This is a genomic window from Tistrella mobilis, assembly GCF_041468085.1.
Lineage (GTDB): Bacteria > Pseudomonadota > Alphaproteobacteria > Tistrellales > Tistrellaceae > Tistrella > Tistrella mobilis_A.
In genome coordinates this window covers 570,391-682,104 of the sequence record NZ_CP121014.1, presented here as the reverse complement: position 1 = coordinate 682,104, position 111,714 = coordinate 570,391, and the positions used below count along the sequence as shown (strand labels likewise).

The 111,714-nt window shown below is 67.6% G+C and carries 106 protein-coding genes (2 of these 106 cut by a window edge); 31 read left to right on the top strand and 75 right to left on the bottom strand.

The genetic code is table 11. The features are described 5' to 3' along the window. The 4 genes from P7L68_RS02780 to P7L68_RS02765 form a co-directional block, all read right to left on the bottom strand. On the bottom strand, nt 1-520 hold the 5' end (the start) of the coding sequence (locus P7L68_RS02780) for a TRAP transporter large permease (protein WP_371998898.1). 788 nt of this gene lie to the left of the window's left edge; 520 of the gene's 1,308 nt are visible here — the first part of the coding sequence; its start codon is at nt 518-520; its stop codon lies beyond the left edge, outside the window. Beyond that, nucleotides 517-1,050 carry a TRAP transporter small permease gene (locus tag P7L68_RS02775; protein WP_371998897.1) on the bottom strand — a complete coding sequence of 178 codons (534 nt, stop codon included), beginning with the start codon at nt 1,048-1,050 and terminating at the stop codon, nt 517-519. The genes P7L68_RS02780 and P7L68_RS02775 overlap by 4 nt, the downstream gene beginning before the upstream one ends. A 74-nt stretch (nt 1,051-1,124) precedes the next feature. Then, nucleotides 1,125-2,273 carry a C4-dicarboxylate TRAP transporter substrate-binding protein gene (locus P7L68_RS02770; RefSeq protein ID WP_371998896.1) on the bottom strand — a complete coding sequence of 383 codons (1,149 nt, stop codon included), beginning with the start codon at nt 2,271-2,273 and terminating at the stop codon, nt 1,125-1,127. Nucleotides 2,274-2,370: 97 nt separating this feature from the next. Further along, nucleotides 2,371-3,588 carry a serine hydrolase domain-containing protein gene (locus P7L68_RS02765; RefSeq protein WP_371998895.1) on the bottom strand — a complete coding sequence of 406 codons (1,218 nt, stop codon included), beginning with the start codon at nt 3,586-3,588 and terminating at the stop codon, nt 2,371-2,373. A gap of 257 nt (nt 3,589-3,845) precedes the next feature. Between P7L68_RS02765 and P7L68_RS02760 the strand changes: the two genes are divergently transcribed. From P7L68_RS02760 to P7L68_RS02745, 4 genes are all read left to right on the top strand, one after another. Further along, nucleotides 3,846-5,807 (top strand): flavin-containing monooxygenase, encoded by a 1,962-nt coding sequence (locus P7L68_RS02760; protein WP_371998894.1) that lies wholly within the window; start codon nt 3,846-3,848, stop codon nt 5,805-5,807. 96 nt (nt 5,808-5,903) lie between these two features. Beyond that, the gene (locus P7L68_RS02755; RefSeq protein WP_371998893.1) at nt 5,904-7,550 is read left to right on the top strand and encodes an AMP-binding protein; all 1,647 of its coding nucleotides are present in this window, start codon (nt 5,904-5,906) and stop codon (nt 7,548-7,550) included. Nucleotides 7,551-7,681: 131 nt separating this feature from the next. Next, a complete protein-coding gene (locus P7L68_RS02750; RefSeq protein ID WP_371999247.1) occupies nt 7,682-8,797 on the top strand; it encodes an ISAs1 family transposase in 1,116 nt (371 codons plus the stop codon). 362 nt (nt 8,798-9,159) lie between these two features. After that, the gene (locus tag P7L68_RS02745; RefSeq protein ID WP_371998892.1) at nt 9,160-10,248 is read left to right on the top strand and encodes a 50S ribosomal protein L11 methyltransferase; all 1,089 of its coding nucleotides are present in this window, start codon (nt 9,160-9,162) and stop codon (nt 10,246-10,248) included. On the opposite strand, the gene P7L68_RS02740 is transcribed toward P7L68_RS02745, so the two are convergent. Then, nucleotides 10,249-11,475: a CynX/NimT family MFS transporter gene (locus tag P7L68_RS02740; RefSeq protein WP_371998891.1), complete on the bottom strand. Its 1,227-nt coding sequence runs from the start codon at nt 11,473-11,475 to the stop codon at nt 10,249-10,251. It lies immediately after the preceding gene. Continuing rightward, complete coding sequence (wrbA, locus tag P7L68_RS02735) at nt 11,475-12,101, bottom strand: NAD(P)H:quinone oxidoreductase (RefSeq protein WP_371998890.1); 627 nt, start codon at nt 12,099-12,101, stop codon at nt 11,475-11,477. Before wrbA ends, P7L68_RS02740 begins: the two co-directional genes overlap by 1 nt. 104 nt (nt 12,102-12,205) lie before the next feature. On the opposite strand from wrbA, the gene P7L68_RS02730 reads away from it, so the two are divergent. Next, nucleotides 12,206-13,114, top strand: coding sequence for a LysR family transcriptional regulator (locus tag P7L68_RS02730; protein ID WP_371998889.1), 909 nt, complete (start codon nt 12,206-12,208; stop codon nt 13,112-13,114). Between the two features lie 13 nt (nt 13,115-13,127). Here P7L68_RS02730 and P7L68_RS02725 read toward each other — a convergent pair whose 3' ends face one another. The 4 genes from P7L68_RS02725 to gloA form a co-directional block, all read right to left on the bottom strand. Beyond that, on the bottom strand, nt 13,128-14,762 hold the full coding sequence (locus tag P7L68_RS02725; RefSeq protein WP_371998888.1) for a GMC family oxidoreductase: 1,635 nt from the start codon (nt 14,760-14,762) through the stop codon (nt 13,128-13,130). Between the two features lie 110 nt (nt 14,763-14,872). Further along, nucleotides 14,873-15,808 (bottom strand): type I pantothenate kinase, encoded by a 936-nt coding sequence (gene coaA / locus P7L68_RS02720; protein WP_371998887.1) that lies wholly within the window; start codon nt 15,806-15,808, stop codon nt 14,873-14,875. A gap of 37 nt (nt 15,809-15,845) precedes the next feature. Next, nucleotides 15,846-16,508: a GntR family transcriptional regulator gene (locus tag P7L68_RS02715; RefSeq protein ID WP_371998886.1), complete on the bottom strand. Its 663-nt coding sequence runs from the start codon at nt 16,506-16,508 to the stop codon at nt 15,846-15,848. 136 nt (nt 16,509-16,644) lie between these two features. After that, a complete protein-coding gene (gloA, locus tag P7L68_RS02710; RefSeq protein ID WP_371998885.1) occupies nt 16,645-17,166 on the bottom strand; it encodes a lactoylglutathione lyase in 522 nt (173 codons plus the stop codon). Nucleotides 17,167-17,418: 252 nt separating this feature from the next. On the opposite strand from gloA, the gene P7L68_RS02705 reads away from it, so the two are divergent. From P7L68_RS02705 to P7L68_RS02695, 3 genes are read left to right on the top strand one after another with little or no spacing between them, the layout of a single operon-like run. Continuing rightward, a complete protein-coding gene (locus tag P7L68_RS02705) occupies nt 17,419-17,892 on the top strand; it encodes a 2,4'-dihydroxyacetophenone dioxygenase family protein (protein ID WP_062761874.1) in 474 nt (157 codons plus the stop codon). Then, nucleotides 17,889-18,218: a nuclear transport factor 2 family protein gene (locus P7L68_RS02700; protein WP_371998884.1), complete on the top strand. Its 330-nt coding sequence runs from the start codon at nt 17,889-17,891 to the stop codon at nt 18,216-18,218. Before P7L68_RS02705 ends, P7L68_RS02700 begins: the two co-directional genes overlap by 4 nt. A 39-nt stretch (nt 18,219-18,257) precedes the next feature. Beyond that, nucleotides 18,258-19,223: a helix-turn-helix domain-containing protein gene (locus tag P7L68_RS02695; protein ID WP_371998883.1), complete on the top strand. Its 966-nt coding sequence runs from the start codon at nt 18,258-18,260 to the stop codon at nt 19,221-19,223. 26 nt (nt 19,224-19,249) lie between these two features. Here the strand turns inward: P7L68_RS02695 and P7L68_RS02690 are convergent, their stop codons facing one another. Both P7L68_RS02690 and P7L68_RS02685 read right to left on the bottom strand, forming a co-directional pair. Beyond that, entirely contained in the window at nt 19,250-19,858 is a 609-nt protein-coding gene (locus P7L68_RS02690; RefSeq protein WP_371998882.1) for a 2-hydroxychromene-2-carboxylate isomerase, read from the bottom strand. A gap of 14 nt (nt 19,859-19,872) precedes the next feature. Beyond that, a complete protein-coding gene (locus P7L68_RS02685) occupies nt 19,873-20,637 on the bottom strand; it encodes an SDR family NAD(P)-dependent oxidoreductase (protein ID WP_371998881.1) in 765 nt (254 codons plus the stop codon). Nucleotides 20,638-20,747: 110 nt separating this feature from the next. Here P7L68_RS02685 and P7L68_RS02680 point away from each other — a divergent pair, with 110 nt between their 5' ends. Both P7L68_RS02680 and P7L68_RS02675 read left to right on the top strand, forming a co-directional pair. Continuing rightward, nucleotides 20,748-21,251: a winged helix-turn-helix transcriptional regulator gene (locus P7L68_RS02680; protein WP_371998880.1), complete on the top strand. Its 504-nt coding sequence runs from the start codon at nt 20,748-20,750 to the stop codon at nt 21,249-21,251. Between the two features lie 139 nt (nt 21,252-21,390). Beyond that, on the top strand, nt 21,391-22,185 hold the full coding sequence (locus P7L68_RS02675; RefSeq protein ID WP_371999246.1) for a 2-keto-4-pentenoate hydratase: 795 nt from the start codon (nt 21,391-21,393) through the stop codon (nt 22,183-22,185). Nucleotides 22,186-22,187: 2 nt separating this feature from the next. Here P7L68_RS02675 and P7L68_RS02670 read toward each other — a convergent pair whose 3' ends face one another. Further along, the gene (locus P7L68_RS02670) at nt 22,188-22,967 is read right to left on the bottom strand and encodes a DeoR/GlpR family DNA-binding transcription regulator (RefSeq protein ID WP_371998879.1); all 780 of its coding nucleotides are present in this window, start codon (nt 22,965-22,967) and stop codon (nt 22,188-22,190) included. Nucleotides 22,968-23,085: 118 nt separating this feature from the next. Then, nucleotides 23,086-24,126 (bottom strand): helix-turn-helix domain-containing protein, encoded by a 1,041-nt coding sequence (locus P7L68_RS02665; protein WP_371998878.1) that lies wholly within the window; start codon nt 24,124-24,126, stop codon nt 23,086-23,088. Between the two features lie 99 nt (nt 24,127-24,225). Here P7L68_RS02665 and P7L68_RS02660 point away from each other — a divergent pair, with 99 nt between their 5' ends. The 3 genes from P7L68_RS02660 to P7L68_RS02650 all read left to right on the top strand — a co-directional run bounded on the left by P7L68_RS02660 (nt 24,226) and on the right by P7L68_RS02650 (nt 25,894). Beyond that, nucleotides 24,226-25,101: a phytanoyl-CoA dioxygenase family protein gene (locus P7L68_RS02660; protein WP_371998877.1), complete on the top strand. Its 876-nt coding sequence runs from the start codon at nt 24,226-24,228 to the stop codon at nt 25,099-25,101. 82 nt (nt 25,102-25,183) lie between these two features. Continuing rightward, on the top strand, nt 25,184-25,516 hold the full coding sequence (locus tag P7L68_RS02655; RefSeq protein ID WP_371998876.1) for a hypothetical protein: 333 nt from the start codon (nt 25,184-25,186) through the stop codon (nt 25,514-25,516). Between the two features lie 42 nt (nt 25,517-25,558). Then, nucleotides 25,559-25,894, top strand: a complete 336-nt coding sequence (locus P7L68_RS02650; RefSeq protein ID WP_371998875.1) for a hypothetical protein — start codon at nt 25,559-25,561, stop codon at nt 25,892-25,894. Between the two features lie 8 nt (nt 25,895-25,902). Here P7L68_RS02650 and P7L68_RS02645 read toward each other — a convergent pair whose 3' ends face one another. Continuing rightward, nucleotides 25,903-26,061 carry a hypothetical protein gene (locus P7L68_RS02645; RefSeq protein ID WP_371998874.1) on the bottom strand — a complete coding sequence of 53 codons (159 nt, stop codon included), beginning with the start codon at nt 26,059-26,061 and terminating at the stop codon, nt 25,903-25,905. 84 nt (nt 26,062-26,145) lie between these two features. After that, nucleotides 26,146-26,853 (bottom strand): B3/4 domain-containing protein, encoded by a 708-nt coding sequence (locus P7L68_RS02640; protein WP_371998873.1) that lies wholly within the window; start codon nt 26,851-26,853, stop codon nt 26,146-26,148. 153 nt (nt 26,854-27,006) lie between these two features. Here P7L68_RS02640 and P7L68_RS02635 point away from each other — a divergent pair, with 153 nt between their 5' ends. The 8 genes from P7L68_RS02635 to P7L68_RS02600 all read left to right on the top strand — a co-directional run bounded on the left by P7L68_RS02635 (nt 27,007) and on the right by P7L68_RS02600 (nt 36,137). Then, the gene (locus tag P7L68_RS02635) at nt 27,007-27,768 is read left to right on the top strand and encodes a hypothetical protein (RefSeq protein ID WP_371998872.1); all 762 of its coding nucleotides are present in this window, start codon (nt 27,007-27,009) and stop codon (nt 27,766-27,768) included. Between the two features lie 153 nt (nt 27,769-27,921). Continuing rightward, entirely contained in the window at nt 27,922-29,727 is a 1,806-nt protein-coding gene (locus tag P7L68_RS02630; RefSeq protein ID WP_371998871.1) for a class I adenylate-forming enzyme family protein, read from the top strand. Continuing rightward, the gene (locus P7L68_RS02625; protein WP_371998870.1) at nt 29,724-30,719 is read left to right on the top strand and encodes an ABC transporter ATP-binding protein; all 996 of its coding nucleotides are present in this window, start codon (nt 29,724-29,726) and stop codon (nt 30,717-30,719) included. Before P7L68_RS02630 ends, P7L68_RS02625 begins: the two co-directional genes overlap by 4 nt. Then, on the top strand, nt 30,716-31,732 hold the full coding sequence (locus P7L68_RS02620) for an ABC transporter ATP-binding protein (RefSeq protein WP_371998869.1): 1,017 nt from the start codon (nt 30,716-30,718) through the stop codon (nt 31,730-31,732). The genes P7L68_RS02625 and P7L68_RS02620 overlap by 4 nt, the downstream gene beginning before the upstream one ends. 111 nt (nt 31,733-31,843) lie before the next feature. Continuing rightward, nucleotides 31,844-33,451 carry an ABC transporter substrate-binding protein gene (locus P7L68_RS02615; RefSeq protein WP_371998868.1) on the top strand — a complete coding sequence of 536 codons (1,608 nt, stop codon included), beginning with the start codon at nt 31,844-31,846 and terminating at the stop codon, nt 33,449-33,451. 82 nt (nt 33,452-33,533) lie between these two features. Further along, nucleotides 33,534-34,487 (top strand): ABC transporter permease, encoded by a 954-nt coding sequence (locus P7L68_RS02610; protein WP_296713615.1) that lies wholly within the window; start codon nt 33,534-33,536, stop codon nt 34,485-34,487. Further along, nucleotides 34,487-35,371 (top strand): ABC transporter permease, encoded by an 885-nt coding sequence (locus tag P7L68_RS02605; protein WP_371998867.1) that lies wholly within the window; start codon nt 34,487-34,489, stop codon nt 35,369-35,371. The genes P7L68_RS02610 and P7L68_RS02605 overlap by 1 nt, the downstream gene beginning before the upstream one ends. Before the next feature lie 97 nt (nt 35,372-35,468). Then, complete coding sequence (locus tag P7L68_RS02600) at nt 35,469-36,137, top strand: phosphatase PAP2 family protein (RefSeq protein ID WP_371998866.1); 669 nt, start codon at nt 35,469-35,471, stop codon at nt 36,135-36,137. Nucleotides 36,138-36,196: 59 nt separating this feature from the next. On the opposite strand, the gene P7L68_RS02595 is transcribed toward P7L68_RS02600, so the two are convergent. From P7L68_RS02595 to P7L68_RS02585, 3 genes are all read right to left on the bottom strand, one after another. Further along, nucleotides 36,197-38,326, bottom strand: coding sequence for a hypothetical protein (locus P7L68_RS02595; RefSeq protein ID WP_371998865.1), 2,130 nt, complete (start codon nt 38,324-38,326; stop codon nt 36,197-36,199). A 124-nt stretch (nt 38,327-38,450) separates the two neighbouring features. After that, a complete protein-coding gene (locus P7L68_RS02590; RefSeq protein ID WP_371998864.1) occupies nt 38,451-41,957 on the bottom strand; it encodes a hypothetical protein in 3,507 nt (1,168 codons plus the stop codon). 151 nt (nt 41,958-42,108) lie between these two features. After that, entirely contained in the window at nt 42,109-42,540 is a 432-nt protein-coding gene (locus P7L68_RS02585) for a VOC family protein (protein ID WP_231889388.1), read from the bottom strand. A gap of 147 nt (nt 42,541-42,687) precedes the next feature. Here P7L68_RS02585 and P7L68_RS02580 point away from each other — a divergent pair, with 147 nt between their 5' ends. Both P7L68_RS02580 and P7L68_RS02575 read left to right on the top strand, forming a co-directional pair. Next, nucleotides 42,688-43,695: a LysR substrate-binding domain-containing protein gene (locus tag P7L68_RS02580; protein WP_371998863.1), complete on the top strand. Its 1,008-nt coding sequence runs from the start codon at nt 42,688-42,690 to the stop codon at nt 43,693-43,695. 56 nt (nt 43,696-43,751) lie between these two features. Then, on the top strand, nt 43,752-45,560 hold the full coding sequence (locus tag P7L68_RS02575) for an RpoH suppressor (RefSeq protein ID WP_371998862.1): 1,809 nt from the start codon (nt 43,752-43,754) through the stop codon (nt 45,558-45,560). Between the two features lie 15 nt (nt 45,561-45,575). Here the strand turns inward: P7L68_RS02575 and P7L68_RS02570 are convergent, their stop codons facing one another. Then, nucleotides 45,576-46,067 carry a peroxiredoxin gene (locus P7L68_RS02570; protein WP_062763761.1) on the bottom strand — a complete coding sequence of 164 codons (492 nt, stop codon included), beginning with the start codon at nt 46,065-46,067 and terminating at the stop codon, nt 45,576-45,578. Between the two features lie 205 nt (nt 46,068-46,272). On the opposite strand from P7L68_RS02570, the gene P7L68_RS02565 reads away from it, so the two are divergent. From P7L68_RS02565 to P7L68_RS02555, 3 genes are read left to right on the top strand one after another with little or no spacing between them, the layout of a single operon-like run. Further along, the gene (locus P7L68_RS02565) at nt 46,273-46,908 is read left to right on the top strand and encodes an acyltransferase family protein (RefSeq protein WP_371998861.1); all 636 of its coding nucleotides are present in this window, start codon (nt 46,273-46,275) and stop codon (nt 46,906-46,908) included. After that, nucleotides 46,836-47,849 carry an acyltransferase family protein gene (locus tag P7L68_RS02560; RefSeq protein ID WP_371998860.1) on the top strand — a complete coding sequence of 338 codons (1,014 nt, stop codon included), beginning with the start codon at nt 46,836-46,838 and terminating at the stop codon, nt 47,847-47,849. Before P7L68_RS02565 ends, P7L68_RS02560 begins: the two co-directional genes overlap by 73 nt. Further along, entirely contained in the window at nt 47,812-48,273 is a 462-nt protein-coding gene (locus tag P7L68_RS02555; protein WP_371999245.1) for an SGNH hydrolase domain-containing protein, read from the top strand. Before P7L68_RS02560 ends, P7L68_RS02555 begins: the two co-directional genes overlap by 38 nt. A gap of 4 nt (nt 48,274-48,277) precedes the next feature. Here P7L68_RS02555 and P7L68_RS02550 read toward each other — a convergent pair whose 3' ends face one another. The 14 genes from P7L68_RS02550 to P7L68_RS02485 form a co-directional block, all read right to left on the bottom strand. Continuing rightward, nucleotides 48,278-50,068, bottom strand: a complete 1,791-nt coding sequence (locus P7L68_RS02550; protein ID WP_371998859.1) for an ATP-binding cassette domain-containing protein — start codon at nt 50,066-50,068, stop codon at nt 48,278-48,280. Next, nucleotides 50,065-51,288: a nucleotidyltransferase family protein gene (locus P7L68_RS02545; RefSeq protein ID WP_371998858.1), complete on the bottom strand. Its 1,224-nt coding sequence runs from the start codon at nt 51,286-51,288 to the stop codon at nt 50,065-50,067. The genes P7L68_RS02550 and P7L68_RS02545 overlap by 4 nt, the downstream gene beginning before the upstream one ends. A 118-nt stretch (nt 51,289-51,406) precedes the next feature. After that, on the bottom strand, nt 51,407-52,849 hold the full coding sequence (locus P7L68_RS02540) for a hypothetical protein (RefSeq protein ID WP_371998857.1): 1,443 nt from the start codon (nt 52,847-52,849) through the stop codon (nt 51,407-51,409). Between the two features lie 4 nt (nt 52,850-52,853). Beyond that, complete coding sequence (locus tag P7L68_RS02535) at nt 52,854-54,146, bottom strand: KGGVGR-motif variant AAA ATPase (RefSeq protein ID WP_371998856.1); 1,293 nt, start codon at nt 54,144-54,146, stop codon at nt 52,854-52,856. Beyond that, nucleotides 54,146-54,586: a hypothetical protein gene (locus tag P7L68_RS02530; RefSeq protein ID WP_371998855.1), complete on the bottom strand. Its 441-nt coding sequence runs from the start codon at nt 54,584-54,586 to the stop codon at nt 54,146-54,148. The genes P7L68_RS02535 and P7L68_RS02530 overlap by 1 nt, the downstream gene beginning before the upstream one ends. An 84-nt stretch (nt 54,587-54,670) precedes the next feature. Beyond that, a complete protein-coding gene (locus tag P7L68_RS02525) occupies nt 54,671-55,000 on the bottom strand; it encodes a zinc ribbon domain-containing protein (protein ID WP_345960135.1) in 330 nt (109 codons plus the stop codon). A gap of 68 nt (nt 55,001-55,068) precedes the next feature. Next, on the bottom strand, nt 55,069-56,304 hold the full coding sequence (fmdA, locus tag P7L68_RS02520) for a formamidase (RefSeq protein WP_371998854.1): 1,236 nt from the start codon (nt 56,302-56,304) through the stop codon (nt 55,069-55,071). Nucleotides 56,305-56,451: 147 nt separating this feature from the next. Continuing rightward, a complete protein-coding gene (gene urtE / locus P7L68_RS02515; RefSeq protein ID WP_371998853.1) occupies nt 56,452-57,141 on the bottom strand; it encodes an urea ABC transporter ATP-binding subunit UrtE in 690 nt (229 codons plus the stop codon). 73 nt (nt 57,142-57,214) lie between these two features. Then, on the bottom strand, nt 57,215-57,973 hold the full coding sequence (gene urtD, locus P7L68_RS02510) for an urea ABC transporter ATP-binding protein UrtD (protein ID WP_371998852.1): 759 nt from the start codon (nt 57,971-57,973) through the stop codon (nt 57,215-57,217). Between the two features lie 15 nt (nt 57,974-57,988). Further along, the gene (gene urtC, locus P7L68_RS02505; RefSeq protein ID WP_371999244.1) at nt 57,989-59,086 is read right to left on the bottom strand and encodes an urea ABC transporter permease subunit UrtC; all 1,098 of its coding nucleotides are present in this window, start codon (nt 59,084-59,086) and stop codon (nt 57,989-57,991) included. A gap of 91 nt (nt 59,087-59,177) precedes the next feature. Then, nucleotides 59,178-60,107 (bottom strand): urea ABC transporter permease subunit UrtB, encoded by a 930-nt coding sequence (gene urtB, locus P7L68_RS02500; RefSeq protein ID WP_371998851.1) that lies wholly within the window; start codon nt 60,105-60,107, stop codon nt 59,178-59,180. A 183-nt stretch (nt 60,108-60,290) separates the two neighbouring features. After that, complete coding sequence (gene urtA / locus P7L68_RS02495) at nt 60,291-61,469, bottom strand: urea ABC transporter substrate-binding protein (RefSeq protein ID WP_371999243.1); 1,179 nt, start codon at nt 61,467-61,469, stop codon at nt 60,291-60,293. Nucleotides 61,470-61,711: 242 nt separating this feature from the next. Then, nucleotides 61,712-62,746, bottom strand: a complete 1,035-nt coding sequence (locus tag P7L68_RS02490) for a macro domain-containing protein (protein ID WP_371999242.1) — start codon at nt 62,744-62,746, stop codon at nt 61,712-61,714. A gap of 10 nt (nt 62,747-62,756) precedes the next feature. After that, nucleotides 62,757-63,446: a DUF4433 domain-containing protein gene (locus tag P7L68_RS02485; protein ID WP_371999241.1), complete on the bottom strand. Its 690-nt coding sequence runs from the start codon at nt 63,444-63,446 to the stop codon at nt 62,757-62,759. Between the two features lie 182 nt (nt 63,447-63,628). Between P7L68_RS02485 and P7L68_RS02480 the strand changes: the two genes are divergently transcribed. Then, on the top strand, nt 63,629-65,083 hold the full coding sequence (locus tag P7L68_RS02480; RefSeq protein ID WP_371998850.1) for a diguanylate cyclase: 1,455 nt from the start codon (nt 63,629-63,631) through the stop codon (nt 65,081-65,083). Between the two features lie 9 nt (nt 65,084-65,092). Here P7L68_RS02480 and P7L68_RS02475 read toward each other — a convergent pair whose 3' ends face one another. From P7L68_RS02475 to P7L68_RS02420, 12 genes are read right to left on the bottom strand one after another with little or no spacing between them, the layout of a single operon-like run. Further along, nucleotides 65,093-66,301, bottom strand: coding sequence for an NnrS family protein (locus tag P7L68_RS02475; protein ID WP_371998849.1), 1,209 nt, complete (start codon nt 66,299-66,301; stop codon nt 65,093-65,095). 19 nt (nt 66,302-66,320) lie between these two features. Next, entirely contained in the window at nt 66,321-66,827 is a 507-nt protein-coding gene (gene mog / locus P7L68_RS02470; RefSeq protein ID WP_371998848.1) for a molybdopterin adenylyltransferase, read from the bottom strand. A gap of 28 nt (nt 66,828-66,855) precedes the next feature. Further along, nucleotides 66,856-67,902 (bottom strand): GTP 3',8-cyclase MoaA, encoded by a 1,047-nt coding sequence (moaA, locus tag P7L68_RS02465; RefSeq protein ID WP_371998847.1) that lies wholly within the window; start codon nt 67,900-67,902, stop codon nt 66,856-66,858. Beyond that, entirely contained in the window at nt 67,899-68,426 is a 528-nt protein-coding gene (locus P7L68_RS02460) for a DUF2478 domain-containing protein (protein WP_371998846.1), read from the bottom strand. The genes moaA and P7L68_RS02460 overlap by 4 nt, the downstream gene beginning before the upstream one ends. Next, complete coding sequence (gene glp / locus P7L68_RS02455; RefSeq protein WP_371998845.1) at nt 68,423-69,694, bottom strand: gephyrin-like molybdotransferase Glp; 1,272 nt, start codon at nt 69,692-69,694, stop codon at nt 68,423-68,425. Before glp ends, P7L68_RS02460 begins: the two co-directional genes overlap by 4 nt. After that, on the bottom strand, nt 69,691-70,245 hold the full coding sequence (locus tag P7L68_RS02450) for a hemerythrin domain-containing protein (RefSeq protein ID WP_371998844.1): 555 nt from the start codon (nt 70,243-70,245) through the stop codon (nt 69,691-69,693). Before P7L68_RS02450 ends, glp begins: the two co-directional genes overlap by 4 nt. Before the next feature lie 49 nt (nt 70,246-70,294). Continuing rightward, the gene (locus P7L68_RS02445) at nt 70,295-71,185 is read right to left on the bottom strand and encodes a peptidylprolyl isomerase (protein ID WP_371998843.1); all 891 of its coding nucleotides are present in this window, start codon (nt 71,183-71,185) and stop codon (nt 70,295-70,297) included. 12 nt (nt 71,186-71,197) lie between these two features. Then, nucleotides 71,198-71,959 carry a respiratory nitrate reductase subunit gamma gene (gene narI / locus P7L68_RS02440; protein WP_371998842.1) on the bottom strand — a complete coding sequence of 254 codons (762 nt, stop codon included), beginning with the start codon at nt 71,957-71,959 and terminating at the stop codon, nt 71,198-71,200. Continuing rightward, entirely contained in the window at nt 71,959-72,690 is a 732-nt protein-coding gene (narJ, locus tag P7L68_RS02435) for a nitrate reductase molybdenum cofactor assembly chaperone (RefSeq protein ID WP_371998841.1), read from the bottom strand. Before narJ ends, narI begins: the two co-directional genes overlap by 1 nt. A gap of 4 nt (nt 72,691-72,694) precedes the next feature. Beyond that, nucleotides 72,695-74,233 (bottom strand): nitrate reductase subunit beta, encoded by a 1,539-nt coding sequence (gene narH / locus P7L68_RS02430; RefSeq protein ID WP_371998840.1) that lies wholly within the window; start codon nt 74,231-74,233, stop codon nt 72,695-72,697. Next, complete coding sequence (locus tag P7L68_RS02425) at nt 74,230-77,970, bottom strand: nitrate reductase subunit alpha (RefSeq protein WP_371998839.1); 3,741 nt, start codon at nt 77,968-77,970, stop codon at nt 74,230-74,232. Before P7L68_RS02425 ends, narH begins: the two co-directional genes overlap by 4 nt. Nucleotides 77,971-77,997: 27 nt before the next feature. Beyond that, complete coding sequence (locus P7L68_RS02420; protein WP_371998838.1) at nt 77,998-80,691, bottom strand: nitrate/nitrite transporter; 2,694 nt, start codon at nt 80,689-80,691, stop codon at nt 77,998-78,000. A 246-nt stretch (nt 80,692-80,937) separates the two neighbouring features. On the opposite strand from P7L68_RS02420, the gene P7L68_RS02415 reads away from it, so the two are divergent. Continuing rightward, nucleotides 80,938-81,642, top strand: coding sequence for a cyclic nucleotide-binding domain-containing protein (locus tag P7L68_RS02415; protein WP_371998837.1), 705 nt, complete (start codon nt 80,938-80,940; stop codon nt 81,640-81,642). Between the two features lie 16 nt (nt 81,643-81,658). Here P7L68_RS02415 and P7L68_RS02410 read toward each other — a convergent pair whose 3' ends face one another. The 11 genes from P7L68_RS02410 to P7L68_RS02360 all read right to left on the bottom strand — a co-directional run bounded on the left by P7L68_RS02410 (nt 81,659) and on the right by P7L68_RS02360 (nt 91,953). Further along, entirely contained in the window at nt 81,659-82,291 is a 633-nt protein-coding gene (locus P7L68_RS02410) for a hypothetical protein (protein ID WP_371998836.1), read from the bottom strand. A gap of 103 nt (nt 82,292-82,394) precedes the next feature. Continuing rightward, entirely contained in the window at nt 82,395-83,309 is a 915-nt protein-coding gene (locus tag P7L68_RS02405) for an alpha/beta hydrolase (protein WP_371998835.1), read from the bottom strand. Continuing rightward, nucleotides 83,306-83,950 carry a flavin reductase family protein gene (locus P7L68_RS02400; RefSeq protein ID WP_371998834.1) on the bottom strand — a complete coding sequence of 215 codons (645 nt, stop codon included), beginning with the start codon at nt 83,948-83,950 and terminating at the stop codon, nt 83,306-83,308. Before P7L68_RS02400 ends, P7L68_RS02405 begins: the two co-directional genes overlap by 4 nt. Nucleotides 83,951-83,962: 12 nt before the next feature. After that, nucleotides 83,963-84,910 (bottom strand): carbon-nitrogen hydrolase family protein, encoded by a 948-nt coding sequence (locus P7L68_RS02395; protein ID WP_371998833.1) that lies wholly within the window; start codon nt 84,908-84,910, stop codon nt 83,963-83,965. Nucleotides 84,911-84,924: 14 nt separating this feature from the next. Then, the gene (locus P7L68_RS02390) at nt 84,925-85,620 is read right to left on the bottom strand and encodes an ABC transporter ATP-binding protein (RefSeq protein WP_371998832.1); all 696 of its coding nucleotides are present in this window, start codon (nt 85,618-85,620) and stop codon (nt 84,925-84,927) included. Continuing rightward, a complete protein-coding gene (locus P7L68_RS02385) occupies nt 85,620-86,387 on the bottom strand; it encodes an ABC transporter ATP-binding protein (RefSeq protein WP_371998831.1) in 768 nt (255 codons plus the stop codon). The genes P7L68_RS02390 and P7L68_RS02385 overlap by 1 nt, the downstream gene beginning before the upstream one ends. Continuing rightward, the gene (locus P7L68_RS02380; RefSeq protein WP_371998830.1) at nt 86,380-87,402 is read right to left on the bottom strand and encodes a branched-chain amino acid ABC transporter permease; all 1,023 of its coding nucleotides are present in this window, start codon (nt 87,400-87,402) and stop codon (nt 86,380-86,382) included. The genes P7L68_RS02385 and P7L68_RS02380 overlap by 8 nt, the downstream gene beginning before the upstream one ends. An 11-nt stretch (nt 87,403-87,413) precedes the next feature. Continuing rightward, nucleotides 87,414-88,331, bottom strand: coding sequence for a branched-chain amino acid ABC transporter permease (locus P7L68_RS02375; RefSeq protein WP_345960146.1), 918 nt, complete (start codon nt 88,329-88,331; stop codon nt 87,414-87,416). A gap of 133 nt (nt 88,332-88,464) precedes the next feature. Then, a complete protein-coding gene (locus P7L68_RS02370; protein ID WP_371998829.1) occupies nt 88,465-89,652 on the bottom strand; it encodes an ABC transporter substrate-binding protein in 1,188 nt (395 codons plus the stop codon). A gap of 139 nt (nt 89,653-89,791) precedes the next feature. Further along, the gene (locus tag P7L68_RS02365) at nt 89,792-90,697 is read right to left on the bottom strand and encodes a fumarylacetoacetate hydrolase family protein (RefSeq protein WP_371998828.1); all 906 of its coding nucleotides are present in this window, start codon (nt 90,695-90,697) and stop codon (nt 89,792-89,794) included. Between the two features lie 140 nt (nt 90,698-90,837). Beyond that, nucleotides 90,838-91,953: a cupin domain-containing protein gene (locus tag P7L68_RS02360; RefSeq protein WP_371998827.1), complete on the bottom strand. Its 1,116-nt coding sequence runs from the start codon at nt 91,951-91,953 to the stop codon at nt 90,838-90,840. A gap of 335 nt (nt 91,954-92,288) precedes the next feature. Here P7L68_RS02360 and P7L68_RS02355 point away from each other — a divergent pair, with 335 nt between their 5' ends. After that, nucleotides 92,289-93,053 carry a GntR family transcriptional regulator gene (locus tag P7L68_RS02355; RefSeq protein WP_371998826.1) on the top strand — a complete coding sequence of 255 codons (765 nt, stop codon included), beginning with the start codon at nt 92,289-92,291 and terminating at the stop codon, nt 93,051-93,053. Between the two features lie 94 nt (nt 93,054-93,147). Here the strand turns inward: P7L68_RS02355 and P7L68_RS02350 are convergent, their stop codons facing one another. Together P7L68_RS02350 and P7L68_RS02345 are read right to left on the bottom strand one after the other, a co-directional pair. Continuing rightward, nucleotides 93,148-94,713 (bottom strand): class I adenylate-forming enzyme family protein, encoded by a 1,566-nt coding sequence (locus P7L68_RS02350; protein ID WP_371998825.1) that lies wholly within the window; start codon nt 94,711-94,713, stop codon nt 93,148-93,150. Nucleotides 94,714-94,806: 93 nt separating this feature from the next. Next, complete coding sequence (locus tag P7L68_RS02345; protein WP_371998824.1) at nt 94,807-95,610, bottom strand: crotonase/enoyl-CoA hydratase family protein; 804 nt, start codon at nt 95,608-95,610, stop codon at nt 94,807-94,809. A gap of 132 nt (nt 95,611-95,742) precedes the next feature. On the opposite strand from P7L68_RS02345, the gene P7L68_RS02340 reads away from it, so the two are divergent. Next, a complete protein-coding gene (locus tag P7L68_RS02340) occupies nt 95,743-96,528 on the top strand; it encodes a transcriptional regulator (RefSeq protein ID WP_371998823.1) in 786 nt (261 codons plus the stop codon). Between the two features lie 103 nt (nt 96,529-96,631). Here P7L68_RS02340 and P7L68_RS02335 read toward each other — a convergent pair whose 3' ends face one another. From P7L68_RS02335 to P7L68_RS02290, 10 genes are all read right to left on the bottom strand, one after another. Then, the gene (locus P7L68_RS02335; RefSeq protein ID WP_371998822.1) at nt 96,632-97,399 is read right to left on the bottom strand and encodes an HpcH/HpaI aldolase/citrate lyase family protein; all 768 of its coding nucleotides are present in this window, start codon (nt 97,397-97,399) and stop codon (nt 96,632-96,634) included. Between the two features lie 9 nt (nt 97,400-97,408). Then, nucleotides 97,409-98,191: a fumarylacetoacetate hydrolase family protein gene (locus tag P7L68_RS02330; RefSeq protein WP_062764409.1), complete on the bottom strand. Its 783-nt coding sequence runs from the start codon at nt 98,189-98,191 to the stop codon at nt 97,409-97,411. A 19-nt stretch (nt 98,192-98,210) separates the two neighbouring features. Beyond that, nucleotides 98,211-99,665, bottom strand: a complete 1,455-nt coding sequence (locus tag P7L68_RS02325) for a 2-hydroxymuconic semialdehyde dehydrogenase (RefSeq protein WP_371999240.1) — start codon at nt 99,663-99,665, stop codon at nt 98,211-98,213. Between the two features lie 5 nt (nt 99,666-99,670). Further along, entirely contained in the window at nt 99,671-100,375 is a 705-nt protein-coding gene (locus tag P7L68_RS02320; protein ID WP_371998821.1) for a class II aldolase/adducin family protein, read from the bottom strand. Nucleotides 100,376-100,379: 4 nt separating this feature from the next. After that, the gene (locus P7L68_RS02315) at nt 100,380-101,237 is read right to left on the bottom strand and encodes a VOC family protein (protein ID WP_371998820.1); all 858 of its coding nucleotides are present in this window, start codon (nt 101,235-101,237) and stop codon (nt 100,380-100,382) included. Continuing rightward, nucleotides 101,234-102,127, bottom strand: coding sequence for a VOC family protein (locus tag P7L68_RS02310; RefSeq protein ID WP_371998819.1), 894 nt, complete (start codon nt 102,125-102,127; stop codon nt 101,234-101,236). The genes P7L68_RS02315 and P7L68_RS02310 overlap by 4 nt, the downstream gene beginning before the upstream one ends. Nucleotides 102,128-102,206: 79 nt before the next feature. Next, on the bottom strand, nt 102,207-103,178 hold the full coding sequence (locus P7L68_RS02305) for a TRAP transporter substrate-binding protein (protein ID WP_371998818.1): 972 nt from the start codon (nt 103,176-103,178) through the stop codon (nt 102,207-102,209). Then, nucleotides 103,175-104,128 (bottom strand): 3-hydroxyacyl-CoA dehydrogenase NAD-binding domain-containing protein, encoded by a 954-nt coding sequence (locus P7L68_RS02300; RefSeq protein ID WP_371998817.1) that lies wholly within the window; start codon nt 104,126-104,128, stop codon nt 103,175-103,177. The genes P7L68_RS02305 and P7L68_RS02300 overlap by 4 nt, the downstream gene beginning before the upstream one ends. After that, nucleotides 104,128-105,399, bottom strand: a complete 1,272-nt coding sequence (locus tag P7L68_RS02295; protein WP_371998816.1) for a TRAP transporter large permease — start codon at nt 105,397-105,399, stop codon at nt 104,128-104,130. Before P7L68_RS02295 ends, P7L68_RS02300 begins: the two co-directional genes overlap by 1 nt. Beyond that, nucleotides 105,396-106,013 carry a TRAP transporter small permease gene (locus P7L68_RS02290; protein WP_371998815.1) on the bottom strand — a complete coding sequence of 206 codons (618 nt, stop codon included), beginning with the start codon at nt 106,011-106,013 and terminating at the stop codon, nt 105,396-105,398. Before P7L68_RS02290 ends, P7L68_RS02295 begins: the two co-directional genes overlap by 4 nt. A 123-nt stretch (nt 106,014-106,136) precedes the next feature. On the opposite strand from P7L68_RS02290, the gene P7L68_RS02285 reads away from it, so the two are divergent. Further along, the gene (locus P7L68_RS02285) at nt 106,137-106,883 is read left to right on the top strand and encodes a GntR family transcriptional regulator (protein WP_371998814.1); all 747 of its coding nucleotides are present in this window, start codon (nt 106,137-106,139) and stop codon (nt 106,881-106,883) included. An 88-nt stretch (nt 106,884-106,971) separates the two neighbouring features. Here the strand turns inward: P7L68_RS02285 and P7L68_RS02280 are convergent, their stop codons facing one another. The 6 genes from P7L68_RS02280 to P7L68_RS02255 all read right to left on the bottom strand — a co-directional run. After that, a complete protein-coding gene (locus P7L68_RS02280; RefSeq protein ID WP_371998813.1) occupies nt 106,972-108,408 on the bottom strand; it encodes an NAD-dependent succinate-semialdehyde dehydrogenase in 1,437 nt (478 codons plus the stop codon). A gap of 81 nt (nt 108,409-108,489) precedes the next feature. Beyond that, the gene (locus tag P7L68_RS02275; protein WP_371998812.1) at nt 108,490-109,923 is read right to left on the bottom strand and encodes a diguanylate cyclase; all 1,434 of its coding nucleotides are present in this window, start codon (nt 109,921-109,923) and stop codon (nt 108,490-108,492) included. Between the two features lie 107 nt (nt 109,924-110,030). Beyond that, complete coding sequence (locus P7L68_RS02270) at nt 110,031-110,627, bottom strand: ATP-dependent Clp protease proteolytic subunit (RefSeq protein ID WP_371998811.1); 597 nt, start codon at nt 110,625-110,627, stop codon at nt 110,031-110,033. A 46-nt stretch (nt 110,628-110,673) separates the two neighbouring features. Continuing rightward, nucleotides 110,674-111,006: an SRPBCC domain-containing protein gene (locus P7L68_RS02265; protein WP_371998810.1), complete on the bottom strand. Its 333-nt coding sequence runs from the start codon at nt 111,004-111,006 to the stop codon at nt 110,674-110,676. Further along, a complete protein-coding gene (locus tag P7L68_RS02260) occupies nt 111,003-111,317 on the bottom strand; it encodes a helix-turn-helix transcriptional regulator (protein WP_014753177.1) in 315 nt (104 codons plus the stop codon). Before P7L68_RS02260 ends, P7L68_RS02265 begins: the two co-directional genes overlap by 4 nt. Before the next feature lie 54 nt (nt 111,318-111,371). Next, nucleotides 111,372-111,714 carry the end of an alcohol dehydrogenase catalytic domain-containing protein gene (locus P7L68_RS02255; RefSeq protein WP_371998809.1) on the bottom strand. 695 nt of this gene lie beyond the right edge of the window, so only the last 343 of its 1,038 coding nucleotides appear in the window; its start codon lies beyond the right edge, outside the window; its stop codon occupies nt 111,372-111,374.

The following is a 111,714-nucleotide window of genomic DNA, read 5'->3' as shown; positions in this document are numbered from 1 at the left end:
TGACCGGCACCTGAGCGACCACGCCGTACAGGATCAGGATGATCGAGGGGGGGATCAGCGCACCGATCGTGCCCGCCACCGCCACTGAGCCGGTGGCGAGTTCGGGATGGTAGCGCGCCTTCAGCATTTCCGGGATGGCGATCCGGCCCATGGTCGCCGAACAGGCGATGGACGAGCCGGAAACCGCCGCGAAACCGGCCGAGCCCATCACGGCCGCGACCGCCAGCCCGCCCGGCACCCGTTCCAGCCAGACCCGTGCCGCCCGGAACAGGCCCTGGGTCAGCTGGCCGTGATAGCAGACGAAACCCAGCAGCAGGAACATGGGCACCGAACTCAGCACCCAGTTGGCCGCGAACTGGAAGGGCAGCAGGCCGAGCGAGCCCCAGGCCACCTTCCAGCCCATCAGCATCCACAGCCCGCCGAAGGACACGCCGATCAGCGAGATGCCGATGGGGATGCGCAGCGCGATGAACACCAGCAGCAGGCCAAGCCCGGAAAGGCCGATCTGAACGTCGCTCACAGCCCTGCCTCCGGTCCGGATGCGGCGGCCGGCAGATCATCGGGCCGCCGGCGCAGGAAATTGGCGAAGCGGTAGATGACCAGCAGGGTCATCAATCCCGCGCCCACCGGCAGCGCGTAATAGGCCGGCCAGATCGGAATGCTGGACGACCCCTGGATCTGCGCCGCGCCGATCGCCTGCTGTTTGAGCGCCTCTTCCAGGCCTCGCCAGGTGAGCAGGGCGGTCACCAGCCCGGTCGGCACCAGCATCCAGCCTTCCAGCATGTTGCGGCCGCGTTTCGGCAGAAGATCGGTCACGATCTCCATCGAGATATGGGCACGGCGCAACTCGGCGAAGGCGAGCGGCACGAAGGCGGCGATCACCATGTAATAATAGGTGACGACGGTGAGGGTGCCGGGCAGCGGCGTACCCAGCAGATAGCGGAAGGCGACGTCGAGCGAGACGTGCAGCATCATCAGCGCGATCGCAATGCCTGCGATGAGCGTCGCGAGCGAGGTCGTCCGCGCAAGCAGGCGGCCGGGCGTCGACATGGGAACGGGACCTGTCGGGTTCTGGGGATCGGGCAAGGCCCGCCCCGGCCGGCTGGGCCGGGGCGGCGCGCGCCTTACATGCCGTGGGTGTTCACGTCGACTTTGGAATAGATCTCGTCCCAATAGAGCCGGGCGAGGTCTTCACGGGTCTTGGCGGTGCGGGCAAGGCCCACCCACTTGATCAGGGTTTCGCGGAACTCCGACAGCATTTCCTCGCCGCGGGTGACGCCATAGCGCTGCTGATAGGCGGCGGGCATCGCCTTCAGATAGCCGTCGACGAAGCTGCGGGTCGCCTCCGCCACGGCCGGATCGGCCTGATGGACCTGCACCCCCTTGGCCTTCACCTTTTCAAGAATGTCGGCCTGGTTGTTCTCGTAGGCGAGGCTGGCTTCGGCCGAACCCAGCGCCGCCGCCTTGAGCAGGGCGGTGCGGGCCTCGGGGCTGAGGTCCTGCCAGGCATCGCGGTTGACCTGAGCCATCGAGGCGACATAAACGCCGCCGGGCGCGCCCATGGTGATGTGCTTGACCGACTCACCCATGCCGAAATTCTGCACGTCCGGCACCGACAGGATGATGCAGTCCAGCACGCCCTGGCTCAGCGCCTCCAGCATTTCATTGCCTGACATGGTCACCGGCGCCGCACCCACGGCTTCCGACCAGCCGGCCCAGTTGGCGCCGCCGATGCGCAGCCGGGCGCCCTTGAGGTCGTCCATGGTCACCACCGGCTTCGTGCAGTTCAGCGCATAGCCCGGCGTGCCGGCGGCGGCGGTGTAGACCTGGTTCTGCTTCGCGAACTCGGCATTGCACTCAGGGCATTTCGTCAGGATGTATTCGGCCATGGCCGCCGAATAGGCCTGCGCCTCCACGCCGGTCGGATCTTCCGGCAGGGTGCTCAGCATCATCGAGGCTTCGAGCAGCAGGTTGGTGTGCGGAAACTCGGCCGGGAAATAGGTGCTCATCACCGTGCCGATATCGGCGAGCCCGTCGCGCAGACCGCCCGAGGTCTCGGCCATGCTCAAGAGCGACATGGGGAAGACCTTGATGGTGACGGCGTCGCCGGTCTCTGCCGCCATGGTCTTCGCCATGGTCTCGCCCGCCTTGACCAGGAACGAGGCCGGCGGATGGCCGATCGCGAAGCGCAGCTGATCGGCCGAGGCGGCGGTGGCGGTCATGGTCAGTGCCGCCAGAGCCGTGGCGAGACCGATCCCCTGGATCGTCTTCATGGTGGATATCCTCCCGTGTGGTGCAGATGCGTGCGGCATACCGGGCGTGGCGCCGGGTGCCGTCTGTCGTTGTGGTGGTGGACGCCGTGGTGGCCGCTCAGGCGCCGAGGGCGGCATAGGCCGCATCGACCAGCGACTGGCCGCGCGGGTTGAGCAGCAGGCCCGGACCCATGCGGGTCATGGCATAGCCGAAGGCGATGCCGGCCGCGGGATCGGCGAAACCGACCGAGCCGCCGGCGCCGACATGGCCGAAGGCGCGATGGCCGATCACCAGGCTGTCGGCCGGTTGTGGCCGGCGGCGATTGTCCATGCGCAGCATGAAGCCGGGGCCGAAGCGCATCGGCTGCAGCAGGGTCGCGTCCAGATGGGTGGCGGAGCTGGCCTCGGCGAAACCGGCCAGGGTGTCGGCAGAGAAGCCGAGCGGCCCGCCCGGCACCAGCGCCGCATAGAGCCCGGCCAGGCCGCGGGCATTGGTGATGCCGCCCGCGGCGCCGATTTCGGCCGCATGGCCCGCGCGGGTGTTGACGCCGCGGACGGCGAAATCGCCGCTGTTGAACACGAACAGATTGGCGATGCTGCCCGGCTCGCGCGCCGCCAGCAGGAAGGGCGTGGTCTGGGCATCGCGCGGCGGCCGGTGGATGATCACCGGCGCCACCCGCGGTTCGTGCTCTTCCGGCAGGCCGATCCAGAAATCGAGACCGAGCGGGCCCGCGATCTCGTCGGCGAAGAAGCGGCCCAGGCTGCGGCCGTCGACCCGGCGGACGATTTCCGCCGCCAGGAAACCCATGGTCAGCGGGTGATAGCCGGTGCGGGTGCCGGGCTCCCAGAACGGGGTTTCGGCGGCCAGATGGTCGATCATATAGGCGGAATCGGTGATGCAGTCCGCCTTGAGCTGCGGGCGCAGCACCGGCAGGCCGATCGTGTGATCCAGGATCATCCGCACCGTGGCGCGGTCCTTGCCGTTCGCTGCGAATTCCGGCCAGTAGCCGGCGACCGGCCGGTCGAGATCGAGCCGGCCGCGTTCGGCCAGCAGATGCAGCGAGAGCGCGGTTGCGGCCTTGGTGGCCGAGAACACCACCACCAGGTCATCGGCCTGCCAGGGGCGGTCTGCGGTCGCGGCGCCGCCCCAGAGATCGACCACCAGCCGGCCGTCATGGACCAGCGCGACCGAGGCGCCGGCCTCGTCGCGGTCGGTGAAATTCCGGGCAAAGGCCTCGGCCACCGCGGCGAAGCGCGGGTGGCACCATCCTTCGATGGTGATGGTGTCGTCGAGCGTGCGCAAGAACCGCGCCGCGTCGTCATGGCGTGCAGGCATCCGGACCACTCCTCCCGGGCGGGTACCCTTCTTCATCCGCCCTCGGAACGGGGGCAGTGCGGGGCGCTCCGCCAGTCACGACCTCTAAGCCGGTCGTATAAAGCTATCGACTAAAACGTTCGACTTAATTACGGTACCCGGACACCCGATGCGGGTCAAGATGCCCGATGGGGGCGCCCGCCCCGGCAATCAGGCTCAGGATGCATCAGGAGCAATGGGCAGGACGAACCTGCCGCCAAGGGTAAGGAAACCTGACGATGGCCGATCACGCGAACCGGGACGGCGCCCTTGCGGGTGCCGGCGACACTGACCAGGACGCCGCCTTCCGGGCGGCGGTGGAGATCGCCAATATCCCGACGCTGCTGATGGTGCTGGTCCAGCTGACCGGCGACACGCGCTGGCTGGAGCCGCCCTATGCACCCGAACGCGGCCGCGGGCTGGACGACAACGACGACGGCGGCCTGCCGGAGGACGTGCAGGCGGAGATCCGCGCCGCCGCGACCGCGGCGATCCTGGCCTGGCGGGCCGGCCGGCCGGTGGCGATGCCGCGGCCCGACGACGATCTGCTGGTGCGGATGTTGAGCGTGTCGATGGCCGAAGAGGTGCCGGCGGAATATGGCGAGATCATCGCCTCGGGGCTGGGGCTGAAGCCGCACCGGCTGGGTGAGCCGGCGGCGGTGCCGGCCGGCTTCAAGGTGCTGGTGATCGGCGCCGGCGTCTCGGGCATCTGCGCCGCGATCCGCCTGCGCCAGCGCGGCATCGCCTGCGAGGTGATCGAGAAGGGTTCGGATTTCGGCGGCACCTGGCGCGAGAATCGCTATCCCGGCGCCGGGGTCGACACCCCCAACCACATCTATTCTTTCTCGTTCGCGCCGCATGACTGGACCCGCTATTTCGCGCTGCAGGGCGAGCTTTACGGCTATTTCCGCAAGGTCGCGCGCGATCACGGGCTGGAGAGCTGCACCCGGTTCGACACCCGGGTGCTGAGCGCGGTGTGGCAGGCGGAGGCCCGGCGCTGGGCGGTGACCATCCGCCGGCCCGACGGCGCGCAGGAGGTATTGACCGCCGATGCGCTGGTCAGCGCGGTGGGTGTGCTGAACACGCCGCTGGTGCCGCATATCCCCGGCCTCGACAGCTTCCCCGGCCCCTGTTTCCACACCGCCGAATGGCCCGAGGATCTGGATGTCGCGGGCAAGCGGGTGGCGCTGGTCGGCAATGGCGCCTCTGCCATGCAGGTGGCCCCGGCGATCGCGCCCAAGGTCGGGCAGCTGACCATCTTCGCACGCTCGAAGCAGTGGGCGGCGCCCTTCCCGCAATTCGGCAAGGAGATGCCACAACCGATCCGCTTTCTGATTGCGAATATGCCGCTCTATCGGTTGTGGTATCGCCAGCGGCTGGCCTGGACCTTCAACGACCGGGTCCATGCCTCGCTGCAGAAGGATCCCGCCTGGCCGCATCCCGAACGGGCATTGAACGCGGTCAATGACGGCCATCGTCGCGCCTTCGTCAAATACATGCAGCAAGAGCTGGGCGACCGGCAGGATCTGCTGGACAAGGTGCTGCCCGACTACCCGCCCTTCGGCAAGCGCATGCTGCTCGACAACGGCTGGTACCGCACCATCGCCCGCGACAATGTCGACCTGATCACAGACCACCTGGCCGAGGTGCGGGGCAGCACGCTGGTCTCGCGCGGGGGTGAGGAACGCGCGGCCGACATTCTGGTGCTGGCCACAGGCTTCAAGGCGACCGAATTCCTGGGCTCCTACGAGGTGCGCGGCCGCGACGATCAGGCGTTGTCGGAGGTCTGGAACGGCGATGATGCGCGGGCCTATCTGGGCACCGCCGTGCCCGGCTTCCCCAATTTCTTCATGCTGCTGGGCCCGAATGTCGGCCTTGGACACGGCGGCAGCATCATCTCGGCGGTGGAGCTGCAATGCGACTATCTGTTGAGCGCGCTCGACGAGATGTTCCGCCGGGGCTCTGCCACGATCGAGGTGCGCCAGCAGGTCCATGACGACTACAATCGCAGGGTCGACGAGGCCCATGCGAAGATGGTCTGGACCCATGAGGGCATGGAGAACTGGTACCGCAATTCCCGCGGCCGGGTGGTGGCGATCACCCCCTGGCGCAATGACGATTTCTGGCGCATGACCCGCACGGTGGCGCCGGCGGATTATGTCTTCGACGGCCGGCCGGCCGCCGCGGGCGATGCGGCCTGACGAGACGACAGAGACGACAGAGAAGACAAGAGGCCGGCGCAGACAAGGCGCTGCGACCGGCCCGGCGTGGACATGAGCAATGGGAGAGACGCCCCGATGACGATCGTGGTCGAGCAGAGCCCCGAGGGTCCGGTCCATTTCGATGCGCGCATTCCCCCGCGCGACCGGGTGGTGACCCGCGACCTCATCGACCGGCTGGCCGTGGAGCAGCCGGACAAGGTTTTCGTGAAATTCGACGACACCGGCGAGGAATGGAGCTATGCCCGTTTCCGCGAGCTGATCGTCCAGACGGCGCTGGGCCTGCAGCAGCAGGGCGTGGTGCAGGGCGCGCATGTCCTGGTCTGGATGCCCAATGGCCGCGACCAGATCCGGGTCTATTTCGCGCTCAACTATCTGGGCGCGGTCTATGTGCCGATCAACACTGCCTATCGCGGTTCGCTGCTCGCACATGTGGTCGATCTGTCGGATGCCAGCCTGGCGATCGTGCATGCCGATCTGGTCGAGCGGCTGTTCGACGTGCCGACCGCCCGGCTGGAGCGGCTGATCGTCTCGGGCGGGCGCATGCCGGAATGCCCCCTGCCGGCGGAGCGGCTGGAAGAGGTGCTGCTGCCCGAGACCGGGACCCTGACGGCGCCCGCACGCCGGATCGAGCCCTGGGACCCGATGGCGATCATCTACACCTCGGGCACCACCGGTCCGTCGAAGGCGGTGCTGGTGTCCTATCTGCACATCTATACCAATGCCGGCCCCGATGCCTGGCCCTTCGTCACGGGCGAAGACCGCTATCTGATCAATGCGCCGATGTTCCATATCGGCGGCATGGGGCCGATGTTCGTGATGCTGGCCCGCGGCGCGTCTTTCGCGCTGGTGGAGCGGTTCGACACCGCCACCTACTGGCAGACCGTGCGGCGCAACGGCGTCACCGTCTCGTTCCTTCTGGGGGTGATGGCGACCTTCCTGGAAAAGCTGCCGCCCTCGCCCGACGACCGCAATCACGGGCTCCGGCTGGTGCTGGTGGTGCCGCTGGGCGATGCGGCGGTCTTCGCCGAACGTTTCGGGGTCGAGGTCCGCACCATCTTCAACATGACCGAGATTTCGAGCCCGATCGTCTCGGAAGCCAACCCGCCGCTGAAGGGCACCTGCGGCCGGATGCGGCCGGGGGTGGAGGTCCGGCTGGTCGACGACAATGATTGCGAGGTGCCGGTGGGGCAGGTGGGCGAGATGATCGTTCGCACCGACCGGCCCTGGGCAATGAACAGCGGCTATTATCGCAACCCCGAGGCGACGGCCAGGGCCTGGCGCAATGGCTGGTTCCACACCGGCGACGCCTTCATCCGCGATGCCGCGGGCAATTATTTCTTCGTCGACCGACGCAAGGACGCCATCCGCCGCCGGGGCGAGAACATCTCGTCGCTGGAAGTCGAGGCCGAGGTGACGGCCCATCCCGACGTCCGCGAGGCCGCCGTGGTCGCGGTGCCGAGCGAGATGGGCGAGGACGACGTGCTGGTCTGCGTCGCCCCGGTCGAGGGCCGGACCATCGATCCCGAAGCCCTGATCGAATTCCTGCGCCCGCGCATGGCCTATTTCATGATCCCGCGCTATGTCCGCGTGCTCGACGCCCTGCCCAAGACGCCCACCGCCAAGGTGCTGAAGCACGAACTCCGCGCCGCGGGCATCACGGCCGACGCCTGGGACCGCGAGGCGGCGGGGTTGCGGTTGAAGTCGGAGCGGTTTGCGAGCTGAGCGATCTGGGGGCGGCGCCGTCTGGCGGCGCCAGAACCGGGGCGTTTCGGAGGCAGGGGAATCGCATTTGAAAATCCCGGGTAGCGGAATGGTCAGAGATGGATTCTTTATTCGGTTCCAAGGAGGAACCGATGCCATCTCTGATCACCATCCTGCGCCAGGTGCCCGACCCGCGCACGGGTAACGCGAGACGCCATGAGCTTCTGGACCTCCTGGTGATCGCGTTGACGGCTTCGATCTGCGGCTGCGAGAGCTGCGTCGATTTTGCCGACTTCGCAGAGGACCGCGAGGAGCTCTTCCGGGAGTTTCTCAGCCTTCCCAACGGCTTGCCAAGCCATGACACGTTCTCGCGGCTGTTCCGCCTGATCGATCCCGCAGCGTTGTCGGCGTGCTTCTCACAGTTCCTCGACGATCTCGGAGCCGATGGTCCCGGCGTAATCGCCATTGATGGCAAAACGCTCCGGCGTTCGTTTGACCGGGCTGCGGGTAAGAGCGCGCTGCACGTGGTGAGCGCCTTTGCCGGCGAGGCCGGGCTGGTGCTCGGCCAGGCGGCGGTTCCAAAGGGCGGCAACGAGATCACCGCCGCCCGCGCCCTCCTCGCCATCATCGATCTGAAGGGCATGCTCGTCACCGCTGACGCGATCCACTGCCAGGGCGAGACGGCGCGCCTCGTGCTGGAGCGCGGCGGCGACTACCTCTTCGCGCTGAAGAAAAACCGCCCCGCCACCCTTGCCGACGTCGAGACCTGGTTCGCCGATCCGGCGACGGCGCCGGCCGAGACGCTGCAAACCACCGACGCAGACCACGGCCGTCTGGAGATCCGTCGGCACGAGGTGGTTCATGACGTCGACTGGCTGTTCCCGGAAAAGCGGGACCCCGACCGGCCTGCCATGCCGGCGCTCGCCACCATCGCCCGGGTCGTCGCCACCGTCGAGCGGGACGGAAAGACAAGCACATCTACCCGCTATTACCTCTCCTCCGCCCGCTTGTCCGCCGCCGCCTTCGCCAAGGCCGTCCGCGGCCACTGGGCCATCGAGAACGGCCTGCACTGGGTTCTCGACACCACCTTCCGCGAGGACGAGGCCCGCGCTCGCAAGGACCACGGCCCGGAAAACCTCGCCATCATCCGAAAACTCGCCCTCAACGTCCTCAAAACTGCCAGGCCAACCATCTCCATCCGTCGCAAGCGAAAGCGATCCGGATGGTCCGATGCATTCGCCCGATCCGTCATCGGGCAAATGCGATAGCCCTGGTTTCGGAGGCGTTGGTCCTGTTCCGGGGGCCGTGACTATGGTATGGTGAACGCACATGCAGCATGGACCGGCCGGGGTGTCGACGCTGCCGAGGTCATGGCGAAGAGGGTAAAGATGCAGAACGAGCACAATCACAATCGGACGCAGGGGGCTGCCCCCCTGCCTGTATGGTCGGCGCCGCAACTCATCGTAGTTGATGCTGCCCTGACTCAGGCCACCGGTAACAACCTCGGCGAGGATGGCGGCGTCTACAGCTGAACGACCCGTGGCGGGCGATACGGCCATGCCCTCTCGCACTCCGGTCCCGGACGTGACATGATGCCGGCCGACGACATCCTCACCTCCGGGACCGCCTCATGCCGATCAGCGCCGACGCCCTCGCCCAGCAGCTTCACGACAAGCCCCTGCCGCTCGCCCGCCTTGCCGTGGTGCTCTGGGCCAAGGGCAAGAAGGAGGAGGCGCGGGTCGCCGCACTCCGGGTGCTGGAGGTTGCGGGCGACGGCCATCCCGAGGCGGTGATGGTGGCGCGGGACATTCTGGCCCGCGACGTGCCGAAATGGCATTTTTCGATCATCCGCGATCAGCGCCGCAACGATCTCTACGAGGCGGCGCTGAAGCGGCTGGTCCGTCCTGAGTTTCATGTGCTGGAAATCGGGACGGGCACGGGCATCCTGTCGATGATGGCGGCGCGGGCCGGCGCCGAACGGGTCACGACCTGCGAGATGAACCCGTCGGTCGCCGAGGCGGCGACCCGGATCATCGCGAAGAACGGCTATGCCGATCGCGTGACCGTGGTGCCCAAGAAATCCGATGATGCGCTGGTGGGCGAAGATATCGACGGCCGCGCCGATCTGCTGGTTCAGGAGATCATCTCGAACGATCTTCTGGGTGAGGCCGTGCTGCCGGCGATGGAGGATGCGGTCAAGCGGCTGCTGAAGCCCGGGGCGCGGATGATCCCGGATTCGGTCACCGCCCGGGTGGCGCTGGTCGACGATGCCCGCGCCGTGAAGCATCGCATGGGCGAGATTTCGGGCTTCGATCTGGGCGGTTTCGATCATCTGGCCCAGATCTGTCAGCGGGTCGCGGCCAATTCCTCCCGCTTCACGCTCCGCAGCGCCGTCCACGACCTGATGCATTTCGACCTGCGCTCCGGCGGCCCCTATCCGGGCGGCCGCGCGACGGCCGGTCTGACCGCCACCGGCGGCCGGGTTGCCGGCGTGGTCCAGTGGCTGAAGATGGATATGGACGGCACCGGCGAGTTGATCTACGAGAACCGTCCGGATCAGGGCCTGGCCTCGTGCTGGGCGGTGCGCTTCTTCCCCTTCGACACGCCGCGGGACCTGCCGGCCGGATCGACGGTACAGATCGGCGCTACCCATGATCGCAACACCATCATGATCTGGTGCGAAAAGGTGGAGGCGACGGCGGAAACCGCCGTCGCCTGATCAGCCGATCTTCTCTCCGTCCCGGCGGCGGGGCTGGCGGGTATCGGTGTGATCGTCGAAGGCGATGCGCCGGGCGGCGAGAGCCGCGATCACTGCCGCGCCTGCGACAAGGGCTGCCGCCGCCGGCCAGCCATAGGCCGCAATGCTGCTGCCGACCGCGGCCGGACCGATCATCTGACCCAGATTGCTGCCTTGCATCAGAAGGCCCAGGGTGAGCGGCGTGCGTGCGGCGGATCCTGCGAGCGACGGAGCGGCGGAGATCAGCGCGGCCGGGATCAGCCCTCCGGCCGCGGCAAACAGCACGCAGAGCAGAAAAACCGTCGCATTGCCGAAGGCGCCCAGGAAGATGCCGAACGACGAGAGGCCCATGATCAGGCAGGCGCCGGAGATCAACGCGGCGCGGCCCGTGCCGCGTGCGAGGACATAGCCGGCGCTGAGATTGCCGATGATGTTCGCGCAGATCGCCAGCGCGCTGAACCATCCCGCCGTGCCATGAGAGAGAGCCATGCGCGTCGCAAGCAGGACCGGAAGAAAGCTGAACAGCGCGAAGAACATCAGGCTGTAGAGGGCGAAGCATCCGGCCGAAAGCAGCACCGCCCGTCTGACCACCACCTCTCGTGCATCCGATACCAGGCGCGTCCATGACGTCGGGATGCGCTGCGGTGCGGCCGGGACGATCGCCCGAACGGCAAGGCCCGTGAGTGCCGCACCCCCGGCACCGGCCCACCAGAGCATGCGCCAATCCTCGAAAAGCGGGCCGACGAGCAGGGCCAGCGCCAGCCCGACGGGCATGAAGCAGCTCCACAGGGCGAAGGCGGCGTCATGCTGCGCTGGCGGAACTGCCCGGCCGAGAAGGGCGGGCCCGGCGACGGTGATCAGAAGAAATCCCGCGCCTTCAAGACTGCGCGACGCAAGCAGAAGCTGGTATTCCGATGTGGTCGCGCCGATGCCGGCGCCGATGGCAGTGACCGTCAGACCCGCAACGAGGCTCCGCCGATCGCCCGCCAGACCTGTCAGAGCCCCGGCGGGAAGGCCGCCCGCAAATCCCAGAACTGCAAAGATCCCGGTCAGCCAGCCGACAGCCGCCAGATCGATCCCCAGCACCTGCTGGAGCATGGGTGTGGCGATCGCGACCTTGCCCGCATGTATGGCGGTGATGATGCCGGCTGCCATCACGACGCCGACGACAGGCCAGGATCCCCCACAGAACGTCGACGCCTGTGCCATCACGCCGTCTCGTCGCCCCGTGCGGCGGCCAGCGCCCGGGCGATGCCGGCCACATGGCTGCCCTGAAACCGGGCCCCGTCCAGTTCGTTGGCGCCAGGTCTCCGGTCGCCTCCGCTGCCGTCATCGGCCAGCGTCGATGCCCCATAGGGGGAACCGCCGGTGATCTCGTCCATCCGCAGCTGGCCGGTGAAGGTATAGGGCAGCCCGACCACCACCATGCCGAGATGGAACAGCACGGTATGAACCGAAAGGATCGTGCTTTCCTGGCCGCCATGCTGGCTGCCCGTGGACGTGAAAACGCTCCCGACCTTGCCCACCAGCCTGTTTGCGGCCCAGAGGCCGCCGCATTGATCGAGAAAGTTTTTCATCTGCGCGGCCATATTGCCGAACCGCGTCGGCGTCCCGATGATGATGGCGTCGTAATCCGGCAGCTCGGTCACGGTGGCGATCTCGGCCCGCTGATCGGTCCTGTATCCGGCCGATCGTGCGACCCCTGGCGGCACCAGTTCAGGAACCCGCCGGAGCACGGCCACGGCACCGGCGCTCCGCGCGCCTTCGGCAACCGCCTCCGCCATGGCCTCGACATGGCCATAGGACGAGTAATAGAGCACCAGAACCCTGGTCATAATGTTTCCTCCGCCGTTCGCGATGTGAACCGACAGCAGGATAGGCCTGCAGATGATCCGCAGAAGTGATATAAGATCGATGAGTTTGATCGATCGGATGCATCATGCTGGATGTGCTGACACTGGACCAGCTGCGCATTTTCGTGACGGTGGCGGAAAGCGGCAGCTTCCGGGCCGGGGCGGCACGGCTGTCGCGGGTTCAGTCTGCGGTCAGCCATGCCATTGCCAATCTGGAGGCAGAGCTGGGGCTGGCCCTCTTCGATCGGGCCGGCCACCGGCCGGTGCTGACCGCCGAAGGGCAGGCCCTGCTCTCGAATGCGCGTGACATCCTTCTTCGGGTGGACGCCATGCGCGCCAGAGCCCGCGGTCTCGGAGAGGGTATCGAGCTCGATCTTTCATTGACCGTGGATACCCTGTTCCCGATCAGCGCGGTCGGTGCGGCATTGGCGGAGATGCGCGCCGCATATCCGACGGTCTCCATCCGCCTGGCCGTCGAGCCGCTGGGCGGTCCGATCATGTCGTTGATCGAGAAGCGCAGCGTGCTTGTGATCGTGGTGGGCGAAGACTTCCGCGACCCGCGGATCGCGCTGGAGGCGATCGCCTCCGTCGAGCAGGTCGCCGTCGTCTCGGCCGGCCATCCACTGGCGCTGCGGCAAGCGGGCGGAGCCGTCGGCCTGCCGGATCTGGCCGATCACCTGCAGATCGTCCTGTCCGATCCGACGCCGCTCAGCCGGGACCGCATGTTCGGCGTTCTCTCACCCCAGACCTGCAGCGTCACCAGCCAGGACGCAAAGCATGCGATGATCCTGGCCGGCCTCGGCTGGGGCCGGCTGCCCTTCTGGCAGGTGGCGCGGGATCTGGCAGAGGGGCGCCTCGTGCGCCTCGCGACCGGCGCGCTCGGCCGCAACAGCCAGGTTGCGGCCGAGGCCTATCTGGCACATCGGATCGATGAACCCTTCGGCCCGGCCGCCGCGGCATTCAGTCAGGCCCTGAAACGACAGCTCGGCACATGAGGCCGGCCTCGCCTCAGGCAGCCGCCTTCGTACCGGCGCTGCGGGCGGCCAGGATCATCGATGCCGCCCGTTCGGCGATCATGATGGTGGGGGCGTTGGTGTTGCCGCCCGGCAGGCAGGGCATCACCGAGGCATCCACCACCCGCAGACCCGCAACCCCGCGCAGCCGCAGTTCGGGTGTGACCACCGCACCGTCGTCATTGCCCATCCGGCAGGTGCCGACCGGATGGTAGATGGTGTCGGCGCGGGCGCGGATATGGGCGGTCAGCGTCTCGTCGTCGGGTTCTCCCGAGAGATAGAGTTCGCGGGCCCGATAGGGGGCGAGGGCGGGGGCCGAGAGGATCCGCCGGGTGATGCGCGTGCCTTTCAGCATCACCGCCATATCGTCCGGATCGGCGAAAAAGGCCGGGTCGATGGCCGGTGCGGCCAGCGGATCGGCCGAGGCCAGGCGTACGCTGCCGCGGGATTTCGGCCGCAGCACGCAGACATGGCAGCTGAAGCCATAGCCGGCATGCAGCTTGCGGGCATGGTCGTCGACGATCGAGATCACGAAATGCAGCTGGATGTCCGGCCGGTGGAGCGCGGGATCGGTCTTGAGAAAGGCGCCCCCCTCGGCGAAGGGGGTGGTGAGCATACCGGTGCGGTTGCGCTGCCAGTCCCGCCAGGCCCGGATCAGCCGGCCGGTGCCGGCCATGCCGATGCCGAACATGTCGGTATCGGCGGAAGACCAGCCCAGAATGAAATCCGGATGATCCTGAAGATTGCGGCCCACACCGGCAAGATCGGCCACCACCGGAATGCCCAGGGCCGACAGTTCGGCCGCGGGGCCGATGCCCGAGAGCATCAGCAGCTGGGGCGAGTTGAAGGCGCCGCCCGACAGGATCACCTCCACGCGCGCCCGGACTTCGCCGGTCTCCCTGCCGCGGCGCCAGGCGATGCCGGCCGCGCGGCCCTCCTCGATCAGGATGCGGGTGGCGTGGGTGCGGGTCATGACGTGCAGATTGGGCCGCGCCGCCATCACCGGATGCAGATAGGCCGCCGCCGCCGAGCAGCGCTCCCCCTTCGCCGGGCCGCGATGGAACTGGGTGACCTGGTAGAGCCCCACGCCTTCCTGGCGCGGGCCGTTGAAATCCTCGTTGACGGGGATCTGGCATTCGGCCGCTGCCTGCACGAAGGCATGGGAGACCGGCCGCGGCGAGGGCTGGTCCGAGACCTGGAGCGGACCCTCGGCGCCATGGAAATCATCGGCGCCGCGCTGGTTGGCTTCCGCCTTGCGGAACCAGGGCAGTACCTCCTCCCACGACCAGCCCGGGCAGCCCGCCGCTGCCCAGCCGTCATAGTCCGACCGATGGCCGCGGACATAGAGCATGGCGTTGATCGCGCTCGACCCGCCGAGCGCCTTGCCGCGCGGCTGATAGCCGCGCCGGCCGCCAAGGCCCGGCTGCGGCACCGTCTCATAGGCCCAGTTGTTGATCTTCGGCCGCCCCGGCAGCATCGCCACCACGCCGGCCGGCGTGCGGATCAGCCGGTCGCGCCCCTCGCCGCCCGCCTCGATCAGGCAGACGCTGACCGACGGGTCGTCGCTCAGCCGTCGGGCCAGCACGGATCCTGCGGATCCGCCGCCCACGATCACGTAATCGAATACCATTGCCCTTTTCCTCCCCCGGTCGCACCGATTCGTGCCGGTGCGTCTTGGTTGAGGAAATTGAACGCCTCTCTTGTCAATATGTCCAGATGGTTGATGTGGTTATGCGCGGCTCAGACGGCCTTCAGAAGCACGCGATCGATCGCATGGGTTGCATCCTTGTGGAGAATGACATCCGCACGCATGCGGGTGGGCAGGATGTTCTCGTGCAGGTTCACCCGGTTGATGCTGGTCCAGATGCCGCGGGCGACCTCGACCGCCTCGTCATGGGGCAGGTCGGCATAGTGGTGGAAATACGAGGCCGGGTTGCGGAAGGCGGTCTTCTGCAGCAGCAGGAAGCGCTCGACATACCAGCGCGCGACATCGGCCTCGTCGGCGTCGAGATAGAGCGAGACGTCGCAGAAATCCGACACCACCGCCGGGGCATTGCCGTCCACCTGCAGCAGGTTCAGCCCCTCCAGAATCAGGATGTCGGGCCGGCGGACCATCTGGAACTCGCCCGGCACGATGTCGTAGGAGAGGTGGGAATAAACCGGTGCCGCCACCTCTTCGGCGCCGGATTTCACCGCGGCCAGGAAGCGGATCATCGCGGCGGTGTCATAGCTTTCGGGGAAGCCTTTGCGCGTCATCAGCCCGCGGGCCTTGAGCACCGCGGTCGGGTGCAGGAAGCCGTCGGTGGTGACCAGATCGACACGCGGATGATCGGGCCAGCGGGCAAGGAGCGCGCGCAGCACCCTGGCGAAGGTGCTTTTGCCGGCCGCCACGCTGCCGACCAGCGCCACCACATAGGGTGCGTGCCCGGCCGGCCGGCCGAGAAAGGCATCGCGCACCCGCGACAGGCCGCGGGCGGCACCCACATGCAGGTTCAGCAGCCGCGAGAGCGGCAGATAAACCTCCGACACATCGGCAAGCCCGATGGGATCCTGCAACCCGCGCAGGCCCGCCAGCTCGTCCTCGGAAAGCGTGAGCGGCGTGTTGGAGCGCAGCGCCGCCCAGGCGGCGCGATCGAAGCTCTCATAGCCCGGCAGCGCGCCGGCGATGTCGTGCATGATGTCCTCTCCATCACCGGGGATCCCTCGCCAGGCATCAGCCCTCGCCCAGGAACGCCTCTCCGGCCCTGAGCACATGGGCGGTGGCGCGCTGGGCCGCCAGGTCTTCGTCGCCGGCGATCACGGCTTCCAGGATGGCGGCATGATCGGCCCAGGCCGCCCGGCGGCGTGCCGGGGTATCGTCGGCGAAAAGTGCGGCCGTGCGGTCGCGCAGGCCGATCATCAGGTCCGACAGCACGCTGTTGCGGCCGGCTTCGGCCAGGGCCTTGTGGAAATCGACATTGAGCCCGGCCAGCAGGTCGTCGCGACCCTCGGCCATGGCGGCATCGCCGCGCGCCAGGATGTCGCGGGCGCGGTGGAGCATGCCGGGGTCGCGGCGGCGGGCGGCCAGACGGGCGGTCTGGCCTTCCAGCAGGGCGCGGACCTCGATGGTCTCGCGCGCCTCATCCGGCGCCATGCGGGCGACCAGGGCGCCGCGGCGCGGCAGCACCTCGACCAGCCCTTCGGTGGCCAGGCCGCGGATTGCCTCGCGCACGGGATTGCGCGAGACACCATAGACCTCTGCCAGACGGTCTTCGACCAGCCGGTCGCCGGGTTTCAGCTCCCCGGTCAGGATCGCCTTGCGGATCTCGGCGCGCACGCGTTCATGCAGCGGCAGATGCTGTTCACCGAGGCGCGGGGTGTCGCTGGTCTGGGTCATGGGGCCGGCTGTCACGAGGCTGGTGTCATGAGGCGGGGGATCCGGGGCGGCGGAAGGGCGGGTCCGGCAGATTGTACTTGGTATACGAAATCCGCGGCAACCGCCGAACCGCCTGTGCCGCCGGCCGTCCTTGCGATCAGCCGCCGGTGACCAGCCCGGCAAGCCCGTCGGCCGACAGAATCTCGATCCAGTAGCCGTCGGGATCGCGGATGAAGGCCAGGCCCTTCATCTTGCCGTCGTCGGGCCGCTTGACGAAGTCGACGCCCAGCTCTTCGAAGCGCGCGCAGGCGGCATAGACATCGGGCACGGTGATGCCGATATGGCCGAAGCCGCGCGGATCGCTGTTGCCGTTGTGATAGCCGGCAAAGCCGTCATCGCTCTCGGTGCCCCAGTTGTGGGTCAGCTCCAGCGCACCCTTGCGGCGGAAGACCCAGGCGGCCGCCTCGGCCGGGGTTTCGGGCTGCGGCTCGTCGGTGGCGTCGACATAGCCCATGAAGTAGAGCGAGAACTTCATTTCGGGGAAGTCGAAGCGCCTGAGCAGGCGCATGCCCAGCACGTCGCGATAAAAGGCGACGGAGCGTTCGGGATCGCGGACCCGGAGCATGGTCTGGCTGAGGATGAAGTCGCGGGTGGCCGGATCGGCGGCGGTTCCGGTCATGACCGTCTCCTTGGATGACTGGGGCCGGCGGGCTGGATCCGCCGGCGCGGTGGTGGATGTCGGGGCAGAGCCTAGCGGCCGGGCGCGCGCTTGTCGCCTGTCGAAGCATGCCGGCCCGGCCCTGCGCGCAGAGAGACCCGACGATGTGCACCCGCAGGCGAGCGGCCGGCCCCGGCAGCTGCCAGACTGATCAGGCCCGCAAGAGGCGGCCGCCAAGATGCGGCGTCCAACACGAGACCTGGGAGGACGACCATGCTGATGTCGACGGGCCATATCGCCAAGCCCCATACGCCCGAAGAATATGTCCAGATCGATGACGGGCCCTGGGCGCCGTTCCCTGATGCCTTCTCGGATGGCGGCATCACCTGGAAGCTGCTGCATGTCTCCCCCGAAAGCGGCGGCTGGACCGCGATTTTCACCTGCCCGGCCGGGTCGTCCTTCGCGGCCCATATCCATACCGGGCCGGGCGAGTATTTCCTGACCCATGGCCGCATGGATGTGCGCGGCGGCCGGGATGCCGGCGGCGACACCGCGGTGGCGCCGGGCTATGGCTTCGAATCCTCGGGCGCCCGCCACGACCGCACCTTCTTCCCGGTCGACAGCGTGTTCTATATGACGTTCCTCGGCCCGCTCGCCTTCATTCAGCCGGACGGGACCGTCATCGCCAATATCGGCTGGGCCGAAGCCCAGGGGGCCTGGACCGCCTTTCTTTCGGCGCAGTCATGAGCACGGCCGCCGTGTTCGACCGCCATCTCGGCGCCTTCGCACAGGGCCTGGATGCGGTTCTGGCCGATTACGATGCGGCGGCAGTGGTGATCACCCCGGATGCGGTGCATCATGGGATCGAGGAGATCCGGCGGTTCTTTGCCGGGTTCCTCGCGGAAGCCACGCCCGAATTCTGGGCGGCATTCCGGGTTGAGACACGTCAGGTGGCGGGGGAGGTCGCCTATCTGGTCTGGTCGGCGGCGCCCTTCGTCACGCGGGCGACCGACACGCTGCTGGTCCGCGACGATCGGATCCTGGTTCAGACCTTCACCCCCTTCCACGGCTGACGGATCCGCCATCAGGAAGGGCGGGGAGGCCCGTCGCTGATGACCTTGTCCACAGATATCGGCGGCGCATCCTGGCGCGCCGCCGACCACCCGCCGGACCTCCGCCCGGAGGTCTGGCGCACCACGCTTGAAACCGTCTATGACGGCTGGGCGGCCACCGGCCGGCCGATGCCGGGCTTCGACGCGCGGCTGCTTCAGCGGCGCGCCGGCCCGGTAACGGTCGTTGACTGCATCTGCGATCCCTGTGCCGGCAGTCGCCGCCGCCCGGGCCCGGCGCGCGACGGCCGCGAACTGGTGGTCATCCAGCTGGTGTTGAGCGGGCGGGAGCAGTTCTCGATCGGCGAGAGGCGTATCGCCCTGGGCGCCGGCGACGTGCTGGTCTGGACCACCACCCGGCCGATGAGTTTTGAGGTGACGGAGCGCCTGCACAAGCGGTCGGTGGTGCTGCCGCTCACCCGCCTCCGGCACTGGCTGCCGGGCCGCTGGCAGGATGCCGCCGGCCGCCTGGCGGCGGGCACGGCGGGGGCCGGGCTGGTCTCGGGGGCGGTGGGCGCCATGGCCGGCGGCCTGCTGGAGCAGAACCTGCCCGATGGCGAGGCGCTGGGCGAGGCGATGCTGGGCGTGCTGGTCGCCGCACTTGGCGCCGAGGCGCCGCGCCGCGCGGCCGGGCTCAGGGCGGCGCAGCTCGACCGGGTCAAGGCGCTGATCGATGCCCGGCTCGACGATCCCGAGCTGGATCCGGCCGGGATCGCGGCCGCGGCCGGCATCTCGCTCCGCCATCTCCACGCCCTGTTCGGCAGTGACGGCACCACCGTCCGCCGCTACCTCATCACCGCCCGGCTGGACCGCTGCCGCCGCGATCTGGCCAACCCGGTGATGGCGGGGCGCACCATCACCGACATCGCCTTTTCGTGGGGTTTCCAGAATGCCGGCCATTTCGGCCGCCGCTTCCGCGACGCCTATGGCCTGTCGCCGCAGGCTTTCCGGCAGGGGCGAGACAGGTGACAGGTTAGAATCAAGGTCGACGGGGCTCACCCCTTCGCCAGTTCCTCTTCCACCTGACCCAGCCGTTCCTTGCCGAAGAACATTTCCTTGCCGACATAGAAGGTCGGGATGCCGAAGGCGCCGCGGGCGACCGCCGCCTCGGTATTGGCGGCGAGTTCGGCCTTGACCTCGGCTGTCTGGGCGGCGGCGGCGATGGCGGCACCGTCGAGGCCGGCTTCGTTCAGCGTGGCGACGAAGACCTCAGGGTCGTCCATCTTGCGGCCGGTTTCCCACATGGCGGTCTCCACCGCCGGAAGATAGGCATCGGCCACGCCCATGTGCCGTGCGGCGACGAAGCCGCGCATGGCGAGCAGGGTGTTGACCGGGAAATGCGGATTGATCCGGAAAGCGTCGAAGCCGTGCTTTGCCACAAAGCGGCGCAGTTCCAGCATTTCATAGTCGTTCTTGCCCTTGATGCCGGCGAAGGCCAGCATCGGCGCCTGATTGCCGGTCGCCTTGAAGATGCCGCCCAGCAGGCAGGGAATGATATTGACCGTGGCGCCGGTGCGGGCGGCCACCTGGTCCAGCACCCGGCGCGCCAGATAGGCGTTGGGGCTGCCGAAATCATAGATCATGTCGACGGTACGCCGGCTCATGCGTTTGCTCTCCCTCACCAGGTTTCCGACCAGGGGCGCAGATCCAGTTCATGCGTCCAGGCCGATTTGGGCTGCGTATGCAGCCAGACATAATTGGCGGCGATGTCCTCGGGCTTCAGGATCAGGTCCCGGTCCAGCAGGTCCTGAACATCCGCGCGGGTGGATCGGGTAAAGGCCCCGTCGATCGCGCCGTCGACCACGACATGGGCGACATGGATGCCCCGGGGCCCCAGCTCGCGCGCCATGCTCTGGGCCACGGCCCGAAGGCCATGCTTGGCGGCGGCGAAGGCGGCGAAGCCTTCCCGGCCGCGGATGCTGGCGGTGGCGCCGGTGAACAGGATGGTGCCCCGGCCGCGCGGCACCATCACGCGCGCAGCCTCTCGCCCGGCCAGGAAGCCGGCGAAGCAGGCCATTTCCCAGACCTTGGTGAAGACGCGGGCGGTGGTGTCGCGGATGTCGAAACGAACATTCGCGCCGATGTTGAAGACCACCACCTCCAGCGGCCCGAGCTCGGCCTCGATACGGTCGAAGAGGGCGATCATCTCGTCTTCGGACCGGGCATCGACCCCATAGGCATGGGCGCGGCCGCCCTCGGCGCGGATCTCTTCGGCCAGCGCCTCCACCTGATCCAGATTGCGCGGCCGGCGGGTCAGGCAGACCGCGTGGCCGCGGGCGGCGAAAGCCCGGGCGATGGCCCCACCGACACCGATGCCGGCGCCGATCACCAGGCAGGTGCCGGGCGTGGTGCCAGGCTCGGCCTGCGTCGTTGGATGGCTCATGGCGTGTTCCTCCTCCCGACCGGGTCATCATATTGCCCGGGGTTATGTAAGTCCAGTTTCTGGACGAAGTTCGTATTGAATCTGGATCGAGTCAATGGAATACTGCGGCCATGAAACGCGATGATCTGAAAGACCAGCCCTGTTCCATGGCGCGCACCGTCGCGGTGATCGGCGACCGATGGACCCTGATGCTGCTGAGGGACTGCTTTCTGGGGGTGCGCCGCTTCGACACCTTTCAGGAGCGGCTGGGCATTTCACGCACCATCATCGCCGACCGGCTGAAACTGCTGGTCGATGAGGGCGTGCTGGCGCGGGTGCGCTATCAGGACCGCCCCCCGCGGGATGAATACCGCCTCACCCCCAAGGGCTTCGATCTTTATCCCGTGGTGATGAGCATCGTGCACTGGGGCAACCGGCACTATGCGGGGGAGGCGGGGCCGCCGATGCTGCACCGGCATCGCACTTGCGGTCACGACATCGAACCGGTGCTGACCTGCAAGGCCTGCGGCGAGGAGCTGCACCCGCGCGAGGTGGAGGTGCGCGCCGGGCCGGGGATCGGTGACGAGGCTGCGGCCGCGGCAGCCCTGCCGCCGCGGCGGCGGCGGAACGGCTGAACCGCCACCTGCCATCGCAGGTTCCCACGCAATCCGGTTGACGCCCTGGATGCAGCGCATGGCATGATCTTCCCAAGTTCCGCGATACGAGAACGCCAGGGAGGATCCATCCGTGAACCAGATTGTCATGCCGGCATCGATGACCAGGGACCACGCCGCCGCGGCCGGGATGCTGCTCGATCACTGGACCGCCGGCACGCGGCTGGCCTGCCTGCCCGAAGCGCTCCGGCCGCGGAGCCGGGCCGAGGGCTATGCCATTCAGGCACAGCTCGTCGCCGACCCGGCCGCCCATATCGGCTGGAAGATCGCCGCGACCAGCCTGGCCGGTCAGCGCCATATCGGCGTCGACGGTCCGCTGGCCGGCCGGCTGTTCGCAGAGCGCCTGCTGCCCGATGGGGCGGTGGTGCCGCTCGCCACCAGTCTGATGCGCGTGGCCGAGGTTGAATTCGCCTTCCGCTTCGGCCGCGACCTGATGCCGCGCGCCACCCCCTTCACGGTCGACGAGGTGCTGGCGGCGGTGGCGAGCCTGCATCCGGCGATCGAACTGCCGGATTCGCGCTACACCGATTTCTGTGCGGTGGGCGCCGCCCAGCTGATCGCCGACGACGCCTGCGCCAATCTGTTCATTCTGGGCCCGGCCACCACCGCCGCCTGGCGCGATGTCGATCTTGCCGCCGAGACGCCGCGGGCCGTGGTCACCGGCCCGGATGGCGAAATCCGCAGCCGCCATGATGGTCTGGGCGCCAATGTTCTGGGCGATCCACGTCTGGCGCTCACCTGGCTTGCCAACGAGGTTTCGGCCCTGGGCCTGCCGCTGAAGGCGGGGCAGGTGGTGATCACCGGCACCTGTGTGGTGCCGATCGCGGTCGAGCCGGGTGACCGGGTTGCGGCGGAGTGGGGCGCGTTCGGGCGACTGTCGGTGTCGTTCGTCTGACGTCAGATCAGAGTGGCCTGCGCATCCGTCTCGATCAGCCGGACATTGGCGTCGGCGCAGATGCGGCGGATCTGGGGCAGGTCGCAGCGGTTGGTGATGAAGGTGTTGACCTGGGAGAGGTGGCCGATGCGCACCGGGGCGGTGCGTTCGAACTTGGTCGAATCGGCGACCAGGATCACATGGCGGGCATTGGCGATGATCGCCTGGGCCACCTTCACCTCGCGGAAGTCGAAATCGAGCAGCGCGCCATCATTGTCGATGGCCGACACGCCGATCACCGCGAAATCGACCCGGAACTGGCGGATGAAATCGACCGCCGCCTCGCCGACCACGCCGCCGTCGGAGCCGCGGACCACGCCGCCCGCGATGATCACCTCGATCGAGGGATAGATCCGCATCCGGTTGGCGACGTTGATGTTGTTGGTGATCACCATCAGCCCGGCATGATCGGTGAGCGCGCGGCCGACCGCTTCGGTGGTGGTGCCGATATTGATGAACAGCGAGGTGTTGTCGCCGATCAGCTGCGCGGCTGCGCGGCCGATGGCGGTCTTCTCGTCCGAGGCGATCAGGCTGCGCGCCTCGTATTCCATGTTCTGCACGCCCGACGGGAACAGCGCGCCGCCATGGATGCGGGTCAGCAGCCGGCGTTCACAGAGGTCGTTCAGATCCTTGCGGATGGTCTGCGGCGTCACCCCGAAATGCGTCGCCAGCTCGTCGACCAGGATCCGGCCCTTGTCCTTGGCAAGCTGGACGATTTCGGCATGGCGGGGAGACAGGTACATCGGCGGCGCGTCCTCGGCTGCGGGTCTGCCTGGCGGTCCCTTGGGCCGCCGGCTTTCGTTTCGGTCATCATATAGTCAGGAACGAAAGTGCGAAAAGCCGAAGTTGATCGATTTCCCGTCAGCGGTTCAACCGCCGCCAGCGTGCCGGAGGCTGGCCCGTCCACTGGCGGAAGGCCCGCTGGAAGGCGCTGGGTTCCGAGAAGCCCAGCCGTTCGGCGATGTCTGCGAGCGAAAGTTCGGTGCGCCTCAACAGGCTGCAGGCCAGATCGCGGCGCAACTCGTCGCGGACCAGACGGAATGACATGCCGGAAGATGCAAGCCGGCGGGCGAGGGTCGCCCGCGACAGACCCAGCGCCCGTGCGGCCGCCGTTTCGCTGAGCCCGGCATAGGGGCGGGTGGCGGCAAGCAGATGGCGAAGCGCCGCTTCGGTTCCGGCCGGCGCGGTGGGCTGGGTCATCAGCTCCACCAGCCGGCGGGTGAAGGCGCCGGCGCCGTCGGGCCGCGCGGTGACCGGCAGGGCGAAGCTGCCGGGACCGAATTCCAGCCCGCCCGGCATCGCGCCATGTTCTACCGGCCGGCCGAACAGGAAGGCTGATTCGGCGGCAAGCGCCGCGAAGCGATCGGGCAGCATCACCCGGCGCAGCGGCGGCGCCTCTCCCGCCAGCCAGCCGATGACATGGATCAGCCCGAGCAGGATCAGATGCACCATCAGCAGCGCATCGGCCTGCACGGCATTGCGGGGGGTCAGATGCAGGCGAACAGGGCCGGCCGGGCCCTCGGGCAGATCGATCCGCCAGGGCGGTGCACCGTCGAACACCCGGATCATGCGCGCGATGCCGTCGATCGCATGGCCGGTGGAAGGCATATGGGCCAGCAGCCTGAGCAGTTCCGCCGTCGTTCCCGGCGGCACCGGCCGGGCCAGATGGCCCAGGAATTCATCCCCCGCGGCCCCCACCGCCAGCCGTTGCAGGCGCCGGTAGGCGATCGGCGCCACCCGCGGCTCGTCGGCCTCCAGCAGCCGCGGATCGATGCCGGCCCGCTGGTGGATGCGGCGCAGGGTGTCGGCCGCCAGCGGCAGCCGGTCGGTCAGCTCCCGCACGAAGCGGGCCGGGATGGTGGGGGTGATCCAGCGGCGGCGGGGAGGCGGGCTTTCGGTCATGTCGCGTGAGACGCCCCGTCATTGTCCCGGGTGGTTACAGCCGCCATCCTTGAAGGCCAGAACGGCATGGATGCCGCAACCGGAGGAGGAAACCCGCCCATGGCCCCGCTGATGCTCGACGGCCTCGACGACTATGCCAGCACCGGTTCGCCGCGCAAATACCACTCCACCGCCGGCAGCCAGGACACGGCACCGCCCGCGCGGGTGGAGGACGCCTGGACCGCGCTGGAGCGCGACGGCTATGTCATCCTGGAAAATCTGTTCCCGCCCGACGAGGTGGCGCGGATGCGGGCGGCGGTCTTGCCGCATATGGCGCCGCGCGGCGGCCGCAACCCCTTCGAAGGGCTGAAGACCCGCCGGCTTTACGCGGTCATCGCCAAGACCCTGGCCTGCAACCCGCTGGTCGAACATCCCCTGGTGCTGGCCCTGCTCGACCGGGTGTTCGAGCCCAATTACCTGCTGTCGCAATTGCAGGTGATCGACATCCTGCCCGGCGAAGAGGCGCAGGCGCTGCATTTCGACGACAGTTTCTACAGCCTGCCCCGGCCGCGGCCGGTGCTGGGGGCGGCGACGATCATGGCGCTGGATGACTTCACGCCGCTGAATGGCGCGACACGGGTGATCCCCGGCAGCCATCGCTGGGGCAACCGCCTGCCGACGCCTGAAGAGGCGGAGGCGGCGATCCCGGTGGTGATGCCGGCGGGGTCGGTGGTGCTGTTCCTGGGCACGCTCTGGCACAGCGGCGGCGCCAACCGCAGCGACCGCCCGCGCCTGGCGCTCACCGCCCAATATTGCGCCCCCTGGTGCCGCCAGCAGGAGAATTTCAGCCTGTCGGTACCGCTGCCGGTTGTAAAGCAGTGCAGCGAGCATGTCCGGCGGATGCTGGGCTATTCGATCCACGCCCCCTTCATGGGCATGGTCGACGGCATGCATCCGAAACGGCTGCTGGAGGACCGTCCCGCCATCGGAAGCTGAGGGCGGAACCGGCGCATGGACACGGCGTTTGGTCGGGAAAGGCGGCGGATCTTCCGGCCGCCCCCGATGAAGGGCCGGTGTCATGGATGGAACGGCTGAAGGCTTGGATGCCGAAAGCGGGCGCCTGCCGCGGTTTCTGATCGCCCATGCCGCGGCGGGCTTCATGCTGGCGCTCGGCGTGGTGGCGGCGCTGTTCGCCGGGGATGTCTCGGGGCTGCGCGGGCTGGTTCTTGAGGTGCGGGGCGGGCTGCTTGCGGCGGCGGTGTTCACCCTGCTGATGGGGCAGACGCTGGCCGTGGTGCAGATCGCCTTCGCGCTCTGGCTGCTGGCGGGAACGCCCGGGGATGGCGGCGGCGGTCACCGCGGCCGCCTGCGACCTTCCGGCATCTTGACCCGGGCAGCACCGGGGCCATAGTCATTCAACATGCGTCACCGCGCCGAGAGGAGCGCCCGTCCGATGCCCATGCTGGTCCGTTTCGTCGTCATGCACGCCCTGGTGGGCTTCGGGCTCGCCTTCGCCGTGGTCGGCGCCCTGCTCTGGTTCGACGTCTCGGGCCTGGGCACGCTGATGAGCACCAATGCCGAAGGGCCGCTGGCGGCAGCGGTGCTGACCTTCTTCATGGGGCTGACGCTGGGCAGCGTTCAGGTCGCCTTCGCGGTCTGGTTCCAGGCCGGCGACGACCATGGCAGCTCGGGCGGCAGGCGCATCCGCATCCCGCAGATCTTCCTGCCGCCGCGGCGGGCGGTTGCCCATGTGCCCGTGCCCGCGCGTAGAACCGGCGGACGGGCCTGATTGTATTGTCAGGACACCAAGACGCCGCCGTCTTCCGTGGAAGCCGGCGCAGCCAGCGTCGACGACGGCAGATCGTCGATCATCAGCTGCGGGCGCCGCCAGACGGCGCGCGGCATTGCGGTGGTGTCGGATGTCTCGGCGCCGGAGACCGGGTGATTCTGCTGCATGACGCTGGGCCTGTCGTGCTTTAAAGTTGACGGCAAATGTTCCCGAAAGAAGCCTACAGCAGGCCGTGCCTTTTGAGCCATATCTCAGTTTCGCGGATCAAGGTTATGCCGCACGATTATTGATGAAGGCCAGATACGCGTCAGGCCATCGGCCAATGCCTCTCCCGCCGCCGCCAGCGCAGTGTCGGGCATGCTGCCCAAGGCCTCCAGGATGAACCAGAGCCGGCGCGACTCTGCGGTCAGGCGGGTGCGCAGCCCCTGGCGCCAGTTCCAGCGCCGGCAGGTGACGCCGGCCTCGTCGCACCAGACCACCTCGCCCGGCTCGGCCGTCTCGATCGTGGCCGTGCCCTCTTTCATCACGTCGAAGGGTTCCGTGCCCGTCGCGCGGATCAGGCGGGGCATGCCCCGATAGGTATCCAGATCCTCGCCACCCACGGGGATCGCGAAGGCCAGGCTGACGGCGTTGTAAAGATCGACGATTGGTCCGGCCGGGGGCAGCGCGCCGTCGCGGATCACGCGCTTGCGCAGGGCTTCCGCCGATGACGGGGTGCGGGCGGGTTTGGCGCCGAAGGCCCGGAAGGCCGCCCGCCAGTCGTCGAGATGCGCCGCCGCCCAGGCCGGGCCGCCGTCCTGCACCTGCTGGACGGCCCGGGTCAGGGCTTCGGCCGCGATCGCCTCGGCATCGGCCGCCGCTGTGCCTGCCAGTGTGACCGTCAGGCTGACGGCCCGGAAATCCGGACGCAGGGCATGGATGGCGGGGTCGATGACGGGGGTGACGGACGCAACGGACATGCGGCAGATCCATGAACCAGGGGTTGGGTGTCGGAGGGTATCATAACCCGACGAGGCCCGGCCGTCGTCTGCCCTGCGCGCAACAGCTGTGGCATGCGGTGGCCGGTCGTGTCAGGCTATGGCAGCGGAGACCCCTGACGGAGATCCCGACCCATGGTCGTGACGGCCGAACCGCTGATCCGGCGTGACCCGGTCGCCGAAGCCGCGATTGCGGACGAGGCGATCAGGGGCCGCCTTGCCTGCGATCCGGCGCGGCCCTGGCCGGTGCCGCCGGTGAGCATCGGCGACTGGCAGCTTCGGCTTCCGGCCTGTGCCACCCGGCTGATGCGGGCGGCCCTGGCGGCAGGTCTTGGGCCGCTGGTGCCCGAATTGCTGAATGTCCGGCTGTGCCGGCCGATCTTTCATGCACGGCTGGAACTGGCGGAGCTTCTGGTCCGCCGCGCCGACGGCCGCTTCGCCACCCTGCTGCTGGGCATGCTGCCCGACCGGCTGGGCCATGTCGACGGCACCTCACGCGTGATCCACGCGCTGAACGCCGCCGACCCGCCTCTGCTCGACGGGCCGGAACAGGCCATGGACTATCTGCGCTGGTTCTGCGCCGTGGTCTGCGGCGATCATGGCGGCTTTCCGGTGGTGGAACGCCTGGCCGATCTGCCCTTCACCGCCCTGACGCCCGAACTGGGCGATCGTCTGGCACAGGTGCTGACGCCGCTGACGGTCCATGGCCGTACCGCCGGCGGCGACTGGATGATCGCCGGCTGCGTGCTGCATGCCGGCGCGCTCTATCAGGTGGAAATGCGCGTCGGTCCCGACGGGCTGGTCGAGATGCTCGACGACTGCGTCGCCCTGGACAGCCTGCCCTGCCGGCGGCCCGGCATCCGCAAGGGCTATCGGCTCGCCGACGTCGCCGCCTGATCCGCCTGCATGCCATGGCATTGGAGACGACGCGGCGGTGATACACATCGCGTTATTGACGCAGCCGCACATCTCCTGAACAATCGGGGCTAGGTCGAACGTTTGTTCTAACTGACCGCCGGTCATCGCCGGGCAAATGTCAGGATCGGGCGGATGGATCGACGAAAGGCCGCGACAGACGGCCGCGACGGGAGGACTGCCATCGTGAACGCCCAGGCGCTGTTCGCGATGATGGTGCAGCAGGGGGATGTGGTCACCGACCGCTTCCGCGATGCCGTGCGCCATCATCCTGACCAAACCTTCATCCGCTATGGCGAAGAGGGGCGCGACCTCAGTTTCGCCGCCTTCGAGGCCGAGGTGGCGACGCTTGCCGCCGCCCTGCAGGAGATGGGGCTGGAGCCCGACGACCGCGTGTCGGTCTTCACGCGCAATTCCTGGATCGCGACACTTGCCATGTTCGCGATCTGGGAAGCCGGTGCCGTCTATGCGCCGGTCAACTTCAACTATACCGGCCGGCTGCTCGCCTATCAGCTGAACGACACCGCACCGCGGGTGCTGATCACCGATGCCGATCTGGCGCCGGCTGTGGCCGCCGTGCTGGACGAGGTGACGCTGCCCGCCATCGTGGTGCACCGGCCGCTGCCGTCGGATCACGACCATGATCCGGCCAAGGCCGCCCTGCCGCCGGCACTTCTGGCCCGGCCCGGCCTGCATGATCTGGCCGAGTTGATGCGCAGCCCGCGCCGCCACCGGCCGGTGACCCGCGGGCCGGCCGATATCGCCAACATCATCTACACATCCGGCACCACCGGCCCGGCCAAGGGTGTGGTCCAGCCCTTCCGCTGGATCAACCAGTACACCTTCAACAGCCGTGCGTTTCTGACGTCAGACGACACGATCTATTGCGACCTGCCGCTCTACCATGTCGGCGGGGCGATGTTCCTGGTCGCCAAGGCCTGCTGGACCGGCTGCGCGGTGTCGCTCTGGGACAAGTTCAGCCCGACGAAATTCTGGGACCGGGTGCGCGCCCATCGGGCGAGCAATGCCGTTCTGCTGGACGTGATGGTTCCCTGGCTGATGAGCGCCGAGCCGCGCGCGGATGATCGCGACAACACCATGATGCGGGTGCATATGCAGCCGCTGCCGGCACGCCATCACGAGGTGGCGCAGCGCTTCGGCATTCCGTTCTCCACCGCCGGCTTCGGCCAGACCGAAAGCGGCAACGGCTTCGTCGCCCTGATCGACCAGTTCGGCGAGGCCAAGGCGAAGCGTCCGGAGTTCCGGGTCGGCCATGACCGGGCGACGGTGCTGGAGATCGCGCACCAGCGGGGCATCATGGTGGTGGATGGTGCCGAACCGCTGGCCAAAGGCTTCATGGGCCGGCCCTCGCCGCTGCTGGAGGCCGCGGTCCTGGACGAGGACGACAATGTTCTGGGGCCGGACCAGGCCGGGCAGCTGGCCTTCCGGCCGCGCTTCCCGCATTTGCTGCTGAAAAGCTATTTCAACAAGCCGGACGCGACCATCAGGACCTTCTCGAATCTCTGGTTCCACACCGGCGATGCGGTGCGGCGGACCGGGGACGACGTCTATTACTTCATCGACCGCATGGGCGGCTTCTTCCGGGTGCGGGGCGAGAATGTCTCGTCCTATCAGGTGGAGGATCTGCTCAACACCCACCCCGACATCCGTGCCACGGCCGCCCTGCCGGTGCCGGCGGAGGAGGGAGAGGAAGAGGACTGCGCCGTCTTCATCCAGCTGGTCGAAGGGCGGAGCATGACCGAGGCCGAGCTGCGCAGCTTCGCGGCGGGGGTGATGCCGCGTTACATGACGCCGCGCCATGTACGCTTCGTCGACGCGCTGCCGGTGACACCCACCAACAAGATCGAGAAGTACAAGCTGAAACAATCCCTTCTGGCCGAACTCGCCGCCGCGCGCGCAGCCGCGGAGACGGGCCGATGACGGCGGCGACGCCGCTGCTGGAGCTGGACCGTGTGGGGATCAACCTGCGCACCGGCGGCGGGGTGGTCTCTGCCACCCGCGACGTGTCGTTCAGGGTGGGCGCCGCCGAGCGTATCGGCATCGTGGGGGAAAGCGGTTGCGGCAAAACGCTGACGGGCCTTGCGATCATGCAGCTGCTGCCGCGCGGCCTGGCCCGGATCGACGGTGCGATCCGTTTCGAGGGCCGCGACCTGCTGAAGCTCTCTGCGCGTGAGCTGCGCCGGGTGCGCGGGGCCGGCATCGCGATGATCTTTCAGGAACCGATGAGCGCGCTCGATCCGGTCTTCACCATCGGTGAGCAGATCGTCGAAACCATCCTGGCGCATGAGACGGTGTCGCGGCGCGAGGCGAAGGAACGCGCGGTCGACCTGCTGGCGCGGGTGGGTATCCCGCTGCCGGCCAGGCGGGCGGGGGAATATCCCCACCAGCTGTCGGGCGGCATGCGCCAGCGGGCGATGATCGCAATCGCCCTGGCCTGCAACCCTAAGTTGCTGATCGCCGACGAGCCGACCACGGCGCTGGATGTCACCATCCAGGCCCAGATCATCGATCTGCTGGTCGACCTCAGCGAAACCACCGGCACGGCGCTGCTGTTCATCACCCATGATCTGGGCGTGGTCGCCGAGACCTGCACCCGGATGGTGACGATGTATGCGGGCGAAGTGGTGGAGGATGCCGCCGTCGACGACGCGCTGGTCCGCCCGCGCCATCCCTATACCGCCGGGCTGTTTTCGGCCTTGCCGCGGCTGGTGGAGCGCGGCGCGCCGCTGCCCTCCATCCCCGGCCGGGTGCCGCCCCTGATGGCGATGCCCGAGGGCTGCCGTTTCCGCCCCCGCTGCCCCCATGCCGAGGACGCCTGCACCACGGCACAGGCCATGCGTGAGCCCGAGCCCGGCCACCGCGCCCGCTGCCGGCGCACCGGGGAACTCCAGCTGGAGGGCACCGTCGGATGATCACCGTGAAGCCCGCCCCTCGACAGGCAGCCGCCGCGGCCGCAGACCAGCCGATGCTGTCGGTCGAGGATCTGCGCGTCACCTTCACCACCGCCGACGGCGAAAGCCTGAAGGCGGTGGACGGGATCAGCTTCGAGGTCCGGCCGGGCGAGACCTTCGGCGTGATCGGCGAAAGCGGGTCGGGCAAGTCGACGCTCGGCCGGGCCATCGTCCGCCTGCTCGACCCGACCGGCGGGCGGATCCTGTACGAGGGCGACGACATCGCCCGGCTGAAGGGCCGCCGCCTGCGGCACAAGCGCCGCGAATTGCAGATCATCTTCCAGGACCCGAACGCGGCCCTGAACCCGCGGATGAGCATTCTCGACAGCGTCCGCGAGCCGCTGGACGTGGTGGGGGAGGGCGACCGGGCCTCGCGGATCGCCCGCGCGCTCGACCTGCTCGACCGGGTGGGGATCAGCGCCGAACAGGCCAGGCGCTACCCGCACGAGCTGTCGGGCGGCCAGAAACAGCGGGTCAACATCGCCCGCTCGCTGACGCTCGATCCGAAGCTGATGGTCTGCGACGAGGTGGTGGCGGCGCTCGACGTCTCGATCCGCGGCGACGTGCTCAACCTTTTCGCCGAAATCCAGCGCGAACGCGGCCTCGCCTATGTCTTCATCACCCATGATATCGGCGTGGTCTCGCATATCAGCGACCGGGTGGCGGTGATGTATCTGGGCCGGTTCATGGAGCTGGGGCCGGTGGAGGCGGTGGCCGAACGGCCGATGCACCCCTATACCCGGGCGCTGATGTCGGCCGAGCCGGTGCCGCTGCCGTCCCATCTGCGCCAGAAGCGCCGGATCCTGCTGGAGGGCGAAATCCCCTCGCCGCTGAACCCGCCCTCGGGCTGCCGTTTCCGCACCCGCTGCCCCCATGCGCAGGCAACTTGCGCCGAGCGGGTGCCCGACTGGCGCCCCGTCGCCCCCGACCATTTCGTCGCCTGCCATTTCGCCGAAGACCTGGCGCCCGGCTGACGACGCGCCTGCACCGACCAGACCGACCGTCTCAGACAAAATGACCGCATCAGGCGGCACGGCCGACCGCGACAGAAGATCCGGCGGCGGCCACCAGGGAGGAAGACCAGAATGACCAAGGATCCGTCGAACATCTTCGCGGGCGAGCCGGTCGCCGTCGGGGGCCGCCCGGCCTTCGCCATGGACCGCCGCCGTTTCCTGTCGCTGCTGGGGGCCGGTGCCGCCGGTGCCGCGGCCGCGGGCATGCTGCCCGGCCATGTCCGCCGGGCGCTGGCCGCCGGCGGCGTGCTGAAGGTGGCGGCCCCCGCCAATCCGTCGAGCATGGACCCGATGACCGGCGGCTCGGGCCAGGATCATCCCTTCCTCTACACCGTTTTCGATACGCTGGTGGAATGGGAATATGAAAGCCTGGATCCCAAGCCCGGCCTGGCCCGTGCCTGGAGCTTCCCCGACCCCAAGACCCTGGTCATGGACCTGCAGGAGGGGGTGAAATTCCATGATGGCACCGATTTCAACGCCGAGGCGGTGAAGTTCAACCTGGACCGCAACCGCGGGGATCAGCGCTCCAACATCAAGGCCGATCTGATCAATGTCGAGGCGGTGGAGGTGACCGGGCCCCATCAGGTCACCATCCGGCTGAAGAACCCCGATGCCGCCCTGCCGATGATCCTGTCGGACCGTGCCGGCATGATGTGTTCGCCCAAGGCGGTGAAAGAGAAGGGGGACGGCCACGACCGCAGCCCCGTCGGCACCGGCGCCTGGAGCTTCGTTGCCTGGAACGACAACGAAAAGGTGGTGGTGAAGCGCAACGAGGGCTATTGGAAGGCGGGCACGCCCAAGGTCGACGGCATCGAATTCGCGATCATTCCGGAACTCTCCACCGGGCTGCGCTCTGTGATGGCCGGGCAGAACCATTTCGTCTATTTCCTGTCGCCCCAGCAGGGGCTGATCGCGAAGCGGGCGCCGAAGCTGACCACCTATACCGGCCCGACCCTCTATTGCATCCAGATCTATTTCAACTGGGCGCGCAAGCCGCTGGACGATGTCCGCGTTCGCCAGGCGATCAACCATGCCATCGATCGCGACGCTTTCGTCAAGGTGACGATGAACGGCATCGGCGAGAAGGCGATCACCAACCTGCCCTCGGCCCATTGGGCCTTCGACAAAGAGCTGGCCGGCTACTACCCCTATGATCCCGACAAGGCCAAGGCGCTGCTGGCCGAGGCGGGCTATGCCGACGGGCTGGACCTGCATCTGGGCGGCTATCCCGACCAGAGTTCGGTGCAGCGCCAGGAATTCATCATGGAGCAGCTGCGCCAGGTGGGTATCCGGGTGCGCTATTCGATCGGCACCATTCCCGAGGCCTCGGCCGCCTTCTTCGGCAACGAGAAGAAGACCGACGCGCTGGTCTCGGCCTGGACCGGCCGGCCCGATCCCAGCCTGACCTTCTCGCTGATGTATCTGCCCGACGCCTATTACAATGGCGGCCGCGGCCCGGTGCCCGACGAGCTGGTGCAGGCGATCGCCGCCAGCCGCGCCTCGCCCGACAAGGAGGCACGCAAGGCCGCCTTCTCGAAGGTCCAGAAGCTGGTGCTCGACAATGCCCTGGTCTGCCCGCTGGCCTTCCTGTCGGCATTGGACGTGGCGGGCGAGAAGGTGGAGGGCTACAAGCCCAACCTGCTGAACAAGCCCAAGCTCTACGACGTGGCGCTGGCCTGAGGTCTGCCCCGTGCCGGGTGGGGCCATGCTCCACCCGGCCTCTCTTCCGGCTTCCCTCCCCAGTTCGAGGACTTCCGATCCGATGTCCAGCCGCCGCGCGATCCGCACCGTGCGCCGCCGCCTGATTCAGGTGGTGCCGGTGATCCTGATCGTGACCTTCGTGGTGTTCGGGCTGATCCAGCTGATCCCCGGCGACATCGCGGTGACGCTGGCCGGCGACAATGCCAGCGATCAGCGCCTTGCCGAAATCCGGGCACTCTACGGTCTCGATCGTCCCTTCCTGGTTCAGTATTTCGACTGGCTGTGGGGGGCGGTGCATGGCGACCTCGCCCGGTCGCTGATCTCGGGCGAGGAAGTGATGACCTCGCTCTCCCGCACCTTTCCGCTCACTTTGCTGATCGTGGTGCTGGCGATGCTGATCTCGATGGTGATCGGCATACCGCTCGGCATCCTGGCAGCGCTCCGGCCCAATTCGATCATCGACGGCGCGGTAATGGGGCTTGCCTCGGTCGGCATCGCCATCCCGAATTTCTGGCTGGCGATGATCCTGGTCGCAACCTTCGCGCTCTCGCTCGGCTGGCTGCCGGCGACCGGCGCGGTCGCCTTTTCGGATGATCCGATCCGGGCGCTGGAACATGCGATCCTGCCCGCCACCGCTCTTGCCGCCGGCGGTATCGCCGAGGTGGCGCGCCAGCTGCGCACCTCGCTGGTCGATATTCTGGGCTCGCAATATGTCCGCACGCTCCACGCCAAGGGCCTGCCCGGGGGCGCGGTGCTGTGGAAGCACGGGCTCAAGAACGTCTCGGTCAACCTGTTGACGGTGATCGGCCTGCTGGCCAACCGCCTGCTGGCGGCGACCGTCGTGGTCGAGACGGTGTTCGCCATTCCGGGTGTCGGCAATCTGATCGTCAACGCGGCGCTCGCCCGCGATTTCCCGGTGGTGCAGGGGGTGGTGCTGACCATGATCATCTTCGTGGTCGGGCTGAACCTGATCATCGACATGCTCTATGTCGTCTTCGACCCGAGGGTACGCTGATGAGCCGGACCGCAACCCCTTCTGCCGCCGGGGCGGCGCCCCGCCGGCGCAACCCGGTGCTCGCCTGGATGCTGCGCGATCCGCGCGGCGCGCTCAGCCTGCTGGTGGTGGTGATCATCGCGCTCACCGGCATCTTTGCCGATCAGCTCGCGCCCTATTCGCCGATCGCGCAGAATTTCGACCTGATCCTGATGCCGCCTTCGGCCGAAAACTGGCTGGGCACCGACGATCTGGGCCGCGACGTGTTCAGCCGGCTGATCCATGGCGCCTCGGCCAGCATGTATGCCAGCGTGCTGTCGGTGTCGATCGCGCTGGTGATCGGCCTGCCGATCGGCCTGCTCGCCGGTTTCGCCGGGGGCTGGGTCGACGAGGTGGTCAGCCGGGTGATCGATGCGCTGCTCTCCTTCCCCGCCATCGTGCTGGCGATCGGCGTCACCGGCGCGCTGGGGGTGGGGCTCACCAACGGCATGATTTCGGTCGGCATCGTGTTCGCCCCGCTGATCGCGCGCCTGGCCCGCGCCCGGGCGCTGGTGGTGAAGGAAGAGCTGTTCGTCGACGCCGCCCGCTGTTTCGGGGCAAGCCCGGTGCGCATCCTCGTCCGTCACATCCTGCCCAATGCCATCCAGCCGATCCTGGTGCAGGTGACCCTGCTTCTGGCCGGCGCGCTTCTGGCCGAAGCCTCGCTCTCCTTTCTGGGGCTGGGCGTTCAGGCACCGGATGCCAGCTGGGGCTCGATGCTCGCCAAAGCCTATCTCTATATGGAGATTGCGCCCGAACAGATGGTCACCCCGGGCCTTGCCATCCTGGTGACGGCCCTTGCCTTCAACGGGTTGGGCGACAGCGTGCGCATGTTGCTGGACCCGACCACGCGCAGCGGCCGCTGACCGCGGCCGCGCCATCCTCCCGGAACGCTCACTGGAAGCGGTCTGCCGCTTCCGGTAGCGTTTTTGCATGTCTGACCATGGATGGCCGGGAGGAAACATGTCGGAAACTGCGGCGCGGGACGGGCGGACGCTGATCGAACGCTGGTGGCCTCTGGGCCTGGTGACGGCGACAATCGTGTTCTTCGTCTGGCTGGCGGACGAGGTGATGGAGGGGGAAACCGAGGCGCTGGATCGCGCCCTGCTCCAAAGCCTGCGCAACCCCGCCGACCTGGCCGATCCGCTGGGCCCGAACTGGCTGGAGACCGGCTTCGCCGACCTGACCGCACTTGGCAGCACCACCGTGCTGGGGCTGATGACCCTGGTCGTGGTCGGCTATCTGTTGATCCGCCGCAGTCGGGCGGCCGCACTGACCGTGGCGCTGTCGGTGATCGGCGGCACGGTGTTGAGCTTCGGCCTGAAACTGGTCTTCGAACGGCCGCGGCCGGATCTGGTCGCCCATCTGGTGGAGGTGCAGACGGCGAGCTTCCCCTCCGCCCATGCCATGCTGTCGGCGACCACCTACCTCACGCTCGGTGCTCTGCTCGCACGGTTCGAGAACCGGCGGCGGCTGAAGGGCTATGTTCTGGGGGTCGCGATCGGGCTCACCTTCCTGGTGGGGGTGAGCCGGATCTATCTGGGCGTCCACTGGCCGACTGACGTCATCGCCGGCTGGTGCGCAGGCGCCGCCTGGGCGGTCGCCTGTGCGAGATCTGTTACAAGATCGTGACGACGTCGACTCTCTCCGGTTTTGACTGCCGTGCTCACTTTTGAGGCGGCGGTGCGATCTCAGAGGACGAAATCGGCGGCTGTCAGAGCGTGATTTCCATTGAGAAGGATGGTCATGTCTGAGATCCGGTCGCCATCGGTATCGGCGTAGACGATGGTACCCTCAGCCGTGATGGCATATCGGACCTGTCCGGCGGTGCCGGAATAGGCAGCGGTTCCGATGAAGGTGAAGGTTTGATTGCCGGAAAGCGTGACGTTGGCATCGACGGGAGAGAGGTCGATGCGATCACCTTGAGTGTGGCTGAAGTCGAGGATGGTGTCGCGGCCGCTGAGGGTTTTGGTGCTTTCCGTGATCGAGCTGTAGACGAAGCGGTCAGCGCCGGCGCCGCCAAGGAGCAGATCGGCTCCGTGTCCACCGACGATGACGTCTTTGCCATTGCGGCCGTCGAGAATATCGTTGCCGTCACGGCCGCGCAGGGTGTCGTTTCCGTCGAATCCCCGCAGGGCGTCTGAGGACAGGCTGCCCTGGAGGACGTCGTCGAAGGCGCTGCCATTGACGCCTTCGACAGAGATGAGCTGATCGCCTTGGGCATGCCCGCCAGTTCCGGTTCCGTATGCCAGATCGACCTGGACGGCGGCATTGCTGTCGGAATATGTCGCAATGTCAGATCCGGTGCGGCCGTCGAGGACATCGGCGCCGCCGCGTCCGCGCAGGATGTCGTTGCCATCGAAACCGCGCAACGTGTCATCGTCGGCGCCGCCTTCGAGGGTATCGTCGTGCATGCTGCCATTGACGATCTCGATCGAAATCAGCCGATCGCCCTCTGCTTCACCGCCGAAACCCTGCCCCAGGGCGAGATCGATGTGAACGCCGGTGGTCGAGGTGGAATAGGTTGCAACATCGATGCCGTCGCGACCATCAAGGATGTCGGCACCACCGCGACCGCGCAGGGTGTCGTCTCCGGCGAAGCCGATGAAGTGATTGGCGCCGCCATCTCCCTCTAGAGTGTCGTTGAAGGCACTGCCATTGACGTTTTCGATGGAGATCAGCCGGTCGCCTTCTGCGTCACCGCCAGACCCGAGGCCGATACCGAGGTCGATCCGGACAGCTTCCGCGCTGTCGGAATAGGTCGCGATGTCGGTGCCCCCGCGGCCATCGAGGAGATCGGCGCCGCCGCGTCCGCGCAGAATGTCATCTCCGGCGAAGCCGAGGAACGTTTCTACGGCATTTGTGCCATTCAGTTGATCCGAATATGCAGTGCCATTGATCTGTTCAATATTAATATATTTACTGAAGGATTCTGCCATATCGACAATTACGCCAGATGTCCAGCGGGAATAAGAGACGGTATCCCAATCTTCCCCACCATCGAGCATAATAGTCATACTGACGGGCCGTAGGATATCATCTCCCCCCCCGCCATATATTTCGGAGATCCAGTTAGTACTAGAACGGACCTCCCCAAGCATGTCGTTGTAGTCAGAACCTCGAAGAATCTCGAAGCCACTTGCCCAGTCACCGTTTGCGTCGCCGCCAGTAAAAACTCGTTCCGCTAGATCGACATATACAGCGGACTCGCTACCAGCATAGCTAAGCGTATCACGCCCAGCACCTCCCGCCATGGTGTCGGCACCAGCCCCTCCCTCGATGACATCATCGCCGGAGAGTCCTTGCAGCACATTATTGTCTGCTGAGCCTATAATCCAATCCTTTATATAGTTTACGCCCATGACATTTTCGACCGAGATAAATCTCGACGGATCACTCAAATCCGTCAAGTACCAGTCGCCATAATCGAGCGTTTGGATGCCGGCAAAAGCGATCGTATCGTTGCCCTCGCCACCATCATAGAGACGCTGTCCTCGTGCTCTAAAATAATCGTCTCCACCGCCGCCGCGTAGAACCTGAACTGTTTTAGGTGCGCTGATCCAGTCGTCAAAATCTGTATACCTTATTTCTTCGATAGAAGCAGTCAGATCATTCTCGCTATACTGCAAGCCCGCCGGATCATAATGTAAGGTTATAGCAGTCGTGGAATCTTCACAGGAGATTATGTCATAGCCATCTCCTCCATCCATGGTGGTAATATATCCAAGAGGTAAATAGATTATATCATCCCCATCTCCGCCATATACGAGACCGTCGTCATTTCCAAATGTGATAACATCATTTCCAGCCAAACCTTCCATTGTCCATGTATCGGGGTCACTGTGGAGTACGTCATCACCCGATGTTCCGATAATGTGGTACATTGATCTCATTACCTTTTATTCATGGTTTCAGATGCAGCTGTGACTAAGCTGACGTCAGATCTCAAAGGGCGAAATCGGCGGCTGTCAGAGCGTGATTTCCATTGAGAAGGATGGTCATGTCTGAGATCCGGTCGCCATCGGTATCGGCGTAGACGATGGTACCCTCAGCCGTGATGGCATATCGGACCTGTCCGGCGGTGCCGGAATAGGCAGCGGTTCCGATGAAGGTGAAGGTTTGATTGCCGGAAAGCGTGACGTTGGCATCGACGGGAGAGAGGTCGATGCGATCACCTTGAGTGTGGCTGAAGTCGAGGATGGTGTCGCGGCCGCTGAGGGTTTTGGTGCTTTCCGTGATCGAGCTGTAGACGAAGCGGTCAGCGCCGGCGCCGCCAAGGAGCAGATCGGCTCCGCGTCCACCGACGATGACGTCTTTGCCATTGCGGCCGTCGAGAATATCGTTGCCGTCACGGCCGCGCAGGGTGTCGTTTCCGTCGAATCCCCGCAGGGCGTCTGAGGACAGGCTGCCCTGGAGGACGTCGTCGAAGGCGCTGCCATTGACGCCTTCGACAGAGATGAGCTGATCGCCTTGGGCATGCCCGCCAGTTCCGGTTCCGTATGCCAGATCGACCTGGACGGCGGCATTGCTGTCGGAATATGTCGCAATGTCAGATCCGGTGCGGCCGTCGAGGACATCGGCGCCGCCGCGTCCGCGCAGGATGTCGTTGCCATCGAAACCGCGCAACGTGTCATCGTCGGCGCCGCCTTCGAGGGTATCGTCGTGCATGCTGCCATTGACGATCTCGATCGAAATCAGCCGATCGCCCTCTGCTTCACCGCCGAAACCCTGCCCCAGGGCGAGATCGATGTGAACGCCGGTGGTCGAGGTGGAATAGGTTGCAACATCGATGCCGTCGTGACCATCAAGGATGTCGGCACCACCGCGACCGCGCAGGGTGTCGTCTCCGGCGAAGCCGATGAAGTGATTGGCGCCGCCATCTCCCTCTAGAGTGTCGTTGAAGGCACTGCCATTGACGTTTTCGATGGAGATCAGCCGGTCGCCTTCTGCGTCACCGCCAGACCCGAGGCCGATACCGAGGTCGATCCGGACAGCTTCCGTGCTGTCGGAATAGGTCGCGATGTCGGTGCCCCCGCGGCCATCGAGGAGATCGGCGCCGCCGCGTCCGCGCAGAATGTCATCTCCGGCGAAGCCGATCAGGCGGTTGACATTCGTATCTCCGTCAAGCACGTCGTTTAAGTTGCTGCCGTTGAGGTTTTCGATAGCAATCAGCTGATCACCTTCTGCTTCGCCCCCGAAGCCTTGGCCTGATGCGAGGTCGACATGAACGCCAGCGGAAGAGCTGGAATAAGTGGCGATGTCGATCCCGCCTTGACCGTCAAGGAAATCCGCACCTTGACGGCCACGGAGAACATCGTCACCGTCGAAGCCCACCAGCCGGTTGGCTTCGGCATCGCCTTCAATCAGATCGTTGAAATTGCTGCCATTGACGTTCTCGATGGAGACGAAGGTGTCGCCCGCAGCATCGCCCAGCGTGCCGCTGCCATTGGCGAGGTTGACGTGAACCTGCGCGGCCGCATCAGTGTAGCTGACGGTGTCGCTACCGACCCCACCATCGAGATGATCGGCGCCGGCGCGGCCGCGAAGTACGTCGTCACCGTCGAAGCCCCGGAGCTGGTTGGCGCCCGTATCGCCTTCAATCAGGTCGTTGAAATTGCTGCCATTGACGTTCTCGATGGAGACGAAGGTGTCGCCCGCAGCATCGCCCAGCGTGCCGCTGCCATTGGCGAGGTTGACGTGAACCTGCGCGGCCGCATCAGTGTAGCTGACGGTGTCGCTACCGACCCCGCCATCGAGATGATCGGCGCCGGCGCGGCCGCGAAGTACGTCGTCACCGTCGAAGCCCCGGAGCTGGTTGGCGCCCGTATCGCCCTCCAGCAGGTCGTCGAAAGCGCCGCCATCCAGGCTTTCGATCCCGGTCAGCGTGTCGCCTTCGGCCTCGGCCAGGGCACCCCGGCCGCTTAGCAGATCGACATGCACACCCGAGGTGGCGTCGGCATAGCTTGCCGTATCGATCCCGGCACCGCCGGCAAGCCGGTCGGCACCAGCGCCGCCGGCCAGGCGGTCGTCGCCGCCGCCGCCCGAGAGCCCGTCGTCGCCGGCGCCACCGATCAGGAGGTCGATGCCGCCGGACCCCGAGATACCGTCGCCAATGGCGCCGCCGATCACCAGACCGTGAGCATCCCGACCCAGATCAGACGGATCCCAGCGGCCATTGGCAAAGTAGCCCGGATTGGCATTCATGTGCAGATACTCTGCGGGGCCGTCATATGCCATCAGGCGCAGGGTCGCTTGAAGCAGCTCCTGAACGATCAGGCTTCGCAGCCCGGCGTCGGTCATGCCGGCCGGGATGGCGTTGCCGTCGAAGGCCGGGTCGGCGAGACGCACCGCGACCGCTGCTTCGGCGGCTGTGCTGGCCGCTGCGTGACCGGCGACGATCTGCTGCATCAGCTGATCGATCGTCTCCTGCGGCGTGACCCCGTCGGTCAGGGCGACCACCAGCGCAACGGCGGTGTCGATAACGGCGTTGGACACACCTGCAAGCGCGTCCACGATCGCCTGATCGGCCTCGATGCTCTCCCGCCAGGCCTGGGATTGCGCTTCGGTCAACCCCCTGTCGACCAGGAGGTTTTCAAGGCTGGTGGCGCCGACCTCGCGCAACGCATAGGCCAGCTTCTGCCGCACGAGGGACACATCTTCGGAAATCACCCCGTCGGCGACCGTCACGCCGCCGTCGATGCCGAAGACGTCGCCATAGATGTTCTCATCGACCGTCCAGCCGACCGGCGCATCATAGACGCCGAAGGTCTGCGTGGGTGGGGTGAAGGGTGCGGTGCCGTCGAGCCAGGCACCCCACACGCTGCCAAGGCCGCGCTCTGCTGCAGCATTGTCCTCGGAGATCAGGAACCGCGCGTCGTCGCCCGCTCCCGTCACCGGCGACGCTTCGACCAGAAGAACATAGTCGTCGTACCAGGTGGTGGTCTTGACGATGGTTGGCGAGGTGTCGTAGGGATCCGCCCCGTTATTGGGAACCGTCTCGCGGACGGTCCCGGCCGTCAGACCCGAGGCGTCGAGATGATAGGTGACGAGCGAAGCACCGTCTGCGGCATCGCGGCCGGCCACATCGGGGTCGGCCGAGGTCGTGGCGGCGACTATGCGTGAAACGTCATCGCCCGAAGCGGAACCGAACTGCACGGAACCGCGCTGTACAATCCAGATTCGCCCGAAACTCACTGCGTTCGACAATGTACCGGTCCCAGGGTCCACCACATAGTCGGTGGCCAGCGAGATGGTCCGATCGAAATCGAGCCGGACCAGCGTAACCGAGGCCGCGGTGACCGACACGCTTTCCGGCGGAAAATAGGCCGGCGCATTCAGATAGCCGTTGACCGCGTTCCAGAAGTCTCCGGGATTGTTGACCGGGTCACGAAGCTGGTTGGGGGAAACAATAAGGGCCATCGGGGGGGCTCCGGCTGGGATGATCGCGGGCAATGACGTGTGGGAGGATGATCACAACATACTTGTGTAGTATGCCATCGATCGTCTCAACGGCAAGCAGAATGATATGTTACCGGATAAGTCGGAACCGGCTGTCGCAGCACCCCGCACGAGAGCCGGTTCCGGCATAGGGCGCGTCTGGCGTTCAACTGGTGGCGAACAGCCGCCCGTCATCGTCGAAGGCCTTGAATTCAAGGGCATTGCCCGAGGGGTCCAGAATGAACAATGTCGCCTGTTCCCCCGGCTGGCCCTCAAACCGGATGCGTGGGCGGATCACCCAGCGTGTGCCTTCATTGGCCTCCAGCCGTGCCGCCAGGGCCCGCCACTGATCCATGGTGAGCACCACGCCGAAATGCGGCACGGGCACGTCGTCGCCGTCGACCGGATTGCGGGCGGCGATGGCGCGGTCCAGCTTCGGGTCCAGATGGGCCACCACCTGATGGCCGTAAAGATCGAAATCGATCCAGTGCACGTCCTCGCGGCCGGTGCCGCAGCCGAGCACACCGACATAGAAGCTGCGGGTCTCTTCAAGGTCGAGCACCGGGAAGGCGAGGTGAAAGGGGCGGATGGCGGTCATGGCGCGTGATCCCATGTCTGATTGGCGCGGAGTCTCTCTGCGCGGGTATAGGGTCGTCCTCGGCCGCCATCATCTCTCATGGCGCTGGCGGATCAAACGGTGCCGGTTATCATATGCTGATGCTTCTGGTGCATGAAAGGCGTCCCCTTGGCCACCGATGCTGCCGCCCGCCTGCTTGCCGCCGAACTCGCCGTGATCGAGGCCGCCTGCCGGCATATGAACCTGACCGCCGCCGGCCGTGAACTCGGCCTGGGCCAGAGCGTGATGAGCCGGCGGATCGCGGCGGTCGAGGCGGCGCTGGGCGTGCCGATCTTCCTGCGCGACGGCCGCCGGCTGCGGCTCAGCCCCCAGGGTGCCGCCCTGCTGCCGGCGATCCGGGCGGCGTCGGACCGGCTGGAAGCGGCGGTGGCGATGCTGGGGGCGGCCGGGCCGGCCCAGGTGGCAGGCACGCTCAGGCTGGGTACCCTGCCGACCTTTGCCGCCGCATGGCTGGCGCCGCGGCTTTCGGGTTTTGCCGCCCGCCATCCGGCGGTGGCCGTCGATCTGTCGACCATCGGGGCGGATTTCGCCGACGGCCGCAAGGATGCCGTGACCTGGGACGGGGATGCGGTCGACGCGGTGATCAGCTGGGGGCGGGGCGGCTGGCGCGGCTTCGCGGCCCGCCGGCTGTTCGACGAACGGGTCATACCGGTCGCCGCCCCCGGCCTTGCCCTGCCCGATGATCCGGCACGGCTGGGCCGCGAGGGACCGCCGCTCATCCGCCATACCACCCGGGCCGATCTCTGGCCCGACTGGGCCGGGGCTGCGGGCCTGCCGCCGCAGGGCTTCCGGCCCGCGCCGCAGGGTGCCGGGACCGATGGTGCGGCGGGCCGGCCGGCGGAGCCGCGTTTCGAACATTTCTTCATGATCCTGGCGGCGGCGGTGGCGGGGCTGGGCATCGCCCTGGTGCCCGAAGCCTTTGCCCGTGCGGATCTGGCCGCCGGCCGGTTGCAGAGGGTGGCGCCGGCCCTGCCGGCCCTGCGCACCGGCGCCGCCTATTGGCTGATCACCACCGATGCCCTCAGCGCCCATCCGCGTATTCGCGCCTTCAGGGAGTGGATCATCGAAGAGGCCACAGAGCGTGCAACCGAAACTTCTCAAACTCTGGCGGAATAAATCCATCCATGGGATAGTCTGCTGCATTACGCGTCACAACCGGAGCGTCCCTGCCGATGACTGCCCGTCCGGATCCAGAGCTGACCTGTGACGTGATCATGAAAGGGGGGATCACCTCCGGCGTCGTTTATCCCAAGGCGATCCTGCAACTGGCGGCGATGTATCGCTTTCGCAGTGTCGGCGGCACTTCGGCCGGCGCGATCGCGGCCTCGATCACGGCCGCGGCGGAATACGGGCGTGCATCCGGCGGCTTCGAGACCCTGGGTGCCATCCCCGACACGCTGCAGACCCGGCTGCTGGATCTGTTCCAGCCCGATCCGCGGGCGCGGGATCTGTTCGATCTGATCCTGACCGCAGGGCTGCAGCGCCGCCCGATGGCCGCGCTGCCGCTGCTGATCCGTGCGGGCCTGCCCTGGAACCTGATCGCCCTGCTGCCGGGGCTGCTGCTGATCTGGTTCGCCCATGGCTGGGCCGGCTGGCTGGCGGGCGGCTTGCTCGCCCTGTTCCTGACGCTGATCGCCAGCGCCGGGATCGCGATCTGGCGGTTGTACCGCCTGTTGCCGACGCTCGATTACGGCCTCTGCCCCGGTTCGGCGCCGGACGGGGCGAGCCCCGGCTTGCCGCCGCTCTCGGACTGGCTGACCGACACGATCGACGCCGCGGCGCATGTGCAGGGTTCGGGGCAGGGGCAGGGCGGCCGGCCGCTGATCTTCTCGGATCTCTGGGCCGGCGGACCCGGCGGCATCGAGGGTACGCCGGCGCATCCCGCGATCAATCTGCGCACGGTGACCACCAGCCTGGGCGAACGGCGCCCGCGTGCGCTGCCCGATCTGGGCGACCGGAATTTCTACTTCGACCCGGCGGAGATGCGTCGCGCCTTCCCCGCCCGCGTGGTCGACCAGATGGTCGCCGCCGGCACCCGGCTGCTGGACGAGGCGAAGGCCCGCGACGGCGACAGGTTCATCTGGCCGGAATATGACGGCCGGCGGCTGATCGCCTTTCCCGCCCCCGGCGATCTGCCGGTGGTGGTGGCGGCGCGCATGAGCCTGAGCTTCCCTTTCCTGATTTCGGCCATCCCGCTCTACCGGATCGACTGGCCGACAAAACAGGCGGACGGCAAGGCGGTGATGCGCCGGCTGCTGTTCAGCGACGGCGGGATTTCGAGCAATTTCCCGATCCATTTCTTCGATGCCCTGCTGCCCACCCGCCCGACCTTCGGCATCAGCCTGGACCAGTATTCCGAAGACCGGCCCAGGCGGCGGGTGCATCTGCCGATGCCGGCGATCCAGGGCCAGTGGATCGCGTTGCAGACCGTGGGCAGCCTGGGCGGTTTCGTGATGTCGCTGTTCAATGCCGCCAGCGAATGGCAGGACGAGCTGCGCACCGTACTGCCCGGCTATCGCGAGCGGGTGGCCCATATCTATCTGAAGCCCGACGAGGGCGGGCTGAACCTGGCGATGCCGCCCGAAACCATCCGGACCCTGACGGATCTTGGGCAGCGCGCCGGCCTGCTGATGACCGGAACCGCGCCTGCGGACGGACCCGACGCCGCGAATTTCGATTTCGACGACCATCGCTGGCGTCGGTTCCTCAGCCTCTATGCGGCCTTCGAGGCGGCACTTCAGGGTGCCGCACCGGTCTGGGGCGATGCCGAGGATCCCGATAGCTATGCCGCTTTCATCGCCCGCACCCTCGACCATCCGGCCAGCTATTTTCAGTCCGACCCGGCCGACCGGCAGGAGGTTTTCCGGCGCATGGATCGGCTGATGCGCCTGGTGCGTGACGACTGGCCGATCCCCTTGCGCGACCACAAGGGGCTGGTCCCCAAGCCGGAGACGAAGCTGCGGATCACGCCGGAGTTCTGACCCGAGGGGCAGCGATCAGTCTTCCGCCAGCAGCCAGGCGATTTCGGCCCCAAGGCGCAGGTCGTCGACATGGCCGAAGGTCTTGCGCCGCACCCGGCCGGCACGGTCGAGCAGGATAAGGCTGGGCGTGCCCTGCAGGTTCCAGGCCGCCATCGTCAGCGGCAGCGGGCCGCGGGGCCCCGGCGCATCGATGCCCACCGGCACGGTGACGCGGTTTTCATGCAGGAAGGCGGTGAGCGCCTCGACCGTGTTGGCGGCATGGTGTTCGAACACCGTATGCAGGCCGATCACCGCCACCCGATCTTCGGGAAAGGTCTGGCGGACGCGCATCATCTGCGGCACGGCCTCGCGGGCGCAGCCGGTGCAGAACATCTGGAAGGCCAGGATCATTACCACCCGGCCTTCCAGGTCGGGTAGCCGGATCGGCTGCGGCGTGTTCAGCCAGAGCGCGATTTCGGGCTCGGAAGGATGGGCGGGAAGGCGGCCAGCGGGGGTGTCGCGCAGCATGTTGAGCGTCCTTGAGGGGGAGAGGAACGGGTCGTGGAAGGTGTCCAAAATTATCCGGAGGCGGCATTTTTTTGAATGATATATAAACAGATCAGAAAACAAAGATCATTCCTGATGCGCTGCCTGGGGGTTCGTGGCATGGAGGGGCGGAGGCGGACACAGGGCGGGGCGGTGGCGACCGGTGCAGGGTGACAGGATCTTTCCGATGCATGATGGCTACCGGCCCGAGATTGACGGATTGCGGGCAGTCGCCGTCCTTGGCGTCGTGGCGTATCATGCCGGCCTGGCCCGGGTGACGGGCGGCTTTGTCGGCGTCGACGTCTTTTTCGTCATCTCCGGCTATCTGATCACCAGCCTGATCTTGCGCGAAGGTGATGCCGGCCGGTTCAGCCTGCGGGCATTCTGGGGACGGCGCATCCGCCGGCTGGCGCCAGCCATGATCCTGATGCTTGCAGGATCCGCCATCCTGGCGCATCTGCTGCTGTATCCTCTGGAATTCAAGGCCTTTGCGCGGGCGTTGATCGCCCAGCCGTTTCTGCTCGCGAACGTACTCTTCTACCTCCAGGATCCCTATGTCGCGCCGGCCTCCGCGACGATGCCCTTGCTGCACACCTGGTCGCTGGCGGTGGAGGAGCAGTTCTACCTCGTCTATCCGTTGACGCTTCTGCTGCTGATACGGGCCGGGGACCGGGGGGCGGATCGGGTGGATCACCGGCGCTTTTCTCGCCACGGCTGCGCTGGGCATTGCCCTGGCTGTGATCGACCGGCATGCCGCCTTCTACCTTCTACCTTCTGCCCGCGCGCGCCTGGGAGTTTCTGGCCGGGGCTCTGGTGGCCGTGACGCTTCCGGCGGGCCGACGTCGATGTCCGTCGGGCAGTGTGGCGGCGCTGACTGCCTGGGCGGGCCTGGCCGCGATTCTGGTCCCGATGATCGTCTACCGCGAGGGGATGATCTTTCCGGGAACTGCGGCGCTGCCGCCGGTTCTGGGCGCTGCGGCGGTGCTCATCGCCGGAACCGCCGCCCGGCCGCCGCTGGCAATCCGGCTGTTGTCGACACGTCCGATGGTCTGGCTGGGGCTTGTCTCCTACGGCTTCTATCTGTGGCACTGGCCGCTGCTGGTGTTCCAGAACCAGCTTCTGGTCGATCCGCTGGGGATAAGGCCGACACCCGATGCGCCGGTTCTGGAACGTATCCTCGCGGTGCTGGTGGCACTGTTTCTGGCCTGGGCCAGTTACCGCTATGTGGAACTGCCGATCCGCCGTCGGCACCTGCTGGCCCGCAGGAGGACCCTGGTCGCGGCAATGGCCATGGCCGTCTGCGCCATGATCGGCTATGGGGTCGCGGGCGAGGCCGGTTGGTTGCGCCGCTTTCCCGCTGCAGAGGACCGTTATCTGGTCCAGGAGACCGCGCCGACCAATCGTTGCGGACACTGGCTCAACGGCTTGATCGGAGGAGATTTCTGCCGGATCGCCGATGGCAGGCCCGAAGGTGGCGGCGTTCTTCTCATGGGCGACAGCCATGCAGGCATGGTGGCGCGGGTGCTCGCCGATGTTGTCCGGCGGCATGGTCTCTCCCTCGACGTCACCCGCCTCAAATGTCCGGCGATCGGGTTCGGGGGGCAGCTGCCCTGCGCGCCGGGCGACCGGGTGCTGGCCGACGAAATCAGGCGCCGGGATATCAGGCTGGTTGTTCTGGTGGGATGTTGGGATCGCATCGTGGAAGGAACCGAGCCCGGTGGTGTCGATGCCGCGCTGGGCTTTGGGGCCCCTGCCGGAGGATGAACGCATCCGCCGTGCTAAATTGCTGGAAACCGCTCTGACAGAGACGATCGACCGGCTGCGACAGCTTGGGGTGCAGGTGGCGGTCATGAAACAGGTACCGCTGATGCCCTTTCTGCCACCACGGTATCTGGCCTCACGGGCGCGCGAGGGGCAGCCGGTCGCGGAGGCGGGCCGCAGCCTCGCCAGCCAAAGGGCCTTCAACCGCCATGTGGATGCGGCCATCGACCATGCCGCCCAGGGGCGGGCGGCCGTCCTCGATCCGGGGCCATTGCTCTGTGATCCGGACGGCTTCTGTCGCGCGGCCGATCCCATCGCAGGCACCAGCCGCTATCGCGACGAAGATCATCTGTCGCCGGTGGGCAGCGCCCTGCTGATCCCGCTATTTGAGCACCTGTTGACCGACCTGGCCGATCGCAAGGGGTGACGGATCAGCTGCCGGTGACGAAGCGCCCATCCTCGAGGCGCAGCACCTGATCGGCGACTTCCAGGATGGCCGGGCGATGGGTGATCACCACCACCGTCGTCCGCCCCTTCAGCGTGGCCAGGGTGTCGCAGAGACGCTGTTCGGTTTCGGCATCGAGCGCGCTCGACGGTTCGTCGAGCAGCAGCAGCCGCGGCTGGCGGATCAGGGCACGGGCGATCGTCACCCGCTGGCGCTCGCCGCCCGAAAGCCGGCTGCCGCGGTCGCCGAGGGGGGTGTCCAGCCCCTCGGGCAGCCCGGCGACCACCGGCGCCAGCCCGGCGGCCTCGATCGCGGCCATCAATGCCGTATCGTCGCTGGCATGGCGCTCGGGATCGGCGGACCAGAGCAGATTCTGGCGCAGGCTGGCATCGGTCAGGAAGGTCTCCTGCGGTACCCAGCCGGCACGTGGCCGCCAGGCCGCGGCAAGGGCTTCGTCCAGCGGCCGGCCGTCGAAGGTGACGGTGCCGTCATCCGGTGGCAGAAGGCCGAGCAGCAGATCGATCAGCGTGGTCTTGCCGGCACCCGACGGGCCGATGATCGCGGTGACGCTGCCGGCCGGGAAGCTGGCATCCACGCCGTCGAGCACCGTCTGACTGCTGCTCGTCTCGGGCGCTGCCGGGTCGCCCGGATGGCTGAGCCTCACGCCCTTCAGCCGGATTTCGGGGGCATGATCGGCGGCGGGCAGTGCCGGACGGGCGACCGCCGGTCCCGCCTGGCGGGCCAGGCGGGCGGCGGCGGCGTTCACCGCCACCAGCGCCGGCAGCATATGCGCGACCCTCTGGGCCGATTGCTGGAATTCCTGTGCCATGGGGAGCAGGCGGCCGCAGATCACCGCAAGCAGGATCAGCTCGGGGCCGGGCACCTTCAGGATCAGCGCGCCCACCACGACCAGGCCCGACAGGGCAATGACGCCCACCACCTGCATCATCAGCCGTGCATTGGCGCTCGCCCGGACGAAGGACAGCATGCCAAGCCCCGTCTCGCGGAGCGCAGTCGCCGAGACGGCGGCGTGGCGTGCTTCCACGCCCTGGCCCTTGGCGGGCTTGAGCCCGTCCAGGAAGTCGCGGACCTCGCGGGAGGCGGCGGCGTGCAGGCCGGTCTGCCGCGTGCCTTGCGCGAAGCTCGATCTGGAGCGGCGGCGGACGGCAACTCCGCTCAGGCCGCCGATCGCGAGTGCCGCCAGGGTGAGGGTCGGGCTGATCAGCGCGGCGACCGTGATCTGCGCCACGGCCATCACACCGAGGGCGGGGAGCCTGAGGAGCATGACCGTGCCGGTCACGATCCGGTCGACCTCGGTGGTCAGCAGGCCAAGCAGATGGCCACGGGGTTCCGAGGCGAGAACCCGCCACGGAGCACGGGCAGCGGCGCCGAACAGGTCAGCCCGCAACTGCGCCGCCAGATCGACCGTCAGATGAAAGCTGTGGACCTCGCGACCATAGAGCAGCAGGCCGCGGATCACGGTCAGGACGACGAAGACAAGCAGCACCGCGATCAGCCCTGCAGCGGGGTCCAATGCCCCGATCAGCCGATCCAGCGGCGCGAAGCCGGTGCCGGCACTTTCGCCCAGCTCCGCCGGTGCATCGCCGCCCGGCAGCTGAATCATGCGCAGCAGCGGCAGCAGCATGGCGAGGCCGAGGCTTTCTGAAACCGCAGCGCCCAGCTGAAGGCCGGCAAGCTTCGCCACCCGCCGGCGTCCGCCGGCTCGCACCATGCGGCGGAGAAGATCCCGGAATGCTGCGCCGGAGGTCATCGTCATGCGCGACCCGGCCTTCCCAGCCGGTGGGAGATATGGTGACGGGCGGATCGCCAGCCGCGGACCGCCGGATACAACCAGAGCCAGCGGTCCCCCAGGCCGGAGTTTTCAAGCCCCCCGGGGAAATTGAGATCCATGAGGACCTGGGCCGCCAGGAAGGCGGGCTCGCGGCGCAGCCGGTAGCTGTGCAGGACCATGCGGAGGGCGAAGCGACGATCGATGGCCAGCCCGACGGCAGAGGCGTCGTGGTGGTGCAGCGCCTTCAGCGCAAAGCCGTCCAGCGCCTCCCGTCGGGGCGAGCGGGCGACGCGGTCAACCTCTTCCGCCGTGAGCGGTATGGCGAAGAGACGATGGGCGAGCGACAGCGCATGGTCGAAGACCGGACCGACGCCCTGCCTGGCCGCAAGTGCCGCCGCCGCCTGGCGTTCTTCGGGCGGCGTGGCGCAGAAGACTGCGGCGAAATCAGCCACCCATTTCAGCCGGAACCAAGCGTGGTAGGCGCCGTGCACCGCCAGATACACCAGCTGCTGAAGGTTGCCGACCATCGGGATCTCGACACCGTTGACCATCTCGATATGACGGCCATGCCACAGCATCTCGAAATCGAATGGCAGCAATTTGTGGTTGTCGAAGATCCGCCAATGGCATTCGATCATCGGGCCGCCCTCCAGGGGCAGGAAGGCCGCATCCTTGCGCCATTTGCGGTAATGCGCCACCCAGGCCGGACGCCAGCTGGCCGGTGGAAGATGCCGGGCATAGCCGAAGCCGGTGATCACCGCCTCGGCCTCGTCGATCCGTTGCGGGTCGACGAGCACATCGAGATCGTTGGACAGTCTGAGTTCCGGCCGCGCCATGAACCGGTGTCCCAGCATCGCCCCTTTCAGCGCAATCGCCCGGATTCCGTGCTGTTGCAGCGCCGTCAGCACGCGCAGCAGCAGGTCCATCTGCTTGCGCTGCGCCTGCACGGCCAGCATGGTCGCCCGAATCAGACTGGTTTTCAGATCGACCGGCATTGCGCCGCCCGACGCCTTCAACAGGGTGGGCGAGGCCAGCCCCTGGACGCGATGGCGTGCAATCAGCCGGGCGGTTTCCGTCCAGTCGCCAAGCGGCCCTCCGGGCCCCAGATCGACCGGCCGCGCCGCTGCCGCCACCGGGCCGCCAATGCCCTGCGCGACCGCCACGGCCAGGGCCGCCAATCCGGGATCGATCCCGCTTTCCGTCATCCACCTGTCCTCGTCGACCGGCCGCCATGGCCTGTTGCGGCGCAACTTTCGCCGAAGCGGGCGGCAGGGGCAAGGGTGGAGGTGGAGATCCGGGCGTTCATCGTTACGGCAACTGCGGTCACTCACGCGCAGCCGGCTTGACGCCGCCGCGCCGTCCGAGGCCGAAGCCGACACGGTAGAGGTCGGGCATGTTGACCCGGCCGTCGCGCATGCGTTGAAGGAGGCCGAGTTTTTCCAGGTCTTCCCGAACGCCCTCAGGGCCCTGATCGAGATGTTCCGGTGGAAGACGATCCTCCGATGTGCCGAGCTGGTCCAGTACCTTCGCGGTGCTCCAGGCCGTGGCGACGTTGTCGAAGCTGCAGGGCACGCTCATCCCACGCAGAGGCTGCATCAGATGCCGGATCCAGGGATAATCCTCCGCCATTTCATCCACGCGGATTCCGGAGGCGGCGCGCACCCCCTCCTTGATCGCATCGTAATGCAATGCAGTGGTATGTTCAGGATGATTTTCGCTGGTGTTCACCGCGGCGTGACGCAAAGCGGCAAGGAAGGATCGCGGCGACGCGCGCCCCTGGCTGTCTGACAGATGACTGACAATCCACGTATAGGGAATGCCGCGCCGCCGGTCGCGGCCCATATACTGGCCGGCCAGGCGTGCAAATGCCGCTTTTTGCAGAGATTCGTCATGCCTCAGGCGTTGCGGGACTTCACGTACATCTGCGTCGGCGTTGATCGGACAACCCAGCTCCGTCAGAAGATCGACGATCGGCCTGGAGATATCGGCTGGTGTGTTCAGGAGGTACTGCCAGAGAAGGCCGTTGAGGTCCAGACTGCCCCAGGTGAGTTCTACTCGCGTGGCCAGCAGCTTGGAAGCGTCCGTGAAGTCTTTCACAGAACGCCCCTCGAATTGATCCTGTCTGAGGAAAACTTTTGCATGGAGATATTGATACGAACGGAGATCAAGTGCAAAACGGAGAAGATCGCGTACGATCGGGTCCGTCGTGCGCCAGTCATTACTCGTCCGGTCAAGCGCATCAAATATCAGAAGCCCGTGGCGGGCCTGCTCACCGAGAACTTTGTTGGCCTGTTCCAGAAGGCAGGCATAAATCTCGGGATCCGAGGAGACCGCACTGACCGATTCCCTCCATGACTGGGATGGTCTCGGCAGGTCAAGAAGACGCCCGATCCACCGGACACAGACCGTGCGCCAGACATCATAGGCCGTGAAACCGCTCTCCGGCGCAATCAGCCGGGCAAAGGTCTCGCGATCAGGGGCGTCGTTTATACTGACGCCAATGCCGAAGCCGGTGCCGACAGTCACATTGTCGATTGATTTCACCGTGCCGGCGAGGCGCGACCTCACCTCGCCGCGGCGCAGAGCCTCCCACCAGAAGGTCTTGCCGACACCGCGGGCGCCGATCACCAGACTGCAATCCAGGGCGAGTGCCCGCGCATGAGCATTCGGCACGTAGACCTGTGCTGCCGCCGGCGCGGTTCCGTCCTGCGCCTGGACCTCCGGCAATCCCTCGATCAATGCGCGCCGAAGCATTGCAGGTGTCATGTGATCAGTCCTCTGCGGGCGTCAGTTTGTCCAGACCGTCGAACACCTCCCCGAATACCGCACGGACCCGTTCATCGTCTACCACGACCTCGTTGCCGTGCAGTCGCTCAAGGGCGGCAAAACCCCGGTTCCAATGGATGGCCCATGGCTGATGCGGGGCATCCGGTTCTGCGAGATCGAAGCTGAATTCGGCCGTCGCGCCGGCCTCGACTTCATCATAGAGATACTCACCGAACAGATCCCATGACGCCTGCCGGAGCGCATCCACATAGGCGACGCTGTCGGTCTCGGGCACCAGGCCGGCTACGATCTGCAGGCGGTCCCGGATATCTTTCACCACGCCTGCGCGTTTCCAGTGCTCGAACAGGATCCGGTACCCGGTCCAGGTCTGTGCGCCGTGGATGGCGAACAGGCAGACCAGATGTGCCCCAAGATCCGTGACGACGGCAGAGGCGGTCTCGTCGATGCCGGAGCGGCTGTCGATCAGAACGACATCGGGCGTGTAGCGCGCTTCCAGGGCGTCGATCAGACGGTTGAGCCGGCGGGGCCAGGGTTCCGTGGCCCGGTCGGCCGTGACCTTGGGCATCCAGACCCGCCCGAGTTTCAGCAGGTAGTCTCCCGGTTTGGCACCATGAGCCGGTACCGCGCGGATATCGCCCAGCTCCGACAGATCGCTGACCGCGACCATGTCTTCGATCATCTCGTCGGCATTGCCGACAAGATCCTCCACCATCCAGTCGGTCACGCCATAGCGGGGGCATCGATCGTCGGGCAGAAGGGAGGAGGACAGTCCCGGACTTTCGAGGTCGAGATCGACGACCAGGATCTTGCGGCCCCCCTGGGCGAGGTGCCGGGCGCAGGCCGCAAGAGCCGTAGAACGGCCCACGCCGCCCTTGATCGAAAAGAACACGATACGACGCGCGGCACCGTCGGAAGGCTCTTCGACAGTGGCCCAGCGGGTTCCGGTCGCGAGCCGGTCGACGATCCGGTATCCGGGCAGATCCTCGGCAAGCGGGCGGGAGAGCCCCGAGGCTGCAACGGCGTCGAGATCGGCTTCATAGAGAATGAGCGAACCTTCGGGAGCGACATGGGCTCCCAGCTTCTTCCGCATGTCGGCAGCGACCGTATCCATAGCTGCACGCCCGGCATCGTCGGTGACCCGGTCTTCTTGCGCGATTATTCGCACGCGTCCGTTCAGATCTCGGTTGATGAGCATCGGCCCCAAGGGCGCCAGACTTTCGCGATGCGCCTGTAGCAGAGACACAAGTTGCGGCTCGATGTCGTCGAACGTGATCATCAAAGCAACCCCTCCCGCCTTGCGGCCTTGACGAGGTCGCGAACCTCGCGGGCGCCTGTGGCATGCGCATCCACGCGGTCTTGGGTGAAGGCCGATTCGACAGCATATCGCTGTGACGCCCGCCAGTCGTTGAAGGCACTGGTGTTGATCAGCGTATAGTTGACGGCATTGGGATAGACGCTACTCGATCGATAGGCGTCGTATCGCCCGACCAGCTGATCTATATGCTTGCGGTCGTTGCGGTTATCCGGTTCGCCATCGCGCACGGACATGCCAAAGCACTGCATCAATGCCTTCAGGCCACATTCGGCACTTATACCATACAGATGGTCTGCATTGGCGAGGCGGCTACCTTCGCGGAGCGTCTCGGCATCGCGCCAGTGACGATCATGGGCGTCGTCAAAATCAGTCGTCATGGCGGCGGCGGACGGATTGACCATGAGGGGCGATATCCCGGCGCGTTCTGATCCTACCCCTTATCTACCATGGCCTGTGGCCCGTCACCAATGCCCTGCGATGCCCGGTCAGTGGCTGAACATCCACGGCCGCTTCGCCGGAAAGGTCTTCATGGCCGGCTTTTCCGCGACCGCGGAGAAGCCCTTCGATCCGCCGCCATGGCTGCAGCCGGGGCCGCAGACATGGGAGCTGCGGCGCGGCTCGTGCGATGCGCGTTCATTGGTGGCGTGGGCGGCGCGTGCCGCTTTCGACAGGCCGGCGAGGCGCGGGGCCGAGATGCGGCGCGGCGCGGCGGTGCCGCAGGCGGGGCAGGGGCTGGGGCGTGCGGCATCGGACATCGGCCGGAAGGCGTCGAATTCGGTGGCGCAGGCCGGGCAGGCGTAATCATAGAGCGGCATGGGGGCGTCTCCGGTCGTTCGGGGCATGAGGCACCGGCCGGCGACAGGCCGGCCGGCGCCGGGTGGGATCAGGCCTTGTCCTTCCAGAAGGCGATCGGCAGTTCGGCGCCCTCCACGCCCTTGAACGGCCCCGATGCCGTGGGCGAGATGTCGAAATCAAAGATTTCGGTCGGCAGGAACAGGGTGGCGCAGGCATTGGGCACGTCGACCACGCCCGAAATCTTGCCCTCGACCGGGGCGGTGCCCAGGATCGAATAGGCCTGGCTGCGCGAATAGCCGAATTTCGTCAGATATTCGATCGCGTTCAGACAGGCCTGGCGGTAGGCGATGTGGACGTCGAGATAGTGCTGCTTGCCGGCCTCGTCGACCGAGATGCCCTCGAAGATCAGATAGTCGTTATAGGTCGGCTTGATCGGGCTCGGCTTGAAGATCGGATTCCTGATCCCGTATTTCGCGCAGCCGCCCTTGATCAGATCGACCTTCAGATGCGCCCAGCCGGGCATCTCGATCGCGCCGCAGAAGGTGATCTCGCCATCGCCCTGGCTGAAATGCAGGTCGCCCATCGACAGGCCGGCGCCGTCGACATAGACCGGGAAATAGATCTTGCAGCCGCGCGACAGATCCTTGATGTCGCAATTGCCGCCATGTTCGCGCGGAGGCACGGTGCGGGCGCCGGTCGCGGCCGCGGTCTTGGCGGCGGAGCCCTTCAGCCGGCCCATATGGGCGGTCGGTGCATAGGGCAGATTGGCCAGGCCCGGCACGCGGGTGGGGTCGGTATCGAACAGCGCCTTCTCACGCGTGTTCCAGGTGTCGAGCAGATCTGGCGAGGGCAGGCAGCCGATCAGACCCGGATGGATCAGCCCGGCGAAGCGCACGCCCGGGATATGGCGCGATTTCGCGAACAGGCCCTCGAAATCCCAGATCGACTTGCGGGCATCGGGGAAGTGCTCGGTGAGGAAACCGCCGCCATTCTCCCTGGCGAACACGCCGTTGAAACCCCAGCGCGCGCCGTCGAGCGTGCCGATGTCGAGGATCTCGACCACCAGCAGGTCGCCGGGCTCGGCACCCTTCACACCCACCGGACCCGACAGGAAATGGACCTGGCTCAGGTCGACATCGCGGATATCGGCCGCGTCGTCATCGTTCTTGATCTGGCCGCCGGTCCAGTCATAGCACTCCAGGATGAAGTCCTCGCCGGGCTTCACCCAGGCGATCATCGGAATATCCGGGTGCCAGCGATTGTGGACGTTCTCGTTCTCATAGGCCGAAGACGAAAGATCCACCTTGACGAGCGTTTCAGTCATGCGGCGCTCCGTTTCTGATCGGATTGCGGGACGAAAAAAGGGGGGAAGACGGGGGATCGGGGCGTGATGGGGCGGTGGCCGGTTCCGGCCACCGAAGCCGCCATTGAGGCGGCGGCCAAGGGCGCGGATGCGCCCGCCCGGCGAGGGCTAAACGGATAGATAGGCGGAAATGCGGGCCTCGTTGACGTCGGCGCGGCGGTCCTCATGGACCAGGCGGCCGTTCTCGATCACCAGGAAGCGGTCGGCGACGTCGAGCGCGAAGCTCAGCACCTGTTCCGAGACCAGGATGGTGAGGTTCATCATGTCGCGGATCTCGCGCAGCGACCGCGCCATGTCCTTGATGATCGAGGGCTGGATGCCTTCGGTCGGCTCGTCGAGCAGCAGCACCCGGGGTTCGGTGACCAGCGCGCGGGCGATGGCGAGCTGCTGCTGCTGGCCGCCCGAGAGATTGCCGCCGCGGCGGCGGCGCATCTCGTGCAGCACGGGGAACAGGCTGTAGATGTCGTCGGGAATGTGGCGCCGGCCGCGCGCGACCAGGCCGGTGCGGATGTTTTCTTCCACCGTCAGGGTCGGAAAGATCATCCGGCCCTGCGGCACGAAGGCCAGGCCCTCGCGCACCCGCTGGTGCGGTTCGGTGCCGACCAGTTCGGCCTCTCCCAGCCGGATCCGGCCGCCGCGGGTGGGCAGGATTCCGATCAGGGATTTCATCAGCGTGGTCTTGCCCATGCCGTTGCGGCCCATCACGGCGACGATCTCGGCCTTTGCGGCCGTCAGGCTGAGGCCGTGGAGCACTTGCGACTGGCCATAGGCGACGGTGAGGTCATCGACGGTCAACATGGCGGATCTCCCTCGGGCAATTCATGCACATGTGCGGTTATGGTACGAGCGATCCGGATCGCGTGACGCGCGATCAATGCCCGAGATAGACCTCGATGACTTTCGGGTCCGACTGCACCTTGTCGATATCGCCCTCCGACAGGATCCGGCCCTGATGGAGCACGGTCACCTTGTGGGCGATGTCCTTGACGAAGTTCATGTCGTGCTCGATGACGATCACCGAGCGGCCGCGGGTTATGCGGTTGAGAAGGTCGGCGGTCTTGGCGCGTTCGGCGACGCTCATCCCCGCCACCGGCTCGTCGAGCATCAACAGGGCCGGGTCCTGGATCAGCAGCATGCCGATCTCCAGCCACTGTTTCTGACCATGGGCCAGTTCGTCGCCGCGGCGGGTGAGCTGGTCGGCGAGGAAGATCTCTTCGGCGATCCGGGTCACCCGTTCCACCACCGCCCGGTCGCGCCGGAAGCCCAGCGCCTTGAAGACGTGGCGGGTGCCGGGGATGGAGAGTTCCAGGTTCTCGAAGACGGTCAGATCCTCGTAGATCGACGGTGTCTGGAACTTGCGGCCGACGCCGGCACGGACGATTTCGTGCTCGGACATCTTCGTCAGTTCCTGGCCCTCGAACCGGATCGAGCCGTCGGTCGCCCGGGTCTTGCCGCAGATCAGGTCGAGCACCGTGGTCTTACCGGCGCCGTTGGGGCCGATGATCACCCGGATCTCGTCGCGGTCGACATAGAAAGAGAGGTCGTCGACCGCTTTGAACCCGTCGAAGGAGACGGTGAGCCCTTCGACCGCGAGCAGGAAATCATTGTTGGTGGCTGCTGCTGCGTTCATCGGAAAGGATCTCCTTCACTCGCCCGGTGCCGGTGCTGCGGGGCCTGCGGGGGCGGCGGTGCTGCGGCGGGTGAGCGCGCGGCCGATCAGCGGCTGGACGTATTGCTGCCAGAGACCGGCAAGCCCTGTCGGGAAAGCCACGACCACGCCGATGAACAGGGCACCCATGGCGAAGAGCCAGAGTTCGGGGAAGCTTTCCGAGAAGCTGGTCTTGGCGTAGTTGACGATCAGCGCGCCATAGGCCGCCCCCAGCAGCGACAGCCGCCCGCCGAGCGCGCAGAACACCACCATTTCGATCGAGGGCACGATGCCCACGAAGCTGGGCGACATGAAGCCGACCTGCAGGGTGAACATGGCCCCGCCGATGCCCGAGAAGGCGGCGGCGATGCAGAAGACGAAGGTCTTGTAGGCGGCAACGTCGTAGCCGGTGAAGCGGACCCGGTCTTCCTTGTCGCGCAGCGCCACCAGGATGCGGCCGATCTTGCCGTTCTTGATGAACTGCGCCGCCAGGATGACCAGGATCAGCAGTCCGCCATTGACGTAATAGAGAATGTATTTCGCCGCATCGGTGCGGATGTCCCAGCCGAGCAGGGTGCGCAGATCGGTGATGCCGTTGATGCCGCCGGTCAGCCCCTGCTGGCCGATGATCAGGATGGTGAGGATCGAGGCGATGGCCTGGGTGATGATCGCGAAATAGACGCCGCCCACCCGCCGCCGGAACAGCATCGCGCCCAGGAAGAAGGCGAAGATGGTGGGCACGGCCACGACCGCGATGATGGTGAAGGCCAGGTTGTGGAAGGGCTCCCAGAACCAGGGCAGGGCGCTCAGCTGGTTCCAGTCCATGAAATCGGGAATGCCGGGGGTGGACTGGATGGCGGTGGCTTCGGGCGACGAGGCTTCGAGCTTCAGGAACATGGCCATGGCATAGCCGCCGAGGCCGAAGAACACCCCCTGGCCCAGCGACAGCACGCCGCCCAGCCCCCAGCACAGCACCAGGCCGACCGCGACGAAGGCGTAGGTTAGATATTTGCCGATGTTGTTGAGCCGGAAGAGATCGAGGCCGAGCGGCAGCACGACCAGGATGAGCACGGCAAAAAGCACGAGGCCGATCATGTCCCGTTTCGTGCCCAGCATCAGCGCCAGGCGGGACGGGGTGGGGATGGCGGGCGAGGTGGTGGTCCGGGTCGTCGTATCGGTCATCGCATCAGGCCTTTCGCACTTTGAGGACGAACAGCCCCTGCGGCCGCACCAGCAGGATCAGCACCACGACCAGCAGCGTGAACACCTTGGCCATGCTGCCCGAGAGGAAGAATTCCAGCGTCGACTGCGACTGCGAGATGGTCAGCGCCGAGGCGATGGTGCCGAGCAGGCTTTGCGCGCCGCCGAAGACCACCACCAGGAAGGTGTCGACGATGTAGAGCTGGCCCGAGGTGGGGCCGGTGGAGCCGATCATGGTGAACGCCGAGCCCGCGACACCGGCGATGCCGCAGCCGAGCGCGAAGGTCATGGCGTCGACCCGGCGGCCGTTGATGCCGGCAGCCCCCGCCATCACCCGGTTCTGGGTGACCGCGCGCACCTGCAACCCCCACGAGGAGCGGAACATCAGCAGGAAGACGATGCCCGAGATGACCAGCGTCAGCGCCATCACGAACAGGCCGTTGATCGGCACCTCGATCGTGTCGCTGAGCGACAGCGCGCCCATCATCCAGTCGGGCAGGGTAACGCCCACTTCGCGCGCGCCGAAGACCGAGCGGTAGATCTGCTGCAGGATCAGCGAGACGCCCCAGGTTGCGAGCAGCGTGTCGAGCGGTCGTCGGTAGAGATGGCGGATCAGCGCCCATTCAAGCAGCAGGCCCAGCGCGCCCGCGGCGATGAAGGCCACGATCATCGCCAGGAAGAAATAGCCCCCGAACAGGCCGGGCGCATAGTCCTGAACCAGATGCGAGGTGAGATAGGTCATGTAGGCGCCGAGGATCATGAATTCGCCATGCGCCATGTTGATGACGCCCATCTGGCCGAAGATGATCGCGAGACCCAGCGCCATCAGCAGGAAGACGGAGAAGAGGATCAGGCCGGCGAAACCCTGCATGGCCAGGATCGAGACCAGCTCGGACGCCGTGTAGCCGTCGAACATGCGACACCTCCCGGACGGACGGCGGCAGCGCCCCGATCGGGGCGGCGCACGCCGTGGTGGGATGGACAGGAACGGGTGGGGGGAGAGCGGGAGGAGGGGGCGGGCGCGGGCGCGAAGGGAGCGGTTGCGGCGGCAGGGCACCGGCCGGGGGAAGCACGACCCGGCCCGGCCGCCGACCTGCGCTTACTGATAGCCCTTGGGGAAGGGATCGGGCTCCATCAGCTCGGCAGTCTCGTAGAGCACCTCGAACTGGCCGTCGGCCTTGGCGAGGCCGATGCGGGTCTTGCTCCACAGATGATGGTTCGGGTGGATCTTGACATAGCCTTCGGGGGCGGTGGTCAGCTCGATCCCGGCCGAGGCCTCACGAACCTTGTCGACGTCGAAGGAACCGGCCTTCTCGACCGCGGCCTTCCACAGCCAGGGGCCCAGATAGGCGGCCTGGGTGACGTCGCCGATCACCATGTCCTGGCCCCACATGTCCTTGAAGGCCTTGACGAATGCCTTGTTGTTCTCGTTGTCCAGCGACTGGAAGTACTTCATCGCCGCATAGGCGCCGGCGATGTTCTCGCCGCCGATGCCGCGGACCTCGTCTTCGGTCACCGAGATGGTCAGCAGGGTCTGCTTGGACAGGTCGATGCCGGCGGCCTTAAGCTGCTTGTAGAAGGCGACGTTGCTGCCGCCGACGATGATGGCGTAGATCACGTCGGGCTTGCGCAGCTTGATCTTGTTGATGACCGAATTGAACTGGGTGTGACCCAGGGGGAAGTATTCTTCACCCAGAACCTGGGCGCCGTTCATCTCGATATGCTTGCGGGCGATCTTGTTCGAGGTCCGCGGCCAGATATAGTCGGAGCCGAGCAGATAGAACGACTTCGCCCCCTTGTCCTTCATCACCCAGTCGATGCCCGCCAGGATCTGCTGGGTGGCTTCCTGGCCGGTGTAGAACACGTTGGGTGACTGCTCCAGGCCTTCATAGAAGGTCGGGTAGTAGAGCAGGCCGTTTTCCTTCTCGAACACCGGCAGCACCGCCTTGCGACTGGCCGAGGTCCAGCAGCCGAACACCGCCGCGGTCTTGTCGTTGACCAGCAGCTTGCGCGCCTTTTCGGCAAAGGTCGGCCAGTCGCTGGCGCCGTCTTCCTGGATGATCTTGATCTGCCGGCCCAGGATGCCGCCCGAGGCGTTGATCTGCTCGATGGCGAGCTTTTCCGCCTGAACCGACCCGGTTTCCGAGATCGCCATGGTGCCGGTGACCGAGTGCAGGATGCCGACGGTGACCTCGGTATCGGTGACGGCCAGGCCGGTGGTGTTGACCTCGGCGGTGGCCGGTGCCGCCTGCGCGACACCGCCGCCGATGCCGGCCATGGCGGCCAGCGAGGTGGTGACGGACACGGCCACCGCGGCCGCCAGCCGCTTCAGGCCGAACCGGGGCGCGTGGCCCGCTGAATGGGTCAGGGTCATGTCCCCTCCTGATCGATGGAGCTTCGGGACACGGCCGCCGGGGGAACGGTCCGCATCGCGCCATCGAATGGTCGGGGATTTGTTGCGCTGCGGAAATACGGTGGGCTGCGTACGCAGGATTACGCAGATGCGAAGGGCGCGCGCCGTCAGGCGGCGTTCAGCCAGCCCCGGGCTTTGAGGTGGTCATAGGCCAGCGTGATCTGACGCGGGGAGAACATGCGCTTGCGGTCGTTCCACCCGTGGATCCGGGCGACCGTCTGATCAAGGCCGCTGGCGCCTTCTTCGCAGACCACCCAATGCACCGTGGCAAGAAGTTCCAGCCCGAACGGGGTTTCGAAGCCATCCACGAGCCTTGCCACACGATCCAGGCGCTCGCGTGTCTCTGGTGATGTGTCGAGGAGCGCCGACGCGTCGCCGACCGCGCCGGGCACGAGTTCCAGCTGCTTGGACGGTGCGTCGCCACCATCGTGATAGCCCGTGACCATGTGTCCTTCGATCCGCCTGAGGACATGACGAAGGTTCTCGGCATAGGGCCCGTAGTGATGCTTTACGTAGTTCAGGCGAAGTCCTTCGCCTGCGGCCTGCATGAAGTACATCAGTTTCTGGACTTCGATCAGGGTGACGAAGGGGTCCATCAGACCACGCAGATAACGATCCATCAGCATCACCAGAGCGGCACGCCCCGGTGTCATGGCCGGAACCTCGGTCGCGCGGGTCGGCGCGGGTGCGTCCCTCGGTTCAAAGACGATGACCTGGACCTCGGTCAGGGGCGAAACCGCCTCGACAATGCGTGCGCGGACCGCATCCCACGGCAGGCCGCCTAAGCCGGCGCCGAGCGGGGGGATGGCGATCGAGCGCAATTCCAGGCGCCGGATGGTTTCGACCAGCGCCTGAAGGCCAGCCTCGATGTCTTCCATCCGGCTTTTCCCCCGCCAATGGCGCTTGGTCGGGAAGTTGATGATGTATCGGGGACTGGTCAACGCGCCCGTCTCGAAGACGAACATGCGACCCGGTCGGACATCCCCAAGCTTGCAGGCTGTGGCATAGGCTTCGAAGTTTGCGGGGAAGGCATTCCGGAACTGGAGGGCAATGCCGCGCCCCATCACGCCGACGCAGTTCACCGTGTTGACGAGCGCATCGGCATCTGCGGCCAGGATGTCTCCGGTGGTGAACTTGATCATCATGCGCACCTCAATAGTACCAATCCGCGCGGATCTCGATCTTTGGACGATGGTGCACGGCAGGCTCGAACTCAGATAGCATGTTCGCTCCCTGCGGAGCCAGTGACGATGGCAGGGCATTGGCAACCTGCCGGACAACGGCCTGAGATTTAACGCCGATGCGGCTGACCAACGACCATGGGAAGCTGTGCTCGATCAGGAACTCCGCCTGCTTCCATTCACGTTCCGACGACCAGTTTCGCGCGTTGATCACATCCCAACGGATCTTGTCCAGGCGATCGAGATCGCACCAGTCGTTGAAGAGACGTGATCCGGCATTTGTGTCGGTGAAGGCCCAGCGGCGCCGGTTTGCCTCGGCCCACTGCACCGTTGCCTGCAAATCGGCTTTCAGGTGGATGATCGGATCCTGGCCGCCTGCGTAGGACAGGCCCTGGGTCTGTCTGTGTATGGCATAGAGCATCACGGATCGCGGACAGAAGTAGAAGGGTGTGCACTGGCCGACGGTCAGTTCCGGATGACTGTTCAGCCAATTCTCCTCCAGTCTGCGCCGTTTGATATGCCCCATGCCGATGGTCGTACCGGCGCATCGGCGCCGCTGCACCTCTGCGTCCGACCAGATGACCCCGTCCTGAATGATGGAGGCCAATCGGTCGACGTGGACAATATGATAGATCTTCGGAGAAACTGGGGGTTGAGGCATGTCGTCATCCCGGCGGACCCGTCCTTTGCCGATCCTCGCACAGAATTCCGGGAAGGCCGAGCACCTGAGAAGATGCGTCACGTGTGCTTTGGCTTCCAAACCAAAACGGTGATAGAACGCCTCGGCGATACATCGGCACGGGATACGGGGGGATGGGGGCAATGCCGCCGCAGGGGACGACGATGTCAGGGCCGCCGGGCGGTCTGCTGCCGGCCTGGCTGCGCCATCCCGCCCGGGCCGGGATCGTCTTTCTGATCATCTTCATCGCGGCCCTGTTCGGGATCTTCACCCGGCCGGTGGGCTTCCTTGCGGCCATATGGCCGGCCAATGCCATCCTGCTGGGCCTGATGCTCCGCTGGAAGGGGACGGCCGGCCCGGCGGGGTGGATCGGGGCGGCCATCGGTTACGTTCTGGCCGATTGCCTCACCGGATCGCCGCTGGATGTCAGCCTGTGGATGACGGCGGCCAACATGGCCGGGGTGGGGGTGGGGCTGCTGCTGCTCCGGCGGCTCACGCCCGCGGAGCTGGCACTCACCCGATCATCCGGGGTGATCGCGCTGGCGGGCACGGCGCTGGCGGTGGCGACCGTGGGCGCCGGGCTCGGGTGCTGGGCCGAAGCCGTGCTGTTCGACCGGTCGCCGCTCGTGGCCTTCGGCAACTGGTTCGGGGCCGATCTGTTGAATGTGATGGCCATCCTGCCGGTCATCCTCACCATGCCCGAACGGATCGGCGCGGCACCCGTGCCCCAACCCATGCCGCCACGCCCCGAGCGCCGGCGGCGGCCGCCGATCTCCTGCCCGGAAGAGGCTGATCCCTGGCGCTGGGCACCCGCGGCGGCGCTGGCCCTGTCGCTGCTCGCCACCGCCCTGGTCGGCGGTGCCGGGGCGCTGACCTTTCCGGTGCCGGCGCTGCTCTGGTGCGCGCTGCGCTACCCGCCCTTCGGCACGGCGGTTCTGGTGCTGGTGGCGGCGCTGGCCATGGTGCTGATGGTGTCGGTGGGGCAGGTCCATCTCGTGCCCCCGATCCCGCGCGAGGACATGATCTCGATCCGAATCGGCATCACCCTCACCGCCCTTGCCCCCCTCACCGTCGTTGCGGTCACCGCCAGCCGCGAAGAGCTGATGGGACGCCTGCAGCATGCCGCCACCCATGACGGGCTGACCGGGGTGCTTGCGCGCAAGGCCTTCATGGAAAAGGCGAAGGCGCTCACGGATCTGCTGGTTGCCGAAGGCCGGCCGGCCGCCGTGATCAGCATCGATGCCGATCATTTCAAGCGAATCAACGACGGCTGGGGCCACCCGGCCGGAGACCGGGTGCTGGCGACGCTTGCAGGGGTGATGCAGGCCGGCCTGCGCGCTGAGGATCTGCTGGGCCGCATCGGCGGCGAGGAATTCGCCGTGCTGCTGGCCGATGTCGACGGGGTGGAGGCGCGGAAGATCGCCACCCGGCTGCTCGACGCCATCCGCAGCGTCGAGGTGCCGCTCGGCCCCGGCGCCGATCCCTATTGCGGCTCGGCCAGCCTGGGGGTGGCGCTGGTCATCCCCGACGGCGCCGGGCTGGAGGCGGCGCTTGCCGCGGCCGACCGCGCCATGTATCGCGCCAAGCAGAACGGCCGCAACCGGGTGGAGATGGCGTGATGGCCGCGATCAGGCCTTTGCGCTGCGGCCGGTCAGGACGCGACGGTAGCCGATGACGAAGACCAGGAAGCCCGCGATCCAGCAGACCGCGGCCAGATCGGTGAGCGGCATGGTCAGATCGCCGGCAAGGCTGCTGCCGGCGGCGATCCGCGCCAGGGTCGCGACCGTCAGGCAGGCATAGGCCATGCGCGCGGCGGGCCCCGCCGTCAGCGGCAGCCCCCCATGGCCGAGCGCCGCGCGGCTCATCACCGCCAGCGTCATCAGCCCGACCGCGCCGGTGCTCCAGGCATGCAAAGCCGCCTGCGGGGTGAGGCTGCCCGCCAGCAGGACCGGCAGCGCGACCGCCAGAAAGCCGATCGGCACGAAGACATAGGCCAGGTGCAGGACCAGCACCAGCGCCTCGCCACCGGTTCGCCAGCCGGCCCAGCGGGCGACGCGGACCAGGTGCAGCAGCCCGGCCAGAAGCGCGGTCCAGGCGGTGACCGGCGCCTCCGGCAGGATGGCCCAGAGCGCCAGGGCGACGGCCGCAACCGCCATGCAGATCGCATCGACGCGGTTGAAGGGCACGGGCAGGGGGCCGGTTCCGGGCTGCTTTGCCAGCCAGTTGCGGGTGAAGCTGGGCACGATCCGCCCCCCGACCAGCATGATCAGCAGCAGGGTGAGCCCAAGCCCGGCGCGCAGCCAGGGCCGGGTGTCGACCTCCAGGATCAGCGCGGCATGAAAGCCCGCATCGGCGGCGATCATCAGGCCGAGCAGAACCAGGACCTTCAGATTGCGGTGATTGCGGGCGGCCAGGATCTCGCGGCCGATCGCCGCTGCCAGAACCACCGGAAAGACGAGATCGAGCGCGGCGGCGATCCACGGGCCCGCCGGGCCGGCCAGGCCCGCCGCCGCCATGGCAATGCGCCCCGCCAGCCAGAGCAGGCCCAGCACCGCGATCGGCCGGCCGGTCAGCGGCAGACGTCCGGTCCAGTTGGGCACCGCCGTCAGCAGGAAGCCCGCCATTACGGCGAAGACATAGCCGAAGACCATTTCATGGGCGTGCCAGTCCACCGGTGCCAGCCTGCCGGGCAGGATGAAGATCCCGCGCAGCAGCGGCACCCAGATCGCCATCGCCAGCACCGCCCAGATCGAGGCGGTGAGGAAGAACAGGCGGAAACCGTGCAGGATCGGCGGTCCCGCCCGCCTGAGGGCGGCGCCGGAGGGGCGGCTGGTCATCGGATCTTCCTTCCTTGCATCATGCCGGTCGGAAAGCGCCGGCGGCCTCGATCCGCCCGGCCCCGGTCAGCTCCAGGCACCAGGGGATGGCGGGGAAGACGGCGTCGAGACAGGCACCGATCGCGGCCGGCTTGCCGGGCAGGGTGACGATCAGCGTCGACCCGCGCAGACCGGCCGTCTGGCGCGACAGGATGGCAGTGGGCACGGTCTTCAGGCTGGCGGCACGCATCGCCTCGCCGAAGCCCGGCATCTCGCGGTCGATCACCCGGGCGAGGGCTTCGGGGGTGAGGTCGCGCGGTGCCGGTCCGGTGCCGCCGGTGGTCAGGATCAGACCGGCGCCGGCCCGGTCGGCCAGATCGATCAGGGCGGCCGAGACCGGCTCGATCCCGTCGGGCACGATCCGCCGGTCGGGCGTCCAGGGGCTGGTGATCCGGGCGGCGAGCCAGGCCTGGATGGCCGGGCCGCCCTGGTCCTGGTATCGGCCGTCGGCCGCGCGGTCCGAGATGGTCAGGATGCCGATGCGCATGAAGGGCGCCTTTCAGAAGGGGCGCGGGTCAGCCGCCGAGCGCCGCCATATGGCGGCCGATGCCCTGCACGCGGGTGCGGTCGACGACGAAGTCGTGGCCGCGGGGTTTGAGCAGCAGCGCCCGGCGGATTACATCGTCGGCCGCGATGGCACCGCCGGCACGCAGCGCCGGCAGCAGGTCGACCGACCCTTCATGGCCGAGGCAGGTGTAAAGCCGGCCGGCGGCCGAGACCCGCACCCGGTCGCAGCTTTCGCAGAAATTGTGGCTGAGCGGGGTGATGAAGCCGAGCCGACCGCCGGTCTCGGCGATGCGGACATAGCGGGCCGGGCCGGCCGTGCGGTCGGGCAGATCGGTCAGCGTCCAGCGGCGGGCCAGATCCGCACGAACGCGGCCAAGCGGCAGATGCTGGTCGCGGCGGTCGGCGCCGGTGTCACCCAGCGGCATCACTTCGATCAGGGTCAGGTCCATGCCCCGGCCATGGGCGAAGCGGATCAGCCGGTCGATCTCGTGCTCGATCTCGCCCGCCAGCGCCACGGTGTTGAGCTTCACATGTAGCCCGGCGGCCTGCGCAGCGTCGATGCCGGCCAGCACCCGATCGAGCCTGCCGCCGCGGGTGAGGGCGGCGAAGCGGCCGGGATCGAGGCTGTCGAGCGAGACGTTCACCCGCCGCACCCCGGCGGCCGCAAGGGCTTCGGCATGGTGGTCGAGCTGGGTGCCGTTGGTGGTGAGCGTCAGCTCGTCGAGCGTACCGCGGGCGACCAGACGGCCCAGCCGCGCCACCAGGGTCATCACGCCGCGCCGGGCCAGCGGTTCGCCGCCGGTGAGGCGGATGCGGCGGATTCCGGCCGCGATGAAGACGTCGGCGAGCGTCGCCAGTTCGTCGAGCGAGGGGATGGCGGCGCGCGGCAGAAAGCTCGCCCGCGCCGGCAGGCAATAGACGCAGCGCAGATCGCAGCGATCGGTGACCGAAAGCCGCAGATAGCGCACCTGGCGGCCGAAGCCGTCGATCAGGGGGCAGGCCCGGGCCGCGTCTGCCATGCCCGACCGGCGCGGTCGCGGGTGAAGGATGCTCATGACCGGGCCTCCGCGAACCAGGCGAGCACGGCGGCCTCGTCGGCCGGCAGCTCTGCCGCCATGCCGCCATGGAAGGCGGTGCAGGCCCCGGCATAGGGCGGACGGACGGCGGTCAGCACCGGCACGCCGGCATCGAGTGCGGCGGCCATCACCGCGCGCAGCCCGCCGCCATCGGCCTCGCCCTTGCCGAAGCGGTTGATGACCAGGAGGTCGAGCCCGCGGGCCAGCGCGGTTTCGGCCGCGACCGCCGCCTCCGCCAGGCCGCGCGGATCCAGCCGGCAGCCGCGGGCGCCGGGGCCCAGATCCTGCGAGATCCGGATCAGCCGGCCGCTGTCCAGCTCTTCCAGATCCATGGCGGCACAGCAGCCTTCGGGGGCCGGCCCCTCGCGCTGAACCAGGCCGCCGACCCGAAGGCCCTCGGCCCTGAGCCGGGCGACCACCCGGTCGAAGACGGCATCGGCGGGGACGCCGCGATCGACCAGGATCACGGCCATGCGCGGCGCCGTGCCGGGGATGGCGGTCATGACGGATCTCCCCAGATCTCGGTTTCGGCGAAAGGCAGCCAGCCGACCGGGTCCCCGGGCACCACCATATCCTGCGTGGCGGGGATGACGGCGAAGCCGGTGGCGGTGACAAGCGGCACCAGCCGGGCGGCACCGCTGCCGCCGGTGGTGACGGCGACGGGCGGGGTGCCCGGCCGGCCGAAGACAAGGCGGGCGGGCAGGAATTCGGTGCGCCCGGCCCGGCGGCCATGGGTGAAGCCTGAGGCGATCATGGCCGGGGCGGGTTCGGCAGTGCGGCCCTGCAACCGGCGGATCATCGCCGTGCCGAACAGGCGCAGGCCCAGCAGTGCTGCCACGGGATTGCCCGGCAGGCCAAGAAAGACGGCGGCCCCGATCCGGCCGAACATCACCGGCTTGCCGGGTTTCATCGCCACGCGCCAGCCCTCGATTCTGCCGCCTGCCGCCAGGAAGGCGGGTTTCAGATGATCGCGATCGCCGACCGAGGCGCCGCCGGTGGAAACGATCAGATCGAAGCGGTCCGCGGCATCGGTGATGGCGGCGGTGATGACCGCCTGATCGTCGGGCAGGGCGCCCAGATCGGCCGCCGCGACATCGGGCCGCGCCAGCGCCGCCAGCAGCATCGGCCGGTTGGAATCATGGATCGCCGCCGGGCCGGGCGTGGCGCCCGGTGCCACCAGCTCGTCGCCGAAGGTCATCACGCCCACCCGGATCTGCCGCACCACCGGCAGCAGCGGCCGGCCGGCGATGGCGGCGAGCGCCACCGCAACGGAATCGATCCGCCGCCCGGCCGGAAACAGAACCTGGCCGGACCGGGCATCCTCTCCTGCCCGGCGGATATTGGCGCCGGGGCCCGGGTCGCGGCGGATGGTCACGATACCGTCCCCGGCCGTGCAATCCTCCTGCATCACCACCCGGTCGAAACCCGCGGGTATCGGGGCGCCGGTCAGGATGCGCAGGGCATGCGGCGCGCGCTCCACCGCCGGTGCGGCGCCACCCGCGGCGGCAAGGCCCGCCACCGGTAGCTGCCACGGCCCGCAGCCGGCCAGGTCGCCCGCGCGCAGGGCGTAGCCGTCCATGGCGGCATGGTCGAAGCGGGGCATCGGCTCGGGCGCGGTAAGCGGGGCGGCGGTGATCCGGCCCGCCGCCTCTGCCAGCGTCACGTCTGCGGTCTCGGTGACCGGTCGGCAGAGGGCCGTGGCGCGGGCCACCGCCTCGTCGAGGGCAAGCAATCCGGGGCCGTCGCAACTGCATCCTGCGGGCGAGGTCATGTCACATACTCCGTCATGGCGATGGGCACGCCGCGCCGCGCGGCCATGCGCTGGCCCAGAACCATCAGATCCTGATGGCCGAGCCGGGCCCGGGCAATCGGCAGGACCACCGCATTCTCCAGGCAGAGATGCCGGCGCTCCTCCGCCGCGAAGCCCGCCAGCATTTCGCGGAAGGCCGGATCGCGGCGGGTGGCGGGGTCCGGCAGGCCGCGGATGATCGCCACCCGCGCGCTGCGGGCAGCCTGGTGGTCCCGGCCAAGCCGGGCCAGCAGCTGCCGGATCCGGTCTTCGCGGTGCGCCCTGGCACGGAGCAGGGGGAAGAGGTCGTCCTCTTCATCCGTCCAGTGGGGGTCGACCTCGGTCGCCAGGAAGCCGGTGACCGCGGTGATCAGTGCCGGGTCGACCTCGGGGCCGGCGGCGATCCGGTCCAGGCTGCGGAACAGCGCCCGCTGCCGGAAATGATCGGCGAAGATCCGGTCGAGCGGCGAGAGGAACAGGGTGGGCGGCAGGCCCTCGGTCAGGGCACCAAGGGCGATCCGGTCGGTTTCCATGCTCCCCGCACCTCCTTCCTCCGCCAGCCATCAAGGGCCGGCCGCCGGGTCAGCGCACCAGCGGCCCCTCCGCCGTTGCCAGCGCGACGCCGCGGATCTCGGCATCGGCCGCCAGCACCGAAATGAACTGCGCCACCCCCCGGCTCCAGCTCGCGGCTTCCAGCCAGGCGGCGATGCGGGCCTCCACCGCCTCGAAGGGCAGCACCGCGCCGGGCAGGTGGCGGTCCAGCGCCACCACATGGACCCCGAACCGGGTCTCGACCGGTGCGGGTGCAATCTCCCCCGGGCTCATCCGGGCGAGCGCCGCTTCGAATTCGGGCACGGTGGAGCCGCGGACCAGCTGGCCCAGACGGCCGCCCTCCGCCCGGGACGGGCAGGCGGAAAAAGCGGTGGCGAGGTCCGCGAAGCGGTCGGGATCGCTCGCCAGCTCGGCCAGGATCGCCTGCGCCCGGTCGCGCGCCGCTTTGCGGCCGGCCGCGTCGGTCTCTGTGACGGCGAGCAGGATGTGCCGCGCCTCCCAGACCGGGGATGTGGTGAAGCGCCCGGGATGGCTGTCGTAATGGCGCCGGCAGGCCGCGGTGTCGGCCCGGGGCGTGGTGACCTCGGCGTCCAGCAGGGCGCGGATCATCGCCTCGTCGTCCAGCTCCTGCCGGCCCTGGCCGTCCGTACCGGGCCGGGCTGTGATGTCGCGGGCCCGGGCGGCATTCAGCAGCAGCTCGCGGATCACCAGCGCCTGCGCCGCGGCGTTGCGGGCGGTGTCCGGGTCGGGACCCGGATGATTGTGCATCTCGGCCCGGATCTCCTCTTCGGGGATGTCCCGCCCGTCAACCGATACGGGGACGGGGTCGGCCATGTGCATATGGCTGGCGGCGTGGTGGGCATGCCGGGCGGCGGCGGACCTGGCCGCTGCGACACGCGGGCTCTGACGGATCACGACCATCTTTGCCTCCGTTCAACGGGTGCCGGGCCGGGTGGCCGCGGGATGGCTGGCGCCGGGGTGGTTGCCGACGGGGTGGTTGCCGACGGGCCGGCGGCGCGTCCGCACCACCTGATAGCCGGGGCGCCAGACATAGCGGATGGGGGCGCTGAGCATGTGGACGAGCCGCGTGAAAGGGAAGAGCAACAGGATCGTCAGCCCCAGGAAGAGGTGCGCCTTGAAGATCGGGTGGACATCGGCGATGTAGCCGGCGGCTGCGGTGTCGAAGGTGAAGATGCCCTGCGCCCAGCTCATGAATTTCACCATCTCGTGCCCGTCCAGATGGCCGAGCGAGAGCGGGATGGTGGCGAGGCCCAGGGCCAGCTGCAGCCAGAGCAGCACGATGATCAGCAGATCGCTGGTGCTGGAGGTGCGGCGGATGCGCGGGTCGAAGAAGCGGCGATGGATCAGCAGGCTGGCGCCGATGATCGCGGCGATGCCGGCCACGCCACCCGCCACGATCGCCAGCAACTGCTTGGCGCCGTGGCTGATGCCCAGCGCATCGAAGACCTGGATCGGGGTCAGCAGCCCGACCAGATGGCCGGCGAAGATCACCAGCACGCCCAGATGAAACAGCACCGAGCCCCAGATCAGCTGGCGGCGGCGGAGCAGCTGGCTGGATCCCGAGCGCCAGGTATAGGGGTCGCGGTCATAGCGCAGCGCGCTGCCCAGAAACAGCACCGCCAGTGCCACATAGGGATAGACGCCGAACACGGCGCCGTGGATGTAGCTGGCCATCACGAAACCTCCTCTGTTGCGGCCGGCATGGGGGCGTGGTCCGTGGCGGGGCGGGCTGCGGCGCGCAGGCGGCGGCGCAGCCGGTCGGGGCCGCATTCCCCGTCCCCTGCCGCCGCACCGGCGAAGCGCACCGCCTCTTCCTCCCAGGCCCGGTCGAGAGCGGCCAGATCGGTCGGGTCGTCGTCGGGCAGGCCCATCACCATCGCGACCGCCTCGCGATCTTCGGCGGTGGCGCCGGCCGCGATCAGCGCGGCGAAGATCGCGGCATAGGGGCTGTTGCGGGCGATCAGCCGTTCGTGCAGGGCTTCGACGATATGGCCGATGCCGCCCGCCAGCTCCGTGGCCTCGGCCGCGCTGCGGGTCGAGAGGTATTCAAGGAAGGCCGGCAGGTGATCGGGCAGCTCGCGCGCGCCGAGCACGAGGCCCGCCGCCTCGTACATGCCGAGCAGGTCGACCATGGCCTGGCCGCGGTCGCGGCTTTCGCCATGGACATGCTCGAACAGGTTCAGCGACAGCGACCGGGTGCGGTCGAAGAGCAGGACATAGTCTTCCTGCGCCGCATAGATGTCGCGATCGGCGATCGTGCCGACCAGCGCGTCGAGCGCCGTGCGCAATGCGGCCGGAAGTCCGGTTTCCGCCGCGATGGCGGCGCGAAGCTCCGGCGCTCCGGCCTGAATCTCGGGCGTCGGATAGGTGAGCAGCACCGAGACGATCTTGAAGATCCGGGACATGGTGTCAGGCCTCCCCGCGGAAGACGTCGGTGGGGGTGTGCACCGTCCGGGTGCGCTTCGCCCCGAACAGGTCGACGCCGCTGCTGCCCCCCGAACAACCATTGCCGAACGAGAAGCCGCAGGAGCCGCGGACGTCATAGGCGTCCTCGCCGATCTCGCGATGGCTGGTCGGGATCACGAAGCGGTCTTCGTAATTCGCGATCGCCATGATCCGGTACATGTCCTCGATCAGCGCGCCGTTCAGCCCCACAGAGCGGGCCAGCGTCGCGTCGCGCACGCCGTCGATGGTCTTGGCGCGCATATAGCCGCGCATGGCCAGCATGCGCTTCAGGGCCGTGATCACCGGTTCTTCGCGGCCGGCGGTCAGCAGATTGGCGAGATAGCGCACGGGGATGCGCAGCGACGAGACATCGGGCATCTGACCGTCCATGCCGATCCGGCCGGCATCGGCGGCGGACTGGATCGGCGACAGCGGCGGCACGTACCAGACCATCGGCAGGGTCCGGTATTCGGGATGGAGCGGGAAGGCGATCTTCCAGTCCATCGCCATCTTCCAGACCGGCGAATGCCGGGCGGCTTCGAGCCAGGCCTCGGGCACGCCGTCGCGCCGGGCCTGGGCGATCACCTCGGGGTCGTTCGGGTCCAGGAAGATCGACAGCTGCGCCTCGTAGAGATCGCCCTCGTCGGGCGTCGCCGCGGCGGCCTCGATCCGGTCGGCGTCATAGAGCAGCACGCCCAGATAGCGGATACGGCCGACACAGGTTTCGGAACAGACCGTGGGCTGGCCGGCCTCGATGCGCGGATAGCAGAAGACGCATTTCTCGGATTTGCCCGAAGACCAGTTGTAGTAGATCTTCTTGTAGGGACAGCCCGAGACGCACATCCGCCAGCCGCGGCATTTTTCCTGATCGATCAGGACGATGCCGTCCTCATCGCGCTTGTAGATCGCACCCGACGGGCAGGCGGCGACGCAGGTCGGGTTCAGGCAGTGTTCGCAGAGCCGGGGCAGATACATCATGAAGGTGTTCTCGAAGGCGCCGTAGATCTCCTTCTCCACCTCGGCGAAGTTGTAGTCGGCAGACCGCCTGGCGAATTCGCCGCCCAGGATCTCTTCCCAGTTCGGGCCCCAGACGATTTTCTCCATCCGCTCGCCCGTCACCAGAGAGCGCGGCCGTGCGGTCGGCGAGGCCTGCACCTCGCCCGCGGTCTGGAGATGGCCGTAATCGAAATCGAACGGCTCGTAATAGTCGTCGATCTCGGGCAGGTCGGGATTGGCGAAGATCTTGGCCAGCACCCGCCATTTGGCGCCCATACGCGGCCGGATGCGGCCGTCGGAGGTGCGGGTCCAGCCGCCGTTCCAGCGCTTCTGGTTCTCCCAGTCCTTGGGATAGCCGATGCCCGGCTTGGTCTCGACATTGTTGAACCAGGCGTATTCCACGCCCTCGCGGTTGGTCCACACGTTCTTGCAGGTCACCGAACAGGTGTGGCAGCCGATGCATTTGTCCAGATTGAGGACCATGCCGACCTGTGCTCTGACTTTCATTCCGCCGCCTCCTCACGATACGGCCCTTCCAGCCAGTCGATCTTGTCCAGCCGCCGGACGATGACGAATTCGTCGCGGTTGGAGCCGACCGTGCCGTAGTAATTGAAGCCGTAAGACTGCTGCACATAGCCGCCGATCATGTGTGTCGGCTTGGTGATGGCGCGGGTTACCGAGTTGTGGATGCCGCCGCGCTGGCCGGTGACCTTCGATCCCGGCGTATTCACGATCTTTTCCTGGGCGTGGTACATGTAGAGCGTGCCCTGCTTCATGCGCTGGGACACGACCGCCCGCGCGACCAGCGCGCCATTGGCGTTGTAGACCTCCACCCAGTCGTTGTCGGTGATGCCGGCCCGGGCGGCATCGGTCTCGGACATCCAGACCACCGGCCCGCCGCGATTGAGCGTGAGCATCAGCAGATTGTCGGAATAGGTGGAGTGGATGCCCCATTTCTGGTGCGGGGTGATGAAGTTCAGCACCACCTGCGGCGTGCCGTCATCCTTCTCCCGGATCACCGGATCGATCGAGCGGGTGTCGATCGGCGGCCGGTAGAGGCAGAAGCCCTCGCCGAAGGCCCGCATCCAGAGATGATCCTGATAGAGCTGCTGCCGGCCGGTCAGCGTGCGCCAGGGGATCAGCTCGTGGACATTGGTATAGCCGGCGTTGTAGCAGACGCTTTCCGACTCGATGCCCGACCAGGTCGGCGACGAGATGATCTTGCGCGGCTGGGCGACGATGTCGCGGAAGCGGATCTTCTCGTCTTCCTTGGGCAGGGCCAGATGGGCATGGTCGCGGCCTGTCGCCTTCGACAGCGCCTCCCAGGCCTTCACCGCCACCTCGCCATTGGTCTCGGGCGCCAGCATCAGGATGACTTCGGTCGCGTCGATATCGGTGTCGATCCGGGGCCGGCCGGCCGTGCTGCGGCCCTCGGGCCAGGTGCCGTTCAGCCGGCCCAGCGCCTCCACCTCGTGGCTGGTCTTCCAGCCGATCCCCTTGCCGCCATTGCCGAGCGTGTCCATCAGCGGCCCGAGAGCGGTGAAGCGGTCGTAGAGCCCCGGATAGTCGCGCTCCACCACCGCGATCTGCGGCGCGGTGCGGCCGGGCACCGGCTTCGCGCCCGCGCGCTTCCAGTCATGCACGTCGAAGGGCTGGGCCATTTCGCCCGCGGTGTCGTGCAGGATCGGCGTCAGTACGACATCGGTCTCCACCCCCAGCACCTCTGGCGCCACTTTCGAGAAGGCGCGCGCCAGACCCTTGAAGATCTCCCAGTCGCTCCGCGCCTCCCAGGCCGGATCGGCCGCGGCCGACAGCGGGTGGATGAAGGGGTGCATGTCCGAGGTGTTGAGGTCGTTCTTCTCGTACCAGGTGGCGGTGGGCAGAACGATGTCGGAATAGACGCAGGTGGTCGACATGCGGAAGTCGAGCGTCACCAGCAGGTCGAGCTTGCCCTCGGGTGCCCGGTCGTGCCACGCCGCCTCGGTCGAGCGCCGCCGGCCCTCTTCGCCCAGATCCTTGCCCAGCACGCCATGCGAGGTGCCGAGCAGGTGTTTCAGGAAGTATTCATGGCCCTTGCCCGACGAGCCGAGCAGGTTGGAGCGCCAGACGAACAGGTTGCGTGGCCAGTTCTCGGGCGCATCCGGATCCTCGGCCGACATCTTCAGCGAGCCGTCGGCCAGGCCGTCGACGATGTAGTCTTTGACCCCCCGGCCGGCCTTGCTCGCCGCGGCGGCGAGCGTCAGCGGGTTGGTGGCGAGCTGCGGGGCGGACGGCAGCCAGCCCATGCGCTCGGCGCGGATGTTGTAGTCGATCAGGCTGCCCGACCAGTCGCCCTCAGGCGCCGTCGGCGACAGGATCGAGGCGACGTCGAGCGTCTCGTAGCGCCATTGATCGGTATGGGCATAGAAGAAGGACGTGCCGTTCATCTGCCGCGGCGGCCGGTTCCAGTCCAGCCCGAAGGCGAGCGGCAGCCAGCCGGTCTGCGGGCGGAGCTTTTCCTGGCCGACATAGTGGCTCCAGCCGCCGCCGGACTGGCCGATGCAGCCGCACATGATCAGGAGATTGATGATCCCCCGATAGTTCATGTCCATGTGGTACCAGTGGTTCAGTCCGGCGCCCAGGATGACCATCGACCGGCCATTGGTCTTTTCGGCATTGCGGGCGAATTCGCGCGCCACCGTGATGATATGACCGCGCGGCACACCGGTGATGCGTTCCGCCCAGGCGGGGGTATAGGGCTCGTTCAGATCGTAGTCGCGGGCGACATTGGTGCCGCCCAGGCCGCGATCCAGGCCGTAATTGGCGACCAGCAGATCAAAGACGGTGGCGACCAGCGCCTCGCCCCCCGCCAGCTGCACCCGCCGCGCCGGCACCCGGCGGTCGAGCACGTCGGCATGATCGGTGCCTTCGAAATGGTCGTGCTTACGGTTGCCGAAATAGGGGAAGCCGACCTCGACCACCTCGTCATGCAGCGGACCTGCCAGCAGGGTCATCACCGGTTCGATCTCGCGGCCCCGGCCGTCGCGCGGCTCCAGATTCCAGCGCCCGGCATCCCCCCAGCGGAAGCCGGCGGAGCCCTGCGGCACCACGATCTCGCCCGAGCGCCGGTCCAGGGCCACGGTCTTCCACTCGGTGTTGGCCGTCTCGCCCAACGCATCCTTGAAATCCGAGGCGCGCAGCAGCCGGCCGGGAACCAGCCGGTCGCCGCGCCGCTCCAGCCGCACCAGCATCGGCATGTCGGTGTACCGCCGGCAGTAGTCCTCGAAATAGGGCGTGGTGCGGTCCAGATGGAATTCGCGCAGCACCACATGGCCCAGCGCCATGGCCAGCGCCGCATCGGTGCCCTGTTTGGGGTGCAGCCAGAGATCGGCGAATTTGGCCGCCTCGGAATAGTCGGGCGAGACCACCACCGATTTGGCGCCCTTGTAGCGCACCTCGGTATAGAAATGGGCGTCGGGCGTGCGGGTCTGGGGCACGTTCGATCCCCAGAGCATCAGGAAGCCGGCATTGTACCAGTCCGCCGATTCCGGCACGTCGGTCTGCTCCCCCCAGGTCATCGGCGAGGCCGGCGGCAGGTCGCAGTACCAGTCGTAGAAGGACAGGCACACCCCGCCCAGCAGCGACAGGTAGCGCGAGCCGGCGGCGTAGGAGACCATCGACATCGCCGGGATCGGCGAGAAGCCGATCACCCGGTCGGGGCCGTGGGCCTTGACGGTATGGGCATTGGCGGCGGCGATGATCTCGTTCACCTCGTCCCACTCGGCCCGCACGAAGCCGCCCAGGCCGCGGAGCTTCGTATAGGAGGCGCGGGCCGCCGGGTCGTTCACGATCGAGGCCCAGGCCGCCACCGGCGGCAGACCGGCGCGGGCGGCGCGCCAGGCCTTGAGCAGCCGGCCGCGGATCAGCGGATGCTTCACCCGGTTGGCCGAATACATGTACCAGCTGTAACTGGCGCCGCGGGCGCAGCCGCGGGGTTCGTGGTTGGGCAGGTCCGGCCGGGTGCGCGGATAATCGGTCTGCTGGGTCTCCCAGGTGACGATGCCGCCCTTGACGTAGATCTTCCACGAGCACGAGCCCGTGCAGTTCACACCGTGCGTAGAGCGCACGATCTTGTCGTGCTGCCAGCGCTTGCGATAGGCCTCTTCCCAGGCGCGGCTTTCGGTGGTGGTGACGCCGTGGCCGTTCGAGAACCGGCCGACGGTCTTCTCTGACAGGAAGTTGAGGCGGTCGAGGAGATTGCTCATCGGGACGAAGTCCTTGCGTGCGGCGGCTCAGCAGCGCACCGGGGCGTTCTTCCGGGTGTAGAAGAACCAGGTGACGGCGACGCAGGTGACGTAGAAGCCGAGGAAGCCCAGAAGCGCCGCTTCGGCACCGCCGGTGGCCGCGATCGAGCTGCCATAAGCCTTGGGGATGAAGAAGGCGCCATAGGCGGCGATGGCCGAGGTGAAGCCGATCATCGCGGCCGATTCGCGCTCGGCCCGGCGCAGCCGCTCGGCGGGGGCGAGGCCGGCCGGTGCGGTGCGGTCGATCACCGTGCGCATGATCGCGGGGATCATCTGGAAGGTGGAGGCATTGCCCACGCCGGTGGCGAAGAACAGCACCATGAACATCGCGAAGAAGCCCTGGAACGCGCCCGGCTGATCTTTCATGCCCAGGAACCAGATCACGCCCGCGGTGCCTGCGATCATCAGCACGAAGGTCCAGAGAGTGACCCGGCCGCCGCCGAAGCGGTCGGAGATCCAGCCGGTGCCGGCGCGGGAGAGGGCGCCGACCAGCGGGCCCAGGAAAACGAACTGCAGCGCGTCGACCTCGGGGAACTGGGTACGGGTGAGCAGGGGGAAGGCCGCCGCGTAGCCGATGAAGGACCCGAAGGTGCCGGTATAGAGCCAGCACATGATCCAGGTATGCGAGCGGCCGAAGATGGCCGCCTGATCGCGGAACGAGGCGCGGGCCGCGGCGATGTCGTTCATGCCGAACCAGGCGGCGACGGTCGCGGCCAGGATGAAGGGCACCCAGACGAAGCCGGCATTCTGCAGCCAGAGCATATCGCCCGCCGCGGTCGGTCGCGCCCCGCCGCCCATGGCGCCGAACACGCCCATGGTGATGACCAGCGGCACCAGGAACTGCATGACGCTGACGCCCAGATTGCCGAGCCCGGCATTGAGGGCGAGGGCGTTGCCCTTCTCGCTCTTCGGGAAGAAGAAGCTGATATTGGCCATCGACGAGGCGAAGTTGCCGCCACCGAAGCCGCAGAGCAGGGCAAGGACCAGGAAGATCAGATAGGGGGTTTCGGGGTTCTGCACGGCATAGCCGATGCCGAAGGCCGGGATCAGCAGCGACGCGGTGGAAAGCGTGGTCCAGAGCCGGCCGCCGAAGACCGGAACCATGAAGGCATAGAAGATCCGGAGCGTGGCGCCCGACAGGCCGGGCAGGGCGGCGAGCCAGAACAGCTGTTCGGTCGAATAGGCGAAGCCGATCGCCGGCAGCCTGGCCACCACCATGCTCCACACCATCCAGACCGCGAAGGCGAGCAGCAGGCAGGGGATGGAGATCCAGAGATTGCGCCGGGCGATGCGCCGGCCGGTGGTCGTCCAGAAATCCTGATCCTCGGGCCGCCAGTCCTCGATCACGCGCCCGGTTTCGGCGCGCTGGTCGGGCCCGTGGATTTCGCGCATTTCCGGCAGGTCGGGCAGGGCGTCGAGTTCGGCGGAAAGCGCCTGGCGCTCCATCTGCCGGATCGAGAGATGCATCCACATGAAGGCGACGGCGACGATCGCGAACAGCAGCATGAAGCAGCTGGTCCAGATGCCCGTCAGGTCGAGCATCACGCCGAAGGTGAGCGGCAGGATGAAACCGCCCAGGCCGCCGATCAGGCCGACCAGGCCGCCCACCGCGCCGACATTGTCGGGATAGTAGACGGGGATGTGCTTGTAGACCGCCGCCTTGCCCAGCGACATGAAGAAGCCCAGCACGAAGATCAGGATCACGAAGGGCACGAGGCCCATGCTGGTCGAAAAGGCGATCGGGCCGGCCAGACCATGGATGACGTAGTCGGTCGGCGGATAGGACAGCATGAAGGTGGCGATGACCGAGACCCCGAAGGTCCAGTACATGATCGTGCGCGCGCCCTTGCGGTCCGACAGATGGCCGCCATAGGCCCGGAAGACGCTGGCCGGCACGGAATAGAAGGCGGCGAGCATGCCGGCGGTCTTGATGTCGAGCCCGTAGACGCCGACCAGATAGTGCGGCAGCCACAGCGCCAGCGACACGAAGGCGCCGAAGACGAAGAAGTAGTAGAGCGCGAACCGCCAGACCTGCAGCCGCTTCAGCGGCGCCAGTTCCAGGAAGGCGCTGCGCGGCCGTTCGCCCCGCGCACGGCGGGCGACGGTTTCAGGGTCGTCGGCCGTGGTCAGCCAGAACACCACCGCCATCACCGCCAGCGCCGCCGCCCAGACCAGGGCGACCGTGGTCCAGCCGAAGGCGACCATCACGAAAGGGGCGACGAATTTGGTCACCGCCGCGCCGACATTGCCGGCGCCGAAGATGCCGAGCGCCGTGCCCTGCCGACCGCGCGGATACCATCTGGAGACATAGGCGACGCCGACCGCGAAGGTGCCGCCGGCCAGGCCGACGCCGAGGGCGGCCAGCAGCATGGTTTCGTAGCTGTCGGCCAGCGAGAGCAGCGCGGTCGCCCCCGCGGCGGCGAGCATGGTGAGCGCAAAGACGGTGCGCCCGCCATACTGGTCGGCCCAGACGCCCAGCACGATGCGGACCAGCGATCCGGTCAGGATGGGGGTTCCGGCGAGCAGGCCGAACTGGGTATCGCTCAGCCCCAGCTCCTGCTGGATGCGGATTCCGATGATCGAGAAGATCGTCCAGACGGCAAAGGATGTGGTGAAAGCCAGAGTACTCATGCCGAGTATCCGGCCCGCCTGTTTCGGGACGGGGGTGCCGGGTGCCTGCATCGAAGTCATCCACCTGGATTGGCAGGCCATCTGCGGCCCGCATGTGGGGATGCGCCGACGTTAGGTGCCGGATCCGGATCGAATGTTGATCCAGATCAAGAAGCGTGGCTACATGGTCCGAAATAAATCGCCCGTATGATTATGAAGGACTGGAAATTGATTCTCGTGGTTCTGTGATTTACAGGCGCGCATCCCCGCGATATATATCCGTCAAAGCAGGGCTTGATAAAAATCAAGAGGACCGTCATGCGACCGAATGACCTGCCGGAGGTGCGTGCGCTGCCGCTGTTCCGGAGTATGGAACCGGAGAACTTCTCCGAGCTGATGAACGCGGCCTATCTGCAGCGCTTCCCCCGCCAGGTCGATCTGATCTTCGAGGGCGAGCCGGCGGATTTCCTCTACATCGTGGTCGAAGGCTGCGTGGAACTGTTCAGCCGCCATGCCGCACGCGAAACCACGCTCGCCATGGTCAGGCCGGTCCGGTCCTTCATCCTGGCGGCGGTGATCCGCGACGCGGTCTATCTGATGTCGGCGCGCACCACCGAGGCGTCGCGTCTGCTGATGATCCCGTCGGAAAACATCCGCGCGGCCTTTGAAAAGGATGCCGCCTTCGCCCGGGCGATCGTCACCGAACTGGCGGTGGGATTCCGGACGATGGTCAAGGAATACAAGGCCTTGAAGCTGCGGTCGGGCACCGAGCGGCTGGCGGCACGGCTGCTGATCCAGAACGACGCCCAGGGCGCCACCGGCCGGGTCGTCCTGCCCTATGACAAGAAGACGCTCGCCTCGATTCTGGGCATGACGCCTGAAAATCTGTCGCGCAGCTTCGCGGCTCTCAGGAAGTATGGCGTCGTGGTCGACGGCAACACCATCGATATCACTGAGCCCGAGGCGGTGAAGCGTTTCTGCCGGCCGAGCGTGCTGATCGACGCCGACGAGGATATCTTCTGAGAGCCGCGGCCTGATGTCAGCCGTGCCGGGCCGCCTCGGCGGCGAGGGCCGCGTGATAGGCCTGCATGGCGTCGGTTGCCGCCGCATTCAGCTCCTGCAGCCGCTTCAGCGTCGCCTCTACGGCCGCCGGATCGACGTCGGGCGTCTCCTGAAGGCTGCGGAGCGTCGCTACCGCCGCCTGAAGCTCGCGGTTCAGGGTTTCGAGCTGCTGGCGCCGGGTCTCGATATCCGTGGCGGGCGCCGCTTCGGCGGGCGTGGCCGGCCGGGGCGCGGGTTCCGGCTTCGTGGCCGGCGCCTCGGGTGCCGGCTGTGCGGTGCTCTCGAAGCCGCCGAAGCCGCGCAGCGTGGCGGCGGCAGCCTGGCGCCAGGCCTCCATCGCCGGTGCTGCGGCGGTGGCCATGGCCATGGCGGCGGCGCTCATCCGGGCCGGATCGGCCATGCCGCCCGGGGTCGTGGTCATCGCGTCCAACATCGCCTTTTGGGCGGCAAGGCCCCGGCTCCAGGCATCCTGCATGCCGGCCCCGGCGCCACCGGCAGGCATCAACGCGGGCCAGCCAAGATCACGGCGCAGGGCCTCGGCCTCGTCGGCGGAAAGCCGCCCGGCATAGAAATCCTGCAGCCGACGTGCCTTCTCCATCCAGTCGATCATGATGCGGACCTTTCCTTCCCGGGGGGGTGTCGTGCACCCTGGGGCACCTTCGTGCCAGACCCGCATCATGCCTGTGGCGTGCCCGAGGCGCCACTCCGGAAGGTCAGGGATTGCCGGTGACGTCGCCGCAGATCAGGCGGATTGCGGCCCCGGCCAGCGGCGTGCCGGGTGTTCCCAGACGGCGGGCAATGTCGAAATGGTTGCAGTCCTCCATGGCCACGAACCGGCCCGGATGGCCATGGCCGGTCCAGGCGGCCAGATAGTCCTCGGTCTGGCGCTTGAATTCCGCCGTCTCGGACCCGCCGTAAGAGACGATCAGCGGGCAGCCATCCGCGGGGTCGGTCGGCAGCAGATGCAGCGGGCTCAATCTGCGGGCGCGGGCCGCATCCAGCCCCAGCCAGTCATTGACCCGGCCGAGCCGCACCGGCTCCAGCTCGTAAAGCCCGCTCAGCGACACCGCCCCCTTGATCACGTCGCGCGGCAGCCCGGCTTCCGCCCGCCAGCCATCGGCGGCGAGCAGCATGCCGGTCAGATGCCCGCCGGCCGAAGAGCCGCCGACGAAGATCCGGCCGGGATCGATGCCGTGCTCCGTGGCATGGCGATGAACCCAGGTGACCGCCGCACGGGTCTGGCGGGTGATCTCTTCCAGCGTCGCCGCCGGGGCAAGAGTGTAGTCGATCACCGCGACGCTGATGCCGGCCGCCACCAGCGCCGGGGCGATGAAGGCATTTTCCTGTTTCGACAGCGCCCGCCAGTAGCCGCCATGCACCCAGACGAAGACCGGATGCGGCCCCGGCCCCGCGGCGGCCGGGTAGAGGTCGAGCGCCGAGCCCGAGGCCGCATCGAAGACCAGATCGGCGCGACGGTCGAGGGTCGTCATCGCCGCCACGCTGTCTTCGGCATAGGCGCGGGCCTCTGCCTCGTAATCGGTGACGGTGCCGCGGGCATCGTACTGATGGTCCAGTGCGGTGCGGTCAAAGCCGCGCCAGAGGCGGTCGGTGGGCGGCAGGGCGATCAAGATGCAGTCTCCGCAAGCAGGCGATCGGCCCAGACCGGCCGGTCGAGCTGGAACATGTCGGTGCCGGCGCGGTCGTACCAGCCGGCGCCATGCATGCGGGCCACGAGGCCCAGCCGTTCGGTGGCAAAATGGCAGCGGCCGGCATCGAGCACGGCATCGTCGCGGATATGTGCCGTCAGCACCTCGCCCACCACCAGCATCTGCGACGGGCCGGTGGCGATGGCGGCACGGCTGACGCACTCGAACGCGACCGGGGCATCGACCAGCCGCGGCAGCCCGGTCCTGGTGCCGGGGGTGGTGGCGAGGCCCGCGAGCGCAATCTCGTCCACGCCGGGCGGCGCGTCGATGCAGGTCAGGTTCATGGCCGGCGCCAGCGCTTCCGACACCAGATGAACGATGAACGCACCACCGGCGACGATGTTTGCCGCCGTGTCCTTCAGCGTGCCGTCGGGGCGCGCCAGAATGCCCAGCGCCACGATCGGCGGGTTCGATCCCATCACGTTGAAAAAGCTGTAGGGGGCGGCATTGGCGGTGCCGTCGGCCGCCCGGCTGGTCACCCAGGCGATCGGCCGCGGCACCACGGTGGAGGCCAGCACCTTGTAGCGGTGGGCGGTGTCGAGCGTTGCGAAATCGAATTCCATCCGATCCGCCCCTCAAAGCCCGCCGTCGCGGCGCAGCACCGCGGGCTTTGCCGCCGTGTCGACCTCCAGCCGGAAGATGTCGGGGCGGGCATAATGGCCGGTCGCATCGAAATCATACTTGCCGCGCAGGATTTCGGCCGGGTCGATCTGCGCGGTGAGCACGGCCTCGCCGTCGAAATCGGGGCCCGCCAGCACCTGGCCGAGCGGCCCCACGATCGCGCTGCCGCCGCGCATCAGCACGGTTTCGGGGTCATTCCCCAGCGCGCAGTCGTAATCGGCCGGATAGGCACCGCGGCGGATGAACTGGCAGGCGGTGAGCACGAAACAGCGGCCTTCCAGCGCGATATGACGCATGGACGAGAGCCAGCTGTCGCGGTCATCCGCGGTCGGCGCGCAGTAGAGCGTCACGCCCTGTGCGTACATGTGCATGCGCAGCGCCGGCATGTAATTCTCCCAGCAGATCACCGCGCCGACCGTGCCGAGACGGGTTTGCACCGCCTCCATGGTCGAGCCGTCGCCGAAACCCCAGATCAGCCGTTCGGCCGCGGTCGGCATCAGCTTGCGGTGCCGGCCGGCCAGGCCGCGCGCACCGTCGAAGGTGAGCGCCGTGCAGTAGAGCGTGCCGCCCTCGCGCTCGATCACGCCCAGCACCACCACCATGCCGGTCTCCGCCGCGGCCTCTGCCACCAGCGCCAGCTCGGGGCCGTGGAGATCGATGGCGGCTTCGTGATAGCGGCGGAAGGCCTCGCGACCCTCGGGCAGGCGCATGCCGACCGGCGTCGAGAAGCTGGCGCCCTTGGGGTAGCCGCCGATACAGGCTTCGGGGAAGACCAGCAGGGCGACGCCGTCACCGGCGGCCCGGCGGATGGTGGCGGCGACCTTCGCGGCCGAGGCCATGGGGTCGAAGGGATCGGCGCCGATCTGGGCGACGCCCGCCACGAAGGGGAGGGAAGAGGACATCGGCAAAGGCTCCGTCAGAGGCCGAGATGGCGATGGGCGAGTTCGGGGTCCCGGGCCAGCGCTTCGGGGGAGCCGGCCCAGACCACACGGCCCTTCTCGATGAGGTGATGGCGGTCGACCAGGCGGGCCATCTCCTTCAGGTTCTTGTCGATCACCAGAATGGTCTGGCCCTCGGCCTTCAGCCGGCCGAGACAGGCCCAGATCTCCTGGCGGATGATCGGTGCCAGGCCCTCGGTCGCCTCGTCCAGGATCAGCAGGCGGGGGTTGGTGAGCAGCGCCCGGCCGATCGCCAGCATCTGCTGTTCACCGCCCGAGAGCGTGCGGGCCGATTGCCGGCGGCGTTCCTGAAGCCGCGGGAACAGGCCGAAGACATCGGCGAGGCCCCAGCGGGCCCCGGCGCCGCGGCGGGCGGTCGCGACCAGGTTTTCTTCCACCGACAGCGAGGCGAAGACCCGCCGCCCTTCCGGCACCAGGCCGATGCCGGCGCGGGCGATGCGGTTGGGCGCGCGGCCGGCGATGTCGGCGCCGTCGAAGCCGATCCGGCCGCGGCGCACCGGCAGCAGGCCCATCAGCGTATTGACCGTGGTGGTCTTGCCCATGCCGTTGCGGCCGACCAGCGAGATGACCTCACCCTCTTCGGCCGCCAGCGTCATGCCGAACAGCACCTGGGACCGGCCATAGCCGGCTTCGAGTCCATCGACTTTCAGCATCAGACACCGTCTCCCAGATAGGCAGCCCGCACCTCGGGATGGGCGCGGACCTCGTCGGGCGTGCCGGTGAACAGGGTGCGGCCATAGACCAGCACCGTCACCCGGTCGGCCAGCGCGAAGACCGCATCCATGTCGTGTTCGACCAGCAGGATGGCATAGCGCCCCTTCAGCCCCTGCAGGATCCGGGTCATCTGCCGGCTCTCTTCCGGCCCAAGCCCGGCCATCGGCTCGTCGAGCAGCAGCAGCGAGGCCTTGGCGGCCAGCGCCACCGCCAGTTCCAGCTGGCGGCATTCGCCATGGGCGAGATCTGCCACCACCTCGTCGGCGCGATGACCCAGGCCGACCGCGGTCAGGTGGGCCATCGCCGGATCGCGCAGGCTGCGATCCCGCCGCGCAGAGCCGAAGCAGCGCCAGTTGCCGCCCTGCCGGGCCTGGATGGCCATTGCGACATTGTCGAGCGCGGTGAAATCGGTGAACAGCTGGGTGATCTGGAATGATCGGGCCAGCCCCTGGCCGGCCCGGGCATGGGCGGACATGCGGGTGACGTCGCGACCGTCGATCAGGATCCGGCCCTGGTCGGGGAAGATCTCGCCGGCGATCTGGGAAATCAGCGTGGTCTTGCCGGCACCGTTGGGGCCGATCAGGGCGTGCAGCTCGCGCGGGCGCACCTCCAGATCGACACCGGCCGTGGCGGCGACGGCGCCGAAGCGCTTGTGCAGCCCCTCGATGGCCAGCCGGGGCAGGTCGGCGGCGGTGGCGTCAGTCATGGGACCTCTCCCCGACGAGGAAACCATAGAGGCCGCGGCGGGCGAACAGCACCACCGCCACCAGCACCGGCCCCATCACCAGCATCCAGTGTTCGGTCCAGATCGCCAGCAGCTGTTCAAGGCCCAGGAACACCGCAGCGCCGATCACCGGGCCGAACAGCGTGCCCACCCCGCCCAGGATCACGATCGACATGAATTCGCCGGATTTCGACCAGGCGGCCATGTCGGGGCTGACATAGAGCGCGTAATTGGCCCAGAGCACGCCGGCAAGGCCGGTGCCCGCGCCCGAGATCACGAAGGCGGCCAGGCGGTGCGGCAGCGGCGCGAAGCCAAGATTGACCGCCCGGCGCTCGTTCTGCTTCAGCCCGCGCAGCACCATGCCGAAGCGCGACCCGACCAGCCGCCGGCAGAGCAGCAGCCAGCAGGCAAGCACGGCAAGGCAGAGATAATAGAAGACCGTCGGGTCGGAGAGATCGAGCCCGGGCAGGGTGTTGCGCTCCATGATCAGCAGCCCGTCATCGCCGCCATAGACCTCCAGCGAGACCAGCATGAAATAGACCATCTGGCCGAAGGCGAGGGTGATCATGATGAACTGCACACCCTGGGTGCGCAGAGACAGGGCACCGATGATCAGCGCCAGCAGGGCCGACAGCCCGATCGCGACCGGCCAGACCACCAGGGCCGAATTGCTGGTCGCCAGTCCGAAGATCGTGCCGGTTTCGGCGGCATGATGGGCGATGATGCCGACGACATAGCCGCCCAGCCCGAAAAAGGCGGCATGGCCGAAGCTGATCAGCGCGCCATAGCCCATCACCAGATCCAGCGCCACGGCGGCGATGGCATAGATCAGGAAGCGGGTGAACAGGCTGACGACGAAGGGGTCGCCGGCCGCGGCGGCGATGGCGGGCATGGCGGCGAAGATGGCAAGGCCCAGGCCATGGACCACCAGCCGCCGCCCGGGGCCGGGGCGGGGTGCGGCCGCTGCCGCCGCGCTATGGGTAAGGCTGTCGGACATGGGATGCCTTCCTATCCTCGGGCGGGCAGCAGGCCGCGGGGCCGGACCAGCAGGATCGCCGCCATGGCGACATAGATGCTGGCAGAGACCAGGCCGGCCGCGAGCGTGCTCGCGATCTCGGGCGGCAGCAGTTCGTAAAGGGTGATCGGGATATAGGCCCGGCCCAGGCTGTCGATCATGCCGACGATCAGCGCACCCACGGCCGCACCGCGCACGGATCCGACCCCGCCGACCACGATGACCACGAAGGTGGTGATCAGGATGCGCTCTCCCATGCCGATCTCGACCGCGAGCAGCGGCGCCGTCATCACGCCGGCAAGGCCGCAGAGCACCGCGCCCAGCGCGAAGACCAGGCTGAACAGCCGGCGGATGTCGACCCCCAGCGCATCGACCATCGCGCGGTCATCGGCGCCGGCGCGGATCAGCATGCCGATCCGGGTGCGGGTGATCAGCAGCCAGAGCCCGACCGCGACCACGGCGCCGACCAGGATGAAGGCCAGCCGCACCACCGGATAGGAGAGGCCGGGCAGCAGGGCGACGGTGCCGGTCAGGAAGGACGGGATGTCCATGAAGGGTGGTGTGCGGCCGAAGACCACGCTCACCAGTTCATTGGTGAACAGGATCATGCCGAAGGTGGCGAGCACCTGATCCAGATGGTCGCGGGCATACAGCCGGCGGATGACGACCAGCTCCATCACCAGCCCGTACAGCCCGGCGCCGACCAGCGCCGCCAGCACCGCTGCGGCGAAGGAGCCGGTGGCGGTGGCGGCATAGGCGGCGCAGAAGGCGCCGACCATGTAGAACGAACCGTGGGTGAGATTGATCACCCCCATGATCCCGAAGATCAGGGTGAGACCGGAAGCGAGCAGGAACAGCATCGCGCCGTATTGCAGACCATTCAGGATCTGCTCGATCAGCAGCGTGGACATGGGCCCTTCCGCATGCGAGAGGAAGTGCGGCGGCGGCGCGATGCGCCGCCGCCCGGTCGTCGGGTGCCGCCCGAGCAGGATGTCACATCTTGCCGGACGTCATATCTTGCCGGACGTCATATCTTGCCCGACGTCACATCTTGCACTCGGCGGCATAGGCGTCCTGCATGGCCGTCGCCACCTTGCGCACCACCGTCTGGGCCAGCTGGCCGTCGGCGCCGCGCTCCACCCGCATCAGATACCAGTCGAGGATCGGGTGCTGGTTCTGGCCGAAGGCGAAGCTGCCGCGCACCGAGGTGAAGTCGGCGGCCTTGAGTGCGGCGCGGAACGCATCCTGCTTCTCGATGTCGCCATCGACCTTGTCGAGCCCCGAGGCGATCAGCTTCGCGGTGTCGTAGGCCTGTGCGGCATAGATGGTCGGCTTGCGGCCATAGGTCTTCTCGAAGGTGGCGACGAAATCCTTGTTGGCGGGGTTGTCGAGCCCGGCGCTCCAGTTGCTGGCGATGTAATAGCCTTCGGCCGCATCGCCGGTGGCCGCCATCATCCGCGCATCCATCGAGAATACCGGCAGCACCATCGGGATCTCCTTGGCGAGGCCCGAATTGGCGTACTGCTTGGCGAAGTTGATGCCGGCACCGCCCGGATGGAACTGATAGATCGCATCCGGCGCCGCCGAGCGGATCCGCGCCAGTTCCACCGAGAAATCGGTCTGGTCGAGTTTGGTGTAGATCTCCGAGACCACCTGGCCCTTATAGGTGCGCTTGAAACCTTCCAGCGCGTCGCGGCCGGCCTGATAGTTCGGCGCCAGGATCACGACCTTCTTGTAACCCAGCTCGTTCGCGGCAAGGCCGCCGGCCTCGTGGAAATTGTCGTTCTGATACGAGGCGACGAAATAGTTGGGGCTGCAGCCGCCCCCGGCAAAGACCGAGGGGCCGGGGTTGAGGCTGACATAGAAGGCGCCGGTCTTGAGCACGGTGGGGGCGACGGCCGAGATCACGTTCGAGAAGTTCACGCCGGTGAACAGCCGGATGCCCTCGCCGGTCATGCGTTCGGCGATCTGTTTGGCATTGGCGGGTTTCAGCGCGTCGTCTTCGACCACCAGCTCCACCGGCACGCCGCCGAGCTTGCCGTCTTCCTGGGTGATGGCGAGTTTGAAGCCGTCGCGCTCATCCTCGCCGATATAGCCGGCGGGGGTGGAAAGGGTGGTGATGAAGCCGATCCGCAGCGGGTCGGCGGCATCGGCCGGTGCGGCGAGCAGCACGCCCGAAAGCGCGGTCGCGGCGGTCAGGCCGAGCGTAAAGGCGGTGATCCTGGTCCGCATGATGTCTGGCCTCCTGTCATGGCTTGAGACGGATGGCGCGGGCCGGCTCGTTCGCGCGGCCGGCCCTGCACCGGGTGCGGGGAGGGGAAGGCGACAGGCGGCGCGTGCAGCGCTCGCCCGGCGAGGGCAAACCAAACGCTCAGCCGGCGATGACTTGATTGCGCAGGACGCCGATCTTCTCGATATCGACTTCGACCACGTCACCCGGCTTCAGGAATTGCGGCGGCACATAGGAAATGCCGACGCCGGCCGGCGAGCCGGTGGCGATCACATCGCCGGGTTCCAGCGTGATGCCAGAGGAGAGATGCGCGATCAGCGCCGGCACCCGGAAGATCATCTGGCGGGTGTTGCCGTCCTGCTTGGTGACGCCGTTGACGCGCAGGCCGATGCGCAGGGCATGCGGATCCTCGATCTCGTCGGCGGTGACGATCCAGGGGCCCATCGGCGCGAAGGTGTCCTGGCCCTTGGCGAAGCACCACTGGCCGCCATGGCGCAGGTCGCGCGCCGAGATGTCGTTGACGCAGGTATAGCCGAAGACCTGGCCCAGCGCGTCGCCGGGCGCCACGTCGCGGCAGCGGCGGCCGATCACCACACCCAGCTCGCTTTCCCAGTCGAGCTGCGAGGTCTGGGCCTGGTTGTGGACGATGCTGTCCTCAGGCCCGATCACGGCGGTCGGCGGCTTGAAGAAGATCACCGGATGCGAGGGCATGTCGCGATCGGTGTCCATCGTCCGGCTGCTCTCCTCGACATGCTCGGAGTAGTTGAGGCCGACGCCGATCACGCCCTTGGGCAGGCGCTGGATGGGGGCGAGCAGGCGGGTATCCGCCAGCCTGGCCGTGGTGCCGGCCGGCCAGGCGCCGTCATGGGCGGCCATCAGCCGCTTCACGCCGTCCAGCGCCTCGGGGCCGGCCTCGATCAGGGCGAGCATGGTTGGGGGGCAGGTTTCGCCTGCGGCGGCTGCCAGCGCACAGAGGTCGACGATCAGGTCGCCGGCCACGGCACCGAGCCGCGCCGTACCGTCCCGGTCAAAGGTGACGAGCTTCATCAGGTCCTCGAAAAGACGTCGATGTGGGGGGGATGTTGCGGAAGGGAGAGGGCGGGAGAGCGGGCACGCGCCCTCCCGCGACCGGCCGCGCGGGGGCGGGCGACCGGTGGGGGGAAGAGGATGTTCGTCTGGGGAGCGCCTCAGCCGGCGATGATCGCCTGGCGGCCGTCGGATGTGCCGGTATAGGCCTCTTCGTGATAGATGCCGAGCGCGCGCATCACCGGCAGATCGTTGAACGAGAACAGGCAGGCCTCCTCGCTCTCCGACGCATTGCCGTGCTCGTGCAGCGACCACGAGGGCACCACGAAGATGTCCTTCTCCGACCAGTCGTAGCGCTTGCCGTCGATCACCGAGAAGCCGCGGCCCCTGGCCACCTGATAGACGATCGATCCGGTATGGCGGTGGGCACGGGTATGCTGACCGGGGCGGAGCAGCTGCAGGCTGGCCCCGATGGTCGGCATCACCGGCCCGCCGGTCAGCGGGTTCACATATTCCATGATCACCCCGTCGAAGGGGGAGCCCTCATGAACCTTCGCGGCGCGGGTCAGCGCCTCGAAGGCCGGCTCGAAGGCGTATTTCAGCACCGGCGACCAGGGTTTCTGCCAGTTCTTCCGCAGCTCCGTCGGCTGGATGATGCCGCCCGACCAGAGCGCCGCGGAGCCGTCGACCGGCCTGGTTTCACCCTGGTGCAGATCGGGATGGACCGCGTAGAAATTGGCGTCGAGCGCGTTCATCAGCGGGATGTCGAGCCCGTCCTGCCAGATGCTGCGGGTGCCGCCCTCGGCCACGCCGTGCTCATGCCAGGTGCCGTTGGGGGTGAGGACGAAATCCCGGGCGCCGAGGGTCATCCGCTCCCCCTCGACGATGGTATAGGCGCCGGAGCCTTCCATGATGAAGCGCAGCGCGCTCGCCATGTGGCGATGGGCACTGGCGCATTCGCCCGGGTCCATCACCTGCACGCCGGTATAGAGCAGGCCCACCGCGGCCGAGATGTCGCGCCGGCCCGGATTGACCAGCATCACCACCCGCCGGCCGGCGTCTTCAGGCCGCACCAGGCCGGGCGCACGGTCGACGAAGGGCCGCACATCCTGCCAGCGCCAGATCACCGGCACCGATTTCGGCTTCGGGAACCAGGGCTCGATCTCGTTGGCGACCGTCCACAGCGCACCCATCTCGCGGGCGGCCAGCTCGTCGTAATAGGCGGCAAGTTCGGGCGTGTCGGCGACATTTGCCCGGCCGGGAATGTCTTCCCGCATCGATCGGTTCTCCCTGCGGACCGGATTTTCCCCGTCTGTTCGATGCCGGCGTCTCTCCCGCGCCGGCTTCCTGCGGCCTTGGGGGGCGCGCGGTTCCGATGAAACCTCATGCCCCGGCCTGCGTCCTGTTCAAACGCTAGGACCCGGTCCGTAGAAAGTCAAACGGATTGTCGAAAATCCTGAAAGCTTGCGTCGATCATGCAAATTGGCGAGGATGAACAGGCCCTGCGAAAGCGGTCTGGACAAGATCGCGCGCCGGGTTCATATCCCATGGGCGAATGCCCCGCTCAGACGGGCCGAAGCCCTGATCCAGACCCGCCACCCCCGGAGCCGCCATGGCCGACACCGCCGCCATCCGTGCCGACGCCGATGCCGAGCCCGCCCAGACGCTGGCCGAACAGGCCTATCGTGCCATCCGCCGCGACATCGTCGCGGGCCGGCTGGCGCCGGGCCAGCCGATGCGGTTCGAGTATCTGAAGGAGACCTACGGGCTGAGTTTCTCGCCGCTGCGCGAGGCGCTGGCGCGGTTGCAGAGCGAACGGCTGGTGACGGCCTATGCGCTCCGCGGCTTCCGCGTCGCCGAAATGTCGGTCGACGAGATGTGGGACACGATCGAAACCCGCATCATGATCGAGCGCGAGGCCCTGACCGCGGCGATCGCCCGCGGCGGCGACGACTGGGAAATCGGCATCGTCCAGGCCTTCCACGCCCTCAGCCATTGCAGCAAGCGGCTGCGCGCCGCCGGCGACTGGCCGAGCGAGCCGGCGATCGAAGAGATCGAGCGCCGCCACCAGGCCTTTCACCGCGCCCTGATCGCCGCCTGCCCCTCGCGCTGGACGCGGGAGCTGTCGGAAATGCTCTATGTCCAGACCGAGCGCTACCGCCGCCCGGCCCTGATGCGCGCCGGCGCCGCCCCGGATGACGAGGGTGGGGTCGGTAGCGGGGGCGCAGCTGGCCGCGACATCGAGGCCGAGCACAAGGCGATCATGGACGCCGCCATCGCCCGCGACGCCCCGACCGCGGTGGAGCTGCTGACCGCCCATCTGCGCGACACCGGCCGGATAATCGAACGGCTGGGGATCGAGACCGGGCGGAAGTGATGTGACCTCCGGGCGGCATCGGTCCCCCGAACGAGATCGGGCCGGCTGCGACGGATCGCAGCCGGCCCGATGATCGATGGCGCGGGCGCCTGCGTCAGCCCGCCCGATGCGTGTCGCGCAGAGCCTTGCGGTTCAGCTTGCCGACCGCGGTTTTGGGGATCGCATCCACCACGATCACCCGGCGCGGCTTCTTATAGCCGGCGAGGCGCTCGCCCGCGAAGCTGCGGAGTTCCTCGGTAAAGGCGTCAGGATCGGCCGCGGCGCGGGCGCGGTGGTCGGGGCGGAGCGCCACCACCGCGGTCACCGCCTCAACCCATTGCGGATCGCTGAGGCCGATCACCGCGCATTCGGCGACGGCCGGATGGGCTGCCAGCACGTCTTCCACCTCGCGCGGATAGACGTTGTAGCCGCCGGTGACGATCATGTCCGAGGTTCGGTCCAGAAGGTGCAGATAGCCGCGGTCGCAGATCCGGCCGATATCGCGGGTGCGCATCCAGCCCTCGGGCAGCAGGGTTTCGGCGTTGAGCGCCGGCGCGTCCAGATAGCCCTTCATCCGCTGGGGCGCGCGGACCGCGATCTCGCCGGGTTCACCTGCCGGCACGTCCTGGCCGGCGGCATCGACGATGCGGAGTTCTACATCCAGCGCCGGCCGGCCGGCGGCGCCCAGCAGCTCCGGCACATGGTCTTCGGGGCGCAGCACCGAGATGGTCAGCGGGCATTCGGTCTGGCCGTAATACTGCCAGAAGCGGTGCTGCCCCCACATCGCCATCGCCCGCTCGATCACCGGCCGCGGCATGGGCGAGGCGCCGTAGATGATCGTTTTCAGCCGGCTGTCCGCCACGGCGGCCGCCCCCGGCCGGTCGAGCAGCATGCCCAGCATGGTCGGCACCATGTTGATCGCGGTGATGCCGTCCTCGACGATCCGGGCCAGATAGGCGTCGGGCTCGAAGCCGCGCATGATCACCGTGCGGCCGCCGCGCAGCCAGAAGGGCAGAACGAACACGCCGCTCGCATGGATCAGCGAGGCGGCATGGAGCATGGCGTCGTCGGGCCCGGCCGGCAGCAGGTTCAGCAGCACATTGCGGCAGATCGCGGCATAGGAGGCCTGGGTGTGCTGGGCGGCCTTGAGCGTGCCGGTGGTGCCCGAGGTGAAGAGGGTCAGCACCACGTCGTCGGCTTCAACCCGGATCGCGGGCGGGGTGGTGGGCTGGTCGGCCGCCGCCGCCACGATGTCGCTGCCACCGCCCTCGGTCGTGCCAAGGCCGAGCAGGGTGAGATCGGGCAGCTCGGCGGCAAGCTCTGCCGCCCGCCCCGCGAGTTCCGGCCCGTAGACCAGGGCGCCGACCCGGGTTTCGCGCAGCATATGGGCGTGTTCGCGCAGCGACAGCCTGGAATTCAGCGGCACGCGGTCGATGCCGGCGCGCACGCAGGCGAAATCGACCGGCACGCTCATCAGCCCGTTGTCGAGCAGCAGGGCCACGCGGGTGCGGTGCCCGAGCCCTGCGGCATGGAAGGCATTGGCGAGCCGGGCGGAGAGCTGGTCGACCTCGGTGAAGGTCAGGCTCCGGCCTTCGAACTCGATGGCGGTGCGCGGGCCGTGCCAGCGCGCACCCTGGTCGATCAGGTCGCGGTAGAGAGGTCCACAGGTGGTGGCGGACATCGGACGTCTGGTCTCCCTGTCACGGGGCCGCGGGCTTGGGCGCGGCCGGCATGGTTGCATGGTTCTGCCCCGGTGAGGTCCGGGGTTCTTCCGTCAGTCCTCGAAACTGCCATGGCGCCCGGCCCCGGCGGCGAAACGGCCGGCCCCGGCGATGGCTTCCTCGAACACGATCGGATAGCCGCCGGCGCCTTCGCGCGCCAAGGCCTCGGCCATCGGCAGATCCCATTGGCCGATCGCCGATCGCCGGTCGGCGCGCATGCAGGCCTGCGGGAAGGCGGCAATCTGGCGGGCGAGCGCCTCTGCCGCGGCGCGGGACTCTCCCTTCGGCACCACACGGTTGGCGAGGCCGATCGCCAGCGCCTCTGCCGCATTGACCGGGCGGCCGGTCAGGATCATGTCCATGGCCCGGCCATGGCCCACGATCCGCGGCAGACGTACCGTACCGCCATCGATCAGAGGCACGCCCCAGCGGCGGCAGAACACGCCGAACACCGCATCCTCTTCCGCAATCCGCAGGTCGCACATCAGGGCCAGTTCCAGCCCGCCGGCCACGGCATGGCCGGCAACCGCGGCGATGACCGGCTTGTCGATCACCATCCGGCTGGGCCCCATCGGCCCGGGGCCGGTGCCGGTCGGCTCCACCTCGTTACGCAGCTCAGGATCACCCAGGGCGCGCAGATCGGCACCGGCACAGAAGGTGCCACCATCCCCCCAGAGCACGATCACCCGCACCTCCGGATCAGCATCGGCGGCGGCGAAGGCGGCGCGCAGCGCCTCGGCCGTGGGACGGTCCACCGCATTGCGCCGTTCGGGGCGATCCAGGATGATGGTTGAAATCCCGGCGGTGGTGTCGACTCTGACCGCCTGGCGTTCGGACGTGGTATCATCTGTGCTCATCGGGCGCCTCCGTCGGATCAAACCGTTTGCTTCAGTTCATGGTATTTAATGACGATCGACGAAACATCGCAAGCCGACGCTCCAGTTTCCACCGAAACGGTCACGAATCCAACCCCGCCCAACGCACGGGAGATGGTTCTGGATCTTCTGACGACACATGACGCCCATGAACTGCCGCTGAAGGCGCTGGTCCGGGCCGGCAATCTGTTCGGCTATACCGATCAGACGGTGCGGGTGGCGCTCAGCCGGCTGAAGGCGGATGGGGTGATCACCTCGCCCGCCCGCGGTGTTCATGCGCTGGCCGCGGCCGGCGCGCTGGTGCGCGAGGTTGAAGGCTGGCGGCGGCGGGAAGGGCGTCTGGTCGCCTGGTCCGGTGCCTGGATCGGCGTCGCCGATGCGGCGATCGACCGGACCGACCGGCCGCAGCTGCGCCGCCATGATCGCGCGCTCAGGCTGCGCGGCTTCCGGCAGCTGACCCAGGGGGTGTGGATCCGGCCCGACAACCTGGCGGGCGGGACCGCGGCGCTGCGGGATGATCTGATGCAGCTGGGTCTGGCCCCCCCGGCAACCGTGTTCCGCCTGGATGATCTGGCGCCCGACGACGAGGCGCGCGCCCGCGCCCTCTGGGATGGCGCCTCCATGGATCGGGTGGAGGCGGATCTCGACCGGCTGCTGGTGCTTGGCAATGCGGCGCAGGATGCGGTGGAGCGGGGGGAGGCGTCACCCGAACCGGTTGCGGCGGACTCGCTCGCCATCGGCCGCACGGTGATCCGCAACCTGGTGCGCGATCCGCTGCTGCCCGATGCGCTTCGCCCGGGCGAAACCCGGCGGCGGCTGACCGCGGGCATGATCGCCTATCAGCTCCGCGCCAAGGCGCTCTGGATCAGCCTGCTCGACCAGTGGGCGGCGGGCGGCTGAATGTGACCGAAAAGGGGGGAGAATGGGAAACGGGGGAGAATGGGAAACGGGGGAGAATGGCCATGCCATCCTCCCCCGCGCCTCGTTCCGATCGCGTCGGATGTCAGCTGCCGCGGACCTCGGCCAGCATGGCCTTCGCACCGGCCATCAGCACGCCGATATCGACCCCGGCGGCGACGAAGCGATAGCCCCAGTCGACATAGCGCCGGGCATCGGCGGCGCTGGTGGCCAGGATGCCGGGGGCCTTGCCGGTGGCGGCGATGCGGGCAGCGGCGTCCTTCAGCGCCGCCTGCACCTCGGGATGGCCGGGCCTGCCCAGATGGCCCATCGAGGCGGCGAGGTCGGACGGGCCGATGAACACGCCGTCGACACCGTCGACCGCCGCGATCTCTTCCAGCCGGCCCAGCGCCTCGCCGGTTTCCACCTGAACCAGGACGCAGATCTCCTGATTGGCGACCGCGAAATAATCCTCGGTCTGGCCGTAGCGGCTGGCGCGGGTGGCACCGGCGACGCCGCGCACGCCATGGGGCGGATAGCGCGAGGCCAGCACGGCGGCGGCGGCTTCCTCCGCCGACTGGACGAAGGGTACCAGCAGGGTCTGGGCGCCGATGTCGAGCAGGCGCTTGATCAGCACCTTGTCGTTCCAGGCCGGCCGGACCACGGCCGAGGCGGTGCCGGTGGCGGCCGCCTGCAGCAGCGGCTGCACGCCGGCCACGTCCACCGGTGAATGCTCGCCGTCGAAGAGCAGCCAGTCGAAGCCGGCGAGCGACAGGGCTTCCGAGGCGACGGGGCTTGCCAGCGACAACCAGAAGCCGTTCAGGGTCTCGCCGGCGGTGAGCCGGCGCTTGAAATCGTTGCGCGGGGCCTTCATCGCCGCACCTCAGACGAACTGCACGGCGACGGCGCCGAGCGGGCCGAAATCGGCATGCAGCGTGTCGCCCTTCTTCGCCCAGACCGGCCGGGTGAAGCTGCCCGACAGCAGCATATGGCCGGGCTCCAGCGTCACGTCGAAGGGGGCGAGCTTGTTGGCGAGCCAGGCCACCGCCATCGCCGGATGGCCGAGCACGCCGGCCGCGAGCCCCGTCTCCTCGATCTCGGAATTGCGGTAGAAGATGGCCCCCACCCAGCGCAGGTCGACATCGGTCGGCCGCACCGGCCGGCCGCCCAGCACCAGGCCGGCGGCAGCACCGTTATCGGCAACCGTGTCGAAGATCCGGCGCGGTTCGGTCACCCGGGCGTCAATGATCTCGATCGAGGGCACGACCCATTCGGTGGCGCGCAGCACGTCGACCAGGCCGACATTCGGGCCCTTCAGCGGCTCCTTCAGGATGAAGGTCAGCTCCGGCTCGACGCGGGGCACGCAGAAATCCTCGAACCGCACCTTGGCGCCGTCGGCGAGCACCAGATCGTCGAACATGTAGCCGTAATCCGGCTCGTCGATCTTCGATGCCGCCTGCATGGCCTTGGAGGTGAGGCCGATCTTGTGGCCGATGATCTTCGCCCCGGCCTTCACCTTCGCGGCGGCCACGGCCGAGGAAATCGCATAGCTGTCGGCGATCTCGATCTCGGGGAACATCTCGGACGGGCGCTGGCCCTGCACCTTGGTGCGGTGGCTTTCAAGCAGGCTTTCGACGCAGCGTGCGCGCTGTTCTTCGGTCAGCATGGGAAACCCGATCCCTCTCTCAGAGCTTGATGCAGACGTTGCGGAGTTCGGTATAGAACTCCATCGAATGGATGCCGCCCTCGCGGCCGATGCCCGAGGCCTTGGAACCGCCGAAGGGCGTGCGCAGATCGCGCAGGAACCAGCAGTTCACCCAGGCGATGCCGACCTCGATCCCCTTGGCGGCGCGATGGGCACGCCCCAGATTGGTGGTCCAGATCGAGGTGGCGAGGCCGTAAGGGGTGTCGTTGGCGAGCGCGAGCGCCTCGTCTTCGGTGTCGAAGGGCGTCACATGGGTGCAGGGGCCGAAGATCTCGTCGCGCACCACGGCCGCATCCTGGGGCAGGCCGGTCCAGACGGTGGGCTCCACCCAGTAGCCGCCGGCATAGCCCGCGACATCCGGCGTGCCGCCGCCGGCGACGAGCGTCGCGCCGGCCGCCCGCGCCTTGTCGTAATAGGACAGCACCTTGGCGCGATGTTCGGCGCTGATCACCGGGCCCATGGTGGTGGCGGGGTCGAAGGGGTCGCCGAAGCGGTAGCTGCGCGCCTTGGCCGCCAGCCCCTCGACGAAGCGGTCGAAGATGCCGCGCTGGACATAAAGCCGCTCGGTCCCCAGGCACACCTGGCCGGTATTGGCGAAGCAGGCGCGGCCCAGCCCTTCCAGCGTCGCCTCCAGATCGGCGTCGTCGAAGACGATGCCGGCATTCTTGCCGCCGAGTTCGAGCGAGACCGGGCGGATGCCGCCGGCCGCCGCGCGCATGATCGCCTCGCCCGTGCGGGTCTCGCCGGTAAAGGTGATGCCGTTGACGTCCGGGTGGGTGGTCAGGAATTCACCCGCCGCACCCGGCCCCATGCCGTGGACGACGTTGTAGACGCCGCGCGGGATGCCGACCGCATTCATCACCTCGCCCAGCAGGGTGGCCGTGGCGGGGGTTTCTTCCGAGGGCTTCACGACCACGGTATTGCCGCAGGCGAGCGCCGGGGCGACCTTCCAGGTCATCAGCAGCAGCGGCAGGTTCCAGGGGCAGACCACCGCGATCACGCCGCGCGGCAGGCGGAGTGCATAGTTGAGCGCGCCGGCCCCGTCGGGGGTCGCCATCTCGAAGGTTTCGGTGGAGGCGGTCAGGATCTGGTCGGCGAAGACGTTGAAATTGGCGGCGCCGCGCGGGATGTCGATATGCGAGGCGATCGAGCGCGGCTTGCCGGTGTCGCGGATCTCGGCCGCCAGGAACTCGTCGAAGCGGGCGTTGATGCCGTCGGCCAGCTTGCGCAGCAGGGCCACCCGTTCGGGGATCGACATCCGGCCCCAGGGGCCTTTCAGCGCCGCCTTTGCGGCGCCCACCGCCGCATCGACCTCTGCCCGGCCGGCCGCGGAGACCTCGCCGATGACTTCACCCGTGGTCGGAAAATGATTGGCGAAGGCCTCGCCGCTGCCCGCGACGAATTCGCCGTCGATGAAGTTCAGGAAACGGGTCAAGTCGGTCATTCCTTTCGGTCGGCCGGCGGCGTGGCGATGTCGCGCTCGGGATCGCCGTCGGTCAGATAGTCCCACATGCGTTCGAAGATCAGGCCGGCGCGGGTGGCGCGGGCGGCGGCGGCCTCGGGGTCGATCACCGGCGCCGTGTCGCCAAGGCCGGTGGAGAGGGCGGCAAGCTCGATCCGGCAGACGTCTTCCAGATACCAGGCAAGGCCCACGGCCTCTTCCAGGCTGGCGCCGGCGACGACCGCGCCGTTGCCGCGCATCAGCACGCCCGCGCTCTCGCCCATCGCCTCGATCACGCCCGCCGCCTTTTCGTCGTCGCGGACCAGCTGGACATCGTTCCAGAGCCCGACGCCGGGGGCGAAATAGGTGCCGAAACCGTGGCGCATGCGCGGCACCCGGCCGAGAGCGGCCAGAGCCATCATGTTGGGCGACATGAAACGCACCACGCCCTGCGCCTCGGGCCGCTTTGCATAGATGCGCTGATGCAGCCGCACTTCGCCCAGCACCCCCGCCGGCAGCGGGCCATCCACCGGCACCACGGTGCAGGCCTCGCCCGGGCGGACCAGCCCCATCGGTCGCGAGGGGCAGACCAGGAAGGTGTTGGCATCGATCCGCGCCGAACAGTGGCCATAGGCATGCACCAGCCCGGCCCGTCCGAGTGCGCGGGCGGCGACCCGGACGGTGGCGGCAAGACGATCGGTCATGATGTCAGTCCTTGAAGGCGGCGATGTTCGGTGCCGAACCCCACTGGCAGAAGCCCTTGGGCGCGAAATGGAACTGGCGGTCCCGCCACAGCGGCTCGTCGTGGATTTCGCAGACCCCGGTCGAATATTCGAAGGTCATGCCGTCGGGGCCGGCAAAATACAGGAACTGCGCCGAAGAGGTCGGGTGCCGGCCGGGGCCGAAGGTCACCGTCACCTGGTTGCGGCGCAGATGCGCCAGCGAGCGCTGGATGTCGTCGGTGCTCGCCACCTGATGGTTGACGTGCTGGATGCCCGGCTGGTGGAAGGGGAACAGCGCCACCGAATGATGGATGGTGCCGAAGCGCATCAGCGGCGCATCGCCGATCCGGTCCGACACCCGCGCCTTGCAGACATCGGTCCAGAACAGCTCGTCGCGGGCGGGGTCGGTGGAGCAGAGCCCGACATGGGAAAAGCCGGTGATGCCGGCATCGCGGCTGCCGTGATAGCGCTGCGCCGTGGTTTCCGGCCGGACCACGAATTCGATATGGTTGCCGCTCGGGTCGTCGAAGCGGATGAATTCGCGGACATGGCGGGCATCGCATTCGGCCGGGGTGCCGTAATGGACGGCATGGCCCAGATCCTCCAGCACCGCCCCCGCTTTCTGCAGATCGGCGGAGGTCGCGATCTCGAAGGCCGTCGCCTCCTGCTCGCGGCCGCCCTCGACATAGCACAGCGTGTGGGCGCGGGAGTCGGACTTGAAGTAGATCGCGCCCTTGCGGCGCTCGGCCACCTCAAGCCCCAGAATGTTGACCGCGAACCATTCGGCACCGGCCAGATCGCGGGTGCCGAGACGGCAATAGACGACGTCCTTGAGACCGATCACCTCTCATCCCTCCCCAGGAATTCGTCCTTTCCAAGAAATTCGGGGGCCGTGCAGGGTGACCCCCAGGCGCAATGCGACAGGGCGGCATCGGCGAACTGGCGGGGGCCGCGGCCGGTTACCGCCTCACCCCGTTCCATGCCATGGGCATAGGAATGGAGCAGGCCGCCGGGGCCGCGGGCGGTGACGAACATGGCGCCCGAAGTGGGCTGACGGCCCGGCCCGTGGACCACCGGCACCTGGCGGGCCTGGAACAGATACCAGCCCTGCATCACCGCATTGATGCCGTCCACCTCCCACACCGCACCCAGCAGGCCGTCGCGATCCGACGGGTAGAGGGCGATGCGGTGATGGGCGTCGTCGATGCGCAGGAAGACGGCATCGCCCGCCCAGTCCGAGACCCCGGCACCGATGCCCCGGGTCCAGAAATCCTCGTTCGCCGCCATATCGGTGCAGGCGAGCTGAACCGATTGCAGGCCGGTGATGCCGGCATCGCGCGCGCCGTGATAGCGCCAGCCCGAGGTGAGCGGGCGCCAGACGATCTCGACCGCGACACCATTGGGCGCCAGCACCGACAGCCCGGCCTTGATCTGCCGCGCGGCGCAGGCCGCCGCATCCAGCCGCTGGCGGGGCAGGCCGGGACAGGCGGCGGCAAGCCGTGCCTCGGCCTCGTCCAGTTCGCGGGCATGGGCCACGGTCAGCGCCACCGCGGCGGGGCCGGCCTCGGCCGTGTAGCAGATCGCGTAATTGCGCGCGTCTGAACGGAAGCGGCGATTGGCATCGTCGTGATCGCCCGCCTGCAGGCCGAAAATGCCGGTGGCGAAGGCCGCCGCACCATCCAGATCCTCGACGGGCACACGCAGATAGCGCAGATCCCGGTAGATATCGGTCATCTCGATCGTCCTCCTGGCCGGCCGCCCCCGGGGAGGAGGGGGCGGCGGCCGTGGCAGTGGGGAAGCAGGCCCGAGCGGATCAGAGACCCGCGGCTTCCTTCTCCAGCTCCTTCAGCAGCGGGGTCTTCTCCCGCCAGGACTGGTACCAGAGGTCGACGGCGCCGCCGAAGAAGGCGCGGTCGGCGTTCACCACCGGCACGCTGGTGGTCTTCAGCTTGTCGAGATAGGTGGCGTCGATCTCGGCATAGGCACCGACGATGCCGTCCAGTTCCTCGGCCATGATCTTTTCGATCACCGCCTGATCTTCCTTGGGCACGGTCTGCCACTTGCGGCCCGAACCCACTGCGATCATCGGGAACATCATGTGGTTCGAGGCCACGATCGCGCCGGCATGCTCGTAATACTTCGAGTTCCAGCTGCCCTCGAAATCGATCTGCATGCCGTCGACCTGGCCGTTGGCGAAGGCGTCATACAGTGCCGGCAGCGGCATGGGGGTGGGGGCCGCACCCAGCCGGGTCCAGAAATCCAGCTCCTGGGCGAAGGGCACGGTGCGGACCTTCTTGCCCGACAGATCCGCAACCGAGGCCACGGGGCCGCGCATCACGATCTGGCGCATGCCGGCCATGCCCCAGCCGAAGCCCTTGAGCGCGAATTTGGACACCCCGCCCAGCAGTTTCTGCGCCACGCCGCCCTTCAGGATCTGCCGCGCGCCGGCGGCATCCTTGACGATATAGGGGGCAAGGAAGACACCGTAATCGGCATCGCGGTTGGCGAATTCACCCAGGGTCAGGAAGGCGAAGTCGAGCGCGCCGGTCTGCAGTTGCTGGAGCATCTGCGCCTCGTTGCCAAGCTGGCCCGAGGGGAAGACCAGAATCTCGACCCGGCCGTTGGTGGCTTCTTTGATACGGTCTGCGACCGTCACCGCGCTTTTCGACCACTGATGCGGCGGCGGGGTGATCAGGCCCAGCCGGTACTGTTCGGCCTGGGCCTCGGCGCCGATCAGGCCGACCATCAATGCGGCTGCGGCGGTCAGGATGCGTGCTGCTTTCATCCCTGGTTTCCTCTCGGGGTCTCGTTATGGGGGGTGGCTTCCTTCTTGGAGAGGAAGACCATGAGTTCGGTCAGGCCGGCATCGCGGCCGGCGGCGATTTCCGCGACCGGTCGCGGATCCGCCGCGGCCATGCCGGAGACGAGGCGGGCGCGGGTGGCGGCGTCCAGCCTGGGATCGCCCAGCGTTGCCCACCAGCGCTCGAATTCGGGGCCGAGCGCATCGACGAAGCGCCCGATGCCGCCCTCGGCACCCGCCAGATGGAAGACGGTGGAGGGGCCGACGATGCACCAGCGCGGTGCCAGACCCTGGATCACCGCCTGCTCGATATCGGCCAGGCTGGCGATGCCCTCGCTTGCCAGATGCACCGCCTCGCGCCAGAGCGCGGCCTGAAGGCGGTTGACCAGATGGCCCGGCACCGGCCGGGTGAGGGTCAGCACCGTCTTGCCCATGGCACGGAAGAGATCGGCGGTGCGGACGACCACCTCGGGTGCGGTCAGGGCACCGCCCGACAATTCCACCACCGGCATCAGATAAGGCGGGTTGCAAGGGTGGGCGATCAGCAGCCGCTCGGGCCGGGCCAGCCCTTCGGCCATGTCGTCGGGCGAGAGACCCGACGAGGACGACGCGATGATGGTGTCCGGGGCCAGATGCGGTTCCAGTGCCGCCAGCGCCCGGCGCTTCAGATCGAGCCGTTCCGGCAGGTTCTCCTGCACCAGCACCGGCGGCGGGCCGGCCTCGGCCGCGCTCACGACATGGCGGGGCGTGGTCGCCAGGGGATTGAGGGTGCCCAGGCCCTGCAGCACCGGCAATGCCTGCGCCTGGACGGTGGCGATGCGATCGGCCACCGCCGGATCGGGGTCGATCACCGTCACCTCATGGCCGGCGCCGGCGAAGGCCGCGGCCCAGCCGCAGCCGATCAGCCCGCCGCCCAGGATCCAGATGCGCGCCATCAGAGCAGATCCTTGAGGCCGGTGGAAAGAACGGGGAAGACGACCAGCAGCAGCAGGACCGACAGCACCGCCAGGAAGAAGGGCACCAGCAGCACGGCCAGACGTTCGGCCTTCACCTTGCCCATCAGCGACGCGACGAACAGCCCTGTGCCGACCGGCGGTGTCAGCAGACCCAGCGTCAGGTTCAGGCAGAGCACCACGCCGAAATGGAAGGGATCGATGCCGTAGACGCCGGTCGCGACCGGCAGGAAGACCGGGACGATCAGGATGATGGCCGGGATCGGGTCGCTGATCATGCCCAGCACCAGCAGCAGCACGTTCAGCAGCAGCAGGAAGACGATCGGCGAGGCGGTCATCGCCTGCATGGCCTCGGCGACCAGGGCCGGCAGGTTTTCGAAGGTGATGACCCAGCTGAACACCTGGGCGGCCGCAATCAGGAACAGCACGGTCGCCGAGCCGCGCGCGGCATTCAGGAAGGCGGGGAGGATGTCGGCCAGCGTCATCTCGCGATAGACGAACAGGCCGATCAGCACCGCGGCGAGACTGGCGATCGCGGCCGATTCGGTGGGGGTGGCAAGGCCGCCCAGGATCGAGCCGACGATGATCACCGGGATGGCCGCGGCCGGCAGGGCATCGAGCACCGCCCGGACACGGGCGCGCATCGGCATCGCCTCGGTGGCCGGAAAGCCATGGCGGCGGCCCAGCCACATGATCACGCCGATGAAGGCGAAGAAGATCAGCAGGCCCGGCACAATGCCCGAGATGAACAGGTCGCCGATCGGGATCTGGGCGATCACGCCGAAGATGATGAACAGCATCGAGGGCGGGATGATCGGCGCCAGCAGACCGCCGGCGGCGGTGATCGCCACCGACACGTCGCGCGGATAGCCGGCCTTTTCCATCTCGGGCACCGCCAGCCGCGACATGATGGTGATCTGCGCCACCGTCGAGCCCAGGATCGCCGCCATCATCATATTGGCGACCAGGTTGACATAGGCGAGCCCGCCGCGGATCGAGCCCAGCATGGCCAGCGCCAGCGCCATCAGCCGCCGGCCGATGCCGCCGGCATTCATGAACTCGCCGAGCAGGATGAACAGCGGCAGGGCCAGCAGGCCGTAATTCTCCAGCCCGCCGAACATCTGCTGACCATAGGACTGGAGCAGGATCAGATTGCCGGTGGCGAAGATGTAGATCAGGCCGAGGGCGGCGAGCGCGAAGGCGATCGGCATGCCGACCGCCAGCATGGCGAGGAAAGAGACGCCCGCGATCATGCCGCCGTCTCCGCCACGCCGGTCAGGCGGCCGGCAAGTGCGGCCAGCACGTGGATGGTGGCGGTGATGCAGAACAGCGGCATCACCAGCCAGAACCAGACCTTGTGCATGCCAAGCGTCACCGTCGGCTCCTGATAGATGAAGTTGAAGGTCGAAGAGGTGAACGCCTCGATCGACGGGGCCTGAAGCACGCCGACCGGATCGAACCAGCGCCAGATCTGCACCGAGAGCACGACCAGGAAGACCAGCAGGGCCACATCGACCAGGATGGCCAGCTGCCGTTGCGCCCTGGGGCCGAGGGCATCGGGCAGCAGGGTGATCGCGATATGCTGGCGCCGGGCGAGGCCGAGCGAGGCGCCGATGAAGGCCGCCCAGGCCATCAGGAACACGGCCAGTTCGTCGGTCCAGATCAGCGGATTGCCCAGGCTGCGCGAGACGACGTTGCCGAGCAGCAGGCAGAAGATGCCGAACACCGTCAGCCCCGCCGCCCAGGTCTCTATCCCGGCGATGCGGTTGCTGAGTGTCTGCAGGCAGGCGACCGGACCAGGGACGCCGCGGGTGCCGGTGTGCAGCGGGGACTGCGACGCGCCGGCTTCTTCGAGGGTTTTTGTCATCGATATTCCTCCCTGTCGGCATAAAATATCGATATTTTGAGGCTGTCAATTTGGAAATTGATATTTTTGGGCTGTCGCACTAGCCTGCCTGGAATTTCAATCTCGCCGGGAAACCGACACCGCATGGACAAGCAATCGCCCGTCCGCCCGGATAGCCCCGCCCGACCGGATATTGAAGACAAGACCCAGGCCGAACGCGCCTATCGGCTGATGCGCGAAGACATCGTGACCGGGGCGCTGCCGCCGGATCTGAAGCTCAAGATCGAGATGCTGCGCGACCGCTATCAGATCGGCGCCGGGCCGCTGCGCGAGGCGCTGGCCCGGCTGTCCGGGGAATATCTGGTCCAGATGCAGGGCCAGCGCGGTTTCGTGGTGGCGCCGATGTCGGCGACCGATGCCCGCGAGATCGGCCATCTGCGCAAGATCTTCGAAGCCGATGCCCTGGCCCAGTCGATCCCGGCCGGCGATGTCGCCTGGGAAGAGCGGGTCATCACCACCTATCACCGGCTGGAGCGGGTTGAACTGGCCGACCGCCAGGGTGTGGAGCAGATGTCGGAATGGGAGCGGCTGAACCACGATTTCCATGAGGCGCTGGTCTCGGCCTGCGCCTCGACCTGGCTGCTGCGCATGCGGGCGATGATGTTCCGCCACCATGAACGCTATCGCCGCCTGTCGCGCGCCAAGACCGTGATGACCCGCGACATCCATCTGGAACATCGCGCCCTGCTGGATGCCGCGCTCGACCGCAATGTCGACCGCGCCACCGAGGTGATCCGCCGGCATATCGAGCACACCACCAGCGCGGTGGTGGCGGCGCTGGCCCGCGATCCGGCCGTGGACGCGCCTGCGCAGGCGACCGGCACGGACTGACCACAGCGCATCGGCATCACGATGCAGAAAGGGCCGGGATGTCGCCATCCCGGCCCTTTCGTCGTCTCTGCGGCCGAAGCCGGGGCGGTCAGAAGGTCGTGTTGTGGGCGGTGAACTTGGTGATGAGATAGGGTTCCATCGCCTCGATGCCGCCTTCCGAGCCGTAGCCGGAATCCTTGATGCCGCCGAAGGGCACTTCGGGCAGGGCCAGCATGCCCTGGTTGATCGAGATCATGCCGCTTTCGATATCGGCGGAAAGGGCGGCCGCGGTCTTCGACGACGAGGTGTAGGCATAGGCGGCCAGGCCATAGGGCAGGCGGTTGGCTTCGGCGATCAGCGCGTCATAGCCGCTGAAGGTCGAAACCGGCACCACCGGGCCGAAGGGCTCTTCGTTCATGATCCGGGCCGCGAGCGGCACGCCGGTCATCACTGTGGGCTGGAAGAAATAGCCCTTGTTGCCGATCCGCTCGCCGCCGGTGCGGATGGTGGCGCCATTGGCGACGGCGTCGGCGACCAGGGCTTCCATCGCGTCCACGCGGCGCGCATTGGCCAGCGGCCCCATGCGGGTGTCGGGATCGAGGCCGTCACCGACCTTGATCGAGGCCACCGCCTCGGTGAACTCGCCGACGAAGCGGTCGGCGACGCTCTCTTCCACCAGGAAGCGGGTCGGCGAGACGCAGACCTGGCCGGCATTGCGGAACTTCTGCGCCGCCAGCGCCTTGGCCGCCTTCGAGACGTCGACATCGCCGAACACGATCGCCGGCGCATGGCCGCCCAGTTCCATGGTCGCGCGCTTCATGTGCTGGCCGGCCATCGCCGCCAGATGCTTGCCGACCGCGGTGGAGCCGGTGAACGAGATCTTGGCGATCACCGGATGCGGGATCAGATAGGACGAGACCTCGGCCGGGATGCCGTAGACCAGGTTGATCACGCCCGCCGGCACACCGGCATCGGCATAGGCGCGGATCAGCTCGGCGCAGCTTGCCGGGGTTTCCTCCGGGCCCTTCACGATGATGGTGCAGCCGGTCGCGATCGCCGCCGAAACCTTGCGGACCACCTGGTTGATCGGGAAGTTCCAGGGGGTGAAGGCGGCGACCACGCCCACCGGCTCGCGCGTCACGGTCTGGAGATGACCCACGGCGCGGGACGGGATCACCCGGCCATAGGTACGGCGGCCTTCTTCGGCGAACCAGTCGATGAGGTCGGCGGCGGCCAGCGTCTCGACCTTGGCTTCGGCCAGCGGCTTGCCCTGTTCCATGGTCATGATGCGGGCGATGGTGTCGGCCCGCTCGCGCAGCAGATCGGCGGCCTTGCGCATCACCTTGGACCGGTCATAGGGCGAGACCTTGCGCCAGGTCTTGAACGCCCGGGCGGCAGCCTCGAGTGCGCGGTCCAGATCGCCGGTCGACGCATGGGCGACGCGGCCGATCTCCTCGGCGGTGGCCGGGTTCAGGACGGCCTCGTCCTTGCCCGTCGAGCCCGGAGCCCAGGTACCGTCGATGAAGAGGCTGGTATTCGGATACATCTCTCGCTCCTCGGGAGGGGACATGTGGCCCCGTGGGGCCGGGCGGGGGTGAGGGGTGGAAACCGGGATGAGGGAGGGCGGCTATCGGCTGCCGGCGGCGACGACCACGCGGTTGCGGCCCGCGCGCTTGGCCTGATACATGGCGCTGTCGGCTGCCTCGACCAGATGATTGTAATCGGGATGGCCGTCGAACACCGCGACGCCGACCGAGGCGCCGAGGCGGATCCGGGTGTCGCCCGAAAGCACGACCTCGGTCCGGGCGATGGCTTCGCGCAGCCGTTCGGCCAGCGCACGCGCGGCCGCTTCGCCGGCTTCCACTGCGACGACCAGGAATTCCTCGCCGCCATAGCGGAAGACCAGATCACTGCTGCGGCAGGTGCCGAGGATGGTCTCCGCCGCCTGGCGCAGGGCTGCGTCGCCCGCACTGTGGCCGTGGCTGTCGTTGATCGCCTTGAAATGATCCAGATCGACCATGATCACGGCGAAGGGCTGGTCGCGCCGCATCGCCAGCGTGATCTCGCGCTTCAGGATCGCGGGCAGGAAGCGGCGATTGAGCGTCCGGGTCAGGGCATCGCGGCCGGCCTCGGCGCCGATCAGGGCCTGGAAGGCATCGTTCAGGATGAAGCGAATCTCGTTCACGGCATTCTGGATCGGGCCCAGCGCAGGGCCGAAACCGTTGCCGGCCGCACGCGCCGCATCGGTCTCGGGCAGGATGCCCTCGTCCAGTTGCTGCATCAGCTCGTTCACCCGGTCCAGCACCGGCGTGCCCTCGAACATGATGCCGCCGCGATGATGGAACCAGAGGCCGAAATCCGACCGGCCGATCCGGGGCAGGGGCTCGGTCGACCCGCTGCCGCCGGCCAGCGCCAGCAGCACCGCCTGGTTCCATTCCAGCAGCGAGGCGCGCTGGCTTTCGCGCTCCAGCGACAGATCCTGGCTCAGGAAGAACAGCCGGTAGGCTTCCTCGTCGCGGCTTTGATGGGCAAGCCCCGAGACGAAAACCGTGCCCATCAGCTCGATGGCGATATCGATCACGGTCTCGACATGCAGCAGCAGCCGGACCAGCTCGTCCCGGCCGACCCGGCTGCCGGCGATCCGCCCGGCGATGCCGGCCTTGATCAGCCGGGCGCCCCGGCTGACCAGGTGCAGGGGGACCCGGACCCGGGCATGAACCTCGCCCACCTTCGTCTGCACGATGGCCATGTTCTCGAAATCGGGCGCGGGGTCCGCCGGAAACAGGCTTCGGATCCAGCCGGCGAGCGAGCTGCGCAGCCGGGTCTGGACGATTTCGTTCGACAGCAGCGGCGCCGCCTCGGCATCGGCCATCAGCACGTCGTAGAAATCCCGCGCCAGCTCGTCGGACGAGGCGCTGACCAGCCCGGCCAGCCAGTCCCGCATCTCGGGCGCCAGCGCGGCCTGAAGCCGGTGCCAGTCACGCCGGGCGGCCATGAGCGACGGGTTGGGGTCGGCGGCGATGTCGTGACGGGCGGCCGTCTTGCCGGCGGTGGTGGGCATCTGAAGGTGGGGGCCTGACTTTCCTGCGGTTCTGCCCCCGCCGGGCGGCGGAGACGCCAGCGCATGATGCGACCTGAATCCGACTGCCGCAAGTGCCGTGCGTGCCGTCAGGGCCGCCGGTCAAGGATCCGGTCGATCAGCCCCCATTCCAGCGCCTCTTCCGCGGTCATGAACCGGTCGCGGTCGAGCGTGCGTTCCACCTCTTCGGGCGTGCGGTGGCAGTGCTCGGCATAAAGCCGGATCAGGCGCTGTTTGACCCGGAGCGTTTCCTCGGCATGGATCAGAATGTCCGAGGCCTGACCCTGAAATCCGCCCGAGGGCTGGTGGACCAGGATGCTGGCATTGGGCAGCGCCGCGCGCTGGCCCGCGGTGCCGGCCATCAGCAGGAACGAGCCCATGGAACGGGCGGTACCCATGCACAGCGTATGCACCGGCGCGCGGATGTAACGCATCGTATCGTACATCGCGAGGCCGCTGGTGACCACGCCGCCGGGCGAGTTGATGTACAGGCTGATCGGCTTGCCGGGATCCTCTGCCTCAAGGAACAGCAGCTGGGCACAGACCAGCGCGGCGACGTCGTCGTCGACCTGGCCGTTCAGGAAGATGATCCGTTCCTTCAACAGCCGGGAATAGATGTCAAAGGCCCGTTCGCCCCGGGCCGATTGTTCCACGACCATGGGGACGAGTTGCATCGTGCCGCGCATCGGCGACCTCCGCTCTCATTGGAATTTGGGAAAAGCCGTGCCGCGTCTAGGCGGCGCGCATCATCGCGCCGCTGCGATCATTGGCTGCGGCCATGCGGCGATGGATGACCCGAAGCCGGGTGCCGCCGGTGGTGTTGGGGGCGATGGTGAAAGTCACCAGGCTTTCGGTGAAGGGCGGAGCCTGCTCCCGCATGCGGTAGCTGAGTTCGCGCCCGGGCGTGACCGAGGCCGGTTCGACCGCTGCCAGATCCGCGGCCGGCAGCCAGTGTGCCCGAAGTTCGGGGATGCTGATCGCCCGCCAGACCTTCTGCGGCGGGGCGTCGAGATCATAGTCCTGCACGATGCGGTCGGCGCCCGGCGTGGAGGTGGGGGTGGTCATTGATCCATCTCCTTCAGCAGCGCCTTCAGGGCATCGATCCGCGCCGGCCAGTATGCGCGATACTTCGCCAGCCAGTCCGCCACCACGGCCAGACCGTCGGGATCGACCTCGTAATCGACGAACCGGCCCTGTCGTTCTTCCCGCACCAGCCCGGCAGCACGTAGCACGGCCAGATGCTGCGACATCGCCGGCTGGCTGATGGCCATGCCGTCCCTGAGTGCACTGGCATTCATCCGCCCCGCGGCCAGCTTCTCGAAGATGGCGCGGCGCGTGGGATCGGCAAGGGCTTTGAACACATCGGTCTCGGTCATGCCGATAGATAAGCAGATACTTATATGATGCGCAAGCCCTCTCTGCGCGCGCCTTCAGCCGCCCATGGTCAGCACCAGCCGGCCGGTCACCTCGCCGCGGCGCAGCCGGGCAAACGCCTCGTCGATGCGGCCGAAAGGCAGGGGGGTGACATCCGCCCGGACATGGCCGCGGAGGGCGAAATCCACCGCCTCCTGAAGGTCGCGGCGCGTGCCGACGTTGGATCCGCGGATGGAACGTTCCCAGTTGGAGATCCGGGCGATCGACACCCGGATGGCGTCCCTTTCGCCCCCAGGCAGGCCGATGAACACGGTGGTACCGCCGGGGCGGGTCATGGCGATGGCCTGTTCGAAGGCCGCGGGTGCGGTGGCGGTGACGATCGCGGCGTGGGCGCCGCCG

What these genes read in the sequence shown, in the direction of transcription:
- P7L68_RS02680 (WP_371998880.1), top strand. Translation starts at nt 20,748, where the DNA reads ATGAAACGCGATGATCTGAAAGACCAGCCCTGTTCCATGGCGCGCACC.
- P7L68_RS02550 (WP_371998859.1), bottom strand. Translation starts at nt 50,068, where the DNA reads ATGACGATGACCTCCGGCGCAGCATTCCGGGATCTTCTCCGCCGCATG.
- P7L68_RS02385 (WP_371998831.1), bottom strand. Translation starts at nt 86,387, where the DNA reads ATGACTGACGCCACCGCCGCCGACCTGCCCCGGCTGGCCATCGAGGGG.
- P7L68_RS02665 (WP_371998878.1), bottom strand. Translation starts at nt 24,126, where the DNA reads ATGACCGAAAGCCCGCCTCCCCGCCGCCGCTGGATCACCCCCACCATC.
- P7L68_RS02700 (WP_371998884.1), top strand. Translation starts at nt 17,889, where the DNA reads ATGAGCACGGCCGCCGTGTTCGACCGCCATCTCGGCGCCTTCGCACAG.
- P7L68_RS02300 (WP_371998817.1), bottom strand. Translation starts at nt 104,128, where the DNA reads ATGGCGCGCATCTGGATCCTGGGCGGCGGGCTGATCGGCTGCGGCTGG.
- P7L68_RS02620 (WP_371998869.1), top strand. Translation starts at nt 30,716, where the DNA reads ATGATCACCGTGAAGCCCGCCCCTCGACAGGCAGCCGCCGCGGCCGCA.
- urtD (WP_371998852.1), bottom strand. Translation starts at nt 57,973, where the DNA reads ATGAACGCAGCAGCAGCCACCAACAATGATTTCCTGCTCGCGGTCGAA.
- P7L68_RS02295 (WP_371998816.1), bottom strand. Translation starts at nt 105,399, where the DNA reads ATGATCGCGGGCGTCTCTTTCCTCGCCATGCTGGCGGTCGGCATGCCG.
- P7L68_RS02460 (WP_371998846.1), bottom strand. Translation starts at nt 68,426, where the DNA reads ATGACCGCCATCCCCGGCACGGCGCCGCGCATGGCCGTGATCCTGGTC.
- P7L68_RS02355 (WP_371998826.1), top strand. Translation starts at nt 92,289, where the DNA reads ATGGCCGACACCGCCGCCATCCGTGCCGACGCCGATGCCGAGCCCGCC.
- P7L68_RS02535 (WP_371998856.1), bottom strand. Translation starts at nt 54,146, where the DNA reads ATGATCACGTTCGACGACATCGAGCCGCAACTTGTGTCTCTGCTACAG.
- P7L68_RS02630 (WP_371998871.1), top strand. Translation starts at nt 27,922, where the DNA reads ATGGATCGACGAAAGGCCGCGACAGACGGCCGCGACGGGAGGACTGCC.
- P7L68_RS02310 (WP_371998819.1), bottom strand. Translation starts at nt 102,127, where the DNA reads ATGACCGATATCTACCGGGATCTGCGCTATCTGCGTGTGCCCGTCGAG.
- P7L68_RS02760 (WP_371998894.1), top strand. Translation starts at nt 3,846, where the DNA reads ATGGCCGATCACGCGAACCGGGACGGCGCCCTTGCGGGTGCCGGCGAC.
- P7L68_RS02340 (WP_371998823.1), top strand. Translation starts at nt 95,743, where the DNA reads ATGGTTCTGGATCTTCTGACGACACATGACGCCCATGAACTGCCGCTG.
- P7L68_RS02640 (WP_371998873.1), bottom strand. Translation starts at nt 26,853, where the DNA reads ATGTCCGTTGCGTCCGTCACCCCCGTCATCGACCCCGCCATCCATGCC.
- P7L68_RS02705 (WP_062761874.1), top strand. Translation starts at nt 17,419, where the DNA reads ATGCTGATGTCGACGGGCCATATCGCCAAGCCCCATACGCCCGAAGAA.
- P7L68_RS02750 (WP_371999247.1), top strand. Translation starts at nt 7,682, where the DNA reads ATGCCATCTCTGATCACCATCCTGCGCCAGGTGCCCGACCCGCGCACG.
- P7L68_RS02415 (WP_371998837.1), top strand. Translation starts at nt 80,938, where the DNA reads ATGCGACCGAATGACCTGCCGGAGGTGCGTGCGCTGCCGCTGTTCCGG.
- P7L68_RS02330 (WP_062764409.1), bottom strand. Translation starts at nt 98,191, where the DNA reads ATGCTGACCGAAGAACAGCGCGCACGCTGCGTCGAAAGCCTGCTTGAA.
- gloA (WP_371998885.1), bottom strand. Translation starts at nt 17,166, where the DNA reads ATGACCGGAACCGCCGCCGATCCGGCCACCCGCGACTTCATCCTCAGC.
- urtB (WP_371998851.1), bottom strand. Translation starts at nt 60,107, where the DNA reads ATGTTCGACGGCTACACGGCGTCCGAGCTGGTCTCGATCCTGGCCATG.
- narJ (WP_371998841.1), bottom strand. Translation starts at nt 72,690, where the DNA reads ATGTCCCGGATCTTCAAGATCGTCTCGGTGCTGCTCACCTATCCGACG.
- moaA (WP_371998847.1), bottom strand. Translation starts at nt 67,902, where the DNA reads ATGAGCATCCTTCACCCGCGACCGCGCCGGTCGGGCATGGCAGACGCG.
- P7L68_RS02420 (WP_371998838.1), bottom strand. Translation starts at nt 80,691, where the DNA reads ATGCAGGCACCCGGCACCCCCGTCCCGAAACAGGCGGGCCGGATACTC.
- P7L68_RS02555 (WP_371999245.1), top strand. Translation starts at nt 47,812, where the DNA reads ATGCCGCGCTGGGCTTTGGGGCCCCTGCCGGAGGATGAACGCATCCGC.
- P7L68_RS02650 (WP_371998875.1), top strand. Translation starts at nt 25,559, where the DNA reads ATGCCCATGCTGGTCCGTTTCGTCGTCATGCACGCCCTGGTGGGCTTC.
- P7L68_RS02575 (WP_371998862.1), top strand. Translation starts at nt 43,752, where the DNA reads ATGACTGCCCGTCCGGATCCAGAGCTGACCTGTGACGTGATCATGAAA.
- P7L68_RS02270 (WP_371998811.1), bottom strand. Translation starts at nt 110,627, where the DNA reads ATGCGCGGCACGATGCAACTCGTCCCCATGGTCGTGGAACAATCGGCC.
- P7L68_RS02715 (WP_371998886.1), bottom strand. Translation starts at nt 16,508, where the DNA reads ATGACCCAGACCAGCGACACCCCGCGCCTCGGTGAACAGCATCTGCCG.
- glp (WP_371998845.1), bottom strand. Translation starts at nt 69,694, where the DNA reads ATGACCTCGCCCGCAGGATGCAGTTGCGACGGCCCCGGATTGCTTGCC.
- P7L68_RS02365 (WP_371998828.1), bottom strand. Translation starts at nt 90,697, where the DNA reads ATGAAGCTCGTCACCTTTGACCGGGACGGTACGGCGCGGCTCGGTGCC.
- P7L68_RS02775 (WP_371998897.1), bottom strand. Translation starts at nt 1,050, where the DNA reads ATGTCGACGCCCGGCCGCCTGCTTGCGCGGACGACCTCGCTCGCGACG.
- P7L68_RS02400 (WP_371998834.1), bottom strand. Translation starts at nt 83,950, where the DNA reads ATGGAATTCGATTTCGCAACGCTCGACACCGCCCACCGCTACAAGGTG.
- mog (WP_371998848.1), bottom strand. Translation starts at nt 66,827, where the DNA reads ATGCGCATCGGCATCCTGACCATCTCGGACCGCGCGGCCGACGGCCGA.
- P7L68_RS02685 (WP_371998881.1), bottom strand. Translation starts at nt 20,637, where the DNA reads ATGAGCCATCCAACGACGCAGGCCGAGCCTGGCACCACGCCCGGCACC.
- P7L68_RS02280 (WP_371998813.1), bottom strand. Translation starts at nt 108,408, where the DNA reads ATGTATCCGAATACCAGCCTCTTCATCGACGGTACCTGGGCTCCGGGC.
- P7L68_RS02370 (WP_371998829.1), bottom strand. Translation starts at nt 89,652, where the DNA reads ATGCGGACCAGGATCACCGCCTTTACGCTCGGCCTGACCGCCGCGACC.
- P7L68_RS02425 (WP_371998839.1), bottom strand. Translation starts at nt 77,970, where the DNA reads ATGAGCAATCTCCTCGACCGCCTCAACTTCCTGTCAGAGAAGACCGTC.
- P7L68_RS02450 (WP_371998844.1), bottom strand. Translation starts at nt 70,245, where the DNA reads ATGGAAACCGACCGGATCGCCCTTGGTGCCCTGACCGAGGGCCTGCCG.
- P7L68_RS02655 (WP_371998876.1), top strand. Translation starts at nt 25,184, where the DNA reads ATGGATGGAACGGCTGAAGGCTTGGATGCCGAAAGCGGGCGCCTGCCG.
- P7L68_RS02265 (WP_371998810.1), bottom strand. Translation starts at nt 111,006, where the DNA reads ATGACCACCCCCACCTCCACGCCGGGCGCCGACCGCATCGTGCAGGAC.
- P7L68_RS02275 (WP_371998812.1), bottom strand. Translation starts at nt 109,923, where the DNA reads ATGCCCACCACCGCCGGCAAGACGGCCGCCCGTCACGACATCGCCGCC.
- P7L68_RS02725 (WP_371998888.1), bottom strand. Translation starts at nt 14,762, where the DNA reads ATGGTATTCGATTACGTGATCGTGGGCGGCGGATCCGCAGGATCCGTG.
- P7L68_RS02530 (WP_371998855.1), bottom strand. Translation starts at nt 54,586, where the DNA reads ATGGTCAATCCGTCCGCCGCCGCCATGACGACTGATTTTGACGACGCC.
- P7L68_RS02730 (WP_371998889.1), top strand. Translation starts at nt 12,206, where the DNA reads ATGCTGGATGTGCTGACACTGGACCAGCTGCGCATTTTCGTGACGGTG.
- P7L68_RS02390 (WP_371998832.1), bottom strand. Translation starts at nt 85,620, where the DNA reads ATGCTGAAAGTCGATGGACTCGAAGCCGGCTATGGCCGGTCCCAGGTG.
- P7L68_RS02560 (WP_371998860.1), top strand. Translation starts at nt 46,836, where the DNA reads ATGCCGCCTTCTACCTTCTACCTTCTGCCCGCGCGCGCCTGGGAGTTT.
- P7L68_RS02305 (WP_371998818.1), bottom strand. Translation starts at nt 103,178, where the DNA reads ATGAAAGCAGCACGCATCCTGACCGCCGCAGCCGCATTGATGGTCGGC.
- P7L68_RS02480 (WP_371998850.1), top strand. Translation starts at nt 63,629, where the DNA reads ATGTCAGGGCCGCCGGGCGGTCTGCTGCCGGCCTGGCTGCGCCATCCC.
- P7L68_RS02585 (WP_231889388.1), bottom strand. Translation starts at nt 42,540, where the DNA reads ATGACCGCCATCCGCCCCTTTCACCTCGCCTTCCCGGTGCTCGACCTT.
- P7L68_RS02605 (WP_371998867.1), top strand. Translation starts at nt 34,487, where the DNA reads ATGAGCCGGACCGCAACCCCTTCTGCCGCCGGGGCGGCGCCCCGCCGG.
- P7L68_RS02260 (WP_014753177.1), bottom strand. Translation starts at nt 111,317, where the DNA reads ATGACCGAGACCGATGTGTTCAAAGCCCTTGCCGATCCCACGCGCCGC.
- P7L68_RS02740 (WP_371998891.1), bottom strand. Translation starts at nt 11,475, where the DNA reads ATGGCACAGGCGTCGACGTTCTGTGGGGGATCCTGGCCTGTCGTCGGC.
- urtA (WP_371999243.1), bottom strand. Translation starts at nt 61,469, where the DNA reads ATGGCCGGCATCGGCGGCGGTGTCGCGCAGGCGGCACCGGCCACCGCC.
- P7L68_RS02335 (WP_371998822.1), bottom strand. Translation starts at nt 97,399, where the DNA reads ATGAAGGCCCCGCGCAACGATTTCAAGCGCCGGCTCACCGCCGGCGAG.
- narI (WP_371998842.1), bottom strand. Translation starts at nt 71,959, where the DNA reads ATGGCCAGCTACATCCACGGCGCCGTGTTCGGCGTCTATCCCTATGTG.
- P7L68_RS02525 (WP_345960135.1), bottom strand. Translation starts at nt 55,000, where the DNA reads ATGCCGCTCTATGATTACGCCTGCCCGGCCTGCGCCACCGAATTCGAC.
- P7L68_RS02615 (WP_371998868.1), top strand. Translation starts at nt 31,844, where the DNA reads ATGACCAAGGATCCGTCGAACATCTTCGCGGGCGAGCCGGTCGCCGTC.
- P7L68_RS02445 (WP_371998843.1), bottom strand. Translation starts at nt 71,185, where the DNA reads ATGGTCGTGATCCGTCAGAGCCCGCGTGTCGCAGCGGCCAGGTCCGCC.
- P7L68_RS02360 (WP_371998827.1), bottom strand. Translation starts at nt 91,953, where the DNA reads ATGCGGGAAGACATTCCCGGCCGGGCAAATGTCGCCGACACGCCCGAA.
- P7L68_RS02350 (WP_371998825.1), bottom strand. Translation starts at nt 94,713, where the DNA reads ATGTCCGCCACCACCTGTGGACCTCTCTACCGCGACCTGATCGACCAG.
- P7L68_RS02545 (WP_371998858.1), bottom strand. Translation starts at nt 51,288, where the DNA reads ATGACGGAAAGCGGGATCGATCCCGGATTGGCGGCCCTGGCCGTGGCG.
- P7L68_RS02625 (WP_371998870.1), top strand. Translation starts at nt 29,724, where the DNA reads ATGACGGCGGCGACGCCGCTGCTGGAGCTGGACCGTGTGGGGATCAAC.
- P7L68_RS02635 (WP_371998872.1), top strand. Translation starts at nt 27,007, where the DNA reads ATGGTCGTGACGGCCGAACCGCTGATCCGGCGTGACCCGGTCGCCGAA.
- P7L68_RS02570 (WP_062763761.1), bottom strand. Translation starts at nt 46,067, where the DNA reads ATGCTGCGCGACACCCCCGCTGGCCGCCTTCCCGCCCATCCTTCCGAG.
- P7L68_RS02395 (WP_371998833.1), bottom strand. Translation starts at nt 84,910, where the DNA reads ATGTCCTCTTCCCTCCCCTTCGTGGCGGGCGTCGCCCAGATCGGCGCC.
- P7L68_RS02540 (WP_371998857.1), bottom strand. Translation starts at nt 52,849, where the DNA reads ATGACACCTGCAATGCTTCGGCGCGCATTGATCGAGGGATTGCCGGAG.
- P7L68_RS02485 (WP_371999241.1), bottom strand. Translation starts at nt 63,446, where the DNA reads ATGCCTCAACCCCCAGTTTCTCCGAAGATCTATCATATTGTCCACGTC.
- P7L68_RS02765 (WP_371998895.1), bottom strand. Translation starts at nt 3,588, where the DNA reads ATGCCTGCACGCCATGACGACGCGGCGCGGTTCTTGCGCACGCTCGAC.
- P7L68_RS02285 (WP_371998814.1), top strand. Translation starts at nt 106,137, where the DNA reads ATGGACAAGCAATCGCCCGTCCGCCCGGATAGCCCCGCCCGACCGGAT.
- P7L68_RS02375 (WP_345960146.1), bottom strand. Translation starts at nt 88,331, where the DNA reads ATGTCCACGCTGCTGATCGAGCAGATCCTGAATGGTCTGCAATACGGC.
- P7L68_RS02645 (WP_371998874.1), bottom strand. Translation starts at nt 26,061, where the DNA reads ATGCAGCAGAATCACCCGGTCTCCGGCGCCGAGACATCCGACACCACC.
- P7L68_RS02290 (WP_371998815.1), bottom strand. Translation starts at nt 106,013, where the DNA reads ATGACAAAAACCCTCGAAGAAGCCGGCGCGTCGCAGTCCCCGCTGCAC.
- P7L68_RS02670 (WP_371998879.1), bottom strand. Translation starts at nt 22,967, where the DNA reads ATGTACCTGTCTCCCCGCCATGCCGAAATCGTCCAGCTTGCCAAGGAC.
- P7L68_RS02745 (WP_371998892.1), top strand. Translation starts at nt 9,160, where the DNA reads ATGCCGATCAGCGCCGACGCCCTCGCCCAGCAGCTTCACGACAAGCCC.
- wrbA (WP_371998890.1), bottom strand. Translation starts at nt 12,101, where the DNA reads ATGACCAGGGTTCTGGTGCTCTATTACTCGTCCTATGGCCATGTCGAG.
- P7L68_RS02600 (WP_371998866.1), top strand. Translation starts at nt 35,469, where the DNA reads ATGTCGGAAACTGCGGCGCGGGACGGGCGGACGCTGATCGAACGCTGG.
- P7L68_RS02410 (WP_371998836.1), bottom strand. Translation starts at nt 82,291, where the DNA reads ATGATCGACTGGATGGAGAAGGCACGTCGGCTGCAGGATTTCTATGCC.
- P7L68_RS02755 (WP_371998893.1), top strand. Translation starts at nt 5,904, where the DNA reads ATGACGATCGTGGTCGAGCAGAGCCCCGAGGGTCCGGTCCATTTCGAT.
- P7L68_RS02345 (WP_371998824.1), bottom strand. Translation starts at nt 95,610, where the DNA reads ATGAGCACAGATGATACCACGTCCGAACGCCAGGCGGTCAGAGTCGAC.
- urtE (WP_371998853.1), bottom strand. Translation starts at nt 57,141, where the DNA reads ATGTTGACCGTCGATGACCTCACCGTCGCCTATGGCCAGTCGCAAGTG.
- P7L68_RS02475 (WP_371998849.1), bottom strand. Translation starts at nt 66,301, where the DNA reads ATGACCAGCCGCCCCTCCGGCGCCGCCCTCAGGCGGGCGGGACCGCCG.
- urtC (WP_371999244.1), bottom strand. Translation starts at nt 59,086, where the DNA reads ATGATCGGCCTCGTGCTTTTTGCCGTGCTCATCCTGGTCGTGCTGCCG.
- P7L68_RS02610 (WP_296713615.1), top strand. Translation starts at nt 33,534, where the DNA reads ATGTCCAGCCGCCGCGCGATCCGCACCGTGCGCCGCCGCCTGATTCAG.
- P7L68_RS02320 (WP_371998821.1), bottom strand. Translation starts at nt 100,375, where the DNA reads ATGACCGATCGTCTTGCCGCCACCGTCCGGGTCGCCGCCCGCGCACTC.
- coaA (WP_371998887.1), bottom strand. Translation starts at nt 15,808, where the DNA reads ATGCACGACATCGCCGGCGCGCTGCCGGGCTATGAGAGCTTCGATCGC.
- P7L68_RS02695 (WP_371998883.1), top strand. Translation starts at nt 18,258, where the DNA reads ATGACCTTGTCCACAGATATCGGCGGCGCATCCTGGCGCGCCGCCGAC.
- P7L68_RS02660 (WP_371998877.1), top strand. Translation starts at nt 24,226, where the DNA reads ATGGCCCCGCTGATGCTCGACGGCCTCGACGACTATGCCAGCACCGGT.
- P7L68_RS02565 (WP_371998861.1), top strand. Translation starts at nt 46,273, where the DNA reads ATGCATGATGGCTACCGGCCCGAGATTGACGGATTGCGGGCAGTCGCC.
- narH (WP_371998840.1), bottom strand. Translation starts at nt 74,233, where the DNA reads ATGAAAGTCAGAGCACAGGTCGGCATGGTCCTCAATCTGGACAAATGC.
- P7L68_RS02490 (WP_371999242.1), bottom strand. Translation starts at nt 62,746, where the DNA reads ATGATCAAGTTCACCACCGGAGACATCCTGGCCGCAGATGCCGATGCG.
- fmdA (WP_371998854.1), bottom strand. Translation starts at nt 56,304, where the DNA reads ATGACTGAAACGCTCGTCAAGGTGGATCTTTCGTCTTCGGCCTATGAG.
- P7L68_RS02690 (WP_371998882.1), bottom strand. Translation starts at nt 19,858, where the DNA reads ATGAGCCGGCGTACCGTCGACATGATCTATGATTTCGGCAGCCCCAAC.
- P7L68_RS02595 (WP_371998865.1), bottom strand. Translation starts at nt 38,326, where the DNA reads ATGGAAGGTTTGGCTGGAAATGATGTTATCACATTTGGAAATGACGAC.
- P7L68_RS02770 (WP_371998896.1), bottom strand. Translation starts at nt 2,273, where the DNA reads ATGAAGACGATCCAGGGGATCGGTCTCGCCACGGCTCTGGCGGCACTG.
- P7L68_RS02380 (WP_371998830.1), bottom strand. Translation starts at nt 87,402, where the DNA reads ATGTCCGACAGCCTTACCCATAGCGCGGCGGCAGCGGCCGCACCCCGC.
- P7L68_RS02675 (WP_371999246.1), top strand. Translation starts at nt 21,391, where the DNA reads ATGACCAGGGACCACGCCGCCGCGGCCGGGATGCTGCTCGATCACTGG.